A 108,233-nucleotide genomic window follows, 5' to 3' on the forward strand; every position below is an offset into this window, starting at 1 on the left:
AACGGCACGCTCCGTGGTGTGAGAGGGGCTACAAGTTAGCCCCTACTTGATAATTGGTTATTAAGTATTTTAGTTACTTGAAAGCAAATTAATTATTTTACTTCTGAATATTTCATAACTGTATATTTTAAAAACTCATTGAACTTATTATATTCTTCATCCAATAAATCTCTACCAAAACTCATAATTTTTAGACTATGTCCATCAAATCCTTTACGATAAGGAGGATGGATATGGTGGAATTGTTGAAGTTTAAAGCCTAAATTTGAATAGAATTTTAATCTTTTTATAGAAACCTCATCTACAGGTTCGTCTATTTCAAGAATAGTATTTGGGTTATCTTTACAGAATTCTGTAAGTATTTTAGAACCGTAATTTTTACCTCTCAATTCTGGAGATATCGCTAAATGTTCAATATACACAAATTCATCATCTTTAAAATCGTACTTCCAATAGAATAATAGTCCAACTAAAGTACCATCTTCGCATATTATATCTGCGTGGTAGTCCTTGCGTTCAAATACTTCATCTTGATCTTTTAAAACCCTCTGCTCGAAAATAGGAAAACTACATTCATATATTTTCATAGTTTCATCAAAGTACTTATCATTTTTTGATTCTAATCTTATAAACTTCATCAAATCACCTCTTAAATTATAGTATTTAATAAATTCTATAATATTACTTGATGAATTTTTTGTAAAGAGTGATTTCAATAATATTATTTAACAACTCTTTTGTAAAGTCTTATTGCAATAATTGCTGCCACAAATTCCGCTATTGGGAATGTAATCCAAACACCTGTAAGTCCGATTGATTTAACAAGTATTAAAGAAAGTGGAACTATTATAATAAGCTGTCTAAATATTGATATCAATAAAGAATAAAATCCCTTACCTAATGCTTCAAACACACCACTCATAGTAATTCCAACAAATGAGAATGCGAATCCAAGTGAAAGTATTTTAAGACCAGGTATACCAAATCCTAAAAGTTCGTCTGTTGCACTGAACATAACTAATAAATCTTTTGCAAATAAGTTAAAAGCTATAGTTCCTGAAATTAAAATAGTTGCAGAGAATATCATAGCGTATTTTATTGTTTTTAAAACTCTATCCTTAAGCTCTGCACCATGGTTGTAACTTACTATAGGTCTCATTCCCTGAATTATACCAGTTACAGGCATGTTCACGAATGTCTGTAGTTTGTAGTATATACCGAAGAATGCTATACCTGCCTGTGATACAGATGCTAGTATTCCGTTAAGTATTGATACTAATATTGAAGGTAAAGACATCATAACACCTGAAGGAAGTGCAACTTTATATAAATCTGATATAAGTTTAAAATTAACTTTTAAATGGTGTCTTTTTATTTTTACTGGAGATTGTTTTAAGAATAGGATAACTGCAAGTGTAGCAGCACAGAACTGTCCTATTATTGTAGCTACTGCAGCTCCTAAAACACCCATCTGTGGAGCACCAAACATACCAAATATTAAAATAGGGTCTAATATTATATTAACTATTGCTCCAAATCCTTGTAAAAACATTGGAACAACCATGTTTCCATTTGACTGGAATATTTTTTCAAATAATATATGGAATAATGATCCAAATGTAAGAGTTATAACAACTGAACCGTACTGTATTGCGTAGTTTATAACTTCTGGATCATTTGTAAACATTGAGAAGAATGGTCTAAGCCCAAATAAACCTATTAATACGAATAATAATGAATGAACTATTGTAAGAATTATTCCCTGTCCAGCATAGCAATCAGCTTTTTCCATATTTCCTGCACCCATATTTATCGCTATATTTGCATTTACTGCAACACCAAGGCCAACTCCAAAAGATAATGAAAGATTCTGAAGTGGGAATGCTAAACTTACTGCTGTAAGAGCATTCTGACTTATCTGTGCTACGAAAATACTATCTACTATATTGTAAAGTGACTGTATCAACATTGAAATCATCGGCGGAACTGCCATTGAAATCAATAGAGGAACAACACTTCTATCTGTCATCGGATTGTACGACGACGGTTTTGAATTACTTAATTTTTCTACGTTTTCCATTAAAAAACCTCCCCTTAAAAAAATAACTGCAATAAAAAAAGCTATAGACACACTAGTTTATTCTCAGAAACTAGGAAATCTATAGCCCAATTGGCAAAAATATATAATTTTAATTTATAACCATTAGTTATTTTATAATATAAAATCTCAATCGTCAATAAAAACTTCTACTACAAATGTTTTCCTATAAAAAATAAATTTAAACAATTATTATGCTTTAAAACTATTTACCAAAGATAAATCTCATCTAGGCAGTTTCAATATTATAAAACTGAAATGGTATATATGTGTCATAGCCAGCGACAATACAACTTGATTGTCTGGAGCGGCTATGACACATATATACCATTTTACGAGCAAATCTTACAAAAGTGTAAGATTAGATGTTGTATTTTGTAAGGTTAATCGATTTTTAGAAAATCAGAAAGAATATAAAATAAAATCATAAAGAAAAACATACGAGAGGAGGAAAATTTTATGAGGAATGTAATATTTATAATTTCAATGATACTATTATTTCTAACACTACTTGTTGGGCTAGAAAGTATATTCACAGGTGGGTTTCAAGGACTATTAAGAAAATCGAAACTTTTAATTCCTCTAATGTTAGGATATGTAATTTTATATTCAGTTTATATTTTTAACGTATAGTTTGAAGTGTATTTTTAGTAAATATATTGTATTATAAATTTAAGACGGAAGGTGATAAAAAATGATTAAAGCGGAAAAATTAAAAAAAGAATTTAGAGTGCATGGAAACGTGTTTAAGATACTAGAAGATATAGATATTGAGATAAACGATGGAGAATTTATTGCAATAATGGGGCCATCAGGTGCTGGAAAGTCTACTCTTCTAAACATTTTATCTACTATAGAAAGACCAACTTCTGGAAGTGTGAAATACGATGGCAAGGAAGTATTTAACATGAAAAACAAGGAGATTTCAAAGTTTAGAAAGGATAATATAGGTTTTATATTCCAAGATTATAACCTTATAGACTCGATGTCTATAGAAGATAATATAGCATTGCCGATGGTTATTTCTGGGGAAAATTATAAAAAAATAGAAAAAGAAGTAGAAAGGTATGCAGGATTTTTCAATTTAAATCCTCAATTAAAAAAATATCCGATAGAGTTATCAGGAGGACAAAAGCAGAAAGTTGCAGCTGCTAGGGCATTGATAAGTGATCCCAAAGTAATATTTGCTGATGAGCCAACAGGTGCTTTAGATAGTAAATCATCTGTAGAGCTTTTAAATTGCTTTAAGAAAATGAACGATGAACTAGGAAAGACAATAGTAATGGTAACTCACGATTCATTTGCAGCGAGTTATGCAAAAAAGGTTCTATTTATAAAAGATGGAAAGATAAACATGCAGTTAAATAGTAGCGGAAATAGAAAAGAATTTTTCGATAGCATAATGACAGTACTTTCTTCAACAGGGGGTGCAGTTAATGAGATTGTTTAAAATATCTTTGAAAAACATAAAATACAACATAAAAAACTATGGGATGTATATATTTTCAATGGTTTTCTGTATAGCTATATTTTACAATTTTATGTCTATAGGCAGCAGTGAACAGCTTGAAGCAATGAGAGATTTTAAAACTTTCAATGCACTTGTTGGTGTATGTACATTTGTTTTGGTTATATTTTTCATAGCATTTATCAGATATTCAACAGGATTCTTTGTTCAACAGAGGAAAAAAGAATTCGGAATATATACATTCATGGGAATTGAAAATAGGAAAATAGCTCTATTATTTGCTCAAGAAGGCTTATTGATAGGAGTATTGTCGCTTTTATTGGGAACTCTTTTGGGAATAATTACCAATAGGATGTTCATAATGGCAATAATGAAAATTTCTGAATCAAAAAATGCGATTAAGTTTGAAATTTCTAAACCTGCAATAATCTACACATTGCTGATTTTTGGTGTTATACTTCTATATTCATTCTTTAGAGAGTATAGAGCACTTGTAAAAACTGATATAGCAGAACTTGTAAAAGGTGCAAAAATTAAGCAAGATTATGTTGTAAAAAGCTCAGCTACTAGATTTTTATTAGGAGTAGTAGGAGTTGTGATTCTATTTGCAGGATATTATGTAGGCGTTTATTATGATAAGTTAAATATGATAATGATGTTTGCAGTAATAATAGCACCAATACTTGTAATAATTGGCTTAAAGCTAGTTTGCTCTGGGTTCTTGACTGAAATTTTTGCAAGAATAACAAAGCATAAAAAGATAAAATACAAGGGAACTAATATAGTAAGTTTGAATAGTATCGCATTTAGCATAGTTGAGAATAATAAAATAATGTCATTGACTTCTATATTAATAGTTTGTTGTATAACAGCTCTTTCAGCAGGACTCACTATGAATAATATATTTAAAAATATGAAAGAAACAGATTTTCCATACAGTATCTCTTGTATAGCTTATGATAATCAGGATGAGGAACTTTTCAAAAGAGCATTAGAAGAAGATAAATCAAATGTCAAAGAGCAGGTAAAGATTAGATATATGAGATCTTTGGCAGACGCATTTTCAACTTATCCAGGATACAACGATATAAGTGTTGTGAAATATTCTGATTATGAACGTGTGAAGGCATTGAAGGGAAAAGATATTCAGAAAAATATGGAGATAAAAGAGCCAAAATCTGGAGAAGCGGTATTTTTAAAAACACCTAGAAGTATGGGAATAGAATCAAGAGAAAAATTTAAAATTTTAGATATGGAATTTAAGAAAAAAGGTATGGTAATAAATCATATATTTGCCTCTCCTGATGAGGGATTTGGATATATAATTTCTGATGAGGACTATGAAAAACTATCTCATAAAAAATTGTCAGAAGACATGATAAAAGAAATATCTATAATAAAAAATGAAGAAAAATTCTTAAAAAGCTTAGATACAGCTAAAACACAAAAGGATTTAGAAGTAACATTTTTAGCTGCAAATACTAAGGAATTTACAGAAACACAGAAGATAAGTAGTTATATAAGGGACAACGGAAATTTAGAATTTGTGGCTGCAGAAGATTTTGATTACAAAAATTACACATTCTATAATTTAGTTGGATTTATTTCTCTATTTATGGCGATTGTGTTCATAATTTCAACAGGGGCGATTCTATACTTTAAGTATATGGTTGGAGCTGTTGAGGATAAGAAAAAATTCTCTATTCTTAGAAAGATTGGAGTAGGAGAGGATTTTGTTAAGAAATCTGTGATAAAGCAGACAGCTATATTCTTTATGATTCCGTATGTATTTGGTATTGGAAGTGGAATTGTTGCAGGGCAGTCGATTCAGAAAGTTTTTGCTTTGGAAAGTAGCTTGCCGATTTCAAATCCGCCTACATTGATTGCAATTGCGGTGTTTACGGTTGTGTATTTTGCTTATTATGTTTGTGCAGTTAGGAAGTATCTAGTAGAGATTAAGTAATATCTTTTTGTGGGGATTTTGATCGCAGTTATTTCCCTTCCAGGCTTCGGCGACTCGATATAAATTTTTTAAAAATATAAAATAAAGTATAATAAAAGTGACATGGATGGGAAAGTATATATATGAAGATTATAATAGTTTAATTGACACACGTGTTAATACGTATTATAATCTAATTAAGGTGAAAACCTTAATAGTTAGCTATGAAGGGTAGGTAAATATTATGCCTATGACACCTAGAGAGATGATTGCTCATCTCAAAAAATCGGGTTTTGTGGTCGTCAGTCAAAATGGATCTCATGTAAAATTGAGAAATTATAAAACTGGAAAACAGACTATAGTACCCTATCACTCTAAATCTTTGAAAAAAGGTTTAGAAACACAAATTTTAAAACAGGCAGGGCTTAAATAGCCCTGTCGAGTTTAAATGGAGGATTTGTCTATGAAAAAATTATATTATCCAGCAGTGTTTCATATAGCAGAAGAAGGTGGATTTTGGATAACTTTTCCAGATATTCCAGAGTGTATGAGTGAAGGAGACAATCTAGAAGAAGCCTATAAAATGGCAAGTGATGCATTGGGATTAGCAATTACATCACGTATGGAAGATAGAGAAGAAATACCTACACCTTCACAAATAACTAGTATAGATTTATCAGAAAATAAGGATGAGTTTGTAGCGATTATAGAATTTGATTTGGAAGAATATAGAAAAAAACATAGTTCTAGATCAGTAAAGAAAACTCTGACAATACCTGAATGGCTTAATAAAGAAGCTATTGATAGAGGATTAAATTTTTCTAAGATACTTCAGGAAGCTTTAATAAAAGAGATAAATGAAAGAGCATAGTTTTTAATTATGCTCTTTTAAAATTTTTTGTGATTGATATGAAATTAATGTAAATTAATTACAGATTTGTATCTTTTAATTATAATTTTATATTAGTTTTTTAGATATTATTACAAAAATTTAACTTGATAAAAATTTATAAAAGTTTTATAATGTAAATATATTCTTAAATAAATTCGAAAAAGTGTTTAAAATGTAAAGTTTTGGGAATATAATATAGTAACAAGAGATTTGGAAAGAGGGCGAGTAATAATGATGATATTACCAATAGCAATATTAGCAGTTGTAGCAGTTTATGGACTTTCAGTTGTATCATATATGGCAGATGAAAATAATTAATAATGAGAATATATAAAGAAACCTCCAGTAAAAAGCTGGAGGTTTTTTGCGTTAAAAAATAAAAAAGTTAAAAAATAAAGATATATCATATAATTGATAAAATACAAATACTATAGTAGTATACATATATAGAAACTAATATATTATTAAGTGAGGAGTTTATAAAATGGATAATAAGTTTTTAGATATATTATTAGAAACAAAGGAATTAAAAAATTCTCTGTATTCTATATTAAAACATAGCTTTTTGTATCACTCTAATAAAATAGAAGGAAGTACTTTTACAACGGAAGCGCTGGCTTTATTATTAGATAAAAATGTTGTAACAGGAAAGCATACATTAGATGATGTTCAAGAAACAGTTAATTCAAGCTATGTATTTGATACAATAGTTGAAACATTAGGCACAAAAATAAGTCATAGTTTTTTAAAAAACTTACATTCAAGCTTGATGTTTAACACAACTATTCATTCAAAAGGATATGCTGGAATATATAAAAAAATACCTAACATGATAATAGGTACAGATACAAAAGTAGCACAACCATTTGAAGTTGAGCCAAAACTAGAGGAACTATTTGAGTGGTACTATAATTTGAAAAATATTACATTAGATGATATAGCAGAGTTTCATTATAGATTTGAATTAATTCATCCTTTCCAAGATGGAAATGGCAGAATAGGTAGATTTTTAATGCTAAAACAGATGCTAGAAAACAATCTACCTATAAAAATAGTATCATGGGATACAGAAGATCTATATAGAAACTCATTGAAACTATCTTCTATTGAAAATTATAGCCCATTAAGCACATACCTAAAAACACTTCCAGATTTTAGAGAAGAGTATAAAGAGTTTTGGGAGAATGTTTAGATTAAATACAAAATAAATGATAATAAATATAAAAATTAAATAGAAATATTATAAAAAGAACTGCGTAGGGATATACTCCAACGTGGTTCTTTTTTTATTACTAAGTATTATTTACTCTATATAAATTATTGAAAATTATTACTTAATATTGATTGTAACAAAAATAATTATTGTTTATTATTATTTAATATTGTTTTTTATTGAAATTCATGACATAATAATAATTGAAAAGAGGTGATCAATTTGCTACAACAAGAAAGACATAATCAAATAATCGCAAAATTAAACTTAGACGGAAAAGTTAAAGTAAAAGAATTAAGCCAAGACTTCGGCGTGACAGAGGACTGCATAAGAAAAGATTTAACCATATTAGAAAAAGCAGGAAAGTTGAAGAGAATACATGGTGGAGCAACAACAGTTAGAACAAATCCTCATGTAATCAATGTCAGTGATCGTAAAGATGTTTATGCTAAAGAAAAAAGAGAAATCGCACTAAAAGCAGTTGAGATGATTAAACCAGGAACAACTATTTTTTTAGGTGTGTCTACAATCACTTTAGAGATTGCAAAATTAATATATCAGAAAGATTTAAACATAACAGTTGTTACAAATATGATAGATATAATGAACGTATTTACTCAGGAATGCAGCACAAAGCTGTTCTTTTTAGCTGGAGCATTGAATGAGGCAAAGGACGGATTTATAGGAACATTTACAATAGAGCAGATTAAAAAGTTTAAATTCGATTTAGCATTTATAGGTGTTGTAGGGATTGATTTGCACGAAGAAGAGGTGACTACATATTCTGTAGACGATGGTATAACTAAAAAAGAAGTGATAAATTCTAGTAGAAGATGCTATATTTTAGCAGAAACTGCAAAACTAAACCTTGAAGGGAATTATGTATTTGCGGATTTAGAAGATTTAACAGGATATATATTTGAAAAGAAATTGGATTTAGAAGATGAGAAAAAATTAGAAGAAAAAGGACTAGAAATTATTTAATTATATAGAGGTGGAAGATGAGCAATTTAGTTCAAGGAAAATTTGATAATTTAATTCAGACGAAGAGAATAGATATTTTAAAAGAGAAGATGTTAGATGCACCTAGATATGCATCTATTGAACAGGCAAGAATAATTACGAGAGTTTACAAGGAAAACGAAGAACTATCTATTTCAAAGAAAAGAGCTTTATCACTTAAATCAGCACTTGAAGAGTTAGAAATCGGTGTTGAAAAAGAGGAGCTAATCGTAGGGAATAGAACAAAGGGAGTTCGCTATGGGGTAGTATTCCCAGAAAGTGGTTGCTCTTGGGTTAATAAGGAGTTTGAAACACTTCCAACAAGACCACAGGATAAGTTTTTAGTGAATGAAGAAGACATTAAAGAGTTTAGAGAAAGCATATATCCTTATTGGAACGGAAAATCTATGGAGGATGTTATTAAACACAACTATGGTAAAGAGATAAATGCGATGGCAAAGGTTGTAAAAATAAACCAGAAAGACCACGCACAGGGACATATTTGCCCAGATTCTGAACTATGGCTAAAATTTGGACCACAGGGATTAATTGATAAGGCTAAAGAAAAAATGGCAAACTGTGAAGAAAATCAGAAAGAGTTCTATGAATGTACAATTCTTGTATTAGAAGGTGCTAAGAACTTTATGATGAGATACCACGATTATATTTTAGATATGATAAAGAATTGCGCAGATGATGAAATCGAGGATGAGTACAAAAAATCTTTAAAAAATGTTGCAGAAATATGTAAAAATCTCTCAGAAAGACCTCCTAAAACATTCCACGAAGCAGTGCAGTCATTATGGTTCTTGTTTACGATTTTACACATGGAATCAAATGCGTCTTCATTCTCTCCAGGAAGAATGGATCAGTATTTATACCCTTACTATAAAGAAGATATTGAAAAAGAGATTATATCTGAACAAGATGCACTAGAAATATTAGAGTGCTTATGGTTAAAATTCAACCAAATTGTTTATTTAAGAAATCAGCACAGTGCAAAATATTTTGCTGGATTCCCAATAGGATTCAACATAGCAATCGGTGGAGTTGATGAAAATGGAGATGACATTTACAATAATTTATCGTTATTAATATTAAGGGCTCAGTATCATTTAGGACTTCCTCAGCCTAATTTGTCAGTTAGACTTAATAAAAACACATCGCATGAATTAATGCAGGAATCTATAAAAGTTGTCGCTAAGGGAAGTGGGATGCCGCAGTTCTTCAATGATGAGTCTATAATAAAAGCTATGATAGATCTTGGAATAGAAGAAAAGGACGCTAGAAATTATGCAATAGTAGGTTGTGTTGAGCTTACTACACATGGAAACAACTTAGGTTGGTCTGATGCAGCAATGTTCAATTTAAACAAGGCATTAGAATTAACTTTAAACGAGGGTAAATGTTTATTAACTGGTGAACAGAGTGGACTGAATTTAGGTAAATTAGAGGATTATAAAACATTTGAAGATTTAGAGGAAGCTTTTAAAAAGCAGATAGATTATTTCATAGATGAGATGATGAAGGCAGAAGTTGTGGTAGAAAAGGCTCATCAGGATTGTCTACCTTCTGCATTTTTATCTACAGTTATAGATGATTGTTTAGAAAAAGGGTTAGATGTTACTAGAGGCGGTGCAAAATACAACCTTTCTGGAATACAGATGATTCAGGTTGCAAACCTTGCAGATTCACTAGCTGCAATTAAAGAATTAGTTTATGATGAAGAGATGATTTCAAAAGAAGAGCTACTTCAAGCTTTAAGAGATGATTTTAAAGGACACGAAATCACTCAGACAATGTTGTTAAACAAAGCACCTAAATACGGAAATGATATAAAATGGGTTGACGATTTAGGTACAAAATGGGCAGGATATTTTAGAGAAAGAATGAAAGATTACACAAATTATCGTGGTGGAGCATATCACACAGGAATGTATACAGTTTCTGCGCACGTTCCTATGGGAGAAAATGTTGGAGCATCTCCAGACGGAAGAAATGCACTTACTCCACTTGCAGATGGTGGTATGTCACCTGTGTATGGAAGAGATATTGCAGGGCCGACAGCAGTTTTAAAATCTGTATCGAGAATATCAAACGACTATACTACAAATGGTGGACTATTAAATATGAAATTCTTGCCAGAATTTTTCAAAACAGAAACAGGAATGATGAAGTTTGAAAACTTCTTGAGAGCTTTTGTAGATTTAGAAGTTCCTCATATTCAATTTAATGTTGTTAGAAGAGAGGATTTATTGGATGCGAAAGTTCACCCAGAAAGACATAAATCACTTACAATTCGTGTTGCAGGATATACAGCTTATTTTGTTGAATTAGCAGGAAAATTACAGGACGAGATAATTGAAAGGACAGCTTATGAAGATATCTAAAAAAGCATTAGTGTTTGATATTAAGAGGTTTGCAGTTCACGACGGTGCTGGACTTAGAACAACCGTGTTTTTTAAAGGATGCCCATTGAGATGTAAATGGTGCCAAAATCCTGAGGGACTATCTACAAAAAAAAGACCGATTTATTTTAAGAATAGCTGCATTCATTGTAGAATTTGCGAAAAAGTTTCTAAAGAAAATCAGATTGAATACAGAGATGATAGACCATATTTTAATTTAGATTATAAAGAAGGCTTTGAGAATTTAATAAAAGCGTGCCCATCTGGAGCTATTAGATATGATAGCAAAGAATACGTAGTTGAAGAATTACTAGAAAAGATAAAGGAAGATCAGGTATTCTTTAGAAATGATGGTGGGGTTACTTTTTCTGGTGGAGAGCCCTTGATGCAAGGAGAGTTTTTAGTTGATGTGTTAAAGCGTTGTAAGGAAGAGGGAATACATACAGCCATTGAAACTACTATGTATGCACCAGTTGAGATTATTGAAAAAGTACTTCCATATTTGGATTTGATATATATTGATTTAAAAGTATTTGACGAAAATAAACATAAAGAATTTACAGGAGTATCGTCAAAAGTTATAAAGGAACATATTAAATATGTGCTTGAGAGTGAGCATAGAGATAAAGTCATAATTAGAACTCCGCTAATACCAACTATGACAGCTACTGATGAAAATGTAAGAAGCATAGCAGAATTATTGGTTGGAGTTTATCCAGAGGTTAGATATGAGCTATTAAACTACAATCCACTTGCTCCGTCAAAATATGAACTTGTCAATTTGGAGTATGGATTAGATGAAAATCATAAAATGTTTAGCAAAGAGGAGATGCAACATTTTTATGAGATTGTTTATCAGACAGGGTTAAAAAATTTAATCATAGAATAAATTTATTTATATAAAAAGGAAATTGAAAAAATGGAATTTATAGTAGACACAGTTAATTTAGAAGAAATTAAAGAGGCAGTTGAGTACATGCCTATAGTTGGGGTTACAAGTAATCCTTCAATAGTAAAGGCTACAAGCCCAGAGAATTTCTTTGAACACATGAGAGAGATAAGAAATATAATAGGAAAAGAAAGAAGTTTACACATACAGGTCACTGCAAAAGATTGTGACGGAATGGTTAAAGAAGCACACAGAATTTTAGAAGAAATAGATAATCAGGTTTATATAAAAATACCTGTGTCTTATGAAGGTGTTAAAGCGATAAAAGTTTTAAAATCAGAAGGTGTAAAGGTTACAGCTACTGCAGTTTACGATTTAATGCAGGCATATATGGGATTAGCTGCTGGAGCAGATTATATAGCTCCTTATGTAAATAGAATAGGAAATTTAGGTGGAAATCCATTTGATTTAATAGCAGAGTTAGCTAATAGAATAGATATGGACGGATATGATTGTAAGATTGTTGCAGCTTCATTCAAAGGTGTTCAGCAGGTTAAAGATTCTTTCAACAATGGAGCACATGCGATAACAGCACCTGTAGCTGTATTAAAACAGATATTCAAAAACCCTAACATAGAAAAAGCAGTTGATGATTTCAACGCTGATTGGTATGCAATGTATGGAGAAAATGTAGGAATCTGTGAGTTATAAAATTTAATATATTATCATTAAGGGGCTTTTGATAAGCCTCTTTTTTTATTGTATAATTAAATTAAAGAATATTTTGAAAAAGAGGGATTTTTATGAGAGAAAAATTTTCTGGTTTAATAAATAGTTTTATAAAAGAATACAAATCTAAAAACAATCTTTTTGCTGAATGGGAAGATGTACTTGTAGGATTTTCTAAAGTAGATGATAAAAATATGAAATACCTAAGAGAAGCTGTTATAGAGGATCATCATCTTGCAACAGATTATTTAGATGATGCAAAGACCATGATTTCATACTTTGTACCATTTAAGGAAAGTATCGCAAATTCTAACAAAGAAGGCAATCTTCCTTCTGATATTTGGGTACATTCGTATCGGGAAACAAATGAGATGGCGGATAAGTTAAATGACTATCTTGTAGCTGAGATTGAAAAGATGGGGTATAAAGCAGCCAAGCCAGTAGATTGTGGTATAGTTGATGGAAAGGCTAAGAGCAGATGGTCTCAAAGACACATAGCGTATCTTTCTGGACTTGGAACTTTTGGACTAAACAACATGCTTATAACTGAGAAGGGTATAAATGGAAGATTTTTCTCAATAGTTACAAATATGGAGATAAAGTCAGATGAGCCATTGAAAGAAGAAAGATGCCTTTATAAATTGAATGGAAGTTGTGGAAAATGTGTTAAAAGATGTTTTTCTGGTGCGCTTACATACGACGGTTTTGATAGATTTAAGTGTCTTGAGATTTGTGTCGAAAATGAAAAGAATAATAAAATGGCAGATGTATGTGGAAAATGTACTATTGGACTTCCATGTACTTTTAAAAATCCATTGAAATAAATTTATTACAAACTTGTAATTTATAAAATTAAATAAAGTGTTTTAAATTTATCTATTAAAGAATATAATAAGATAAAAGTAATTATCAAAAGATAAATATATTTAAAATAAAATTAAAAAATACTTCAAAATGGAGGTACCAATTATGGGACTAATTAAAGCAATAACAGGTGCAGCAGGTGGAACACTTGCAGATCAGTGGAAAGAGTTTTTCTACTGCGATTCAATAGATGCTGAGACTTTGGTTGTAAAAGGAAGCAAGAGAATTTCTTCAAAAAGATCTTCAAATACTAAAGCTAGCGACAACATAATATCTGACGGTTCTGGAATAGCAGTTGCTGATGGGCAGTGTATGCTAATCGTTGAACAGGGAAAAATAGTGGAAGTTTGTGCTGAGCCAGGAGAGTATACTTTTGACAAATCCACAGAGCCGAGTATTTTTACAGGAAGCCTTTCTGATGGAATTAGAAAGACTTTTGAAACAATAGGCAAGAGATTTACTTATGGTGGAGATACTGGAAAGGATCAGAGAGTATATTATGTAAATACAAAAGAAATAATTGGAAATAAATTTGGAACAGCAATGCCTATTCCATTTAGAGTGGTTGATAGAAATATTGGACTTGATATAGATGTTTCAGTTAGATGCAACGGAATTTATTCTTATAAAATAACTGACCCAGTTCTATTCTACACAAATGTATGTGGAAATGTTGAAGGAAGTTATGAAAGAGAAGAAATTGACTCTCAGTTAAAGGCAGAATTTATAGGTGCGTTACAGCCGGCATTTGCAAAGATATCTGATTTAGAAATAAGACCAAATGCTCTTCCTGCTCATGTTGATGAACTTTCAAAGGCAATGAATGCAACACTTACAGAAAAATGGGCAGAACTTAGAGGTATTTCAGTTGTTTCAATAGGTTTGAATTCTGTGACACTTCCAGAAGAAGATGCAGATATGATAAAACAGGCTCAGAAAGCAGCTATTTTAAGAGATCCTTCAATGGCAGCCGCTACAATAGCTTCAGCTCAGGCAGATGCAATGAAAACTGCTGCAGGTAATGAAGGTGGTGCAATGACCGGATTTATGGGCATGGGAATGGCTACAAATGCAGGAGGAATGAATGTAAACGGCTTATTTGAAATGGCTAAAGAAAAGAAAAAACAGCAGATGGAAGAGATGAAAAAATTTGCTGAAAATAATAACTCAACTAGTGTTAATGAAGTTGCAGGTGAGTGGACTTGTAGCTGTGGAGCGAAAAATACAGGAAAATTCTGCTCTGAATGTGGAGCTAAAAAACCTGAAGATGGTTGGGTTTGCGAATGTGGAACAGTGAATAAAGGTAAGTTCTGTACAAATTGTGGAAAGAAAAAACCTGCAGGAATGCCTCTATATAGATGTGATAAATGTGGATGGGAACCAGAAGATCCACACAATCCGCCAAAATTCTGCCCAGAATGTGGAGATAGATTTGACGAAAATGATATAAAAAATGATTAGTAATAAAATAGTTCGAAAGATAAAGAGGTGGTTCTATGCCTAATGTTCAAGAGTTTAAATGCCCCAACTGTGGAGGGAGCATAGAGTTTGACAGTTCAAAGCAAAAGTTGAAATGTCCGTACTGTGATACAGTTTTTGATATAGACGATATAAAAGCCTATGTTGATATAAAAAAAGAAGATGTTGCAGATGATATGAGTTGGGAAACTCATGCAGGACAAGAGTGGAATGATGGTGAAAAAGCGACTATGAACGTATATACTTGTAATTCTTGTGGAGGAGAGCTGGTGACAGACGAAAACACAGCAGCTACTAGTTGTCCATTCTGTGGAAGTCCTGTAATTTTGACAGGGAGGCTTGCTGGAGATTTAAAGCCAGACCTTGTTATACCTTTTAAGTTAGATAAGAAATATGCAAAACAGAAACTAAAAGAGCACGTTAATAGTAAAAAGCTTGTGCCAGAACCTTTTAAGGAAGAGAATCATATTGATGAGATAAAGGGCATGTATGTTCCGTTTTGGATTTTTGATGCAGATGCTGAAGCTGATGCAAGATATAAGGCGACTAGGGTGCATTTTTGGTCTGACGGAGATTATGACTATACAGAAACGAGCCATTATTCTATAGTTAGAAGCGGTGATATGAAGTTTAGAAATGTTCCTGTAGATGGATCTTCAAAGATAGCAGATGAGCTTATGGAGTCTATAGAACCTTTTGATATTAGTGAGGCTGTTGATTTTGAAACTGCTTATCTTGCTGGTTATTTGGCCGATAGATACGATGTAACAGAGGATGATAGTGTTAGTAGGGCAAATGATAGGATAAAGAATTCTTCAGTAGATGCTCTTGCTTCAACAGTTGATGGATTTTATGCGACAGTTATCCCAGAGTATAATTCTGTAAGGCTTAAAAATGGTTCTGCAAAGTACGCACTTTATCCTGTTTGGATGCTTACAACTAGTTGGAACGATGAAAAATACACATTTGTTATGAATGCGCAGACAGGAAAATTTGTAGGTAATCTGCCTATGGACAGCAAGAAGTTTTTCAAATTCTTTGGAATATATGCAATTATAGCGACGTTGGTTGTTTATGCAGCTGCCTTTGCTATAAATATGCTTTAGGAGGTGGATTGTATGAATAGTTTAGGGAAAAATAATTTCAAAAAAGCTTCACTTTCTATATTTATAGCATTTAGTGTGATTTTCTGTTCTGTATTCTTTAATTTGAAAACTATTGAAAAATCTTTTGCAGATGGAGATATGGAGTATGCAGTTGACAGTGCTAAGGTATTGACCACAGAGGAATTAGAGAGTTTAAAATCTAAATTGGCACAAATAAGCGATGAAAATAATATAGACGTAGGTGTTGTAACAGTAGATTATCTGGATGGAAAAAGTGCACAAGAATTTGCAAATGATTTATTTGAGCAGAATAAATTTGGTAAAGGAGAAAACAGAGATGGAATACTTCTTTTAGTTGCTACTGAGGACAGAGAGTGGGCAATGAGTACTCATGGTTCTGCAAAGGAAGCATTTAACGAAGAAGGGCTTGATTACCTATCAGGCGAATTCCTTCCATACTTATCAGATGATGATTTTTACTCTGCATTTGAAAACTTTGCAGATAATGCACAAGAATTGGGTACAATGTATGTCGCAGGTGATCCTTATGGAGAAAACTACGATGATGAGGAAAATTATCCTATTGAAGGAGAGTCTACAGAAGAGGAAGGTATAAACAATAGCGTTTGGATACCTCTATCTATAGTAATAGGTTGTGCAATTTCATTGGTTATAATGATGATGTATAAATCTCAATTAAAATCTGTCAGAAGTGAAAGCAGAGCAGATGATTATCTAATGGATATGAAACTTGTAAAAAGCCAAGATATTTTCCTTTATAGAACAGTAACAAGAACTATGAGACCTAAAAACACTGACACAGGTGGATCTAGTAGCGGTGGTGGAAGTAGCTACGGTGGCTCAAGTGGAAGCTTCTAGAAAAAATTACTGTTGTTTTGATTTCTAGCATTGTGTTTAAACAACCAAGCACTATTATTTGCACTCCTGGCTTCAACGCCTCGCACGTTTATGTAACACATTTAAAAGATGCGAGGCGTTTGCAGATAGTAGTTGCAAATTAATATGTGCTTGTCTGCAAAACACAATTGCTGAAATCAAACATAACAGATAATAAAATACTATACGCTAGTTAAAAAGAATATGTAATTATATTTTTTACATAAAAATATCCCGGTAACAAGGAAGCATTGTTGTCGGGATATTTTCATAATATATGGATCATCGAATAATAAAACTGTCCTTACTATAAGTATAATACTTAAACATATAAAATAAAAATGAAAAAAATCGATAAAATAGATACAAAATTAACATAAATTATGTAAATACTTTATAAGAGATAAAATCAAAACATTTCATAATTAAACAAAATATATATTTATATAAATAATTAACTGATAATAGATTATAAATTGGTAGCTTCTTCGTCCTAACTTTTAAATATGAGATGTTAACAATATAGTTGTAATAAGCCTTATTTTATATCAATCTATTTTAAATTTACTAACTTGAAAAGAGTGGAGTAAATCAAAATTTATAGGAATAATAACGAACTTGGTAGATTGAAGGTCATAGGCAAAACGCACTCGACAATCTGCAGACGTGGGTTTTAATTACAACAAAATACTTTACCTACACGCACGTCGAAGCCTGGAGAGAAGTTTGTCTATGACTTCAATCTACGAGAGATATTAATTTATAAATTTTGATTTATCCCACTCCTAGTCAGAGGTAAATTTAAAACAGATTGATATAAAAATAGGCTGTTACAAATTATTGTAACAGCCTCATATTAATCTTTATTTATTTTTTGCAGCCTGTCTAGCTTTGTTGTACTGTAGTCTTTCGTGTTCGTTTAGGTATCTTTTTCTTAGTCTTATAGCGTCTGGAGTTATTTCAACTAATTCGTCCTCATCTATAAATTCAAGAGCTTCTTCAAGAGTGAATATTCTTGGAGGAGCAAGTTTGATAGCATCATCTGAACCAGAAGCACGAACATTTGACTGTTTCTTATTCTTACATGGGTTAACAGTCATATCGTCTTTTCTCGAGTTCATACCTATTATCATACCTTCATAAACTTCAACACCTGGGTCAACGAACATTGTAGCTCTTTCACTTAAAGCATTAAGTGCATAACCCATAGTTGTTCCAGGTCCCTGAGATATTAGAACACCATTACTTCTTCCAGGTATTTCACCTTTGTGTTCTTCAAATCTTTCAAATGATCTTACAAGAGTACCTTCACCTCTAGTAACGTTTATGAATTCACTTCTGTAACCAAGTAGACCTCTAGTAGGAGCTATAAATTCTATTTTTACATAATCTCCTTCCATTTCCATTGATTCCATCATACCTTTTCTCTGGTTTAATTCATTTATTATTGTACCAGAATAAACTTCTGGGCAGTTAACGATAACTCTTTCCATTGGTTCAAGAAGAGTACCATTTTCATCTCTATGCATTAAAACTTCTGGTTTAGATACCCCTAGTTCGTATCCTTCACGTCTCATGTTTTCTATTAATATAGAAAGATGAAGTTCTCCACGTCCAGAAACTTTGTATCCGTCAGTAGTATCAAGAGGTTCAACTTTTAACCCAACGTTTACTTCAAGTTCTTTTTCTAATCTATCTTTTAAATGTCTAGTTGTAACGAATTTACCACTCTTACCAGCAAATGGAGAATCATTTACTAAGAAGTTCATAGAAAGTGTTGGTTCTTCTATGCTTATCATTTCTATTGGCTGTGGGTTATCTGGGTAGCAGATAGTTTCCCCTATTGATATATCAGGTATACCAGATATAACAACTATTTCACCACTTCCAGCTTCTTCAGTTTCAACCTGTTTTAAACCTTCATATACAGTAAGTTTACCTATTCTACCTTTTCTTGGCTCTTCAGCTTCACCACATATGCATACATTCTGTCCAGGCTGTACTTTACCTTTATAAACTCTACCTATACCAAGTCTTCCTATATAGTCATCGTAAGCTAGAGAAGATATCTGAAGCTGTAATGGTTCATCATCGTAATCAGGATAAGCTTCAACGTGATCTATTATAGTTTTGAATAGAGGAGATAAGTCTTCACTTTCTTCTTCCATATCTAATTTAGCTATTCCCTGTTTAGCTATTCCGTATATTATAGGGAATTCACACTGTTCATCAGTTGCGTTAAGGTCAACGAATAAGTCAAATACCTCGTCAACAACTTCTTCAGCTCTTTGGTCTTTTTTGTCTATTTTGTTTATAAATAATATTGGTTTTAAACCACATTCAAGTGATTTCTGTAAAACGAATCTTGTCTGAGGCATTGGTCCTTCACTTGCATCTACAAGAAGTATAACTGTATCAACAGTTTTCATAACACGTTCAACTTCTGAAGAGAAGTCAGAGTGTCCTGGAGTATCTACTATGTTTATTTTGTAGTCTCCGTAGTTTATTGAACAGTTTTTAGAATATATTGTTATACCCCTTTCCTGTTCTAAGTCGTTACTATCCATTACACGCTCTCTTACTTCTTCATTTGCTCTAAATATTCCGCTCTGAGAAAGAAAAGCATCAACTAGAGTTGATTTACCAGCATCGACATGGGCGATAACGGCTATATTTATAATTTTATGCTTTGCCATAAGTTTAGCTCCCTTCTTTATATCATAACTTAACAAGTATATCACAATCATGAAAGTCACACAAGGAATTCAAATTGTATTTTTTTCTTGAAATCATTTTCAAAGAAAAAAATTTTTATTTCAATGTGTAATTTCATTCATCTCTTTAAATTATAGTACATTATAGCACAATTTTTGTAAAAACTAGTATAAAATATTTATGAAGAATGATTATAAAATATTATGAAAAGCGTGAGAATTTATTTACAAATTGATTGGAATATTATCTAATTAAATTAGATTTATTGTAAACATATTATTTTTGAGAAAAAAATATGTTTCATAATATACCCTAAGGGGGTATAATAAGATTGTAAATTAGTAAAGAAAGAGGAGGATAGTATGAGTATTAGAGAAATTACATTTAGAATAGATGGAATGCATTGTGCAGCGTGTGCAATGGGAGCTGAAAAAGCAATAAAAAAATTAGATGGAGTAGAAGAAGCTAGCGTAAATATAGCAACAGAGAAAGCATTTGTAAAATACGATACAGATAAAGTTGGGATTGAGGAGTTTGCAAATGCGGTGAAAGCAAAGGGATTTACTCCGATAATAGATAAAAAAGAATTAGAAAAGGTAGAAGAAGTTGGAGAAATTTCAAATTTAAAAGAGATTACGTTTAGAATAGATGGAATGCATTGTGCAGCGTGTGCAATGGGTTCTGAAAAAGCTCTGAAAAAATTAGAAGGAGTAGAGGAAGCTAATGTAAACATAGCTACAGAAAAAGCATTTGTAAAATATAATCCAGATTTGGTTGGAATAGAAGATTTCGCAAATGCAGTGAAATCAAAAGGATTTACTCCAATAATAGATAAATCAGAGATAGAAGAGGTTAAATCTTCAACTGACACAGAAACTGACACAGAGGAAGAAATAGAAGGCAGTGGATTTGTTGCTCAAACAGATGAGGAAAGAAGATTGAGTAAGGAAAAAGAAATTCACGATATGTTTGTAAAATTTGTGATTACAATGTGTCTAGCCATACCACTATTTTATGTTGCAATGGGGCCTATGATACTGTCACCACTTGGACCTTGGTCACTGCCAGATATAATAAGTCCTGATACTCATTTATTAAATTATGCATTAATCCAGATAGTTTTAGTTGTTCCAATAATGATAATAGGAAAGCACTTCTATATAAACGGAACTAAAGCAATACTTTCAGGATCACCTAATATGGATACACTTGTTGCACTTGGAACAGCAGCCTCATTTGTATATAGTTTATACACTACTTTCCAGATAGCAAATGGTACTGTAGATCATGCACATCACCATCAGCTATACTTTGAAAGTGCTGGTATAATAATCGCACTTGTATCTTTAGGAAAATACTTTGAAACAAAGTCAAAAGGAAAGACATCAGAAGCTATAAAAAAATTAATCGGACTTCAGCCAAATACTGCGATAATAGAAACAGAAGATGGAGAAAAAGAAGTTCATATAGATACTATTAAAAAAGGCGATATAGTAATTGTAAAACCTGGTGAAAAGATACCTTCAGATGGTACTGTAGTTTATGGAACAACTTATGTTGATGAGTCAATGATTACTGGGGAAAGTGTGCCAGTTGCAAAGAAAGAAGGAGATTATGTAACAGGAGCTTCTTTAAATAAAAACGGATTTGTTAAGATAAGAATCGAAAAAACTGGAGAAAATACAGTATTATCTCAGATAATTAGATTAGTTGAGGATGCACAGTCAAGAAAAGCTCCAATAGCTAAGTTAGCAGATACTGTGGCAGGGTATTTTGTACCTGCAGTTATGACGGTTGCAATAGTATCAGCTCTTTTATGGTACTTTGTTGGTGGAAAAGATTTAGTGTTCTGCTTGACAATATTTGTATCAGTTCTTGTTATAGCTTGTCCTTGTGCGTTAGGTCTTGCAACACCTACAGCGATAATGGCAGGTACAGGAAAAGGCGCTGAAAATGGAATACTTATAAAAGGTGGAGATTCTCTTGAATCAGCATATAAAATAGATACAGTTGTATTTGATAAGACAGGTACAATTACAGAAGGAAAACCTGAGGTTACAGATTTAATTCTTTTAGATGGATCTGATTTTGAAAAAGATGATGTTTTAGGATTTGCAGCATCTGCGGAAAAAGTTTCTGAACATCCTCTAGGAGAAGCAATTGTAAGACATGCAGAAGAAAAAGAATTAAAAATATTTGAAACTAAAGATTTTGAAAACATACCAGGAAAAGGTATAAAAGCTATGATAAATGGAAATAGCGTTGCAATAGGTAATAAGAAATTAATTGCAAGTGAAGGCTCAGAATTAAAAGACACTGAAGAAAAAGCAGCTACTTTATCAGCTCAGGGTAAAACACCTATGTATATAGCTATAAACGGTAAATTACAGGCGGTTATAGGTGTTGCAGACGTTGTTAAGGAAACTAGTAGAGAAGCTATAGAAAAACTTCACGAGATGAACATTAAAACTGTTATGTTAACTGGGGATAATGCAAAAACTGCAGAAGCTATAGCTAAAAATGTTGGAATAGATACAGTTGTTTCTGATGTTCTTCCTGAAGAGAAGGCTAAGGTTATAGAAAATCTTCAGAAAGAAGGAAAATTTGTCGCTATGGTTGGAGATGGTATAAATGATGCTCCAGCACTTGCAAAGGCTGATATAGGTATAGCGATAGGAAATGGTACTGATATAGCTATTGAGTCAGCAGATATTGTGCTTATGAGAAATAGTATTTTAGATGTTCCTAAGGCTATTAAGTTGAGTAGAGAAACTATAAAGAATATTAAGCAGAATTTATTCTGGGCGTTTGGATATAATACTGTTGGTATTCCAGTTGCAGCTGGGCTATTGTATATATTTGGTGGACCGCTACTAAACCCAATGATTGGGGCTGCGGCGATGAGTTTAAGCTCAGTATCAGTAGTGTCAAACGCACTAAGATTAAAAACTATAAAATTATAGAAAAAAATGTCTCAGATTTTCTGAGGCATTTTTTATTACTTTAGAGAAAAGAAGATTTTTTCTGATATAGAAAATAGGTATCTTAAATTTTTCTATAAATCTCTATTTTGAGCGAGAACTTAAAATAATAATAATTTTATTCTCCAGGCTTCGACACTTCACAATATTATAGTAATACATTTAAAAGTTGTGAAGCGTCTCCAGATTGTCGAATGAAAATTTATTATTATTTTTGCGTTCTAAAATAGATATTTATTTGAAAAATTTTACGATACCTTTATTTCTATCCAGAATAAAATCTTCTTTTTAAAGTAAGTAAAAATATATACACAGAAAATCCGAGACTTATTTTTATAATTTTGAATAGTTTTTAAAATCTTATAGCTTATTGTAAAAGTAAAGAATGAAAGTATACCTGAAATAAAGGCGATATTAAAAATTGATTAAAATGATTTGAATGAACGGTTAGTCTTTGAAGATTAGCCGTTTTTTGTTGTGATTTATAGAAAAAAGGTTAGATTGATAGTTTTTTAATATAGATTTAAATAATTTGTGGTAATTTAAAATAGAAATGAATAAAAGTTAATTTTTAAATAGTCAAAGTAAAGTATTTATTAATATTGAAAATTCTAAAATCAAATGTTATACTAAAATTGAAATCGAACTGACGGTGAGGGTGTTGTTCCCAAGTTGAAAGGCGATGTTTGCACATAAAAATATCCCCATATTATTTGGATTTTGTTCCAGACTATACAGGGATTTTTATATACGATTATTGAAAATAGACAGAATTTTGATTTAAATTTATATATTAAATATATTTTTGTTGATAGTCTATTTTTTAGAATACTGAACTTTTACATTCAGTCCTTTTATCATACCAAGCTTTCCAGATAGTGAGCTAATCACATCTGCAGGAGCATCAATGATTACACTAATGATACTTACTTCCTTTTTAGGATATGGTACACCCATTCTTCCAACGATATAGGGAGCAAAGTCGTGTAGTGTCTTATTTAGTGCATCAGACGCTTTTAAATCTTCAACAATTATCCCTATAAGTGCTATTCTTGTTTCCATAAAGGCACCTCCTCAGATTTCATTAATTAGATTTTATATTTTAAAAAGTTTATAGTCAATAGCGAAAGGAATTCAAATGAAAAACCTAATAGATAAACTAGAGAAGAATCAAATTCTTTCAAAAGAAGAGTTTGTAAGGCTTTTGGCAATTTCTGAAAAAGATGATATAGATTACCTTACAGAAAGGGCAAAGTGTATCAGAGATGATATTTACGGCAAGAGAGTTTTTATAAGAGGTCTGATAGAGATTTCAAATTATTGTAAAAACGACTGTTATTACTGTGGTATTAGAAGAAGTAATAAAAATGCCCAGAGATACAGACTTTCAAAAGAGCAGATTTTAAGTTGCTGCGAAAATGGATATGAACTAGGATTCAGAACATTTGTTATGCAAGGCGGAGAAGATGCATTTTTCAAAGACGAGGTTGTATGCGATATTGTTTCTAGTATAAAAGAAAGATATCCAGATTGTGCAGTTACTCTTTCATTGGGTGAAAGAAGTACAGAGAGCTATAGAAAAATGAAGGAAGCTGGAGCAGATAGGTATCTTTTAAGACATGAAACATTTGACAACACACATTACAACAAGTTGCATTCAGTTGAACTAGATCCTGAAAATAGAAAGAGATGTTTGAGAGATTTAAAAGCTCTTGGATATCAGACAGGAACAGGGATAATGGTTGGATCTCCATATCAGACGCTTGAAAATATAGCAGAGGATTTACTTTTTATCAAGGAATTAAATCCCGAAATGATTGGAATAGGGCCATTTATACCACATAAGGATACTCCATTTAAAAACTTTGAAAGTGGAACAATGGAGATGACTTTAAGACTGATTTCTATTTTAAGATTACTATGTCCAAAGGCTCTAATACCTGCAACGACTGCACTTGGGACAATAAGTCCACAGGGTAGAGAAAAGGGAATATTAGCAGGTGCAAATGTAATAATGCCTAACCTATCTCCAAAAGAAGATAGAAAAAAATACATGCTTTACAACGACAAGTTAAGTGATGGAGAAGAGGCAGCAGAAGGATTAAATAAGCTAAAGGAATCTATGAGAAAAATAGGCTACGAAATAGTAGAAGATAGAGGAGATTGCATAGCTTTAAAGGATAAAATTTAAGATTAAATAAGAAATTATAAACTATAATAAAATGATTATTAACTGAGGATAAGAATCTTTGGTTTAATATAATAAATAAAAAAATAGGAAATTAATTTTGCAATTAAATTACGAATGGGGGACTTTAAAATGTACAAATACGATCCAAAATCACTAAAAGCAGAAGAATTTATAAACCATGAAGAAATTCTTGCAAGTATAGAATATGCAAAGGCTAATAAAAGTAATAGAGAATTAATCGAATCTATAATAGAAAGAGCTAAAGACTGCAAAGGGTTAACTCATAGAGAAGCAGCACTTCTTTTAGAATGTGACCAGCAGGACTTAAATGAAAAAATGTTTAGCTTAGCAAAAGAAATAAAACAGAAAATATACGGAAACAGAATAGTAATGTTTGCTCCTTTATATTTATCTAACTATTGTGTAAATGGGTGTGTATACTGTCCATATCACCTAAAAAATAAACACATAGCTAGAAAAAAATTAACTCAGGAAGAAATTAAAAAAGAAGTTATAGCACTTCAGGATATGGGACACAAACGTTTAGCACTTGAAACAGGTGAAGATCCAGTAAACAACCCAATAGAATATGTATTAGAAAGTATAAAAACTATTTACGGAATAAAACATAAAAATGGAGATATAAGAAGAGTAAATGTAAATATAGCAGCTACAACTGTTGAAAACTACAGAAAATTAAAAGAAGCTGGTATAGGAACTTATATCTTATTCCAGGAAACTTACAATAAAGCAAACTACGAACTACTTCATCCAACTGGTCCAAAACACGACTACTGTTACCATACAGAAGCAATGGATAGAGCTATGGAAGGTGGAATAGATGATGTTGGTATAGGTGTACTATTTGGACTTGAAATGTACAGATATGACTTTGTAGGTCTTTTAATGCATGCAGAACATCTTGAAGCAGCTCAGGGAGTTGGACCACATACAATAAGTGTTCCAAGAATTTGTCCGGCAGATGATATAGACACTGATGATTTCTCAAATGCTATATCTGATGAAATATTCCACAAAATAGTTGCTGTAATAAGAATAGCTGTTCCTTACACAGGTATGATAATATCTACAAGAGAATCTCAGAAATCAAGAGAAAAAGTTCTTGAATTAGGTGTTTCTCAGATAAGTGGAGGATCTAAAACAAGTGTTGGTGGATATGCAGAGCCAGAACCAGAAGAAGATAACTCAGCTCAGTTTGATGTAAGCGATACTAGAACATTAGACCAGGTTGTTAATTGGTTATTAGATGGTGGATTTATACCAAGTTTCTGTACTGCTTGCTATAGAGAAGGAAGAACAGGGGATAGATTTATGTCACTTGCAAAAACTGGTCAGATAGCAAACTGCTGCCAGCCAAATGCACTTCTAACTCTTAACGAATACTTAGATGACTATGCTTCAGAAGATACTAGAAAGAAAGGTAAAGCCCTTATAGAAAGAGAATTAGAAAACATAACTAATCCAAAAGCTAAGGAAACTTGTATAAAATACTTAAATGCAATAGATGAAGGAAAGAGAGATTTTAGATTCTAATAAATTTTAATTATAAAAATATGGTGTGTCGGTATTTTTCTGACACACCATTAATCTATAAAAACATATAACAAGGAGAGAAATATGGCTGGACTTAATGAAACTCCAAGAGCAGAAAGACTACACATAGGAATATATGGAAGAAGAAACAACGGAAAATCTTCATTAATAAATGCTATAACTGGTCAAAATATATCATTGGTATCTGATTTTGCTGGAACTACTACAGATCCTGTCTACAAATCTATGGAACTTCATGGAATAGGACCTGTTGTGTTTATAGATACAGCAGGATTTGATGATGAGGGTGAATTAGGGCAGATGAGAGTAGAGAGAACTCTTGATGCCGTGAATAAGACAGATATAGCAATTGTAGTACTTTCTGATGAAAATATAATTGATGATAAAAATAATGATGTAAAACTAGATATTGAAATTGAAAAAGAATGGATATCTAAATTAAAAAAAACTAAAGTACCATATCTAGTTGTAGTAAATAAAGTAGATAAAATATCTGAAGAAAAACTAAAAGTTGCTACGGAAAAAATATCAGATGAATTAAAAATAAAACCTATATTAACTAGTGCAGTTGATAAAAAAGGAATAGAGTTTATAAGAGAAGAGTTAATAAGACTTTTACCAGAAGAATATTCTATGAGAAGTATAACAGGTAAAATTGTAAAAGATGGAGATACTGTACTGCTAGTAATGCCACAGGATATTCAAGCACCAAAAGGAAGATTAATACTTCCTCAGGTTCAGACAATAAGGGATTTACTAGATAACAAATGCCTAGTTCTTTGCTCTACTGCAGATAATATGGAAGCGATGATATCAAAACTTGTATCTCCTCCAGATTTAATCATTACAGATTCACAGATTTTTGGAGAAGTATACAATAAAAAGCCTAAAGAAAGTAAACTCACTTCATTCTCAGTACTATTTGCAGACTTTAAAGGCGATATAGAATATTATAGAGAAAGTGTTAAAGCTATAGAAAATTTAACAGAAAACTCTAGAGTATTAATAGCCGAGGCTTGTACTCATGCTCCACTTGAAGAAGACATAGGAAGAGTGAAAATTCCAAACAGACTTAGAAAAAAAATCGGCGAAGGACTTACTTTTGATATAGTTGCTGGTAGAGATTTCCCAAAGGACTTAAGTAAATACGATTTAATAATTCACTGTGGTGGCTGTATGTTTAACAGAAAGTATGTATTATCTAGAATTGAAGCTGCAAAAGAACAAAAAATACCTATGACTAACTACGGTGTTGTTATGGCATACTTGGCCGGTATAATAGATAAAATAGATTTTTAGTTAAAAAAAGAAAGAGATTAAAAAAATATTTAAAAAATAAATTTAATTATTAAATCTTAAAAGGAATATATTTTATTAAAATATATTGAAAATATTAGAGCTTTTGGTCTATAATCATAGACAAGAAGCTCTTTTTTTTATTTATAAATATTAAATTTTTCTCGAATTAAAAAATATAGGTTTAATTAAGCTTCGAAGAGTAAAATTTAGAAAATTACTCGAAATTATAATGAAGTTAAAAAGAGGAAAGTGTGATATAATATAATGGAGTATGAATTTATAAGGAGGGATAAAATGAATTCTTCTATATTAGTAATTGAAGACGATGCTAGCATACAGGATTTAATAACAGAATTCCTAAGCGCAGAGGGATATAATGTTGATGCAGCAAATGATGGAATAGAAGGTATACAGAAATTTAAGGAAAATAACTATGACCTTATAATCTTAGATATAATGATGCCTAACCTAGATGGATATGGGGTATGTAAGATGATCAGAAAGACATCTAGTGTACCTATAATATTCCTTACAGCTCTTAATCAGGAGAGCGACCAGTTAAAAGGATTTGAAATAGAGTGTGATGACTATATAACAAAACCATTCTCATTTAACTTACTTGTTAAAAGAGTAGAGGCTATACTGAGAAGAAGTAATAAAACAATAAGTGATAACTTTATAACTTTTGAAAAATTAAAATTAAACCTAGATACATATTCAGCAGAAATAGATGGAGATGTAATAGAGTTAACTCTTAAAGAGTTTAATATACTAAAAGAGCTTATAGAAAAATACCCACAGGTAATAACAAGAGAAAGCCTATTAGATAGCATATGGGGATACGACTACTACGGAGATACAAGAATAGTAGATGCACATATTAAAAATATAAGAAAGAAAATAACTCTTCCTTATATAAAAACTGTAAAAGGAATAGGATACACACTTGACAAGAATATATAAGCGTTGGCGGAATATGAACATCAAGTATAAGTTGTTTTCTATAACAACAGTATTACTTGTTGCTCTAGCGCTTTTGATTTACGGTATGTTGTATTTTCTATTGCCTAAGTATTATCACAGATATAAGATAGAAGCCCTTCAGGATTCTGTAAAGCAAGCTGTTGCAGCTGCTGAAAGTGAGGATATAAGCCGGTTTGAAGAGGATTTATACAGAATGTCTAAAGAGCAGAATTTAGCTATACTTCTAAGAGACCAAGACGGGAATATAATTTATGGGAAAAATGAAGTAGTCTTTCTAAAATACAGTAAATATTTAATGAATAGCCTAAACAGCGAGTATAGATTATCGACAGAGGTAAATATTAAAGAAATGGATGAAAGCTGTGTTCTGGACATAATTATGCCATTGCAGCCTATTAATGAGGCGAATAAGGTGCTTAGAAATTTAGTTCCGTTTACGATATTTGCTGCGATATTGATTGGTATTTTGGGTGCGTATATATACTCCAATACAATTACTAAGCCACTTATAGAGATAATTGAAAAAGAGAGACGAGAGGAAGAGAATAGGCGAGAATTTATAGCGACTATATCTCATGAGCTAAAGACTCCTATAACGATAATAAGTGGGCAACTTGAAGGTATGATATACAATATTGGTAAATATAAGGATAGAGATAAATATCTGAAGGAATCATATACATCTACTCAAGAGCTTAAAGATCTGGTAAATGAAATGATTGAAATTTCTAAGACAGATATAATGTCTGCATCCTTTAAACCAACAAGACTTAATGTTAAAGAACTTGTAGAGGTTATCCTAAAAAGACAGGAATTTCTTATAGACGAGAAAAATTTAAAGACTAGAGTTGCAATTAGTAGTGATGCAAAAATAAATGCTGATAAGGATAAATTCTCAAAGGCATTGTATAACATCATAAATAACGCTATAAAATATACTCCAGAAGGAGAGAATATAAATATTAGATTTATAGAAAGAGGATTTAGACCTTCTATATTAGAAGTTGAAAATACTGGAATAACAATTTCTGATGAATCTCTTAAAAATATATTTAATCCATTCTTTAGAGTTGAGAAATCTCGCTCTAGAAAAACTGGAGGAAGTGGACTAGGTCTTTATTTAACAAGTCAGATTCTTGCTAAGCATGGATTTGAGTACAAAATGACAAACAGAGGAAATGCGGTGTTATTCACTATAGAATTTACAAGTAGGGACTCTTAAAACGATAAAAAATAGGTTGTAGCTAAATGCTACGACCTTTTTTCATGCGCTAAAATTAATTACATAAAATATATTTTGTGAAATTGTATGCTTACAAAATTAATGTAATCATACAATTATAGAGAATAAAGAAATTTATACAAACATATTTCAAAATTGTATGATATAAGTTATTATATAAGCATAGAAGAAAACAGTTTATACTGTTTTAGGAATAATTGTTTTACCGAGGGGGATAAAAAAATGAGCAATGAAGAAACAAACAAAAAAACGAGATTAATTGTACTGGCAGCATTATTAGCAGCTTTAGTATTTTTAGCAACAGCCTACATCCTTCATATACCAGTTGGAGGAAATGGAGGATATGTACATGTAGGGGATGCGTTTATTTACTTAGCAGCAGTATTACTTCCAACACCATATGCAATGGCAGCAGCTGCAATAGGAGCAGGACTTGCTGATATAGCAACAGGAGCTGCTATATGGGCTATACCAACAATGATAATAAAACCAATATTAGTACTTTTCTTTACAAACAAAACAGAAAAGATAATAAATACGAGAAATATTGTAGCAACTTTAATAGCAGGAATAGTAGGAACTGTACTTTATATGCTTGCAGAAGGAATTATGATAGGTAGTATGCAGGCGGCATTTGTAATGAGTATTGTAGGATTTGTACAGCCTTTAGGAAGTGCAATAGTATTTATAGTAGTAGGACTTGCATTTGATAAGGCAAAAATAAAAACAAAATATCATTTATCAGCAGCATAAATGAAGAAATAAAAGATAGTGAATGATATTAAGATACATTAAATATTAATAGCTATTTGTTATATAGTTACTCCCCAAGAATAATGTAAAAGAAAACACCTGAAAAGGTGTTTTTCTTTTGCATAAAAAACCCTGAACAAAAGTTCAGGGTAATTTTATATACTAATTAATTTGTAATTCCATATTTTTTCTTACATACTTCTAATGCTTCAAATAAACCAGAAACGATTCTCTTTAACTGATCTTCATTGAAGTCTACATACTTAGCCATATCAAATCCTTCACTCATACCTCTGTATAGATAGTACATCTTATCAGCTGAGAATTCAGGATCTGCATAAACAGAAACGTCTAATTTTTCAGCAAGACCTTTTCTTATTTCTCTCATCTGCTGGAAATCAAAAGCAGTATTTGCAAGAAGTGTAACATCAGAACCTTCTTTTATAGCCTGTCTTATTTCATACATCTGATGCATGTTGAACTCTGGAGTAGCATAAGGTGTAACATCAAGGTTTATTCTAAGACCTTTTCTTATTTCACACATCTGTTCTGCATTGAAATCAGTAGTTGCATAAACAGAAACATCACAGTCTTCCATTAGACCATGTCTTATTTCGTACATCTGCTCTTTAGAGAATTTAGGTTTTGCAAATACATCTACATCAACGTGTTTTTCAAGACCTTTTACTATCTGTTCTAATCTATCTCTATCAAATTTGTAGTTTTCCCAAGCTGTAGTATCTAGTCCATCATTTTTGTAATGAGCTATTATATTAAGCTGCTGCTGAGTTACATTTTCTCCTGATGCAAGTGCATTTCCAACACATTCTCTAACTAATTTTACTCTGTCTTCAAACATATGCTCATTTGAAGGATCAGCATAAGAAGAAACATCTATACCAGCTCTAAGCCCAAGTATAACCTGCTGTAACTGATATTCTGATAAAGCATCTATATCAAATGGAGATAAATCAAGTCCTGATTTTAAAGCTCCAAATATTTCTGCCATTTTATATCCGTCGAATTTTTTATTTGCGTAAATAGAAACATCAAAACCTTCTTTTAAACCTTTTGATATCCAATAAAGTTCCTGAGAAGAAAATCCTTCTTCTAAATATTTAGATATATCGTTTCCGTTTTCTAACGCTTCTCTTATAGTCTGCATATCTTTGCTGTCAAAGCTAGGTTTTGCATAAATAGAAACGTCCAGATTAGCTTTTAATCCAAGTCTTATTTCTCTCATCTGTTCACTGTCAAAACATTCATCTCTGTAAACAGAAACATCAAGACCTGAACTAAGACCTTTATTTATTTCTCTAATCTGGTTTGCATTGAATTTGTTAAATTTCATTGTAATCAACTCCCAAAATTATTTTACTTATACATATTTTATAAATTGTTTAAAACTTATTATAATAATTATAATATAAAAAGTAAACGATTTCTATACATTTTGAAATTTGAAAAAATAAGAAAAAGAAAAGATATTTATTTTGTATGAGTACAATCTTAATAATGAGTGCAATATTGTACTATTATCTGAAACGTTTGAAGAAGTTATAGTATAATAGAATTATAAAAAATAATTGATAAAAATTAATTCTATAATTAATAATTTTAAGATAATGAAATAGGAGTGATAAATTATGATGACAATATTCTACCCAATAGGAGAAAGTCTTTATGTGAATCTTACAAATAAATGCCCATGTAGATGTGTTTTCTGTGTAAGAGATGAACATGAAACAGTAGGAAATAACAATAGTTTATGGTTAGATCACGATCCATCTATGGAAGAAATAAAAGAAGATTTAGAAAGATTTGATTTAAAAGATTACAAAGAAATAGTGTTCTGTGGATTTGGGGAGCCTATGATGAGAATGGACGACCTTATAGAAACAGCAAAATATATAAAATCTAAAGCTGATATAAAAACAAGAATAAATACAAATGGACTTGGAGATCTTATTCATGAAAAAAATACAGCTGAATGTATAAAAGATTGTATAGACTCTGTATCAATAAGTTTAAATGCTCCAGATAAGGAAAGTTATTGCAGAGTAACTAGACCTAAGTTTGGAGAACAGTCTTTTGAGGCTATGCTTAAATTTGCCGAAGAATGCAGAGATTGTGGAATAAATATAGCATTTTCTGTAGTTGATGAGATTACTCCAGAAGAAATAGAAAAATCTAGAGAATTGGCTGAATCTTTAGGAGTTAAGTTGAGAGTTAGACATAAACGGTAATACATAAATTGTATATAAAATGGTATAATATTATATAGGATATATTTTATAAAAATAATACATGATAATATCGTACATAATGCACTTCAATAATTAAGTGAAAAATTTTGCTTAAAAAGAAGTGTGTGGATGGAGGAAAAATGAAATTAAACAAAAAATTTTTAACAGTACTTTTATCTTCAATAATGGTATGTTCAGTTAGTTTACCGTATTTATCTGAAGCCACTCAAATAGAAACTATTAGAGGAAAAGATAGATACGATACAGCATTAAAAATATCTGAAAAGGTTGGTAGTTATAATACAGTAATACTTGTAAACTCTACCATTTCATTGGCAGATGGATTGTCAGCATCTGGATTATCTGGTGCAAAAAATGCTCCTATAATCCCTGTAAGAAAAGATGATATTCCAGAACAAAGTTTAAAGGCGATATCTTCAGCATCTAATGTATATATAATAGGTGGAGATGCAGCAATATCAAAAAAAGTAGAAGCTAGCTTGATAGCTAGTGGAAAGGTAGTAAATAGAATAGAGGGAAGTAATAGAATAGAAACATCGCAAAAGGTAGCTGATTTAATAGGAAATTATGACAAGGCATTTGTAGTGAATGGATTTAAAGGAGAAGCTGATGCAATGTCTATTTCTTCTGCTGCAGCACGAGAAGGAGCTCCAATAATACTTACAGACGGAAATAATCCTAGCATAGAAAAGAAAAATGGAGTAGAGTACTATGTAATAGGAGGAAGTACAGTTGCATCAAATAAATTACAGGCTGCATACTCAGCAAAAAGGTTAGCTGGCAACGACAGATATAAGACTAATAGAGCTATTCTAAATAAGTTTTATCCTAATTCTAAAAAGTTATATTGTGCTAATGGAACTGCACTTATAGATGCTCTTACTGTATCTTTACTTGCAAAAGATAACGGAATAGCATTTGTCGGAAATAATTCAGATAATAGTATATTAAAAGGGAAAGATATAGTAAATGTAGGTAAGGTAGAAACGGAAACAAATAAACCTAATAAACCTGTTACAGTTGAATATTTTAAGCCTTTAATTTTAGATCAGTCAACTAAAAATAAGATGAAGGGATTATCTATGCCAGATAACGCAATTGGGATTAAATATGATGATTTAAGAAGAGTAAATGTAAAATATTGGGGATTTGATAATAAAGCTCATACAGATGGTGTTTTAATAGTAAATAAATCAGTAGCCAATGATATTTGCAGTATTTTCAACGATTTATACAAGGCTAAGTATCCTATTGAAAAAATAAGAATGATTGATGAGTATAAGGCAGATGATGAATCATCTATGAAAGATAATAATACATCTTCTTTCTGCTACAGATTAATAGCTGGAACTAAGGTTCTTTCAAAACATGGTAAAGGTGTAGCTATTGATATAAATCCTCTATATAATCCTCAAGTAAAAAATGGTAAGGTATATCCAAGTATTAGCAAACCTTATGCAGATAGAAGTAAGAATGTAAAAGGAATGATTAAAAAAGGTGATGCTTGCTATAAAGCATTTACATCTAGAGGATGGAAATGGGGAGGTAATTGGAAGAATAGCAAAGATTACCAACATTTTGAAAAAATACAATAAGAAATATGAGTATATAGAAGGTTATATTCAATCTTTTTAGACTTTAATGGTAAAAAAGATTGGATAGGCCTTCTTTTTTTATGTTACAAAATTGTAAGGTTAGACATATAAACTGTAAGGTTAATCGATTTTTCTATAAATTATTAAATCATATAATTAAACTAAAGAAAATAATAAAAGAAAGGTCGATTTTTATGAAATACATAATAAAAACTAACAATCTAGATAAAAAATATAAAAACTTTTACAGTGTAAAGGGTGCAAATCTAAATATAAGAGAGAAGAGAATTTATGGACTTATTGGGCCAAATGGAGCTGGGAAAAGTACTACTATGAAGATGCTGTTAGGCCTTATCAAGCCTAGTGGAGGAAGTATAGAGATTATGGGAATGGAGATGAACGAAAAAAATAGAAGTAAAATTCTATCTAATGTAGGCTCTCTTATAGAAAATCCAGCATACTACGAACATCTTACAGGCATGGAAAATATGAAAATAATGCGGAATTTGATGAATGTATCAGATGAAAATATTCCAGATATTTTGAAGACAGTAAATATTTACGATAGCAGAAATAAAAAAGTAAAAGATTATTCTCTTGGAATGAAGCAGCGTCTAGGAATTGCAATGGCTCTAATCTCATATCCAAGTATATTGATACTAGATGAGCCTATAAATGGGCTAGATCCAGCTGGGATAATAGAAATAAGGAATTTAATAAAGACATTACCAGAAAAATACGGAATGACAGTAATAATTTCTAGTCATATACTATCTGAAATAGAGCATATATGCGATGATATTGCAGTGATAGAAGATGGAAAGATAATATTTGAAGATGAAATATCCGTATTAAAAGAAAAGGGAAGAGAGCAGATAGGAATAGATATTTCTGATTTAGCTTTGGCAAAGAAAATATTAAACGATAGAAAAATAGCTTCAAAAATAGAAAATAGTAGATTAATGTTAGAAAAATTAAGTGATGATAAAATTGCAGAGATAAATAGAATATTTGTAGAAAATGGATTAAAGGTTTATAGAATAGAGTTAATTAAAAAGAGCTTAGAAGAAATATTCCTTGATTTAACAGGTAAGAAGGTGAGGATATAATGAGAGTCAATATATTAAAAGGGACATATCTTGAATTTAAAAAGATGAAAAAGAAAAAGGTGCTTATCATAGCATTGTTGTTTACTTTGGTAACAGTAGTGTGGACTATGTCTGTATCAAATAACTTTTATTCTAGAGGGGAAACATCTCCTAGTGATATGTGGCTATATGGTTTGACTTCGATAGCACAGATAAACGCACTACTTTCACCAATTTTCTTATCTATAACAGCATCTAAAGTATCTGAAATAGAGCACAGAGGAGCAACCTTAAAGATTTTACTTACTAGACAGAGTAGAGCGAATTTATACTTATCAAAATTTGTGTACTGCGAAATAGTAGCTACTTTATGTACATTAGTACAGTTTTTAGGGTTTATTGCAGCTACATATTTCTCTGACTTCTTTGAAGCTGTACCAGTTTCACTAATGATACAATCTATACTTGCTGTAATAGTAGTAAATACAATGCTTATAGCGATATTTTTATTAGTTTGTATTTCTATAAAAAATCAGGTATATGGTGTTGGTTCTGGACTACTTTTAGGATTATTGGGAATAATATCTATGCTGTTTCCGAGAAATATAGCGATGTTTATTCCAAGCTATTATTATATGGATTTAATTCCTGCGAGAATGATTATGGGTACTAAAAGAATAACAGGATTTGAAGTATTACCATTTGATTTGGGTACAATAGGAATTGTTATGGTATTTAGCCTATTCTTGATAGTTGTCGGATTGATATTTTTCAATAGAAAAGAGGTGTAGAATATGCTTTTTAGATGTATAAAATCAGAAATTATAAAGTTAAAAAGAAGTGGTATAGTCCCTGTTTTGATAATAATTCCATTGATTGCTGTTTTCATGGGTACCGGAAATTATTATATGAATATAGGTGTACTTCAAAATAAATGGTACAGTCTTTGGACTCAGGTATCTTTGTTTTATAGTTACTTTTTCTTTCCGGCATCAATTGCATTAATTTGCTCTTATTTGTGTAAGTTAGAACATGAAAATTCAAATTGGAATAAAATTTTAGCAGCTCCAATAAAAAGAAGAAATATAATTATATCAAAACTTGTATCAGCGACAATTTTAATATGTTTTTCACAGATCATGGTTGCAATATTTTATATAATCGGTGGGAAAATAGTGGGATTGGATTCAAATATACCTAAAGAATTGATACAGTGGATTTCTCTTGGAGCCGTTGCTGGAATATCTGTAGCAGCGGTACAGTTATTTATCTCTATGAATGTAAAGAATTTTGCAGTACCTGTTGGAATTTCAGTATGTTTATCTATATTAGGACTTAGATTTGTTATGGCAGAAAAAGCATTTACCATTCCATATTCGTTAGTAATATATAGTATGAGTGCATTAAAGCCTGGTGGTTTTGGCGTAGATATAATTGCAAAAATATTAATAACCTCGTTTTTATTTACAGTGATATTTGCATCAATAGAAAATATTATTTTAAAAAGAAAAGATGTATAAAAAATAAAAAATCAATAAAAAATTTTTGAAGGAATTTAATATAATTTATAGAATATCTTAAATATAGATATTTTATAAAGGAACTTGATAGTTATGGAAAAGATAAAGGTATGGACAAAGCAAAATAAAGATGTTCTTAAACAGTTAGAAAAAGACGGAAGATATATAGCAAGAAAAGATTATATAATGAAAGATTTGCAAGAACATGCAGATTTAGTACTTGAAGTGTACGATTGGTTATCGAGAAGCGGTCCACTTTCAAAGGATAAGCCTAAAGATGTAAGTTATCCTATTTGGGTATCTTTCAAAAAAGATGCTACAATGATGAATGACGAAAATTCTGTGATACTAGAACTGGAGTTAGATCCGAGTACGATAACTCATGTAAATATAGAAAAATGGGGAATGATTTTAAACTATTCATATATTCCAGCAGATGAAGACGATGCTAAAAGACATAGACAGCTTTTAGCGGACTATGGTGTAAGTGATGCACAAGCGTATATGAGTAGATTTTACCCACAGATAAAAATGGAAATCATGAGTAGTTGGGCAAGATTATTTGACGAAAATGTAAAGGCAAATAGCAATGCTTGCTACGGAAATATTTGGGAGGCGAAGGAAGAATGGATTACTCAAATAATAAAATAACTTTGTATGCACTTCAGGCAGATCCTGTTATAGAAGCGATAAAAAAAGATGGAGTATGTTTTTCTAAGAAAAAATATGTTGAAAAGAAGTATGTAGAAAGTGCTGCTGTATTTACAACTGCGTATTCATGGTTTGTAAATGAGGCTGGTAGATTTGCTAAAAAACCAGAAGAAGCTGAGTATCCTTATTGGGCCTTTAAAGATCTATATAACGTAGACCAAGCAAATGGAGGAAATGTATTGAAATTAGAAGTTCCACTAGATGAAGTAGTTCTTTTCGATGTTAGAGATTGGAATAGGATTATGTGTCTGAAGTATTTAGGAAAAGACGAAAAAGAAGAAGCTGCTTTTAGGGAAAAAATTGCTCCTTATGGAGTGTTAGAAACTAAGATAATGTTGACTAACTTTTATCCTGATTTGAAAAGGGAAGTGATGGATAGTTGGCAAAATCTTTTTAGAAATGAAGATAAGTTAAAAAATGGCGAGGATGTCACTAAAAATGGCATACAAGCTGGACTTTGGCAGATAAAAAAAGAATGGATAGTAGAAGGATTATAAAAAGGATAAGATTATAACTGCTCTGTGCTCCAGTCCTCAGTGCCCCATCCTATTATTTAACACATTTATAGGATATGGGACGCTTGCGGAATTGTCGACATAGAGCAGTTATTTCTCTTGTCCAATTTAAATTACTGGTAACACGAGATGTATCAGAAAATTGTCTGGTACATCTTTTTTTATGCAAATTTTTATGAAAAATTATATATAAAAGTTTTTATAAAGAATTATGTAAAGTTCAAATCAACGCAAAATTATAGGTAAATAGATGATATACTTGCAAGAAATTGTGCTGAAAACGATTTTTAATGTGGCACTTTTGTGTTTTATTTGCCACAATGAAGGAAAAAGTTTATAATTGCGGCAAATTACTTCGATATTTATAATAAAGATATAATAATCCTAGGAGATGAAGTAAAGTGATCACATTAAACGAAAGACAAAATAGTATTTTAAAATACTTATATAATAAAAAAGATTATACAACGATAAATGAAATATCAAAAGAATTTAAAGTTAGTGTAAGAACAATTAGATACGATTTGGATAATATAGAATATACGCTGAAGGATAATGAGAAAATTTCCTTAGTTAGAACGCCAAGATACGGTATCAAGTTGGAATTTAAAGGAAAAAGAGATATATTGACGTTTTCATCAATTTTCGATTGTGTGGAAATCAATTCGCCAGAGGATAGGGTAATTTTCATAGCGATAAATCTTTTGATAGGAAATAGTAAAGTTGAGGAATTGGCAAATATGCTTTCAGTAAGTAAGAATACAGTTGTATCAGATTTAAAGAAAGCTAAAGAGATATTGAATAATCTAAGAATTAATGTAATTTCTAAAGCTTATGTTGGAACTTGTATAGAGGGAGATGAGGAGGATGTAAGATATGCCTTTATCAATCTATACTATAAGATTTCAAATGCAGACAATTACAAACTTCTAAAAATGATTATAGATGATTTTGATTCTGTAAAAAATGATATAGAAGAAAGAATACACAAGGTAGAAAATAAACTTTCTCTTGAGTACTCAGATACATCATTTAAAGAATTAATTATCATTATAATGTACTGCTTTATGAGAATGGGAGAGTATTCAAACTTTAATTATAGCGAAGAATACATACATGAAAAAGAGCAAGAAGAAGAATTCGAGGCTATACAAGATGCTTTTGACGATAAGACAAATGATAAAAAAGAGATTTGCTATCTGATGAAGTGGTTTAAAAGTGCAAAGGTCATGAGTTTTATAAATGATAAATCTGATGTAAAGATGGATAGTAATAAATATCTAGCAATGAGAATAATCGAGGACATGGAAAAATACACAGGAATAGATTATTCAAATGATTTTGATTTTGTAAACTCAGTTGTAATGCATTTCAGCGTGGCAATGTACAGAATGCAAAACAACTTTAAGATTGAAAACCCATTAAAAGAAGATATAAAAATGAGGTTGGGGATAATTTACCAAATAACAGAAGATGTTATGAAAAAATACGAAAGTGAAATCGGGGTAGAATTTCCTGACGACGAGGTTTCTTACATGGCTATGCACTTTGGAGCAGCCTTTGAAAGAAAAACTCAAGAAATATTTGATACAAAAGCTTTAATAGTTTGCAACAGTGGACTAGCTACAGCAGGACTTCTAAGTGCGAGAATGGAAGTTATGCTTCCTCAGATACAGGTTGAAGGTGTCTGCAGATTAAATAACTTAGAGGACGAGTTAAAAAATAAGGATGTTGATATTATAATTTCCACTGTTCCTATAAGAAATACAGATATTGAATATGTTGAAGTTAACCCTATGCTTAATATAGATGACGTTTTAAAGCTTAAAAAACTTGCATTTAATAACGTCTATGAAAAAAGTAGTGAATATCTTGTTTCTAAATATAAGGGAGATAAAGTATCATCAGTTGCTGAAATCATTAAAAAGAGCAATGCAGCCTTTTTATACGATGCAGATAACTGGAGAGATGCAATAGCAGAAGCATCAAAACCACTTATAAAATCTGGAGATATAAAAGAAGAATATGTAGACGATATGATAAAGGCTATAGAAGACCTTGGAACATATATGGTATTTATTCCAGAGATAGCATTTGTCCACGCTTCTAATAAGAATGTTGTAAATAATGCAGTATCAATGTTGACTTTAAAGAATGAAATTTATTTTGGTGATAACTCAGAGGTGAGAATTAAGTCCATAGTTGTTTTAGCGAACAAAGATGAAAATAAGAATCTAATTGAGTTAATCAATATACTAACTAAAAATAATAATGCAGAAAAATTTAAGAACGCAGAAAAATATTTTGATCTAAAAATAATGGTTTAAAAGTCAGGAGATAGAAAGATGATAGTAAAGGTAATAGATGAAGTTAAAAACTATGAAGAAGCTATAAAACTATCTTGTGATGAATTAGTTAAAAATGGCTCTATAGAAGATAGATACTACGATGCAATACTATCAAAAATAGAGGAGTTTGGGGCATATTTTTGCATAGCAGACCATATAGCAATGCCTCATGCAAGACCAGAAGATGGAGCATTAAAAACTGATTTATGTGTATTAAAGCTTAACAAAGAAGTAGATTTTTTAGGAAAACCTATAAAAATATTCTTCACAATAACAGCTGTAGATAGTTCTTCTCATATAGAAACAATAAAAAAATTAGCTGAAATATGTATGAACAAAGAAAAAGTAGAAAAAATATTAAATTCAAACAATGAAAAAGAAATTATGGAGGTAATGTAATATGAAAACAATAATGGCAGTATGTGGATCAGGATTAGGATCAAGTTTTATGGTGGAAATGAATATAACAGATATATTAAATGAATTAGGTGCTTCTTCAGAATATCAGGCATCTCACAACTCTTTAGCTGATGCTACAGCAGATCAGGCTGAAATATTCGTAACAGGAAAAGACTTAGAAGCAAGTGCTTCTCATCTTCCAAATCTTATAGTTTTAGATTCTCTTTTAGATAGAGATGAATTAAAAGCTAAAATAAAAGAAAAAATAGGATACTAAGAAAAATAAATAAAGGGATTGGTTGTTAAAAAGCAATAAGCTTTGATTAACAAAGGAGGAAAATATGAACGGAATATTAGGTGATATAGTCGATTTTATACAGGAGCCCTCAGTTCTAGTAGGGATTATAGTTTTAGTAGGACTTTTACTTCAGAAAAAAGCATTTGAAGATGTAGTAAAAGCTACTTTAAAAGCAATGGTTGGTTTCGTTGTAATATCTGCATCAGCAGACGTAATATCAGCATCATTAGCACCATTTGGTGAGATGTTCCAGTATGGATTCAATATAAATGGGGTAATACCAAACAATGAAGCAGTAGTTGCACTTGCAATTAAGGACTACGGTCAGGCAACAGCACTTATAATGGCATTTGGTATGCTTGCTAATATATTAATAGCTAGATTTACAAAATTCAAAAATATATTCTTAACAGGTCACGTTACATTATACATGGCTTGTATGGTAGCAGTTATACTTTCAGTATCAGGAATGACAGGTGTACAGTTAGTATTTACAGGAGCTTTAGCACTTGGAATAATAATGGTACTTTCACCAGCAATGTGTCAGCCTTTTATGAAAGATGTAACAAAAAATGATTCAGTTGCATTAGGTCATTTCTCATCAGTTGGTTACGCTTGTGCAGGATTAATAGGTAGAGCAGTTGGTAAAAACTCTAAATCAACAGAAGAAATGAACGTACCAAAATCTTTAAGCTTCCTTAGAGATTCAGTTGTTTCTATATCAATAACAATGTTAATACTTTACATAGTAGTTGCAATAGCAGCAGGTGCAGAGTATGTTGAAACAAACTTATCTGGTGGACAGAACTTTATAGTATTCTCAATGATGCAGGCATTAAAATTCGCAGCAGGATTCATACTAATCCAGAACGGTGTTAGACTTGTTCTTAACGAAATAGTTCCAGCATTCAGAGGAATAGCTACAAAACTTGTTCCAAATTCAAGACCAGCACTAGACTGTCCTATAGTTTTCCCTTATGCTCCAAATGCAGTACTTGTTGGATTCATAAGTTCATTTATAGGTGGTATAGTATCAATGTTCGCACTAGGTGCTATGGGACTTACAATAGTAATACCAGGTGTTGTTCCTCACTTCTTCTGTGGTGCAACAGCAGGGGTATTTGGTAACGCAACAGGTGGTAGAAGAGGTGCTATACTTGGAGCATTCTTCAACGGTATATTAATATCATTCCTACCAGTTGGATTATTACCAGTATTAGGTAACTTAGGTGTTGCAAACTCAACATTCTCAGATGCAGACTTCGCAGTAGTTGGTATAGTTCTTGGAAAACTACAGCAGTTCTTCGGAGGAAATGGAGTAACAATAGCTTTAGTAGGTATAGTTGCACTAATGGTTATATACTCAATGATATCAGGAAAGAAAAAAGCTGAAACAGCAGCAGAATAATATAAATTGGGGTGTCGCAGAATTCTGTGGCATCCCTTCTTTATTTTGCAGCAAGTTTAAAACTGAGAAAAAGAAAGTAAATTCGCTAATAGATATGTTTTGCTTTAAAAGTTAGTGATTTATATAATATAATAAGAATATAATATTATTTCGATGTAGGTGGTAATAAATGAATAAGCTATTAAATAGATTTAAAGGATGTATTTTAGGTGGAGCTGTAGGGGATGCACTAGGCTATCCAATTGAATTTATGTCTGAAGAGGAGATATTTTCTATTTATGGGAAAGGTGGTATAACAGTATACAATTTAAATAATGGAGTTGCAGAAATTTCTGATGATACACAAATGATACTTTTTACCATAGATGGGCTTATTTTATCTGATAATGATGATGAAGTAGAAAGTATAAGAAAATGCTATATAGATTGGGCTAATACTCAAATTGGCGATGCATATTTAGGTATAGATGGAATAAATAAAAAATTTTTAGATAAATTAGAGTTAGTGGATTTTATAGAAGATATTTCTGAGAAATTATATAATAAACAACAACTAACAAAATAAAAAATGGATGCGAGCAATCATTATGCAAGCAGTCTTTTCTTGTACCAGAATAACAAACTGGGGTAAGAGATATATCTGCTCAAAAGCGACAATACTGCAAGCGCCCCACAACTGCTAAATGTGTTACTCTAACAGTGTGGGGCGCTGAAGCCTGGAGCCAAGAGCAGATATACTCTTGTCTTTGTTATTTAGTTCCGAATAATCTATCTCCAGCATCTCCTAAACCTGGTAATATGTATCCATGTTCATTTAATCTTTCGTCAAGAGCTGCTACAAATATATCAACGTCTGGATGATATTTGTGAACTTCTGCTATTCCTTCTGGAGAAGCTACTAAGTTAACTAATTTAACACTTTTAGCTCCTTCTCTTTTAACAACGTCTATAGCTGCAACTGCAGAACCACCAGTAGCTAACATTGGGTCTACAACTATCATATCTCTTTCGTTTATATCCTTAGGGAATTTGCTGTAATATTCAACTGGTTTTAAAGTTTCTGGGTCTCTGTATAGACCAACATGACCAACTTTAGCAGCTGGAACTAATGAAAGTAATCCGTCTACCATTCCTAATCCCGCTCTTAATATTGGAACGATACCTAATTTTTTACCAGCTATTACTTTAGCTTTAGTCTTAACAAGTGGAGTTTCTATTTCAACTTCTTCTAGTGGAAGATCTCTTGTTATTTCGTATCCCATAAGCATAGTTATTTCTGTTAATAATTCTCTGAAATCTTTTGATCCAGTGTTTTTATCTCTCATTAAAGTTAATTTGTGCTGAACTAATGGATGATCCATTATTACTACTTTGTTCATATAGATAAGCCTCCTAAAATTTTAATATGTTAAACAATAAAAATTGTTTTATGCGTAATTGATTATTAATATACACACACTTTTTCATATTATACCAAAAATCTTAACATTTTTCATCTATTTTTTGTATTTTGCTTAAAAATAATAAAATTAATTCATTTTATTGTTAAAAATTCAAAATAAATTCATACAAAAACACGAAAATTATTTACTTATTTTGATTATATATTCGTGTTTTTATATCCTCTCTCTGCTGATTAACAGCTTTATTCAAAATATCGCCCTCTAAATATTCGACCATATCCAAATAATCTAGAGATTCATTAAAATATCCTATATTTGACGCTGCTGTAGACAGTGATAAATAATATGCATTTTTAGCGTCTTTAGTACGAGGATGATTTAAAATACTTTTTAAATCACAGTATAATTGGTAATCATCTTTTGACTCATTATACTTTTCAATAATTTTATTGTACTCCTCTGTAAATTTTTTATTCTTTCTTTTTTCACTAGAAGTTGCAAGTGCAGAAAACAATACGAAATGTATAATCCAAACAGCTACAACTATAACAGTGAAAAGCAAAGTACTTTTTATACGATTTATAAAACAGATTGGAATTAGTAGAGCCAATATTAAAGTAGAAACATAGGCAAACGACGACTTTCTATTTTCCCACTTTATTCCACTGTACTTCTTGCTACTCATATCATTTAAATTTTTGGCTGCAAGTACAGAAATAATATACCCTAGATTTTCTGTTTGATTTGGTAGATTATTGTTACTTTTCTTACTTACATATAATTGATATCTCGTTCCGCTCTTAAATTGGATAATTATCTTCATACCGAAAATACCATTTTTCAAAGCAATTCCCTGCATATCTTTAAATTTAAAGAAATGATAATCAGTTGCCTTATCGACCTTTAACTTACTCATAAATCCAAACAAAAGTCCTTCATTATTTATAGAAATTATACAATTTTGATTAAATGATACATTATTTATCTTTTGAATAACTGCTAGAATTAAATGATTAGGAATTGAATAAATCTCTTTAAACACATTTGGTAAAACTTGATCCGTCATAACTTTGTATAAAATCTCTTCATCGTACATAAGCTTCATAGGAAAAACTCCTTTCTATAAGGACTGAACCTCCCATGACTAAAGTCACGAGTGTTCTTGCTTAGTTTAATAAAATATTATCTATAACTATATTATAACTTATAATATAAAAAACCAAATGAAAAATCTGAGGAAAATAACACTAAAATAAAAAATCTCACGAATTACAATTTAATAAACTGTAATAAAAAGAAGCTATTTAATTATGGTAAACAAATTTACAATGCATTGCCGAAGAATAACATGCATCAAGGATTGCTGATTTAAAATATAAAAAAAGAAAAGTAACAAATTAATAGCAATTATTTTAAAATAAAAAATCTCACGAATTACAATTTAATAAACTGTAATAAAAAAGAAGCTATTTAAATCGCACTCGACAATGGAAGACGCTCATATTACTACATTTTCAAAAAATACTAAATGCGTCTGATCCTGGAGAGAAGATTAAATAGCTTCTTTTTTTATTTACAGTCTATTAAACGTAATGCGTGAGATTCGCATGCCTCTACACATGCAGGTAATAGTCCAGCTTTTACTCTGTCATTACATCCATCACATTTTACTATTTTTTCATTTGAAAACTTAGGTACATCAAATGGACATACAAAAGAACAAATCTGACATCCGATACAATTTTCATCATTTGTAAGGACAAAACCAGTTTCTGGATCCACAGAAAAAACATCGTGAGAACAGTTATTCATACAAGTAGGGTCCTCACAGTGTCTACAAGACTCTGTAATCAATCTAAAAGAATTGGTAACAGGATTTTCAACTCTCTTCATTTTTCTGCAACTAAGTCCTTCTTTATCCGAATGAACCTTTGCACAAGCTGCATGACATTTAAAACAAGCATTACAAAGATCCATATTATAAACTATCTTTTTCAAAACAAAACCTCCCTCAAAAATATCTATCACGTAAAAAATAAAACACCATTTAATTTTACACGAAAGAAAGAATGTTTTCAATTACATTTGAAGGATAGAGTTATACTGCGTAACTTTAAAAAAATATGGTATAATAAAACAATGAGACAAAATTTTAGTCAAATGAACGATGAAAAAATATTTGATAAAAGAAAAATACAAAGTAGTTGATTTAATAATAATTTGAAATGGAGGAATAAGATGGAAGTAGATAGAAAAAAACTTACGCCCATGATGAAACAGTATATGGAAACAAAAGATAGATACAAAGACTGTATACTATTCTATAGATTGGGCGATTTTTATGAAATGTTCTTTGATGATGCGATAATAGCTTCAAAAACTCTTGAAATAGCACTTACTGGAAAAGCATGTGGCTTAGAAGAAAGAGCTCCAATGTGTGGAGTACCTTTCCATTCTGCCAATTCATATATATCAAAATTAGTAGAAAACGGGTACAAAGTTGCAATAGGTGAGCAGCTAGAGGATCCAGCTAAGGCAAAAGGAATAGTAAAAAGGGATGTTATAAGAGTTATAACACCGGGTACTGTACTTGATGGCTCACTTTTAGAAAACAAGAAAAACAACTACCTAATGTCTATATACAGAAATAAAAATATGATCGGGTTATCATATGTAGACATAAGTACGGGAGAATTAAATGCGACTTATTTAAACGAGGATAAAATAGTTGAAGAAATAGCAAAGGTAAACCCTTCAGAGATAATATTAAATGACCTTTCATTTATTGATAAGATAAGAGATATTGCAACGGTTGGAAATATATACATAAATGAAAGCTTTGATGATGGTATGGAAGAAGAGTCGATAATATTTGACTACTTCCCAAGTGAATACATAGAAACACTGGATTTAGATAACGACGGACTTATAAAGAAAAGTATAGCTATAATTTTAAATTATATATATTCTACTCAGAAGCAGATAACGTCTAATATGAGCTCTATAAACGTGTACAACTCATCAGAATATATGGTACTTGATATGTTCACAAGAACAAATCTTGAGCTTACACAGACTATAAGAGGTGGAAAGAAAAAAGGATCACTTCTTCATGTATTAGACAGAACATCTACTGCAATGGGTGGTAGACTTCTTAGAAAATACGTAGAACAGCCACTTATAAACAAAGAAAAAATAGAATATAGATTAAACATAATAGAAGAAATAAACGACGACTATATATTAAAAGAAGACTTAATTGAAATATTAAAGAAAATTTACGATATAGAAAGAATTTGTGGGAAAATAGCTTTTGAAAAAGTAACTCCTAAAGAATTAATAAACTTAAAACATTCTATAGAAAAATTACCTCTATTAAAAGAAACAGTTGAAAACTCAAACTGTGTAATTTTAAAAGAATACATAAATAGTATGGATACTTTAGAGGATATTTATCAGTTAATAGAGGATTCGATAAAGGAAGATCCTGCTATTACAATAAAAGACGGAAATATAATAAAATCTGGTTACAATAATGAACTTGACGAACTTAGAGATATTTCTAAAAACGGAGCGAATATAATAAAAGATATAGAAGCTAAGGAAAAAGAAAGAACTGGGGTTAAATCATTAAAAATAGGATTTAATAAAGTTTTTGGATATTACATAGAAATAACTAAGGCTAACTTAGCTCAGGCTATAATAGACGAGAGCTATATAAGAAAGCAAACACTTAGCAATGCGGAGAGATTTATCACTCCAGAACTAAAAGAAATAGAAGAAAAAATTCTAAATGCTGAGGAAAAAATAAAAGCTATAGAATATGAAATCTTTACAGAAATTAGAAGTGCTGTTTATAAAAATATAAACAGAATACAGGAGGTTGCACATATTGTAGCAAATGTAGACGTATATGCTGCACTTGCTGAAACAGCTTCACAAAATGGATACGTTAAACCAAATATAAACAACGAAAATAGACTTGAAATAAAAAATGGTAGACATCCAGTTGTTGAAAATATCGTAGGAATAGAAAACTTTGTTCCAAACGATACATATTTAAAAACTGGAGAAAATACTATAAACATAATCACAGGACCAAATATGTCAGGTAAATCTACATATATGCGACAAACTGCGATAATTGCACTTATGGCTCACATAGGCTCATTTGTTCCTGCAGAGTATGCTGATATTCCGATAATGGATAGAATATTTACAAGAGTTGGAGCAAGTGACGACTTATCTCAGGGACAGTCTACATTTATGGTTGAGATGAATGAAGTATCAATGATTCTTAAAAATGCTACAGATAAGAGTTTAGTTATACTTGATGAAATAGGTCGTGGAACTAGTACTTACGACGGAATAAGTTTAGCTTGGTCTATAGTCGAGTACATACAGAAAAATATAAAATGTAAGACATTATTTGCAACTCATTACCACGAATTAACTGATTTAGAAGACGAGTTTGACGAGGTTAAAAACTACTCTATAGGGGTTAAAGAAGATGGAAATGATGTAATATTCCTTAGAAAGATAATTCCTCAAGCAGCTGATAAGAGTTATGGTATATATGTTGCTAAGCTGGCAAAACTGCCAGATGAGGTTATAAACAGATCAGCTGAGATACTATCTGATTTAGAAAATAACCATGTAAGCAATATGAGTGTATTAAATGCATTGTCTTCTGATAATGGAAATAGTGGATTTGCACAAAATATAGCAAATATAGAAGATAGAGTTGCTGAAAAAGCATCTTATGAAGATAAGAGCTTTGAAGAATGTAAGGAACTAAAAATAGAATTAGACAATTTAAAAACAGAAAATAATAGTCTAAAAAATATAAACGATAACTTAAACGATAAAAATAAAAAACTTGAAGAAAAGATAGACTCGCTTTCTAAACAATTAAAAGAAAAACAGTCTAAAAAGAGCAAAAAAGTGGAATACAGTACTTCTGGGGTGCAGATTTCATTTGGAAGTATGGAAAAAAGCAAGCTAGAGGAAGAGATACTATCTCTAAATCTTATGAATATGACTCCACTTGATGCGATGAATAAAATATTCGAGCTTCAGAAAATAGCTCAGGAAGAAAGCTTAAAATAAATTGTTAGGAGGATTATTATGAAAAATAGAATAAACCTGCTAGACGAAATAACTATAAACAAAATTGCAGCTGGAGAGGTTGTTGAAAGACCATCATCTATTGTAAAAGAACTCGTTGAAAACTCAATAGATGCTGGTGCTGATAGAATAATAATCGAGGTTGAAAACGGAGGAAAGTCGCTTATCAAGATAACTGATAATGGATGTGGAATTCCTTCAAGTGAGGTTAAAAAGTGCTTTTTAAGACATGCAACTAGTAAAATAGACAAAATAGATGACTTATTTAATCTATTTACGCTTGGATTTAGAGGAGAGGCACTTGCTTCTATATGTGCAGTTTCAAAACTTGAAATGACTACAAAATTCGAGGATGAAGCTGTTGGAACAAAAATCACTCTAGTTGGCGGAAACATAGAAGCAAAAGAAGCCGTTGGTGCAAATACTGGAACATCTATCGTGATTAAAGACCTATTCTTTAATACTCCAGCGAGAAAAAAATTCCTAAAAACAGACCATGCTGAGCTTATGAATATCACAGATATTGTGAACAAGCTTGCTATAGGATATCCAAATGTAAAATTTAGATACCTTAATGCAGGAAAGCTAATGGTCAATACTCCAGGAGATGGAAAACTAGTAAGTGCTGTTAGGAGCATATACAGCAGAGAAGTTTCTGAAAACTTGATTGAAATTAACTATGATTGCAGCCTTTTCAAAATAGATGGATACATAGGAAATAACAATATATACCGCTCAAACAGAAACCTGCAGCACGTATATATAAATGGAAGATTTGTAAAAAGCAAGATAATTTACGATGCGATTGCAAATGCATATAAATCTATAATTCCTATAAACAAGCATGCAGTTTGTTTCATAAACTTGCACCTTGATCCACAAAAGGTAGATGTAAACATACACCCAGGTAAGATTGAGGTTAAGTTTGAAAAAGAAAATGAGATAAAATTAGAAATAATGGAATATATTAGGGCAAAACTGCTTAAACAAAGCCTTATTGGTAAGTTTGAAACATTTGACAGAGTTCCTAAAGATAGGGCAGTGAAACAAGACTTTAGCGGCAATGCATTTAAAAATCAGGATTTTGGAAATACTACGACTAATTTTAGTGAAACAAGTACAAAATTTGGCGATAAAAATATTAAACCGATAGACTTATCTGATGAGGTAGATGTAAATTCATTTATTAAGTTAGATGATTTTGAGGAGAAAAAGAAAAAAGAAGTAAAAAATAAATCTAATGCAACAAAGAATACTTCATTAAAAAACTATGATAATAAAACAAATAAAAGAGAAAGCTATTCTAGTGGGTTTAGTAGTTATAACAGCGATGTGGATAACTATAAAAATAGCTACAGTAGTGCTGTAAAAATAGAGGATAATGATAAAATATCTGAAACAGAATCTCAGATGGTATTCACTACAGAAGGTGAAATACTTGATTCAGAGAAAAAAGACGAGATTGAGAAAAAAGAAGCTGGATTTTCTCTTAAATATTATAAAGTTGTTGGAGTAGTATTTGATACATATATAGTACTTCAAAAGGGAGAATCTATGTATCTAATGGACCAGCACGCAGCACATGAGAGAGTTCTGTTTGAAAGATATATGAACGCATTCCACAAAAGAGAAGTACACATGCAGATGTTATTAGATCCAATTGTATTAGAGCTATCAAGCGTGGATATGCTACAAGTTGAAAAAAACTTAGATATATTTAGAAACTTTGGATTTGAAGTAGAAATATTTGGGATGAATAATATCCTGATAAGAGGTGTACCTAACCTATTTGGAACTCCACAATCGGAAAAATTCATCTTAGAATTGATAGACAACATAGATAAAATATCAAATAACTATGATTTAAAAGATGATAGATTTGCGATAATGGCTTGTAAATCGGCGATTAAAGCAAATGATAGAATTCAAAATATAGAAATAGAATCTCTATTTAAACAGCTTGAAAAATGTGAAAATCCATACACTTGCCCACATGGTAGACCTACAATGGTTGAGATTTCTAAAGTTGAAATAGAGAAGATGTTCAAGAGAATAATGTAGAAAAATAAGAAGGGATGGGTATTATGACAACACCACTAATAATCCTTACTGGACCTACTGCAGTTGGAAAGACAGATCTTTCAATACAGCTTGCAAAGGCAGTTGATGCAGAGATAGTATCTGCAGACTCAATGCAGATATACAAATATATGGACATAGGTAGTGCAAAAGTAACTGAAGAAGAAATGCAGGGAGTGAAGCATTATCTAGTAGATGAAATAGAGCCAGATATGCCTTTTTCTGTATCTGAATACAAAAGAATGGCAGAAGAATACATAGACGAAATTTCTAGCAGAGGAAAAAATGTAATAGTCACTGGAGGAACAGGACTTTACCTAAACTCTCTAATATACGATATGGACTTTGGAAAATCTGATGCAAATCAGGAACTAAGAGAAGAATTAAACAAAGAACTTGAAGAAAATGGACCTGCGTATATGTACGAAAAACTAGTTTCATTAGATAAAGAAACTGCTGAAAGGATTCATCCAAACAACACAAAAAGAGTCATAAGAGCAATAGAAGTTGCTATGAGTGGAGAAAAGATGAATGACTTCTCAAAAGATTTAAGATACAATAAAAAGTATAGACCAATTATAATAGTTTTAAATAGAGATAGACAGGCATTATATGATAGAATAAATCTAAGAGTAGATATAATGCTAAAAAATGGTTTAATTGAAGAAGTTAAAGGACTTCTTGAAAAAGGATACACAAAAGATATGATTTCTATGCAGGGAATCGGATACAAAGAAATTATAAAATACTTCGATGGAGAGTATACTCTTGACGAAGCTATAGAAATAATTAAAAGAGATTCTAGACGTTATGCAAAAAGACAGCTAACTTGGTTTAGAAGATACGAAGATGCAAAATGGTTTGAAATTGATAAATTTAATTCAGCTGAAGAATTAAAAGATGCAGTTGTTTCTTATGTCAAAAAAATGCTTTAGTAAGAAAAAGTTTTGATTTTAAATAAATTGTTTTAGGGGGATTAAAAAATGAAAAATACAGTATTAAACTTACAGGATTTATTCTTAAATCAGGCGAGAAAAGAGAAAAAAGCTGTTTTCATATATCTTGTTAATGGTGTAAAGGTTAAAGGAACTGTAAAAGGATTTGATAGCTATGTTATTCTACTAGAGGGAGAAGATAAAAAACAGAGCTTAATATACAAACACGCTGTATCTACTGTTCAGCCAGTAGATAATATAAGCATAATATACTAAGATACAAAGAAAAAGGAGCAAGAAATGTTAGATATTACAAGAGATTTTTTAAAAGAACACTACAACATAGACGATGAAATGATGAAATTCTCAGAAGAGGTTATGGAAGACATCAAATTTAAATTTGATGAGATCAAAGAAATAAGAGAATACAATCAGTACAAAGTATTAAGAGCTATGCAGGAAGCCAATTTAAGTGACAACCACTTCAACTGGACTACTGGATACGGATACAATGACCTAGGTAGAGAAAAAATAGAAGAAATATACGCAAAAGTATTCCACACAGAAGATGCACTTGTTAGACCTATAATAGTTAACGGTACTCATGCACTATCATTAACTGTTCAGGGATTAGTAAGACCAGGAGATGAAATACTTTCTATAACATCAGCACCATATGACACTCTTCAGGGGGTTATAGGTATAAGAGAAGAAAAAGGATGCCTAAAAGAATACGGTGTTACATATAGTCAGTTAGATTTTAGAGAAGATGGAAATATAGATATAGATGGTATAGAAGCTAAAATAAACGACAGAACTAAATTAGTTATGATACAGAGATCTAAAGGATATGAATGGAGAAAATCTTTATCAATAGAAGATATAGAAGAAGCTGTTAAAGAAGTTAGAAGAGTTAAACCAGAAGTTATAATAATGGTTGATAACTGCTACGGTGAATTCTTAGATACTAAAGAACCAACAGATGTTGGTGTAGATATAATGGCTGGATCATTAATCAAAAACCCGGGTGGAGGACTTGCTTTAACTGGTGGATATATAGTTGGTAGACATGATTTAGTTGAACAGATATCATATAGATTAACTTGTCCTGGTATAGGTAAAGAATGTGGTCTTACATTCGGAACTACAAGAAGCGTACTTCAGGGATTCTTCATGGCTCCATATGTTGTATCTCAGGCTGTAATGGGGGCCATTTATTGTGCTAGAGCTTTTGAGAAACTAGGATATAAAGTACTTCCAGCTTATGACGATTTAAGAAGTGATATAATCCAGTGTGTTCAGCTTGGAAGTCCAGAAGAAGTTGTTAGATTCTGTGAAGGTGTTCAGTATGCAGCTCCAGTTGATTCATTTGTTACACCAGTTCCATGGGCGATGCCAGGGTACGAAGACGAGGTTATAATGGCTGCAGGAGCTTTTGTTCAGGGTTCTTCAATAGAATTAAGTGCTGATGCGCCAATAAGACCACCATACAATGTTTACTTCCAGGGTGGACTTACATTTGACCATTCTAAGATGGGTACATTAAAGGCAATAGAAAGAATAAAAGATTTACATAGAGAACAGGGAAAATAAGATTTTTCTGATACATAAAAAGGGTGTCTTAAATTTTTCTATAAATATCTATTTTTAGCAAGAACTTAAAATAGATATTTATTCTAAAAATTTTAAGATACCCTTTTTTATATTCAGAATAAAATCTTATTTATTGAATATTGAATGTGCTTTCAGATTATAGAGATTTTAATTAAAAATTATTTATTAAATGTAGAAAATGTTATAATAAATATATTATGATGATTAAATAATTATGGAGAGTAAAGATGAGAGATGTTAATAGGTTAAAAAAGCTTCCTCTTTGGAATCTGTTGAGTGATGAGGAAAAGATTTTAGTTGAGAGTAATTTATATAATGTGAGTTTTAAAAAAGGAGAGTTGATTCTTAAAAAATCCGAGAGTTGTTTTGGAATTATTTTTGTGAAGAAGGGATCTCTTAGAGTACACATTATTTCAGAAGATGGTAGGGATGTTACTCTTTATAGGATAAGAGAAGGAGAAATGTGTACTTTATCTTCTTCTTGTGTGTTAGATGCGATAACTTTTGAGGTGCATATTGAAGCAGAGGAAAATACTGAGATAATTAATGTGCCTTCTAATATATTTAAAAAAATTATGGAAGATAATATTTATGTAAAGGCATTTATGTATGAAGGAATTGCGGCGAGATTTTCCGATGTTATGTGGATTATGCAACAGATTTTATTTATGGGGATAGATAAAAGAATAGCGATATTTTTAATTGAAGAAAGCGAATCTACAGGAAAAGAGAAGATTAAGATAACTCACGAGCAACTTGCAAAGTATATTGGAAGTGCAAGAGAAGTTGTTAGTAGGATGCTAAAGTATTTTGAGCAGGAGGAAATAGTTTCTCTTGGAAGAGGTAGTGTTGAAATTTTAGATAAAGATGAGCTTATAAAAATAGCTAAATAAAATTTAACAAAATAAAACTCAAAAATTAATAAAAATATAATAAAAACGTATAAAATAAATGTAATAAATTATAAAAAGTTGCTTTTTATGTGATTGTGTCACAGAAGAGGCAGCTTTTTTTATTGTAGAATATCATCATGACATTGATATAATAAATAAATTTGTGGTGAAAGGGAATAATAGTATGAATAAGAAAATGAAAAGATTTGCATCTGTAGATCAGTCGCTATGTGTTGGATGTGGATGCTGTATAAAAGTATGTCCTAAAGGTGCAATATCTATACCAAAAGGTATATATGCGGTGGTGGATATGGAAAAATGTATAGGATGTGGACTTTGTGCTAAGGAATGTCCAGCATCTGTAATAGAAATCAAAAAAGAAGAAATTGTGATAAATAATGATGAAGTAGGGGGTGCTATATAATGAAAAAACAGAAAAAATGGTACGATTATTTATGGATAGTGTCTCTACTTTATCTGGTTTTAGGATTTTTTAATATAATGTTTGCTTGGCTTGGGTTAATCTGTTTCTTTGTTCCGCTGATAATTTCTATAGTAAGTGGAAATAAAGCATATTGTAATAGATACTGCGGAAGAGGTCAGTTATTTGGAATACTTGGTGGAAAGTTATGTCTTTCAAGAAAAAAGATATACCAAAATTCTTAAAGAGCAAATGGTTTAGATCTGGATTTTTAGCCTTCTTTATGTTTATGTTTGGAAATATGCTGTTTTCTACATATCTTGTATTTAAGGGAGCAAATAGTATGAAGGAGGTAGTTACAATACTTTGGACGTTTAAAGTGCCTTGGAGCTTTGCATTTAATGGGGCAAATGTTCCAGCTTGGATGGTACAGTTTGCATTTGGATTCTATAGTGTGATGCTTACATCTACAATACTTGGTGTAATTACGATGCTTCTATATAAACCGAGATCTTGGTGCGTATACTGTCCAATGGGAACAATGACACAGGGAATTTGTCGGATAAAGAATAAATCAAAATTTAATGCTTTTAAATAATTTACAAGATTAACTATATTTGCTATAATTTGAATATAAATATAATTTTGTAAGAGAGGGTTGACGTAGCTATGTTATTATCTGAAAATGTACATACATACATACATACATACATACATAGCATAACTATGCCTTTAGAAGAAAAATTTAATAATGTTAAACTAGCACAGGGTAATTATATAAAGTAATACTTTATATATATTTTTCTGTGCTTTTTTATATGCTTCATTTGTTGACTTATATGAAAATCTTAGGTGATATTATTAATTTTTAAGTTTTGAATAGATATAAGTCGATAAAATAATTTATTAAAAGGAGAGAGATTGTTATGAAAAAGCAAAAATTAGTAGCAGCTTTGATGTCGATTGCATTGGGAACTTCGACAGTTTTTTCGACAGTAGCTTTTGCTGAAGGAACTATTTTGCCAAATAGTGGGGTAGAAATTGGAACTGCAGAAAGTAGTAATGTAGTATTGCCAAGTGGCGTAGAACTTAATTGGGGAGATAATACAGTATATTATAATGGTGGATATTATAAAACACTTGTTGATGCTTTAACAGCTGTTTATAAGGATAAAACACCTACTACAAAAGAAAAGCCTAAAGAAATCTACTGTAATCCAGGGAAAGATGTAGGTGCAATGACACATGGTCATATAGCTGATGATTTGATTATTTATGGAAATGGTGCAAATGTTACAGGCGGAGAGCATGATTTAGAAATTGATACATATAAATATAGTCGTGATACAGGATTACAAAATGAAGCTGGTGAATTTTTAGCTAAAGATATTACTGTTACAGTAAAAAACTTGAATGGAATAGCATCATGGGGACAAAGAAATACTAATCATAAAATTACTTTAAACTTTGAAAATTGTAAGAACATGAATCGTATTTATTTCTCTGGAACAGCAGGAGATATAGATATTAATGTTAATGGATGTAGCTTTGATTCTGCTAAATGGGGGCATAAAGATACATCTATTTATAGTAATGCGAATGGTTCAATCAATGTGAGTAATACAACATTTAAAAATATTGATGTTGGGCTAAACTTAAATCATAAAATGAAGGGAATACAGACAATTTCTGTTGAAAACTGTGAATTTATTGATTGTGGATTAGGATCAGATAGTAGTAAAACTTATGCAGCTCCTATACGTATAGTTGCTCAAAGTAATGCGGAGTCAAACTTAATTGTAAATAATACAAAGTTTACTTATAGTGGTTCAACAACTAATTTTGAGGGAATAGATAATGGGGATATATTATTAGGTGATGGTCGTCATGATGCAGCAGAAACTCAGGGTACAACAATATTAGAAATAAAAGATACAAATGCAAAAGTTATGACACAACAAAAAGGACACTATGATGCAAATGGAGATGTCACTAATCCAGAAAAAAAACCAATTGAAGTAAATGAATCAGAAAATATTAAAATAGATGGAAATGGCGATATTACAAATAATAATCCACCAATATACATACCACCTACTCCATCAGAACCTACAAAAACAGAAATAATAGGTTCTGACAGATACGAAACAGCTGCAAAAATAGCTGACAAAATGGGATACTATGACACAGCAATACTAGTAAATGGGGACAAATCTCTATCAGATGGTCTATCAGCATCATCTCTAGCAGGTAAAGAAAAAGCTCCAATACTATTAGTAAAACAAAATATAATACCTAAAGAAACTTTAACTAGAGCTTTAAAAGCTAAAAAAATATACATAATAGGTGGTACAGCAGCTATAAGTAAAGACGTAGAAAAACAATTAGCTGGAAAAGAAATAGTAAGAGTAGACGGTAAAAATAGAGTTGAAACTTCTGAAAAAGTTGCAAAATTAGTTGGTAATTATGATGAAGCTTTCATAGTAAATGGAAATACTGGTGAAGCCGATGCTATATCAGTTTCTTCTGTAGCAGCAAAAAATCAGGCTCCAATATTATTAACTAACGGAAAAACATCAACACATAGTAAAAAAACAGGCGTTGAATACTATGTTGTAGGTGGAGATGCTGTTGTTTCAGATTCTATAGTATCTGAATTTGACGCTGAAAGAATCCCTGGATCTAATAGATACGAAACTAATAGAGCTGTTATTAAAGAATTCTATCCTAATAAAAATAAATATTACTATACTAAAGGTGATTTATTAGTTGATGCTTTAGCAGTATCTCCATTATCTAAAGATAATGGTGTAGTTTTAGTATCACCTAAATCAGACAATAGTATATTAAAAGATAAAGATTTAGTTCAAGTTGGAGGAATGGACTTTGAAATAAATCTAAAATAGATTAAAATTACTTTAATCGGAAAAGTTTAACTATAAAAAATTTAAAATTTGAATTTGGGACTGTTACATATCTTGTAGCAGTCCTTTTTATTTACTTTTTTATAAATTTACTAACTTAAAAGATTATTATAAATTTTGATTTAACATCTTTTGCAAAGATAGTAATTTTATATAATATTATTTGTGAAAGAACTTTACATAAAACCAAAATTATGAGATACTCTAATCAAAGAATAATTTGTATGAAAATTACAAAAATATAAAATGTGAGGAGAGATTACTATGAAATTTGCAAAGAAATTAAGTGCTCTTACTTTAAGTGCAGTATTGTTTGGTTCGTCACTGGTACCAGTATCTGCTAGCAAGATATCAGAAATATCTGGTCTTAATAGATACGAAACAGCTGCAAAAATAGCAGATAATATAGGTAATTATAATACTGCTATCCTTGTAAACTCAGATAAAAGCTTGGCAGATGGTCTATCTGCATCTAGTTTAGCTGGTAAAGAAAACGCACCTATACTATTGGTAAAAAAGGACTCTATACCTAATGAAACTATGACTAGACTACAAAATGTAGACAAAGTATATATAATTGGTGGAAATGCAGCTATAAGTAAAAATGTTGAAAATCAATTATCAGATAAGGAAATTATAAGAATAGAGGGTAAAAACAGAATAGAAACTTCTGAAAAAGTTGCTGCCCTTTTAGGAGGATACAATGAAGCATTTATTGTAAATGGAAATAAAGGAGAGGCAGATGCTATGTCTGTAGCTTCAGTTGCAGCTAGAGATAAGGCTCCTATAATATTAACTAATGGAAATGCATCTTCTCAGGATAAAAAATCTGGAGTAAAATACTTTGCAATAGGTGGAGGTGCAGTTGTATCAAATAATTTAGTATCAAAATTTGATGCAAAAAGAATATCTGGAAATAACAGATATGAAACAAATAGAGCAGTAATCAATAATTTCTATGCAAATTCTGATACACTATACTGTGCTAAGGGATATCCTCTTGTTGATGCACTTACTTCATCTTTATTAGCTAAAGACAATGGTGTGGTACTTGTATCTTCAAATTCTGATAATAGCATATTAAAAGGAAAGAATGCTATTCAGATAGGTGGAATGAAAGACATAGATTTATCTGGAAACTCAAAACCTGTTATAACAGCTAAAAAAGATACTGTGACACTAGAATTTTTAGAACAGTTAGATATAAATGAGTTTGGCGTTACTGCATATGATAAAGAAGATGGTGATTTAACAAATGAAATACTACTTCTAGATCCTCCTGATGCTATATATCCAGGAACATATGAATTAAAATTGTATGTAAAAGATTCAGATGGAGCAGAAGCGTATAAAACATTAAAACTTATAATAGTTGAATCTGTTGATAGTGGAAATACAAATGTAAATAGTAAAGAATTCCAAGAAGAATACAGAAAAGAATTCTATAAATTGATAAATACATATAGAACTATAATTGGAATTCATGAATTGAAGACTGATTCAGGGTTAGAAAATTGGGCATATTTAAAATCTAAACATATGTCTGATTTAGACTACTTTGACCATGAATACGAAGGCAAAATGATTGATGAGATTTATCCTGATGCAGGAGGAAATGTTCCTCTAGCTGGAGAAAATATATACTGGGTATCTGGAGGAACTTATACAGCTAAAGAGTTAGCTAAAAATTCATTTGAAGCATGGAGAAATTCTCCAGGACATAATATGAATATGCTAAATGAAAGCTATGACTATGTTGCAGTAGCTGCATATAAAGGCAAAAATGGTATATTTATGACAACTGATTTTGGTTGGGATTAAGAAATTAATATAAATAAAATTGAGGGCTTCGGCTCTCTTTTTTTATTTAAAGTAAAATCAAAGTTGATATAAAATTCCTAAAAGAAGTTATCCGTGATATAATAAAAACTGTAAAAATAAACTAAGGGAGAAATTAAAAATGGAAGCTAAGATAAAAAATATAGTTAATGAAAATAGCAGAGAAATGGTTGAATCAATCAAAGCTGCTGTAAGAATAAATAGTGTAATGGATGAGGATACAGCAACAGAAACAATGCCATTTGGTAAGGGAGTGGATGAAGCTCTTAGAAAAACTCTAGAAATAGCAGAATCTCTAGGGTTTAAGACTGTATACAAAGATGGATACTACGGATATGCAGAAGTTGGAGAAGGAGAAGAACTTATAGGAATATTAGGGCATATAGATGTTGTTCCTGTAGGAGATGAATCTAAGTGGAAATTTCCACCATTTTCAGCTACTGAAGAAGACGGGTATATATACGGAAGAGGAACTCAGGATGACAAAGGTCCTACAATAGCTGCAATGTATGCTGTTAAGGCTCTTTTAGATGCTGGTGTGAAGTTTAAAAAGAGAGTTAGATTTATAATCGGTGGTGATGAAGAAAATTTATGGAGATGTATTGCAAAATACACTGAAAATGGTGAAGAAATACCATCTATGGGATTTACACCAGATTCTTCATTCCCAGTAACAAACGCAGAAAAATCTCTAGTGCAGTTCTATTTAAGAGGAAAAGGATCTAAAGAATTAAGTTTAAATATTTCAGGTGCATTAAATGCTGTTCCTGGAGTAGCTAACTACACAGGAGAACTTTCAGATAAATTATCAGAAAAACTTGATGAATTAAAATTTGACTACGAAAAAGATGGGGAAAGTGTAACTGTTATTGGAAAAAGAGTTCACTCTGCATCGGCTGACAAAGGAGTAAATGCAATAGAAAGACTTTGCAAGGCTCTTTATGAAATAGGCGTAGGAGAAGATGTAGTGAGATTTGTTGCTGGATTATCTGACTCAGTTGGAAGTAAGATACTACCTAATTGTATTGATGATGTATCTGGAACACTTACTCTGAACTTAGGAGAGCTTATAATAAACGAAAATGAATCTGTACTTGGATACGACTCAAGAATTCCAGTGAAATATACTATAGAAGACTTAGAAAATGCAGTAAAAGAAAAAGCTGCTAACTATGGACTTGAATTTGAAGAATTTGATAGACTAAAATCTCTTTATGTTACAGCAGATTCTGAACTTATAAAAACACTTGTTTCTGTGTACGAACAGGAAACAGGACTTGAGGGAACTCCTATGTCATCAGGTGGTGCAACTTACGCAAAAGCACTTGATAACTGTGTAGCATTTGGAGCAATGTTCCCATTTGATGAAAAAACTGAGCACCAGGAAAATGAAAGAGTAGATATAAAAAATATGATAAAAGCCACTGAGATATATGCTTTATCTGTATATAGACTATTAGAGTTATAAATTTTTTATTAATATTTTAGTAGGCTATATAGAAAACTTTAAAAAACTTCATCTTAAAAACATTTTAATGGGTCTTTGAATAAATTCAAAAAATATTTTTTTATTATAAAAAAAGTTGAAATTTATTCATTTAATAAAGAAAAGATAGAAACAACTTTAATACAACAATAAAGTTTTTAGTTAGAGATGTTCACAATTTTTAAAAAATATCAAAAAAATTAAGCTTAAAATTATAAAAAATTTTATTAATATAAAAATAAATAGTATAATATCATAAATATATTGAATTTTAAAATGCAGGCAAAGTAAAAAATGCTTGCATTTTTTTATTTTTGAACGAAAATGAATATAATGTAAAATAATAGTGAATATAAATAGAGCTAATAAGAATTTATTATGATTATTCCAAGCTTTAAAAATAAATGTTATTTACAATGATTGAAATTTCAACAAATATACTATAGTAATGATGAAATATGGAAGTTTTTTCATGTATAAATATTTATTGTCTAAAAAATGAAAGATTACTTTATAAAGAAGTTACAATTTGTAATTATTTGATTAATTTTCTGAAAAATGATAAAGTGTATAACAATAAGTAATAGATAATATAAGAAAAAGTAAAGAAAAGGAAGTGTTCAGTTATGATTGAATTTAAAGATGTATCAAAATCATTTAAAGACAAAAAAGTACTGGATAATGTATCTTTCAATATTGAAGAAGGGGAATTTGTTTGTATAATCGGAGGAAGTGGGTGCGGTAAAACAACTGCCTTAAAGATGATTAACAAATTAATACTCCCAACAGACGGAACTATATACGTTGATGGAAAGGATATAAGTAAGGAAAACGAAATAGAGCTTAGAAGAAATATAGGATATGTAATCCAGCAGACAGGGCTTTTCCCTCATATGACAGTTAGGGAAAATATCGAATTAATACCAAAAATAAAGAATAAAAGAAACAAGGAAAAAGAAGGAAAAAAAGAAGAAGCTGAAAAACTTCTAGAAAATGTAAGAAATGTGCTTACAATGGTTGGACTTGATCCAGATGAATATATGGATAAATATCCGGTTCAGATGAGTGGTGGTCAGCAGCAGAGAGTTGGAGTTGCAAGAGCATTTGCAAGTAATCCGGACATAATATTAATGGATGAACCATTTAGTGCACTGGATCCAATAACAAGAAACCAGTTACAAGATGAGCTTGTAGCATTGCAGGACAAATTAAGAAAAACAATAGTCTTTGTAACTCATGACATGGGTGAAGCTATAAAACTAGCTGATAGAATTTGTATATTAAACGAAGGAAAAATTCAGCAGTTTGATACTCCTGAAAAGATTTTAAAGAGTCCAGCAAACGACTTTGTTTTAAACTTTGTTGGAAAGAAACGTATCTGGGATTCTCCAGAGCTTATAAAAGCAGAAGATATAATGATAGAAAATCCTATAGTTTGTATATCAAGACTAAAAGCTATCAAAGCTCAGAATATAATGAGAGAGCACAGAGTCGATAGTTTAATGGTAATAGACGAAAATAGAAAATTCTTAGGTAAAGTATATGCATCTGATGCATCATTAGAAGTCAATAGAACAAAAAGAGTATTAGATATAATGGATACAAATTGCGTATCTGTATCACCTAGAGATTCTATAGTAGGTGTGTTAAATAAAGCAAAGGAATTTAATATGTATACAATTCCGGTTGTAGATAATGAAAAACTAGTAGGGCTTATAACAAAGAGTACACTTGTTACAGCACTTTCTAAGAAATACGATGAAAGTGAGGTTGAATAAAAATGAGTGGTTTTATAGAATATATGCAACAAAATTCAGGAACAGTTTTAAACTTGTGTATTGAACATATACAGTTGACTGTAATAGCAATAGCTATAGCAATACTTATAGGTGTTCCTCTTGGGATACTTATAACATACTTCAAACCAGCTAAGAAACCTATAATGGGTATGACTAATATCATACAGGCAATACCTTCAATGGCTCTTTTAGGGTTTATGATTCCTCTATTTGGGATAGGTACAAAGCCTGCAATAGTAATGGTTACTCTATACTCATTACTACCAATTATAAAAAATACAGTTGCAGGACTTAACAACATAAACCCAGATACAATTGAGGCTGCAAGAGGTATAGGTCTTGATAGAGTTCAAATTCTATATAAGGTGCAGATACCACTAGCTGCTCCAGTTATAATGGCAGGGGTTAGAATAAGTGCCGTTGGTGCAGTTGGTCTTATGACACTTGCAGCATTCATAGGTGCTGGAGGACTTGGATACTTAGTATATGCAGGTATTCGTACAGTAAACAATGCACAGATATTAGCAGGTGCGGTTCCAGCTTGTATACTTGCATTATTAATAGACTACATATTCTCAGTACTTGAAAGAGTTGTTACTCCTAAAAACTTACAGCTTTCTGTAAATAGAAGTAAATTCGCAAAAGTTATGGATAAAGTTGTAGTTGCAGTGCTTTGTGTGGCACTTATTGGAAGTTTTGCATTTAGTGCATTGACAAAGGTAACATCAGACAGAGAAATTACAATAGGTAGTATGGACTTTACAGAGCAGGAAATTCTAAACTATATATTAAAATATTATATAGAAGATAATAGTGATATTAAGGTAAATCAGTCGCTTTCACTTGGAGCATCTTCAATAGTGCTAGATGCTATTAAAGGTGGAGATGTCGATTTATATGTAGACTACACAGGAACAATATACGGAAGTGTTCTTGGAAAAGAGCCTAATAGCGATGTTGAAGAAGTTTATAATACAGTAAAAGATGAAATGAAATCGCAGTACAACTTAAATGTATTAAAATCATTAGGCTTTAATAATACATATACATTAGCTGTTAAGAAAGAAACTGCAGAAAAATACAACCTAGAAACAATTAGTGATTTAGCTAGAGTTTCTAATAAGTTAGTATTTTCTCCAACATTGACATTTGTTGAAAGAAAGGACTGCTTAGTAGGTCTTCAGGAAACTTATCCAGTAAACTTCAAGGATATAGTTCCAATAGATGGATCTCCAAGATATACAGCTTTAATGAGTGGCGAATGTGATGTTATAGACGCATACTCTACTGACGGACTTCTTAAGAAATTCGATTTAAAGGTACTAAAGGACGATAAACAGTTCTTCCTACCTTATAATGCGATACCAGTTACAAATGATAGGGTAAAAGAAGATTTTCCAGAAGTTGAAAAACTTTTAAATGAGTTAGGTCAGTATTTGAATGAAGAGACAATGGTAGACTTAAACTACAGAGTTGATGAATTGAAACAGAAACCATCAGACGTGGCTAAGGACTTCCTACAGGAAAAAGGATTAATTAAATAAGAGATATAAGACTGTTGCAAATTTTGCAGCAGTCTTTTTTTAGTGTGACAGTCTTGTTATTAATATTGCATAATAAAAGGACTAGAAAATCTCTAGTCCTAACTTTGATTAATAAGATTAGTGATCTGCACCATCGGGGATATGTTTAATCTTTTCGTCGTAAATCTTCTTAAAGAAGAATAAACATAGTATAAGTGAAACAACCTCTGCTATTGGATAAGATAACCAAACAAGATTTATATTACCTGTTCTAGACATAAAGTATGCTACTGGTAACAGTACAAACAACTGTCTAGCAATTGATATAATAAGCGAGAACGAACTCTGGTTTAATGCTTGGAATGTTGTACTAAGCACTATACTTATTGCAGCTATTATAAAATGAGTAGCTATAATTCTAAGACCAGGCACACCTATTCTAAGCATTTCTTGAGATGGATTGAATATTCCAAGAAGTACCTGTGGAATAGATTCAAATAGAATAAGTCCAACTGTCATTATAACAAGCGCATAACATGTAGCTAATTGGACTGACTTTAATATACGCTTTCTATTCTGAGCACCGTAATTGTACGAAACTATTGGAACTAAGCCATTGTTTAGACCAAATATAGGCATAAACACAAAGCTCTGTAGCTTGATATACACTCCAAAGAATGCTGCTGAAGTCTTTGTAAATGTAAGTAAAATCTGGTTCATACCAAATGTCATAACTGACGAAATACTTGCCATTATTATACTTGGAATACCTACTCTATATATTTTTCCGATAATTTTTAAAGAAGGTCTAAAACTTCTGAAGTGAAGATCTATATCATGGTTTATTCTGTGATTGAAGTATACTGCAAGTGACATCGCAACAACCTGACCAAAAACAGTCGCTATGGCTGCACCTGCGACACCTAGTTTTGGAGCACCAAATAATCCAAAGATTAAAATTGGGTCCATTATGATATTAATAATAGCACCTGTTCCCTGTGTGATCATTGTATACACAGTTCTTCCTGTAGCTTGAAGAATTCTTTCAAATGTTATCTGAAGGAAAACTCCTATAGATAATGAACAACAAATAGTCATATATGTTATTCCATACTCTGTTATTCTTCCACCTGCATTTTGCATTTCAAAGAATGGACGGCTAAATAATATCCCTATAATTAAAAATGCGATTCCACTTAATATCGCTAGAAAAATACCATTGTTTGCCGCAGCACTAGCTTGCTCTCTATTCTTTTCCCCTAAACTTCTTGAAAGAAGTGCATTTATACCGACACCTGTACCTGTCGCAACTGCTATCATAAGATTCTGTATTGGGAATGCTAAAGATACCGCAGTAAGAGCATCTTCATTTATCTGCGCAACAAACATACTGTCTACTATATTATATAGTGCCTGAATAAGCATCGAAATCATAATCGGCAACGACATAGTAATAAGCAGCTTGCTAATCGGCATAACTCCCATTTTATTTTCTTCTGCCATTTTTCTTACCCCCTTGAACTTATAATAAAAAATCATATTAAATATAATTACTTTTAAAATTATTTTTACTACCTTAATATTATAATCAATATAAAAAATATCTACAAGCGTTGAATTCACCATAATTCAAAAAAACGTTCTCAAATTTTATTTTTTATGTAGTCTTCTTTTGTTATAATCTGATATAGTAATTACAGTTTATTTATAATATGTATTTAGTGAAGATTTTTTAAAGAAGTTTTTTATGTTATCGTGATAAAATTTTGTGTGAAAAGATAAACTCTGAAAAAATATTTATTATATTCGCACAATTCTCTTTTAAATTTTTCATATAATGTGGTAAAATTTAGTTAAAGCTAAAACAATATCTATAATATAATAGAAAAAATTGGAGGTATTTATTATGGAAAAAATATATACAACTGAACCTACTGAAATAGAACAGAAGGTATACGATATATTAGACGAGCTTGGTGTAGATTATGGTGTAGTAGAACATGAGCCACTATACACAGCAGAAGATCTTAACAAGATAAAAGAACAGGCTCCAGGTCTTCATGCTAAGAATCTATTCCTTAGAAATGCAAAAGGAAACAAATATTATCTTATAGTTGCAGAAGACGCAAAACCAGTCAATCTTAAAGAAGTTAAAAAACTTATAGGCAGCACAAATCTTTCTTTCGCATCAGAAGATAGATTAATGAAAGTATTAAAATTAGTTCCAGGAAGTGTAAATCCATTCTCTTTAGTTAATGATGAAGAAAAAGTTGTTGAACTTTATATAGAAAAAGAACTTTTAACAGGGGAGCTTTTAAACTTCCATCCAAATGTAAACTACAAAACAGTAACTATATCTTTAGAAGGTCTTAAAAAATACCTTGATCATATAGGTGTTACTTTAAACGAAATAGAATTATAGGATTTTGGAGTTAAAGGAATTAAATGATAGCAACATTTGTAAACTGTGGTGTTATAATAGTTGGGTGTATAATAGGTCTTTTTATTAAAGGCGGTATACCAGAGAGATTTAACAAGATTATAATGAACGGATTGGCACTTTGTGCGATGTTTATAGGTTTTTCAGGAGCATTAGAAGGTAATAATACGATAATCACTATAGTTTCTATGGCTGTTGGTGCGTTAATCGGTGAGCTTATAAATATCGATAAATGGCTAAATAAACTTGGAGAAACAATACAGAAAAAACTTGATAAAGGTAATGGAAAAGAAAGTAGAATTGCAGAAGGTTTTGTAAATGCTAGTTTATTATTCTGTGTAGGTGCGATGTCTATAGTTGGAGCGCTTCAGGCAGGACTTGCTGGCAATTACGATACTATTTATGCAAAGACTGTACTAGATGGAGTTAGTTCTATAATATTCTCTGCTTCTATGGGGATAGGGGTTATATTCTCATCTGTGACAGTTCTTTTATATCAGGGTGGTATTACGCTATGTGCGTCGTTCTTATCTGGAATTTTAAGTCAGGCTGTTATCGCGGAGATGACTGCTGTTGGAAGTTTGATGATTGTTGGACTTGGACTTAATCTTTTAGAGGTTACTGATATAAAAATAGCGAATCTATTGCCGGGGATATTGGTGCCGGTAGTATTGGGACTAATAGGACTAGTGTAAAAATTTAATACGAAATATATAAAAGTGTGAGCGAAATTTTGAAAACAATTTTGTCGAATAATATCAATTCTCCTCTCCAGGCAATCAAGTTGCATTGTCGAGTTCGAATTGATATTATAACCTCCAAAATTGCAGTTTTCAAAATTTCGCATCACGCTTTTTTATTTCCATTATTAAATTTTGCTTGTCGGTGCGAGCTACTTATGTTTAAGTTTTTAAAGGCTGCTTACAAAATAATCGTTAACAGCTATTTTTATATCTTCTGTATTAAATTTTTATCTTAGTTTTTTCTTATAATTATGTAAATATTTTACTTATATCCATTCAAATTTTTGTACGATATAGAAAAATTGAAATTTCAATGCTTCCAATTTTAAGAAAATTTTTTAGAAAAAAGTTAAAAAAATTTTTTTATCTGGATATGTTGGAAATAGATAATCTCAGAATGAAATAGTAAATATAGAAGTTTATACTTGTTTTTATTTGTTTTTAGTGGGTATTTAATATATAGATTATCGACAATGTGATTTTGAGATTAAAAAATAAAAAACAAAAATTTTTTGTGGGTAATTTCTGTTATAATATATTATTGTGTGAAAGAACGAAAGAAAAAACTTAAAAAGGGAGGATATTTTGGATGAAGGTTATAAAGAGAGATGGTAGTACGGTTCCTTTTGATAGAACTAAGATAGAAGTAGCGATTTTAAAAGCTATGAAAAACGGAAGTGGTATATATATTCCGGAGATAGCTTCAAATATATCAATAGATGCTGAAAAACATTTTGAAAACTTCAAGCCTACACCTACTATACATCAGATAGAGGTGTATGTTTACGAAAGATTAATTCACTATGGTCAGAAGGAAACTGCAAGAGCTTATGAAGGATATAGAGCTGTTCAGTCTTTCAAAAGACATGTAAATACTACTGATGAGAATATACTTGGATTAATAGCAAAAACAAATGAAGATATTTTAAAGGAGAATTCTAACAAGAACTCTATAATAGCTTCTACTCAGAGAGATCTTATCGCTGGAGAAGTTTCTAGAGATATAGCTAGAAGAAAGTTAATTCCTCCTCATATAGTACAGGCTCACGATGATGGAGCTATACATTGGCATGATATGGACTACACTTTACAGTCTATATTCAACTGCTGCTTAATAAATATACAGGATATGCTTGATAACGGAACTGTTATAAATGAAAAGATGGTTGAGTCACCAAAATCATTCTCAACTGCTTGTACAGTTACAACTCAGATAATGGCTCAGGTTGCAAGTAATCAGTATGGTGGACAGAGTATAACAATAAAACACTTAGCACCATATTTAAGAAGAACTTACGATAAATTCTTCAAAATGTATATGGAAAAATATAATAACGAAGAGTTAGCAAAAGATATAGCTCACGATATGATGATGAAGGATTTAAAAGACGGTGTCCAGACGATAAGATACCAGTTATCTACACTAATGACAACTAATGGTCAGGCCCCATTCGCTACAATATATCTTGAAATAGAAGAAGGAAGCGAATACGAAGAAGAAATGGCTCTTATCTGTGAAGAAATGATAAGACAGAGATTAGAAGGTATGAAAAACTATAAAGGACAGCAGATTGGTGAAGCTTTCCCTAAATTAGTTTACCTATTAGATGAACACAACTGCCTAGAAGGTGGAAAATACGATTATATAACTAAACTTGCGGCAGAATGTACTGCTAAGAGATTAGTTCCTGATTATCAGAGTGCTAAGATAATGAGAAGCAACTATGAAGGAAATACATTCCCTCCAATGGGTTGTAGAAGCCATTTAAGTCCATATAAAGATGAAAATGGAAACTACAAATGGTATGGAAGATTTAACCAGGGTGTTGTTTCATTAAACTTACCACAGATAGCTATAATGGCTGATAAAAATATGGATATGTTCTGGAATATACTAGATCAGAGATTAGAGTTATGTAAAGAAGCTCTTTTAGTTAGACATAATATGTTAAAAGGAACTTTATCAGATGTTTCTCCAATTCACTGGCAGCATGGTGCAATAGCTAGATTAGATAAAGGAGAAAAAATAGATAAACTTCTTGAAAATGGATATTCAACATTAAGCTTAGGATATGTTGGTATACATGAAATGGTTCAGTCTATGTTAGGTGTTAGTCACACTACTGAAAAAGGTGAAAAATTTGCACTAAAAGTTATGAATCATTTAAGAAAGAAATGTGATGAATGGAAAGCTGAAACAGGACTTGGATTTGGACTTTACGGTACTCCAGCAGAAAATCTTGTTTACAGATTCTGTAGAATAGATAAACAGAAATTCGGTGAAATACCAAACGTTACTGATAAACTATACTACACTAACAGTTACCATGTAAATGTATGTGAAGAAATAGATGCATTTAGTAAGTTAAAATTTGAAGCTCAGTTCCACGCAATAAGCTCAGGTGGATGTATTTCGTACATCGAGGTTCCAGATATGAGTAGAAACTTAGAAGCTGTTGAACAGGTTATAAACTATATATACCACAATATTCAGTACGCTGAAATAAACACAAAACCAGATGTTTGCTACAAATGTGGATATACTGGAGAAATAAAATTAGATGAAAATCTAGAATGGTATTGTCCTTCTTGTGGAAATAGAGATGAAGCAGATATGCAGGTTATGAGAAGAACTTGTGGATATATAGGAACTAATTTCTGGAATAAAGGTCGTACTCAGGAAATTGGGGATAGAGTACTTCATTTATAGGAGATGATTTTTAGAGAATGAGATATGAAAAAATAAGAAAATTTGATGTGTCTAATGCACCAGGTGTTAGATCGACATTATTCGTGACAGGATGTACTCACGATTGTAAAGGCTGCTTTAACAAGGAACTGCAGGACTTTGGAGCTGGAGAGGTTTGGACTCAAGAAGACGAGGACAATTTTGTTTCTTATGTAAAGAATGACAATGTTGTCGGAGTTAATATTTTAGGTGGAGAACCAATGCAGCAGGTTATGGATGACTGCCTTCCAAATCTGTTAAAGAGAGTTAAAGAAGAAACTGGTAAAAGCATCTGGCTTTGGTCTGGATATTTACTTGAACAGATTCTTGAAGATGAGAAAAGAAGAAAAATTTTAGAATATGTAGATGTGCTAGTGGATGGAAGATTTGAGATTGATAAGAGAAATATAAATCTTAAATATAGAGGATCTGAGAATCAGAGAGTGATTGATGTCAAAAAGACATTGATGAGTGATTCTGTAGTGCTTTACGATTTTGAAGAAATTTTGTAAAATTATTTTAGAATTATAAAAAATAAATAAATATATTAAAAATAGTAAAGTGTACAGCTTTTTAAAATAAGGTTGTACACTTTTTTTATTTATTTTTTTAGGATATGATTTTTTGATTTTTTAAAAATATAGTTTTTCTTTTTTAAATATTTCAAAATAATTTAAGTGTGAAGTTAAAAATATTAAGAAGTTATGAAACTTTTGAATGCATAGTGAATTTTTTGTGGCTTTTCTATAGATTTTTTTGATTGAATACTTTAAAATAGGGTAGATATTTAATTGTGTAAAATAAAAAATAAATTGTGTAGAAATTAATAGAAAGATTCGAATGTTTTAGGGGAATTCGAGTTGGTATGTTAATAAAAATTTTTTGAGGTTTAGGAGGTATTTAATGAAGAAAGTAATTTCAGGAGCATTGGCAGCAGCAATTATAACGAGCAATCTGCCGCTACGGGTTTTAGCAGAGGAGGTAAATACTCCAAATGATGGTTCAACAGATTCTAATCATCAGAATGTTGTTGAGCGAAAAGGCTATATTGAGGTGGATATAAACTTAGATATGCCTATAAAAAATAGTAGAGAAGGAATATTTATATCGTTAAAAGTTGACAACAATGAAGTTGTAAAAGTAAATGGAAGTAGTAATAGTGGAAACTTTGAATTTAAATCTAATCAGTGTTCTTATACAGTAGAACCACTTGGATTAGGAAGAAATACTTCTGTTGGAAATGATGGAAAAGTATATGCTTATAGAGTTACATTTAAAGATCTTCCAGCAGGCACAGAGAATAAATATAAAGTAGCCTTACTTGGTAAAGGATTTAGTTCTATAGAATCAAAAGACATAGAAATAAATAATTACTCTAAGAGAATAGTTGTTAATAATGCGGGTAAAACTAGAGATAAATCAAATGAAGATTTAATGCCTATTGGTGATTTAAATAAAAACGGAGAAGTAAATGATAGTGATTACGATGCAATGTTTGATGCAGTTTCAAAAGGAACAAATGATGTAGCTTACGATATAAATGAAGACGGAAAAGTTAACATAGCTGACTTGCAGTATGTTCATAATAATATGGGGAGACATGCTAGTGATAATCTAACAGTAAAAAATGCAGAATGGATTCCAAATATTGAAAAAGTTTCAGCAACTAATGCAAATGGTGATGTTGTGGAACAGAAAGAAATAGAAAAAATATTTGATGGTAATTCAGATTCTTCATTATCAATAAAACCTGCTTCTGGCGAAATAAATGAAGATAATGCTGCTCAGGTAAGTTTAGATTTAAGTGGAAAATCAGAGGAGTCATCTGAAAATAATACTGTAAAAATGCAGTATCTTTCAATATTAGGTACACTTAAAAATGGTAGCATAATTGTAAATGGAGATACAGCAAACCCTATTTTCTTTGATGAAAATGGTAATATAAAAAATAATTCAAATACTAGAAAATCTAACAAAAATCAGATTGATGCTATTTCAACTAGAGAGTCTGAAAAAACAAATAATGAAATTGTTGTAGACCTTGGTAAGCAGATAGCTGTATCACAAATAACAATAAATGTAACAGATGTTACTGGTAATGATAGAAGTCTTGCTGAAATAGCAAAAGTTGAATTCTTAAATAATGTATATAAAGAAATTCCAAAGCCAGAAATAAGTATACCATCAATAACAAGTGTTGCTACGTCTACATCAACTGGAAGTGAATATGTACATGTAAAATGGACAAGTAAAGATCAAAACTTAACAGGATATGAGTTAAAAGTAGAAGAAATAAACGAAAAGGGTTCTACTATAGGTACTGCTAAAAAATTCAGAGTATCTGAGGATGAATTTAAAGTAAGTAATGTAAAACCTTATTCAAGATATAGATTAAGTGTTCAGGGTCTAAATGGAGCTTGGGAAGGTGGCTACAAAGAAGCAAGTGAAAACGAGAAAAATGGTGTCATAGATAATGTAAAAGCAGATACTATAGAAAATGGAAAATATGAAATAGAAAAAGACTTTGAAAAAGATGGAATCGTCAATATAATGGTAATTCCAAATGAAATACCAAAATATCCAGAAGGAATATCTGCTGAAGGTGGTTATCAGTCAATAATCTTAACTTGGAAAAAACACAACTCTGCACAGAGCTTTGATGTTTACTATAGAGAAAAAGGTTCTAAAGAAGAGTTTAAAAAAGCAAATGATAAACGGATAGTAGGTACAAGTTATAACATTATTGGATTAAAAGATAAAACAACTTACGAAATACAGATGACAGCAACAAATCATCTTGGTACTGGAGCTAGATCTGAAAGTGTTACTGCAAAAACTATAGATATGAGTGTTCCTCAAACGCCAAACTACAATTTTATAAATACTGTTTCTGAAAATAGTAATGGAAAAACAGATAATATAAAAGATGCAAGATATCCGAATATAACTATACCCGCTGGAAAAGAAAATGAAAAAATAGAAGTAGGAACAGGTAAAGGACATATAGTTATAAGTAATAAATATGCTGTTGTAGATAATAACTATGATACTTATTGGTCTGTAGATGACTGGGATGCAGGAGCTTCTACTGGTGCGCGGAATAGAGGGCCTATAGTAGAGTTTGATTTTTCAAATAAAGATAAGAAAGAATATAGAATAAATAAAATAGCTGTGGTGAGTAAGTTAGATGGTACAGGAATGGTTCCAAATAATGCAGAAATAACTATTTTTGAAAATGGAACATCTAATAATGGAAAAGATTATAAAGCTAGAGTGTTTAACTATGATAAGAGCGGAAGATATTCTATTCTTAAACTAGATAAACCAATAACTGTTAAAGAAGGAAATCAAATACAGGTAAACTTATCTACTACAGGTAATAACTTAAGTATATCAGAGATAAAATTCTATGAATATGATGAGGTAGAAGGAGAAATAGAAGCATTATTTACAGATGATTTACACTTAGTTCTTGCAAATGATGTAACAGAAGCAAAAATTTCTCTATTAAAAACAAAACTAAATAGAAAAAATAATGGAGAATTCAATCCAGATAAAGAAGATCTCGATAAAAAACTTGATATTGCTCTTAAATTATTAAGAGAAGGTAGCTCTTTGGATAAAGATGTAACAACTATGGATATATCAATAAACGGTGGAGGAACTAATACAGGGTATGGAAATGATTGGCAGGCGTTAGGTCTTGCTGCAAAAGCTGGTGATACTATAAAAGTTTATGTATCTAAGACTATAGCAGATGGTACTAATAATAGAGATATATACTTAGGATATGAACAAAATTATGCAGAATCTGGTTCATTTATAGTAAAAAATCCTATAAAATTAAAATCTGGAGAAAATGTTATACAGATAGATAAACTTATTTCTACAGACGTTGAAAAGGGTGGAAACTTATATGTAAGAATGGCTGGAGAGCCTGAATCAAATAGTGAAACTGTAAAAATAAGAGTTAGTGGTGCTGAAAGAATACCACATCTTAATTTAAATAATCATTTAAATGATATAGACTATCTTATAGCTAATAAAGATAATAATGATGATCCAAAAGTAAAAGTTATTAAAGAAAAACTAAAAGCTTATATATTAGAACTTAAAGAACATGTTAACTCTCTTCCAGCTAAACATGCAGAAAGCAATAAAAAACATGAGGAAGAAGGAAAAACTGAAAATATATATGATTATAATGAAAGAACATCTATACTTAACTCAACTAATATAGAAGGGGATAGATTTACACTTACAATACCAGCTTCTCAGGCATATAAAGGATTAGGTCTATCATCTACTACTGAAAGTAATATAGATGAAAAGGTAGATAAATTATATGATAATATGCTTGCTTGGGAGCAGTTAATACAGATAACAAATGCGAAAAAAGGTGTATTTGAAAATAATAAAAATAATGTAAGTATATATGCAAATAATAAAGCATCTAGACAGAGAGTTAATGTAAAATATCAGAGAATGTTTGGTGGAGCATTTATGTATGCTAGTTCACACCATGTAGGAGTAGAATTTGATAGTACAGATGACTTAATGTCAGGAGTTCCATATAAACTTGATGAAGATGGAAAAGTTATAAATAAAGGTCAGGGTAACCTATTTGGATGGGGAATAAGTCATGAAGTAGGACACAAAGCTGATATAGGCAAGAGAATTTACGGTGAAACAAGTAATAATATACTAGCTCTTATAACTCAGACATTTGATGGAGAAAGCAAATCAAGATTAGAGTTAAATGGCATATATCCAAAAATATACAAAAAAGTAACTAGTAATAGTGTTGGTGTTTCTCAGGATGTTGCAACATTACTTGGTATGTTCTGGCAGCTACATCTTGCATATGAACCAGGATATACTTCACAGATGTTAAAAAATAATACTGATGCTAATTTAGATAATGATTCATATTATGCAAAAATGAATAGATTATATAGAAATCTTTCAGATGAAGAAAAAAATATGGATAGAGATCAGTTATTAATAAGAAAAGCTTCAGAAGCAGCAGGAAAAGATTTAAGAGGATTTTTTGCAAGTTGGGGACTAATTGCTGATGAGAGTACTTCTATATATCTTCAGGAAAAAATAAAGACAAAAGAAGAAAGAAAAATACAGTATCTAAATGATGAAGCATATAGAAAAAGACTTCAGAACGTTGAAAGTATGGCAGATGACACAACCGTAGTTGCTTCATTTGAAAATGGTGTAAAAAATAATACTGTTGTAAATAAAAATTCTATAACTTTAAACCTTAATGTAAACAAAGATAACGATAAAATACTTGGATACGAAATAATAAGAAACGATGGAAATATAAAAGGTGGAAAAGATGAAGGAACTAAGGTAAATTATCGTCCTGTTGGATTTGTAAATGCTAATTCTGATGGAACAGCAACATTTACTGATAATATATCTCCAATAAATAACAGAGCACTTACTTATAAAGTTGTAGCTTACGATTATAACCTAAAGGCAACAAAAGAGTATACTGTAGGAAGTGTAAAATTAAGCCATGATGGAACTATAAATAGTGCAGATTTTGTACTAAAATCAAACTTAATAGCTACAGAAAAATCTAATCCAGAGACTACAGTAAATGAAAATACAACAGAATCTCATGAAATAGATAATATAAAAGATGGAAAAGCATCTACATCATTTAAAGGAAGAAGAATGAATTCTAGTGAATATACTGATAACCCTCATAAAGAGGAAAATATAGATATAAATGCAGATCCATATGTAATAATGGATTTACAGGGAAGAAAAAGTGTTTGTGGTCTAAAATACACTAAATCATCTGATGCAGTTTCTTCTAGATTATCATTAAAGAGATTAGTAAATGCTGTAAAAGGAAACACAACATATAATGCTATATCAAAATATAAAATATATATAAGTGATGATGCAAAATCTTGGACAGAAGTAAGCAGTGGAAACTTTAAATTTGGAAATGATTCTGTGTTAGGTGGAGAAACAGATGCAAATACAGCTAAGGTAATATTCAGTAAAGCAGATTCTACAGGAAAAACAAACTTACAGACATATGATGCAAGATATGTAAAAGTTGTTGCGGATGGAATGAAAGACTCTAGCATAGATATAGCAGAAATTTCTTTAATAGGATCTACTGGAGACAATATAGAAATAGGTGCGGTAGATAAAAATACTAATAATAGAACAAATGGTATTGGTAAGCTAGAGGCTGATTATGTATATGATAAAGCAGCTCATGATAAAAATAATGCAGAAGGAGTAATACCAAAAGATTCTATAGTTATAACTGGGGAATATAAAGGTAATCCAGCATTTAATATACCACTATTAATAGATAAAAATAATGCTACTATAAATGGTAAGGTTATATTAATGGCAGATGTTCCTGAAGATGGTAAACTTGGAGAAGTATACGGTGGAAAATGGATATACTGGATAAGTAAAGAAGACTTCAATAGAATATCAAATGGCGTTAAAGCAGAACTTTATAGATATAATGAGCTTGGAGGAACTGATGGAAAAACTCCACAGGGACAGAGATTGGTAAGTGATACTTTATATGTAGATGTAACTGCTGAAAATTACGAAAACTTACCTATAATAAAACTTGAATCTAATAACGGAAAAAATAGAAAAAAATCAAATAAACAGACAGTCGTTTGTATAAATACAAATGATTATGAACGTAAAGAAAACTAATTATTACTAAAGGAGGTATTATGAGAAATTCTAATAAATTAATAGGTGCAGTAGTTCTTTCTACGGCCCTTGTATCTAGTGGAGTAGCTGTTATGGCTAATAATGGTGCTCAGTCAGATAATACATCTGATTTAATGAGTGTCTTAATAGAACCAAAAGAAGATGGGACTTCTTTTAACCTAAAAGTAAAGAATCCAAGTGATATGACAGGATATTTCTTAACTTTAAAAATATACGGACCTGTAACTTTAAATAATAATTGTTTTGAAATAGGTGATAATAATAGTTCTTATACTCTTATAAAGACAGATGTAGACTCTAATTCAAAATCAATTGAAGGGGGTAAAACAACAACTGTGAAAATAGCTGTTACTTCAGATGAAAGCTTATTAAAGAAGTCAACTGCTAGATCAGAAAATAAAGATTCAGCTACTATATTAAATATAGGAACAATAAATATAGCTCATGCAGAAAAGGGAGCTGAGTATATTATAGATGAGTTAAAATTCGAATCAGTATCATCTAATGATAATAATGTATTTAGTACAAATACTATTGACGAAAGTAGCCCATCAACAATAGTATTAGGCTCTGTTGCAAATAATGAAGGAAGTAATATAGAAAATCCAAAACCACCAAAAGATGATAATGAAGGTACTGGTGGAGGTAGTGATACAGATGAAGGTGGCTCAGGTACTGATAAACCAAATCCAGACCCAGAGGAAAAACCTAATCCGCCAACAAAACCTGAAGAGCCAGAAAAACCAGGAGATAATGACAACACTGGAGGATCTATAGGTGGAGGAACTTCAAAACCTGAAAAACCAGAAGAAGAAAAACCTGAGGACTACAACGTGCAGCTATTCAGCATGGAAGGAAAAGACAGATACGAAACATCAACAAAAATAAGTAAAACAGGATGGACATCTGGAGCAAAAAACGTAGTAATTGTAAACGGAAACGAAAAAAACATGGTCGATGGACTATCAGCTACACCTTTCGCAACAATAAAAGACGCACCAGTCCTACTATCAAATGGAAAAACACTTCCTGCTAGCACAATAAGCGAATTAAAACGTCTAAACCCAACAAACGTATACGTAATCGGTGGAACAGCATCTATGCCAGAAAGCGTAGTATCTAGCATAAAGAGCAATACAAAAGCCACAGTTACTCGTATAGGTGGAAGTACAAGATATGAAACATCTCTTGCAATAGCTAAACAGATAGACAAAATAGTGGATGTAAGCAAAGTATACATAAGTAGTGGAACTGGGGAAGTAGATGCACTATCAATAGCTTCAGTTGCAGGTAGAGAAAAAGCTCCTATACTACTTACAAACGTAAATTCTATAGACAACAAAAATTATGACTTCATAAGATCAGAAAGCATAAAAGACGCTTACTTCATAGGAGGGGACAAGAAAATATCTAACTCTGTAATAAATCAGGTAGATAAAGTAGTTTCTGCAGATGTAAGCAAAAATAGAGTTGCTGGACGGAATAGAAAAGACACTAATGCAGCGATAATCAAGAAATTCTACACAGGAAGCAAGTTAGACGGTGTAGTTGTTTCTAAAGATGACGTGATAATAGACGCTCTTACTGTAGGAAGTTTTGCAGCTAAAAATGATATGCCTGTTGTAATAGGTAGAGAGTCATTAAGTACAGCTCAGAAAAACGTACTATCTAGCAAAAACACAGAAAAAGTTTATCAGGCTGGTGGAGGAGTTAAGACATCAGTAATAAATAACCTAAAAGAGCTATTAGGCACTAAAAAATAATAAACTAAAAACATATATAAAGCTATATAAAATATTAAAAATGTATAATATACGAGATTAAAACATATTAGGAGCTGTTACAAAATATTTACTTTTGTAGCAGCTCCTTTTAATTTGTAGACTCTGCAGACACACTAAAATATCAGAGAAATATTTGTGTGATTTAGGAATAAAATCTATAAACAAAATTTATATTTTATTTAATTATCAATTAATTATTATAAAATTTCACAAAAAGGTAATTTATTGGTATAATATAAAGAGTATCTGTCAATAATATAAAGTTAATTGGATAATTGATTTTTTGGTAGCTTAATTAAATTATCCAAGCATCTAAGAAAAACACAGAAAAAACAAAAGTACATAAGGAGGGCAATATGAATTTGAGATCTAAATTTATCGGTATTATACTTGCTGGGATATTATCGATTTCAATGACATTCACTGGATGTTCATCGAATACAACAGATGAAAATTCATCTAATAATTCGAGTACATCAACAAGTATTTCGTCTTCAGATAGTGATGCATCAAATTCGGCATCTGATACGACAGAAGATCAGAGCGATAAGTCTCGGTCGAATAACGACACATTGTCTGATGGTGATGTACAAATTCACTTTATCGATACAGGAAATAGCGATGCAATTCTAATAGATGATGGTGGAGTTGCGATGCTTATCGATGCAGGGGACAACGATGACGAAAGAGCGGTAGTAAATTATTTAAATGGACGGGGAGTAAAGGATATTAAATATCTTGTTTCTACTCATGCACATGCAGACCATGCTGGAGGACTAGATGAGGTAGTTAAGAAATGCAAGGTAGAGAATGCATTTGTTTCTAATGGTGATGCAGATACTCGTACATATAGAGATTTTATCATGGCGCTTTCAGATAAAGGGCTAAACCCTACAGTACCTCTTGAAGGGAAGAAATTTAAGCTAAAAAATTCTTATTTTGAAGTTTTCAACACTAATGGAGGTAGCACTACAAATAATGAATCTCTTGTAATTCTACTAACTCATGGAAAAGACAAGATGCTATTTACGGGTGATGCTGAGGAAGAAGTTGAATATGAGATTTTAAACAAGATGCCAGATGTAGACTTATTAAAAGTTGGACATCATGGTTCACATAGTAGTACGACAGATGCATTTTTAGATAAGACAAAACCAGAGTATGCAGTTATTTTATGTGGAAGAAATAACAAGTATGGACATCCTCATAGAGAAACTATGCGGAAATTAAAAGATAGAGGAATAGATGTTTATAGAACTGATGAGAGTGGAGATCTACTATTTACATCTAGCGGAAATGGTATAAAAACAAATTCTAAAAAGGGCGATTACAATTCTGGTAGCAATTCTACAGATGAATATTCATCAGATCCTTCATATGAGTCTGGATATTCAGAATCTAATTCATCTGATGGCTCTGACAATTTGAAAACTGTGTATTGGACTAAGAATGGTAAAGTCTACCACAAGTACAGAGATTGCTCAGGACTTAGAAAAAGCAAAAGTGTCTTATCAGGAACTATCTCAGATAGTGGAAAGCCAAGACTTTGCAAAATATGCGAAGGAAGATAGTCTAAAAAGACTAAATTTTAATGAATTAAAAAGAAAAACGATAAACTCAAAAAGGAAAAATTTTATTATAGAGAATGTTTAAACATAAAAAAGTACTCCAAAATCAATCGGAGTACTTTTTTTATTTGCGTTTTAAAATTGTAATCTTTGAAATTTATTTTAAGACTCTGAATACGCCAGTCACGATACCTATTATCTGAACCTGAGAATCTTCAAATATAAACGGTTCCATAAATTCATTTTCTGGCTGTAATCTAATCTTGCCATCTTCTCTGTAGAATGTTTTAACTGTAGCTTTTTCATTTTCTACTAATGCAGCTACCATTGTACCATTTGCAGCTGTGTTTTTCTTATCAACAACTACATAGTCGCCGTCTAATATACCGGCATTTATCATGCTCTCGCCCTTTACTCTAAGAACAAAGTTATCCTTTCCGCTGACAAGAGATGCTGGTAGAGGTATATATTCCTCTATATTCTGTTCAGCAAATATAGGCTCACCAGCAGTTATCTGACCTATAAGAGGTAAGTTTATCATTTCCTGGTGTAATCCCATAATATCGTCTTCATCTCTAGCTTTATCTAAAACCTCGATAGCTCTTGGCTTAGTAGGGTCTTTTCTTATATAACCTAATTTTTCTAATTTATTTAGATGAGAGTGAACAGTTGATGTAGATCTTAAACTTACTGCATCACAAATCTCTCTAACAGCAGGTGGATAACCTTTCTTAGAAATTTCGGATTTTATGAACTCTAGTATTGCTATTTGTTTGTCTGTTAAATTTGAATACATATTAATTCCTCATTTCTTTATCTAATTGCTTTATTTAACTCAATATCTTAACTTATTTTTATTGAATGGAACATAGCTAATTATTTGCCTTAATAAAGTCAAAATTTTTATTATTTATAATTATATAATATCATATTTAACGGTAGGATACAAACATTTATTCGTCGAGCAAGTGTTCGTTTTTTATTTTTCAGTGTCATCATCTATTTCATTTTCTTCATCGATTAAGCTTTCAAAATCTTCATCTATTATGTTGTCATTTTTATCGCCTTCTAGCCATTCAAAGTTCTTTACTATATCTCGTTTGACGTGTTTTTTGTGAGCTGCATAAAGCTGCGTTGTAGTTACATTGTCGTGATCAAGTAAGTTTTGAACATCGTATATTGTAAATCCGTTTTGGATTAGAGAAGTCGCTGCAGTTGCTCTTAGTTTATGCGGGCTGTATCCTTTATCTCTAGTCGTGCACATAGAGATTGAAGTGTACTTCTTAACCAGAGAAGTGATAGCTCTTTCTGTCATCCTTTTTTTCTGTAGAGATAAGAACAATGCATCTCTGTGTTCTTCAGGAATGTCCTCGCTATGAGGTCTTTCGTGATTGATGTAATCTAATACAACGTGCTCACAAGTTTTGTTTATAGGCATTAAAACTTCCTTGCCCCTTTTTCTAAAAATAGTGAACTCACCACGAGAGAAGTTAAATGAAGAAATATTAAGCTCTCTAAGCTCATTTAATCTAAGTCCATATGTAACAAATAGTGCCAAAATTGCCTTGTCCCTAAGTTTAGTCTTTTTCCAATAGACTTTTTCCTTTTCTGTAAGTCCTTCACCAGTTTCTACAGCATCTAGCATAACTGCGACTTCATCAATCTCAAGCCTTTTTATAGCGTCTGGCTGCGGTTTAGGGAGCTTTATTGGGTTGAAACCATCAGTTATATTCTCTTTAAGTTGCTCGTTTCTATAAAGGAATTTAAACAGAGTAGAGAGAGATGATTTTTTTCTGGCAAGCGCACGATTATTATTCTCAAATACCATAGTCGTATTGCCAATTTCTTTATAATATCTACTACAATATTCACCTAAGAATAGGTTGATATCTCTGGCTTTAAGCTCAGAAAATTCTTTTAATGTGATATCGTGAGTAATTTTTGCAGATGTATGTTCAGCCGTTTCAACAAGGTAGTGGCAGAAAAATAGGATATCCTCAAGATACGCAAGCCTGCTTGATACAGAAACAGATCCTTTTAGGTATATGAAGTAATCCTTCATGAAGTCTGGGAGCTGTGACTGTATTTCGAGGCATTTTTCTACTTTTTTGTTGTCCCTGATTACTATGTTGTCAGGACGGCTTGATTTGTTGTGTATTTTCATAAGTAAAACCTCCTATGGTTATAATTATATAGAAAATGAAAGTATTAAGAAAGAAAAATTTAACATTTAAAATTTAATACTAAGTTATTTTATGTTATAATTTAACTTTAAATAATAATTAATTTTTAAACAATTACAATAAGGAGGAATTTATGGGATTTACTGAAGATATGATTTGCAAAGACTGTGGAAAGACTTTTTCATGTTTTTTCGGAACTAATACTAATAAAGAAAGTTTTAGCGACTTTGACAATATTTTTAAAAATGAGTACGGAGAAAAAGCTCACGAGCAGCTTAAATCACTTTTGAATGATATAGAAACTAATTCAGAGATAAATATCGACAATTACAACTGTTTCCTAGAAACAAAATACGACTTAGCATTTAAGACTAAGTACTTAAATAAGAAATTAGATGATTTGGCGGAACAGATAGAAATACAGGATAAAGAAAGAACAAATAAGAATTCGAAGTTTAAATTTGTAGCAGAAACTTTCTACTGGAAATATGTTGAAGGATTTAATGACTTAAAGAATATAATAGAATCTGGAGATGCTGAGCTAATTGAGCAGGCCTTTAATGAAAAATGGGTTCTTTTTGAAGGGAAAAGATTTGGACATACATTATTTAAATGTCCAAGCTGCAATAGATATGAGCCAGGATTCTACACACATGTTGAAACAGCTGATGGTAAATATGAATGTAAATTTATTTGTCCAAAATGTAATACGCCTATGTATGTGTATAAGGGATGTATTTCTGATGCTGTTGAAAAAAATGAACTTTCTTGTCAGCATTGTGGATCTAATAATGTAATTGTAAAAGAAGGATTAGAATAAGGCCTTGAGAGAGGTCTTATTTTCTTTCTTGTTCAACTATTCCGAAAATATACATTTAATGAATAGTTAGATATAACAGAAAAAGCACTCTTTTCAGGTCGTATTTCTATATATTATCTTAATATGTTATCTTGATATTCTTATTGAGATTTAAACATTTCAATGTTATAATGAAGTTAGATAAAAGCCAAGTTTTTTCATTTTGCTTGCTTTTTTCTTTTTAATTTTTGTGTTTTGATGATCAAGGTCCTAATTAAGGGCCTTGATTTATTTTTTGTGTAATTTAAAAGAGCTATCAATAAGACAGCTCCTTTTTATATTATGAATATATTTTAGTTTATTTCCATCAGAAAATGCATTTCCAACTTTTTCGCCAACTACATGATATCCATGTCCTACAGGATCAAATGTAATCGGTCTGAATTTAGCTAAATCAACCTTACCATTTTCATCTATGATTTTTTCATCAGCAGATACATTGACTATTTCGCCAAATAAAAGCTTAGAATCGTCGTCATAGCTTATAAGCTTACACTCTAAAGTAAATGGGAACTCTTCTATTATAGGTGCATCTACAAGCTCGCTCTTATAAGTATGAAGTCCTGCTTTATCAAGTTTGTTGTCTACATTATTTCCAGAAACAACACCTACAAAATCAGCTTCAACAACATGATCTGCATCTGCCATACTAACTGTAAATGCCTTCTTAGCCTTTATATTCTCCATTGTCTTATGACCAGGACTAACACATATAGTTATCTTATTCTGAGCTGAAATACCGCCCCAAGCAGCATTCATTGCGTTTGCTGTACCATCTTCATTATAACTTCCTATTATAAGTACTGGCATTGGATACATAAAAGGATTAGAACCAAAATTTTTTCTCATATAAAACTCCCCCTTGTTATAAATTTATTACTATATTTCTATTTCTATAAAAATAAACGAACTCCTTTTTATTATTTTGAAATTTTTAATTATATTTAATGTACTTATAACATATATAAAAACAATTATAAAGTTTACCATAATTCTATCTGAAAATTAATTTCTTAATTGTTTGAAAGTTATAAAATTATGGGATATTTTGCAAAGCACTTTCAAAAATTGACAAGAAATGAATCCTCTCTTTCACTAAATAAATTATTTTGAAATGATTATTCAAAAAACTGATATATTCTGACAAATGACATAAAAGATTTCAAAAGAGATTTTTTAGAATATATTTATGAAATTATGATGAATTATATTTTTTGTTAAATCTATATAAAGCTTTAAATTTAAACATTTATAAAGAATATTTTAACTTCAAATGGTAAACAACTTGTATACAGTATCTAAACAATTTGCTCTTTTTATTAAATATTCAAAAAATGAAATTTACAAAAAACAATCTTGCGTTTTTTGAAAGTACTTGTTATAATATATATGTAAGATGAAATAAGAAATTAGATTTAATTCATAAGGAGGTACCAAAATGTTAGCATTATCAGCAAAAGTTATATGTTCAGCTCTTATAATATTCCCAGCAATGTATTTAATGGCTAAAGCTGTTTAATTTGTTTTTTTAGATATTATAGTTGTTATATTTTTATTAAAAAATCGGTTTAATCCGAGAAATGAAGAGGAAAAATAAATGTATACGGAAAATTGTAATCGAAAATAGCCTGGATCTTTACAGATTGATGAGTAAAGACCAGGCATTTTTTATGTGGATTTATAGTGTTTTGTTATGGTAAGCTGCATAAAAAGAGAGCAACCTTGTTATTGGCTGCTCTACTCTTTTAAAATGTTCATTTTTATAAGTATAACTTTTTATATACTTTTATTATAATCTGCAATAACTTGCATTATGTCCTTTGAGCATCATTTTCCTTTTGGATTTAACTCTTTACACATTCCTTTTGTACATGCTCCAGTGGAAATTTGTATGTCTTTAAGAGTTTTTGCTCCATTATCTAAAGCTTGTATGATGTCCGCTTTTGTCACATTAGAACAATAGCAAATGATTTCGTTATCCATAGTAACCTCCATACTGTATTTATATGATTATTATAACATATAGTCAACAGCTGCCAAAAGGGTTATTAGAATCTAATTTTATCCTTAATATCGGGGTATTTCATTCTAAGATATTCTAGGATATGCTTGAATGGATAAGGTCTAACACTTTCAGCGTTATTACTTCTCACATGACAATTATCCAACATATCAATTATTTCAAGAATATATCTTGAATCCGTATCCAATGTACCATTTAAAGAAATGATTCTATAAACTCTGTTTAATTTATCTAAATCAAACCGTAGTGAAGACTCAGGTTTTCCAACAGAATAATGTATATCATCGTTTATCATAAAGACTAACTTGTCTTGATAAGGGTAGGCTTCTTTATCATTTAAAAACTTTCTATCTTTACTTCTAAGAGAATTTTTTTTATCAAGTGCATAATGGATTGCTTTTTCCATAGCTACCCTTTGAGGCATAAGAATGTAGTCCATTTCCTCTATTTCATTTAATTTATCGTCTTTTTTCACAATGCAAATATTACCTGTTTTCTTAAATTTTCCAAGAGAAAGAGTGTATATTTTGTCAATTTTGGATTCATCATCTATAATTTCAAAATGGCCAGCTGCATCAATTTTCATAAGAGCATGTATACTTTTATACTCTTCTTTCCCTACTTTGACCTTAATACCTAGATAAAACTCACATTCTCCAAAATTCCATTTAAAAATCTTATGATTAAAAAGTTCCTTTTTTATGTAGAGCTCACTCAATAATTTCCTAGTAATAGAATCCCCTGATTTTCCTATATTTTTAACAGTTACACATTGATGAAGAACTCCATCTGGGATATCTAGCTTTATATCCTTTTTCTTATTATCAGTATAATACTGTGCATCATTTATAATTACTATATTGGGATTATCAAAACTAAAATCTCTAGAAATATCAGAAACATCTAAATTAAAATCTGGATTTCTTAGATTTTCTAGAAAAACTTCAACATCCTTTTCTTCAAGAATTACGTCATCCAAAGCAACAATATTTATAGATTTTAAAGTCTGGTAGTCTAAAGAAGCATCTTTTTTAGAATCAGTATTTTTTGTGATTTTTTTAAATTTTGATTTTCTTTTTACAAATCCAAGTTTTGCAATTCCATCATATTCGTAATTAAAATCTTCTATCAAATTATGTATAATCTCTATCTTATTAGCCTTCTTTTGTTTAAAGCTAAGATTATCAAAATAAACAACATGTCTGCTATTTGGCTTAGATTTCTGAATAAATATCTTATCAGATTTATCAAAAGGCTCAAAGCAACGTTCTAATTTTACTGAATCATTTGTCCCCAATATAAGTTTATACTTATCTAAAGGTTTCTTTGATTTATCTGAATTTTCCTTATCAGTATTTTCATCTGTGTTATCATCTTCTTCATTTACATTATCCTTTTTAGGCTCATACTTTTTAAAAGTAACAACCTTAAAATCTAATAATCCATCTTTAGCGGTTACATTAAGAGTTCTTATATATGTATGATCTCTATCAACATATAAATAAAGCTGCCCATCGACATTAGACACACCATCATCAAACTCAGATCCCTTCTTTCTTGCAAGAGCATTAAGTAACAACCTATAAACAGTGTCCATCAACCTTCTATTCTCTATATCATCATAACAACAAAAAGCTTTCTTATTAGCAGCTACCCTTCTCTCATTTAAAAGTTGCATCTTATGATACACATCCATAGGCTTAACCTCTACAAACTCATAAGAATAATACTCTCTTTCAAAATTAGAATCTCTTTCTTCCAAGTAATCAGCTAAATCATACCAGTCAAACTCAGACTTTCTATTTAACAAAATAAAAACAGAACATCCTCCAACATAACTAACTGAAAGAATCTTCTCCTTATCAAGAAGATCTGCAAATAACCTAGACTTAAAAGAAAGATACTTAGGATTACCTTTATCATCTAACTTATTATAAGTTATTTTGACTATCTTAAACCTTTCATTAAACTTATCTGCATCAAAAAGATTATAATCTATCTCATTTAAATAAAAATCAGACTCTGCATAGTCTTTAAAATACTTATCTAAAAAACTATCTTTCTTCTTCATCAAAACAAACCTCCTGCTTAACATCATCTGTAACTAATTTATTAATTATTTCCTTAATCTTGTAGAAAACAGTCTTCCCTTCTCTATCTAAACTTAAATCTAAATGATTTGAAATATTCATATAGAATATACCCGGGAAAGAGATAAATTTAATTGGCTTACTTAAATCTTCATCATCAGCGCTATTTTTATCTACTGAAAACTCAACAGGATTTCTTTTTCCGTATTCATCAATCAAGTTAACCAAAATAACTGCATCAGCATCCAACATACGAGCTTTTTCTTTAGTTTTTTTCAGTAAATCTTTATTAGCAAAGTCCATAATCATACTGTAATCGCTGAAGTTCTTAGCATCAACGTAAATCTTTTTATAGTCTTTTTTAATTAAGAAGTCAAACTTTTCATATGATTTTGGCTCAGTTATAAGTTCTACATCTATACCATTAGCTACAAATAGTGCTTTTGCAATTTCTTCTCCAATCGCACCTTTATAGATATTGTTATATACAATAGGGGAAATCACGCCGTAGAATCGATCGCCTTTTTTAAGTTTCCAATTAGAATTAAAATTATTTTTAGTCCAATGTTCTTTGACTATTTCATTTTTAAGTAGCTTAGAAAGTCTACAATCTTCTAAAGAAACCTCAAACTTTAAAAGTCTATTTGGTCTATTATTAGATAACTTTGAGTGAATTATAACGTCTTCAAAATCATTAAAATATTTATTAGTTTTTGAACCAAAAGGATCGCTTGAATATGGTGCATAGAAGTACTTAACATCATCCTTTGACGTTTTCTTAAAGTCTAAGTATAAATCTTCAATGTTTAATTTCAGTTGAGAGACAAATTTTAAAGAGTTATATTCTTCCTGCACTTTTTTCAATTCCTTTTTAGAAATTACAGGATATTTTAAAACAGTTTCTCTTAAGAATTCCCAAAGCTGCTGTAAGTCCTTATTCCATCCAAAGTCTCCATTTCCAGCAGTTAAAATATCATTAATTGCTAGATAAACATCTCTATTCTTTCTTCTAAACTCTAAATTGCTATTTTCAAGAGAGCTTTTAAAAATATTCGATACTTCTTGTTTTACATGAGATAAAAATCTATCAAATTCATTTGTGATAATAGGAAGCTTTAATTTATCTGTGTCTGTAATGATGTGTTCTAACATATCAACGTCATAGAAAATAGCGTTACAAGGCTTTTTAACACTTGTTCTAACTATTCTACCCATAGTCTGATAAACTATTGTTGTATAATCGGTCTTTACACTAAATAGACGATAAATATCATTATAATCTTTTAAACGTGCATTTAACTTTTCAGCATATCCACTTTCAAGATAATCGAATACCTCTTTTAAAATAGCATTTTTCTTCTGTTTATTTATATCACCTCTGGCAAATAGTTCTTCAACTGTAAGGAAAAGTCTTAACCTACTAGTTATAATATCGTTATTTTCATCAAATAATGATAACTCATTCTTTAAATCAGGTACGACATGAGATGGCTTTTCCATATATATGCTATCCCAATCAACATGTCCGCTTATAGGCCAATTATTTACAGGAAGAAGTTCTCCGGAATCTAATCTGTTTTGTACCTCGTCCTTACCTATATTAATCTGAAGGTTATTTCCCCTACTTACACTTAGATAACTAGTCAGCATAAATATTGGCTTATTATCTAAAATTCTATCTCTTACAAAATCGAATTTTTCCTCAGCTTTACCAGAGTTTAAATCATCAGCTTTTATTATGATAAACATTGAATTTGCCATTTTCTTTGCTTCCTTTGTACTGACATTAAATACATTTGAACAAATACAAGCTGTAGCTAGCTTTAGATTTTTAAGAGAAAAAATCTCATTGCTATCTGTAGAAATATCAATTAACTTGTTAGTCATAATAATTCCATTAGAAATGGCTGCTTTTGAAAAATTCTTATCTTTAAATTTAAGTAGTATAGACTGTATATAAAAACATACCTTCATGAGCCTAGAATAATTATAGAGCTTGCTACCAATCTTATCATCTGAAAGATAACCCTCTTTTAAAGATTTCATAGTCTTTATAAATTCGTCTATATCGCTAAGTTCTGGGTCATTAGTTAAAGCTCTAATATCAGACCTAGTAATATCACTTTTACCAGTTAGCAGCATGGCAAAGTTCTTTTCTGGATCAAAGTTATCCTTACCAAAATCTATTCCTTTAATAAAAGTATCTATCTTGATATTTCCTTTTTTATCAAAATATCCAGAAGTCTTTTCCGAATAGTCTTCTTTAAGAAGATTTAAGAAATCATTTTGTAATTTATGAATAGCAGGTCTTTCATCATAGACTTCAGTATCTTTTATATGAAGGTTATTTAGTTTTTTCTTTATAAAACTCCAGAAAAAGTTTTGTATACCAGGGTTTTCTGGTGTTGCGGAGATACCTATTACATGAGCTCTCGATGCTACATAAGCCAAAATAAGCTCTGGAGTGTACATTATTTCGTAATTATCCAAAGTATATGAATGTCTAGAGTTATAATTTTGAGTAATACTTGTGTAACAAAGTCCTCTATCATAAACATCACTACCAATAGGTGTGTCAGGATTGTTTGGTTTAAGAGCTTCTTTAAAGTTCTTGAAATCTGTAGCACTTACAATCTTTCCAACTAAATAATTTACATTTTTTTCACTGAAACTAAGCTGTGTTAAAAGAGTTGAAATTGCTCTTGTTTCGTCTATCCAAAGAGTTTCTTTATCTAGATTTAATTCATTTCTTTTGTTTTCATTTTCCATATATCTATTAGAGATAGTACGTAAATCAAAGAATGTTCTGTTAATAAACTGGTTAACTTCCTTTATAAAATCCGCGATATTATACATAGTTATTTTGGATTTTGTATCCTCGTCTAAGTAATTTTCAGATATTATGATATTGCACTGTGTAATGTTATCCGGATCATTTCTATCATCAGTGAAAGGAATGTACACGTATTTTCTAGTTGTATCAAAGTAATTATCCACACTATAGAAATTCATCAGCTTATCAATAACATTAGCTTCCTGAAATTCACCATTATCATCCTTTTCAAAGAGTCTGACTACCCATTTGCTAGGGAAGTATTTTTCCTTTATTTCTTTGCTTCTATTTGAAATAGCCTTTATCTTGCCTATAGACTTAGAAACCTCTATGGTATCTGGGTCCATTTCGTCAATATTTTCAAAAGTTCTATAAATTACTTTAAATATGTCTACAATATTCTTTTTTAGGTCATTTGATAGAATTTTCCTAAGAAAATCATTCTTAACAGCGTCAACCTCATCTATTATGACTATTGCGTCTTTTAAGTGTTCTCCCTTTATAAAATCATATCTTTTTGAGATTATAGGATCGTCTTTTTCTAAAAACTTAGCACTAGTCATTATAAATACCTGTTTTTGAGAATGCTGCGAAGATGGGTATAATTCTGCTATGAATTTCCATTCTTCGCTATTCATCATATAATCATAGCTGGTTATACAATTTCCTTTTTGGTCTAAATTGTTATGATTGTAGCTTTTAGCAAATTCCTCTGACAATAAGTTTCTAAACTTAGGCTCTAAGTTAGATATATGCTCATTTATACTTTTGATGACAGCCTTGTTTGAATCCTGATTATTTTTAGAGTTTTTTGTTTCAACTTCTAATCTAATAAGCTCACTTCTTAAAACAGTAAATACTTCTTTTAAATCTTTATTTCTATTCGCTATCCTTTCTATATCATCTGATAATCTTAGAAAACTTTGTTTGATACAGTTAACAAATGACTTTATTTGTACTACTTTATCAATCTTATCTTGTTCTCCCATTTCTTTTAGGTGATAAGCTATGTCGCTTTCTACGAGATTTAGATGAGCAATTCTTGTAGTGACGAAGATTATTTTTCGTCCGCTATTTATCAGCATCCACGCTATAAATATAGCTGTTTCGTAAGATTTTCCACTTCCTGTGGGATTTGGAATAATTGTTATTCCGTTTTTTGGCTCTGAGATAATTCTCAAAGTATTAGCTATTTTGTATTTAGCTAACATGTTGCACCTCCATTATAAAATTTTGTAATTAAAAGTGTTTTTTATATTACAGCCCAAATTATACAGACGGAATTTTTAAAAATCAATGGCTATTTTTTTACTATTTTGAAAATACGAAATTTTTAGGTGGAATTTATACAAGTTTGATATAGATTTTATTGTGAAATAAAAAAAATTGTGGATAAGTGTTGGTAAGAGGAGGGTTGTGTTTTTAAGGGGGGTAGGAGAATTTAGTTTAATGGTTAAAGTATTTAGGTAAAGTATAAAGATATGAAAAGTAGGATATATTGACTATTATAGAATATTATGGTATTCTAATTATAGAAATAATAGTAGGTTTGCAGATCCAATCAAAACTGCATTAATAGTAGGTTTGTGAATCCAATCAAAATCACATTAATAGTAGGTTTGCAGATCCAACCAAAACTGTATTAATAGTAAAACGAATCCCTTGTCTGTATACTTGATAAGGGATTTTTTGTGTAATTATATTATGTGAGGAGAATTAAAATGAAATGGTATATTCCAGACGATGAATTTTTAAATTATTTAAGAAACAAAGAATCTAGGGTTCCAAGAACAGATTATGGAAAAGAAAAATATAAACCTTTTTTTGGAGCATTATTTGAAGTTGGAGAATTGGTGTATATAACACAGGTTTCTCATCCAAAAGAAAGACACTATAAAATGAAAAGCTCAAAAGATTTTTTAAAAGTATTTGACGAAAAAAGACTTCTTGCTGTGATAAATCTAAATTATATGTTTCCTATTCCAAAAAAACTATTAAAAGAACTTAACTATAAAGAGCTAGATATAGAAAATGAAATTAAAAAAAATAATTATATATCGTTATTAAAGAAAGAACTAAAAGCTATAAATAAAATGGATATTGAGTCAAAAGCTAAGTATATATACGAATTAAAATATAATTATCCAGATAATATGATTTCTAAAAGGTGTTTTGATTTTAAATTATTGGAAGTGTATGCTAAAAATTATAATAAAGATTAATATATTATGGGCTGTTGTATTAACTGAAGTTAATTTACAGCCCATTTGCATTTGATATAAAAGTATTACTTCTAAAACTTTAGTCTTCCATGTTAAATGCATTTAATATTTCATTTATTGATTCATACGACTTTGCTTCTATTTCTCCGTTTATTATTTTCCTTGCTTCCTCCATAGCAAGCTCTGTTGTAATGTTGTACTTAGCTTGTTCTTTATTCTCATCTTTAGACACTCAAATCACCTCTATTATTAAAAAACTCCTCTATTATCCCGTTCAGCTGCCTTCTAATCACTTCAAAATCACAATCAAGGTTCAAAGTTCTCACATCTATCCTATTCCCAATCATAACATAGCTGCTCTCAGGCTGAATCAACTCATCAGTCCTAGCATACAAAAGCATACCAGACACATTCTTTCCGCTACAAGCCTTGTTCTTCACATAAGTAAAAATCTGGTACAAATTATTAGAATGAATAGTATTCTTATCAAACCTTACTTGTGTTGTATGACTATAATACTTAGCATCTATAATCAAAACCTTGTTACCATAAGTTAAAGTTATATCTGTTTTCATAATAGGAAGCAAGTTATCCATCCCCTCATCTAAAGCCCAATTTACATAAGATGCAGCAGGTTTTAGCTCGGGATAATGCTTTTTATAATATTCAAGAATAAACTTTTCATAAAGCCTACTCATACTCTGCTCATCAAGGAAGTTTAAAAGCTTTGTAGAGCCTTCTGTAGTCGTTTGAATAAGTCCATTGAGAACTAGATAGCATATAGAAATAAGCATTTGATAGCTTTGATTATTCTTGTTAAATCTCATATTCCAGTTTATTCTTTTAATGATCTTAATATCTAAACTTTGAACATCCTTAAAATACAATAAAAGATTTTTCAAAGACTTTTTTCTATGTGACTTAATATCTGATTTAATAAGTAATTGTATAGTTGTTTTTAAAATCCTATTTGCATAGCAATCCATTGAAAAATTATCGAAATTACAAATTAATTGGCGATTTATGATTGTTTGATTCTTAATAGACTCCGACACATCAATCTTTCCTTTTATATAATTAGAAACTTCTGTGGATTCTATATAATCTCTTTTTAATCCTCGCTTCTTTATCTGAATAGAAACTCCCTTTTCTAAAATAGCTGCTAATAAATCTGCTGCATTTTCAAATTCTTCAGTTTCACAAAATGAGTAGGCATCACTTTTTAGAATTTGAAATGCATAGGCTAACATGTAATATATATTTTGTATTTTTATCATTTTATTTCACCAGTAATTATATTATTTTATCGCTTCATGAAGTAAATAGCTCCACTCTTCAACCTTATCAATTTCATCATACCAATATTCATTTAATAGAGGAATTATCTCATAATCTACTACAGATTTTAATAAGTAATCGTCAATATCATCATCAAAGCAGAAGAAACTATGTCCTATACAGAAATCCTTTCCAAGAGATTCATCATTTCTTATATCATTATTAAGTTTTTTAATCATTTCTATAACTTTGCATAGCTTATCATTATTCTTTTCTTCAAGATACTTCTTAAATCCATCAGAGTCAAAAGCAGGCTCAAATTCAAAGAAAGCAAACCTTCTTCTCAGAGCGTAGTCTATAATAGCAAGACTTCTATCTGCAGTATTCATCATTCCAATAATGTATAGATTTTTAGGAATTGAAAACATCTCATCAGAATAAAGTAGCTTTATCTCAGTTCCTCTTTTATCATTTTCCATAAGCATAAACAACTCACCAAATATTTTGCTCAGATTTCCTCTGTTAATTTCATCAATTATAAAGAAATAGTTGTTATTAGGATCTTGTTCTGCTTTTTTACATAAGTTGTAGAAAGGTCCTTTTTTAAGCTCAAATCCACATTCATTAGGTCTAAATCCCATCATAAAGTCTTCGTAGCTGTAGTTTTGGTGGAATTGGATAGTCATTACTCTATCTTTATTCTTTTCTCCAATTATTGAGTATGCAAGTTTTTTAGCTGCAAAGGTCTTTCCCACTCCTGGAGGTCCTTGAAGAATGATATTTTTCTTGTATAGAAGAAGATTTTTTAGAATGTAGTATTTTTCTTCGTCTAAATAGACTTCATCAAGAAAATCTGATTCAGTATATATATTTTTAGCTGTAGAATTGCTTTCTAAGTTTTCTGAAACAGTATATTGATTATTATATTCTTGACTATCATCATTTAATGGATGTTTATGTTCTTCTCTATCCTCATCTTCTAATCTTTTCTTTTCTGCATTTATCTCTTCAGCCAGTGCAAATGCAACCCTTGATAGTTCAGGAAAATTATTATAGCTATAATCTCCATTTTCCAAAATTTTCCTGCAATCGCTGCATAAACTTAAATAGTCTTCTCCAGAGAATACGAATTTAAAATTATTTGCTTTATTTATAAATTCTTCTGGTATGTTATTCGGATTTGATAAATACCAACGATTTATAGAGTCTAAATTTATATATTCAAAAGGTCTAATCCAGAATAACCCCATAGTCAAATTCCATTTAATTCCCTTTTGTGTTAATGCAATATTGTAATAATTTATAAACTCTTCTCTGCTCTTTTCTGAATGAGTATCTGCATATTCAAGAGCTGCTTCAAACACATTCCAAAGATTCTGGATGTCCGACTTCCCTCTCTCACCTATAAATCTGTAAAATACTGCGCTAAGATTGTTTAAGAAAGGAATTCCTCCAAACGAGTCTGGAGTTTTTACAGATATTGAGAATTCTTTTGCTAAGCCTTCAATTATACGGATTCTGTTCCGTAAGCTGATTTGTTTGTTAAATAGTCCAAATACTGTGAATGGATCTATGTCTATTATGTTTCTGTCTTTTTCTAGTGTTGGAAGAGAGATGTTGTTTGTATAGTATACTCGTTTGATTTTTTCTATGAGTTCTTTTCGGTTATTTTTATATTTTAGTAGTGTGTTGGCAAATTCCATGTAGAAGTTAGGCCAAGTTGGATATGTTTTCATGATGACCTCCTAAAGTTTGTTATATTTTTATGTTACTATTTTGATGAATGATAAGCAATAAAAAAAGAGACCTTTTAAAAGTCTCTTTTTATCAAAACACATTTATAGTTCTATTATCCATAAAGTTTAAGCTTCCATTATATTGTCAGCCCAAAGTTCACATTGCTGTATAACTATCTGTGTAGCATCGTCCCAACCTTCTGGAGGATAATCATATTTTTTTAATAATCTTTTAATAGATCTTTTCATGCTTGATCTAGCAGATTCTCTTTTTTGCCAGTCGATAGTCTTATTTTTCTTTAAAGTTTCTGTAAGTTCTTTAGTAAGTTCTATTAACTCTTTATGCTCTTTTAAGTCTTTTTTTACTCTAGGTTTTGTTAAAGCATCATAGAAGGCTAATTCTTCATCAGTTAAACCAAGTTCATTTCCTTCATTATGAGCTTCAACAATCTGTTTTGCTAGGTTTAGCATTTCCTCTATAACCTGCTCATTTGTAAGCATTCCATTTAGATATGAATTTAATGAACGTTGAAGTATATCACTGAATTTTTCAGACTTAACAATATTAGTTCTTCTATATACAGAAACCTGTTCTGCGATTAATTTTTTCAATAATTCCACAGCTAAATTCTTTTCCTTCATTTTAGAAACTTCTTCTAAAAAGTTTGAATCGAATATAGAAAATTCTTCTTTGATATCTGAGAAAAGATTGATTACTCCTTCACTCTTTATGCTATGTTTTAATAATTCGTTAATACGAGCATTCATATCTGATAAAGGAATTTTTTTACCGGCTCCCGTATCAGTTAATCTATTTATTAAAACTCTCACAGATTCAAAGAAAGCTGCTTCCATTCTCGATTTTTCTTCAACTATTGATGAACAAAGAGATAGAGCTTGACGAAGCATTAAAGCTTCTTTTAAAAATGCATTTTTTTCTTCTTGTTTTTCTACATCAAAGATAAAGTTTACAGCACCGCTTATAGTTTTAGCTCTTTCAAGGTCAGAGCCATCCATAAACTTAGAATAGTCATATCCATAGAATATATCCTTACAAATAGATAGTTTTTCTAAGAACTTAGGATATGCAACTTTAGATACATCAGTATCTCCATAATTTTTCTTATCTCTAGTCGTGTAGTCATTCATAGCCTGCTTCAGTGCAGTTGCAATTCCTACATAATCTACTATCAATCCACCTTCTTTATCTCTAAACACTCTATTTACACGTGCTATTGCCTGCATTAGGTTATGACCAGACATAGGCTTATACACGTACATCGTTGCAAGAGATGGGACATCAAATCCTGTAAGCCACATATCTACAACTATAGCTATTTTTAGTGGACTGTTATTGTCTTTAAATTTATTAGCTAACTCATTTTTATACCGTTTATTACCTATAATATCTCTCCAATCTTCTGGATCATTATTGCCAGAAGTCATTACAACAGCAACTTTTTCACTCCAACCTGGACGTAGCTGCAGTATTTTTTCATATATTTTCATAGCTATAGGTCTTGAGTATGCAACAATCATTGCCTTTCCTGTTAATAGATTTTCTCTGTTGTTTTCGTAATGGTCTAAAATATCAGATACCAAAGAATCTATTGTTTTTTCATTTCCTAATATAGCTTCCATTTTTCCAAGGTCTTTTTTACTTTTATCTATAACTTCTTCATCAGCATTTTGAGCCATTAAATCGTACTCAGCATCTATTAATTCTAAAACTTCTTTATCAAGGTTTAATTTTAAAACCCTACTTTCATAATAAACTGGACGAGTAGCACCATCCTCAACAGCCTGTGTCATATCATAAATATCTATATAATCACCGAATACTTCTCTTGTACTTCTATCTTTTGAAGATATTGGTGTTCCTGTAAATCCGATATATGTGGCATTAGGCAAGCTATTTCTTATAATACGAGCTGTACCTACAACTTTCTTCGCTACTTCTTCTCCATCTTCATTTTTAGTCATTTTTATTTTTTCAGCAAGACCATACTGACCTCTATGAGCTTCATCTGCCATAACAATTATATTTCTTCTATCAGATAAACATTCAAATGATTCTTCAAATTTTTGCATAGTAGTAAATATAATTCCGTTTGCTTTACGACCATCAAGCCAATTCTTTAAATGCTCTCTGTTTTTTGCATGAATAGGCTCTTGTCTTAAAAACTCTTTACATTTCATAAATTGGCTATATAACTGATCATCTAAATCATTTCTATCTGTAAGAACAACTATTGTAGGGCTTTCAAGTGCTTTCTGCAGTAAATGAGCATAAAATACCATAGACAATGACTTTCCACTACCTTGTGTATGCCAGAAAACTCCACCTTTACCATCAGTGCAAACAGCTTTTTTAGTCGATTCAATAGCTTTATTTACAGCAAAATACTGATGATATCCAGCTAAAATTTTGAATGAGTTTAATCCTTCTTTTGAAAAGCATACAAAGTTCTTTATAATATCTAGGAATCTTTCTTTTTCAAAAATACCCTCAAAAAATGTATCAAACTGAGCATATTGAGTATTTTCATAGTTTCCATCTTTTGTTTTCCATTCCATAAAACGGTCTTCTCCAGATGTTATTGTACCTGCTCTGCTTGTAAGCTGATCACTTATCACACAAAGGGTATTGTATATAAATATTGAAGGAATTTCCTTTTTGTAGTTCTGTAATTGTCTATATGCATCAGAAAAATCTGTTTCTTCACGAGAAGGAGATTTTAGTTCCATTATTACAACAGGAAGACCATTTAAGAATATGATTATATCTGGTCTTTTGTTGCTATTTTCAATAAAAGTCCACTGATTAGCAATTATAAATGAGTTGTTGTGTATTTTTTCATAGTCTACAATATATACTATTTCAGATTTTTCTTCACCTTTTTCAAAATACCTTACTTCTATTCCGTTCTGTAGGTAATTCATAAAGGTTTCGTTTTTTTGTATTAGTTCTGCATTTTCGAAGTTTCTTAGTTTGTCTAAGGCATCTTCAATGGCTGCAGATGGCAGATCTTTGTTTATTCTGTATATGGCATTTTCTAGTTCTTCTTCGTATAGAGGACTTTTGTAGTCCCTGTCATCTATTTCTGGTCCATATACGTATTCGTACTCTAATTCGTTTTGGAAAAGTTCGATTATAGAGTTTTCGTAGTTTGCTTCTGAGTATGTAGTTGACATAATTATTCCTCCTTTCTTTTTTGTTATACTCTAAACAATAATTTAGAAAATCAAGCTGTTTCAATTTATAACAAACTATGTATTGATAACAATTCACTAAAATACAAAAGAGGTATTTTAAGTGATATTGCTGATATAACAATGGGGCAATCTCCAAAAGGTAGTAGTTATAATGAAAATGGTATTGGTACAATTTTCTTTCAAGGTAAAGCAGAGTTTGGAGATAGATTCCCACAAGTGAGACTTTATACAACAGAACCCAAAAAAATTGCTTGCATAAATGATACTCTAATAAGTGTACGTGCTCCAGTTGGAGAACTTAATATAGCACACACAGATTGTTGCATAGGTCGTGGACTTGCAGCAATTCGTTCAAAATCAAAACAACAATCATTTATACATTACACAATGTGCCATTTAAAAAAAGAACTAGATATTTTTAATGCTAATGGTACTGTTTTTGGTTCTATTAATAAAATTTCTTTAAATAATATGCCAATCATCATTCCACCAGATGAAATTATAGAACAATTTGAAAAAATAATATCTCCTATAGATTCTATAATTCGTAATAATTATAACGAAAATTGTATTTTAAAGTATATTAAAGAATTTTTATTGTCAAAATTAATATCGGGAGAGCTTGACATATCTAATATAAATATTTAATTTATCAAACATACATTTAAATTCTGTAAATTATTGTTTATTTTATTATTATTTTCTATTTTAGAATCTATAGTTTTTAAAATAGTTGCAATTTTATTTTGAGTTTCTATATCAGGTAGTAAAAAAGAATAATTTCTCATTTGCTTTAAGGAGAAATTCTTTATAGTTGTTCCAGTTGCATGTATTTCCATATATCTTTTAAATTTATTTGAAGACACGACATAAAAAATAAAGTCTTTATTAATCTGATTTTTTACATTAAAGTAACAAGCACTTTTACCTAAAACTATTTTTTCATTATTATATGTAGCTACTCTACCTAAAGTTCCATTTATTGAAACAAATATAGTTCTATCATTTAATGATTTTTTATATTTCTCAAATTCTAAAAAATCAACTTTTTTTGTATCAGGTTTAATGAATATTTTTCCATCAACAAAATTATTTCCGTTAATAAAAGCATATTCACCATCTTTAGTATATTTGGGTGTACCATGTAATCCATCACCTAAAATATCTACGCACTCTTCTATTGTAACTTTTTTCCAAGATTTCATTTTATGCCTCCTATCCTATATATTTTCTATGAGCAATTTTTACATTGCTTTGTTTAACCATTGCATATTGCAATGTTGTATCTATTCTTTTATGCCCAAGTAGCTGTTGTAACTGCTCAATAGGCATTCCTTTATCTATAGCCATTGTTGCTAAAGTACGTCTAAATTTATGTGGATGTACCTTCTTTAGCCCTAATTTTTTACCAAAATTACGTAATCTAACCTCTATTCCACCAATGCTCATTCTTCTATTTGGTGATTTTAAAGATACAAATAAAGCTGGATTGTCATCCTCTCTACTTTCCAAATAATTTAATAAATGTATTTTTGTTCTAGCATCAAAGTAGACAATCCTTTCTTTATCCCCTTTACCAAATACGACGCACTCTCTTTCATTAAAATTAATATCTTGTCTATTTAATAAAACCATCTCGCCAATACGCATCCCTGTAGATGCAAGCATATCAATAATTGCCAAGTCCCTTATTTCTGTACAATTATCCCTCATTATCTCAAGATCTTCATCAGAATAGGTTTCTTTTATATTGGTAGCTGTTTTTATTTTATGAATCCTTCTAACTGGACTTTTTAATATATAGTCCTCATCTTCAAGCCAAGAAAAGAAGCTAGACAAAATTCTTCTTATATTATCAATAGTTACTCGGCTCGTATTTTTTGTTTCTTGATATTTAGTTAAATAAGTTCTAATATCTTCTGTTTTTATATGTTTTATATCTTTTCCTATACTTTCTGCCATAGCTTCTATAGTAGATTTATAGTATTTTAGCGACTTATCAGAACAGCCCTCTATCTTTTTAGCTGCTAAAAACAACTCTATATAGTTCTGTTCTGATTTGTCATCATTTTTTAAACTTGTTACTTCATAATTAAACATTGTAAATTGCAGCACTTCTTGTAGTTTTTCTATCTGTGCATTATTAAGAAATGCTAACATTTCCTGTATTATATCTTTTATTAAGTTCTCTTTCATTGTCAATTCTCCTTTTTTAGAGAACGACAAGCAACGGCTGTTCTTTTATTTTTATATCTCCGCCGTTGTTGGAGGTTTATTCAAGTCAAACAATAATTTAGCGGCTTAAAGTTCGATGTCAGAGATGTCAAACTCGCCAGATATAAGTTTAGGTAAAAGCGTATCTCGTGTAACTATTAAAGCTTGATTTTCTTCATTATTTTTCTCTATTAGTTCAAATATAGGCTTAACCATCTGTTGAAATTGTTCCAACAAATCGTCAGTAGGCAAAAAAATCGGTAGGTTCTTAAAGTCAGTCTTATTAAACTTAGGTTGAGCAGAGCCACCCTTAATACCTTGAATTAGCGATTGACCGTACAGCCATTTGAACCAAACATAGAGATAGTATTTCAAATTATCTTGTTCAGGACGAAGCATAATTACATTGTTACCAAGTGTCATTGGTTTATTTAGTTTTGGACACAAGAATACGCTTCCCACATCGCCAACATTTGAAATAATTATTTCTCCTCCGTAAAGTGTTGACTTTGAAAGAAATCTATAAGAATTTTCATCTACAAATACTTTAAATGAACCAGATTTTAAATCTGTATTGCGTATAAAGTAAGCGTAGTTAGGTTCTTGATATAAAGTCACATTAGCCTTTAGCGATGCAAAACTACCGTTTGCAACATAGTCAGTTACAACTATTGGCAACTCACCGTTTTTAAGTAATCTGAATGTATCAGGTATTAACCCAAACTGCGTTTCAATCAGATTACTTGAAGTATTAACAAAGTCCGTGAACCACTCTTTGAACAAAAGAACTGCTTGCTGCTCTAAATTATTGTTTATCTTGTTATTAATTTTTATTTTATCATCAATAGATTTTAATATAGATGCTATTTTTAATTGTTTCCCCATATCAAAGTCTGGAACTTCAAACGACATTATAGATGACTTATCACCTCTTGGCATTTTTGTACCTTTAGCTGTTACTGTTGCATACTCAAAGAAAGCATCATCAGATATAAGGTAGTATAAAAAATAATTATTAATACCTTTATTAGCTTTAAATACCAAAATATCATTTGAACAACCACCATCATATTCTGCTATCCAAATTTTCTTAAAATATGGTCTTATGTTGGAAACAAGTACATCACCCTTTTTAAATTCATTTACAGTTCTAACTTTTGGTAAGGATGAAGCATTTGTTATACCTTGTTTATTAGGAATCATATTTTCAGTAGATATATAATTTTTTTCATTTAATTCTTTGGTTTCTATTTTTCCTTTTCTAAACGAGCAAATATCACTTAACTTACACTTCATAACCAATCGCCCCCAGATTTTTACGAATTTCCTCCTCAAGCTTATGAGATTCAGCAAACAAATCAGAAAGCTCTGATGTCAATCTTGCCATCTTCTCTTCAAAAGGCTCTCCATCATCTTCTTGTTCTTCTATACCTACATATCTACCTGGAGTTAGAATAAAGTCCTGTTTTTCTATCTCATCTAAATCAGCTATAGCGCAGAATCCCTTTACTTCTTCTAACTCTCCATTCTGGAATGCTTCAAAAGTATCTGTCAATTTCTGAATATCTTCCTGTGAAAAATCTCTATGCTTACGATCCACCATATGCCCTAAATTACGAGCATCTATAAATAGCGTTTTTCCTTTCTGTTTCTTATTCTTTGTTATAAACCAAAGAGTTGCTGGTATTGTAACGCTATAGAACAGCTGCGGTGGTAGTGCTATTATACCTTCAACTAAATCATCCTGAATTATTTTCTTACGTATTTCTCCTTCACCTGATGTCTGAGAAGAAAGTGCACCATTTGCTAAAACTAGACCTATTTTCCCATTTGGTGCTAGATGATGAATCATATGCTGTATCCATGCAAAGTTGGCATTTCCAGCAGGAGGAAGTCCATATTTCCAACGTTTATCATCCTGTAATTTACCCTGTCCCCATGGGCTATAGTTAAATGGAGGATTTGCCATGATAAAGTCTGCTTTTAATCTTGGATGTAAGTCATTTGTAAATGTATCTGCATGATGAGGTCCAAGGTCAGCATCTATTCCTCTTATTGTAAGATTCATTATTGCCATTTTCCAAGTATCTGAGTTTGCTTCCTGTCCGTATATAGACATATGGCTACGATTACCTGAATGTGCTTCTATAAAGTCCGCACTCTGTACAAACATTCCACCAGAACCACAAGCTGGGTCATAAACACGACAATTATCAAAAGGTTTTAATATAGAAACTATTGTATTAACTATACTTGATGGAGTATAGAATTCTCCTCCACCTTTACCTTCTTTTTCTGCAAACTGAGCTAAACAATACTCATAAGTTCTCCCTAGTATATCTTTATTATGTTCTGTTTCATCCATATCTAAGTTAGTAAATAAATCAACTACTTCTCCTAAAACTGTTTTGTCTAAGTCTGGTGTACCAAAGTTTTTAGGTAGTACATTTTTTAATCTTTTATTATCTGCTTCTATAGCACGCATTGCATTGTCTATTACTTTTCCTATTTCTGGAGTATGTGCAGCAGCTGCTATTTTGCTCCAACGTGCTTCTTCTGGCACGAAAAAGATATTTTCTGCTAAATATTCGTCTGGATCATCTTCAAATCCTAGACCTTCTTCAACTAATTCATTATATTTTTTTTCGAAAGCATTAGATATATATCTTAAAAAGATTAATCCTATTATGACATTTCTATATTCTGCAGCAGGAATGTGTCCCCAAAGTATACAAGCTGCATCCCAAATTTGTTTTTCAAAACCTATATTAGCATTATTAGCTTTTGCCATTTGTGATATCTCCTTTACAAAATTTTTTTATTTTATCAATTAAATTTTTAATTTATTAATCTAAATAATAGATTTAATTCCATTATAATATATATAAATTCATAATAAAATACATTATATACAAATAGAAATAATAATATACAAAATATTGATATAATTTGTAACAAAAAAGCACCTTAATCTATTTCTTAAGATTAAAGTGCTCTTTATCAGCGATATCTAACTTTTACTCTTTATACATCTCATCCTCTAAAATCTGAAATGGTCTAGCTAACTCAGCATAAACTTCCTCAATATTATCAGTAACATCATAAACATTACCATCTACCTTTGCTAAATAATACTTAGGCTCAACAATATTATACTTGCTAGCATAAACCTCAATAGCATTTAAAAAATATGGACTATGAGTATTTATCAAAAAATGAGTATTCAAATACTTATTTACAAGAACTATTAACTCGGCAAACAATAGCTGCCACTCTGGATGAAGATATATATCTGGTTCATCTAATATCAATACACTATATTTCAGTCAAATCATTTAATTTATTGCTTAGATGACCTTTATGATATAAGTAAGCATTATTTTCAAATATAATATTTTTTAAAAATTTCATCTGTTCACGACCAGGAGCGTCATAATTAAAGCAACCGTTTTTTATGCGTTCTATACATTTAAAATCATCAACATATTTATATCATAAATAAAATTTCTAATAATCATTGCTATTTTCCTACAAAAAACGTATCATAAAAGTATATTAATTCGTAAAATACGAAATAATATACATAAAAGGAGGTGCAGCCATGATAGTAATGGATTTAAAAATAGATAACTTTTTTGCATTTAATAACTTTCACATCAACATGTCTTACCCTAAAAAAATAGTAGACTCTCTGATTAACCCAGAGCATCTACAGGATAGACCAAACTTTAGATACAAAAAAGTAAATATAATTTTAGGAGCAAATGCAACAGGAAAAACTTCTCTTGGAAGAATTCTAATGTCTTCATTTAACTTTATATCTCGCAAAGAAATTGTAGCTCTTACTGATTGTATAAACGACAACTCAAAAGAAGCTAGTATTTCTCTAGATTTTATAATTAATGAGAATAAATTATATAGACTTTTGGCAAGAATATTACCTGAGAGGGATAATCTATATACTGAAGATAACGTAAAGATAAAAGTTGCATCGGTTAATATAAATAAAAGGGATAATTATGAAATATGCTCCAAAAAGCTAGATAAATTAATTGAATCAGCAGATTATGGATATCTTGAAGAACTTGATAAAGTCAGCTTCTTTGGTTGGTTCTTTATATATGCCAATGACGAAAAATTTCATCAAGCTCCTTTAAGTGAAGAATACTTTAAAATTTTAGAAACAGTATTAAAAGCTCTAGATCCTTCAATAAAAGGAATAGAAAAAATTGAAGATGTTGAAAACTCGTATATAATTTCTCTAGGAAACAAGAAAATTTTGGTACAAGATGGTGAAATAGTTAAGAAAAACATAATTTCAAGTGGTACTGCTTCAGGAATTGCAATCGCTAATTTTTTAGCTGAAATAATTGAGGGAAAATGTGGATTTTATTATTGTGATGAGAAGTTTTCGTTCGTACATAGTGAAGTTGAAAAAGCTATTCTCAATATAATGATATCTAGACTTCCTCAGAATCAACAGTTATTTTTCACAACACACAACACAGATATATTGGATATGAATCTTCCAAAACATTCATTTACTTTCTTGAAGAAGTATAAAGTCGACGATGATTATGTGATAGAATGTGTTTATCCATCAGATTACCTAAAAAGAAACACTGATTCACTAAAATTAGCAGCTGAAAATGATTTATTTTTATCTTCTCCAGACCTAGATAACCTCTACACTTTATTAGACTAGGGAGGTAATATTAATGACAAAAGAGAGATTTATATATTTTGTAGAAGGAGAAACCGAAAAACTTTTGGTAAATACATTGAAATCAGAAATGAAATTAATAGAATCAGGCAGTGTCAAAAAATTTAATGTAATTCAAGATTTAATAAAAAATAGCAATCTTATTGATATTAAGCCAGGTTCTATAGTAATTTTAATATTTGACACAGATGTACAAAAGACGGATATTCTACTAAAAAATATAAATATACTCAATAAGTCTTCTATAATAAAAGATGTAATATGTATTCCGCAAGTATTAAATTTTGAAGATGAGTTAATTAGATCATGTAATATTAAAAAGATAATTGAGTTAACAAGCTCAAAATCAGCAAAAGATTTTAAAAGAGATTTTTGTAAATTTACTCCAATAAGATTAAAATCTACTTTAGAAAAAAGAAAATTTGATATAGATTTACTATGGAATCAGAATCCAAAAGGAGATTTTAAAACTATAGAAAATAAATCTAAAAAAATCAAAAAATAAATAAGGAAGAAGTGATGTAGACATTTACAACACTTCTTCCCTTCTTTTATCCTCTTAATCCTCTCGCCTGTCTATCCATATCCTCGACAACAATATCATAAATCTCACCAAGTGTCGAACAATACTCAAGCACCTTCCATGGCTCATTAGTATGGAAATGAATCTTAATCATATCCTCATTCCCAACTGCTAACAAACAATCACCATCAAAATTACTCTCAAAATACTCATTTATCGCATCCTCATCAAGACCTTCACCATCAATCAAAAGCTGCGTATCATATCTATACTCTAACATCTCTATTCTCCTACCTTTCAAAATATTGATACTAAAATAATACCCAGATTTAAAGAATTAAACCTAAAAAATATAAAACATCAATTGTAGGTTAATTATGCGTAAATAAAACTTTATAAATTATATAATTCATTATATGATATATTTAATAAGAAAATAAAAAATAAAACGACTAAAATAAAAACGAGGTATTAAAATATGGAAAAAACAATATTATTCGACCTAGATGGTACACTAACAGCATCTGGAATAGGAATTACAAAATGCGTACAACACGCACTTGAAAAAATGGGACACCCAGAAAACGATCTAAAAAAACTAGAAATCTTCATAGGACCACCACTGATAACTCAGTTCATGGAGTACCTAAACATTTCAAAAGAAGAAGCAGAACAGGCAGTTGCATACTACAGAGAAAGATACACAACAGTTGGAATATTTGAAAACGAGCTATATCCAAACGTAGAAAAAATGCTAAAAACTCTAAAAGATAACAACTACACACTTGCAGTATCATCATCAAAACCAGAAAAATTTGTAAAACAAATACTAGAACATTTCGAAATTGAACAGTATTTTGATGAAGTTGTCGGAGCAACAATGAGCGAAAAAAGAACTGACAAAGCTGAAGTAATTGAAGAAACACTAAAAAGACTTGGAAGAATAAATTGCTCAAATAACGATGCAAATAATATCGCAACAGAAAAAACTATAAACACAGAAAACATAATAATGGTAGGCGACAAAAAACACGACATCCTAGGAGCCAGACAATTTGGAATACCTTGTGTAGCAGTATCTTATGGATACGGAACAATAGAAGAACTAACAAACGAAAACCCACACAAAATAGTCAACACAGTAGATGAGCTACTAGACTACTTACTAAACAACTAATAGTATAAGTATAATGAGATAATAATTATTGTTAACATAATAAAAAACAAGTAACTAATTTACTTACTTGTTTCATTTTAGCAAATATAAAAATGGGAGTGGCGTAAATTATTTTTCTACAGGCATCCCTTTTGAATAGATTTTTTGTAAGTATATAATTAAATCTCAACAATCTGCAGAACTTGATGGGGTCCCAATTTGTTGAACTTTGTGAGATAGTAAAAAAACTATCTCA

At 30.7% G+C, this 108,233-nt stretch carries 83 protein-coding genes and 2 pseudogenes; 60 read left to right on the forward strand and 25 right to left on the reverse strand.

Annotation, left to right across the window (positions count from 1 at the left end; translation table 11 throughout):
- Positions 1 to 92 precede the first annotated feature (92 nt).
- Together DWX74_RS04315 and DWX74_RS04320 are read right to left on the reverse strand one after the other, a co-directional pair.
- Positions 93 to 638: a GNAT family N-acetyltransferase gene (locus DWX74_RS04315; RefSeq protein WP_118548873.1), complete on the reverse strand. Its 546-nt coding sequence runs from the start codon at positions 636 to 638 to the stop codon at positions 93 to 95.
- An 83-nt stretch (positions 639 to 721) separates the two neighbouring features.
- Positions 722 to 2,080 (reverse strand): MATE family efflux transporter, encoded by a 1,359-nt coding sequence (locus DWX74_RS04320; protein ID WP_286164193.1) that lies wholly within the window; start codon positions 2,078 to 2,080, stop codon positions 722 to 724.
- Between the two features lie 477 nt (positions 2,081 to 2,557).
- Between DWX74_RS04320 and DWX74_RS11075 the strand changes: the two genes are divergently transcribed.
- From DWX74_RS11075 to DWX74_RS04385, 14 genes are all read left to right on the forward strand, one after another.
- On the forward strand, positions 2,558 to 2,731 hold the full coding sequence (locus DWX74_RS11075; RefSeq protein WP_158573236.1) for a hypothetical protein: 174 nt from the start codon (positions 2,558 to 2,560) through the stop codon (positions 2,729 to 2,731).
- Between the two features lie 61 nt (positions 2,732 to 2,792).
- Positions 2,793 to 3,548, forward strand: a complete 756-nt coding sequence (locus DWX74_RS04325; RefSeq protein WP_118548874.1) for an ABC transporter ATP-binding protein — start codon at positions 2,793 to 2,795, stop codon at positions 3,546 to 3,548.
- The gene (locus tag DWX74_RS04330) at positions 3,535 to 5,529 is read left to right on the forward strand and encodes an FtsX-like permease family protein (protein WP_118548875.1); all 1,995 of its coding nucleotides are present in this window, start codon (positions 3,535 to 3,537) and stop codon (positions 5,527 to 5,529) included. The genes DWX74_RS04325 and DWX74_RS04330 overlap by 14 nt, the downstream gene beginning before the upstream one ends.
- Positions 5,530 to 5,773: 244 nt before the next feature.
- On the forward strand, positions 5,774 to 5,941 hold the full coding sequence (locus tag DWX74_RS04335) for a type II toxin-antitoxin system HicA family toxin (RefSeq protein ID WP_330360542.1): 168 nt from the start codon (positions 5,774 to 5,776) through the stop codon (positions 5,939 to 5,941).
- A gap of 30 nt (positions 5,942 to 5,971) precedes the next feature.
- Positions 5,972 to 6,379: a type II toxin-antitoxin system HicB family antitoxin gene (locus DWX74_RS04340; protein ID WP_118548876.1), complete on the forward strand. Its 408-nt coding sequence runs from the start codon at positions 5,972 to 5,974 to the stop codon at positions 6,377 to 6,379.
- Between the two features lie 505 nt (positions 6,380 to 6,884).
- Positions 6,885 to 7,592, forward strand: coding sequence for a Fic family protein (locus DWX74_RS04345; RefSeq protein ID WP_118548877.1), 708 nt, complete (start codon positions 6,885 to 6,887; stop codon positions 7,590 to 7,592).
- A 234-nt stretch (positions 7,593 to 7,826) separates the two neighbouring features.
- Positions 7,827 to 8,597 carry a DeoR/GlpR family DNA-binding transcription regulator gene (locus DWX74_RS04350; protein WP_286164196.1) on the forward strand — a complete coding sequence of 257 codons (771 nt, stop codon included), beginning with the start codon at positions 7,827 to 7,829 and terminating at the stop codon, positions 8,595 to 8,597.
- A 17-nt stretch (positions 8,598 to 8,614) separates the two neighbouring features.
- On the forward strand, positions 8,615 to 11,005 hold the full coding sequence (locus DWX74_RS04355) for a glycyl radical protein (RefSeq protein WP_118548879.1): 2,391 nt from the start codon (positions 8,615 to 8,617) through the stop codon (positions 11,003 to 11,005).
- The gene (locus DWX74_RS04360; RefSeq protein ID WP_330415622.1) at positions 10,977 to 11,912 is read left to right on the forward strand and encodes a glycyl-radical enzyme activating protein; all 936 of its coding nucleotides are present in this window, start codon (positions 10,977 to 10,979) and stop codon (positions 11,910 to 11,912) included. The genes DWX74_RS04355 and DWX74_RS04360 overlap by 29 nt, the downstream gene beginning before the upstream one ends.
- 30 nt (positions 11,913 to 11,942) lie before the next feature.
- Complete coding sequence (locus DWX74_RS04365; protein ID WP_118548880.1) at positions 11,943 to 12,623, forward strand: fructose-6-phosphate aldolase; 681 nt, start codon at positions 11,943 to 11,945, stop codon at positions 12,621 to 12,623.
- Positions 12,624 to 12,715: 92 nt separating this feature from the next.
- Entirely contained in the window at positions 12,716 to 13,465 is a 750-nt protein-coding gene (locus DWX74_RS04370; RefSeq protein ID WP_118548881.1) for an epoxyqueuosine reductase, read from the forward strand.
- A 145-nt stretch (positions 13,466 to 13,610) separates the two neighbouring features.
- A complete protein-coding gene (locus DWX74_RS04375; protein ID WP_118548882.1) occupies positions 13,611 to 14,966 on the forward strand; it encodes an SPFH domain-containing protein in 1,356 nt (451 codons plus the stop codon).
- A gap of 35 nt (positions 14,967 to 15,001) precedes the next feature.
- Positions 15,002 to 16,090 (forward strand): hypothetical protein, encoded by a 1,089-nt coding sequence (locus DWX74_RS04380; protein WP_118548883.1) that lies wholly within the window; start codon positions 15,002 to 15,004, stop codon positions 16,088 to 16,090.
- 12 nt (positions 16,091 to 16,102) lie between these two features.
- A complete protein-coding gene (locus tag DWX74_RS04385; RefSeq protein ID WP_118548884.1) occupies positions 16,103 to 16,969 on the forward strand; it encodes a TPM domain-containing protein in 867 nt (288 codons plus the stop codon).
- 881 nt (positions 16,970 to 17,850) lie between these two features.
- On the opposite strand, the gene typA is transcribed toward DWX74_RS04385, so the two are convergent.
- On the reverse strand, positions 17,851 to 19,683 hold the full coding sequence (gene typA, locus DWX74_RS04390) for a translational GTPase TypA (protein ID WP_040410249.1): 1,833 nt from the start codon (positions 19,681 to 19,683) through the stop codon (positions 17,851 to 17,853).
- Positions 19,684 to 20,064: 381 nt separating this feature from the next.
- Between typA and DWX74_RS04395 the strand changes: the two genes are divergently transcribed.
- Positions 20,065 to 22,665, forward strand: coding sequence for a heavy metal translocating P-type ATPase (locus DWX74_RS04395; RefSeq protein WP_118548885.1), 2,601 nt, complete (start codon positions 20,065 to 20,067; stop codon positions 22,663 to 22,665).
- 834 nt (positions 22,666 to 23,499) lie between these two features.
- Here DWX74_RS04395 and DWX74_RS04400 read toward each other — a convergent pair.
- Positions 23,500 to 23,745, reverse strand: a complete 246-nt coding sequence (locus DWX74_RS04400) for a TM1266 family iron-only hydrogenase system putative regulator (RefSeq protein ID WP_118548886.1) — start codon at positions 23,743 to 23,745, stop codon at positions 23,500 to 23,502.
- A gap of 76 nt (positions 23,746 to 23,821) precedes the next feature.
- Here DWX74_RS04400 and hydE point away from each other — a divergent pair, with 76 nt between their 5' ends.
- The 6 genes from hydE to DWX74_RS04430 all read left to right on the forward strand — a co-directional run bounded on the left by hydE (position 23,822) and on the right by DWX74_RS04430 (position 30,728).
- Positions 23,822 to 24,874: a [FeFe] hydrogenase H-cluster radical SAM maturase HydE gene (gene hydE / locus DWX74_RS04405; RefSeq protein ID WP_118548887.1), complete on the forward strand. Its 1,053-nt coding sequence runs from the start codon at positions 23,822 to 23,824 to the stop codon at positions 24,872 to 24,874.
- 129 nt (positions 24,875 to 25,003) lie between these two features.
- Positions 25,004 to 26,428, forward strand: coding sequence for a [FeFe] hydrogenase H-cluster radical SAM maturase HydG (gene hydG, locus DWX74_RS04410; protein WP_118548888.1), 1,425 nt, complete (start codon positions 25,004 to 25,006; stop codon positions 26,426 to 26,428).
- Positions 26,429 to 26,512: 84 nt separating this feature from the next.
- Entirely contained in the window at positions 26,513 to 27,748 is a 1,236-nt protein-coding gene (gene hydF / locus DWX74_RS04415) for a [FeFe] hydrogenase H-cluster maturation GTPase HydF (RefSeq protein WP_118548889.1), read from the forward strand.
- Between the two features lie 294 nt (positions 27,749 to 28,042).
- Complete coding sequence (locus tag DWX74_RS04420) at positions 28,043 to 28,711, forward strand: response regulator transcription factor (protein WP_006439439.1); 669 nt, start codon at positions 28,043 to 28,045, stop codon at positions 28,709 to 28,711.
- Between the two features lie 13 nt (positions 28,712 to 28,724).
- Positions 28,725 to 29,954 (forward strand): sensor histidine kinase, encoded by a 1,230-nt coding sequence (locus DWX74_RS04425; protein ID WP_286164200.1) that lies wholly within the window; start codon positions 28,725 to 28,727, stop codon positions 29,952 to 29,954.
- Positions 29,955 to 30,197: 243 nt separating this feature from the next.
- Positions 30,198 to 30,728 carry a TIGR04002 family protein gene (locus DWX74_RS04430; protein ID WP_118548891.1) on the forward strand — a complete coding sequence of 177 codons (531 nt, stop codon included), beginning with the start codon at positions 30,198 to 30,200 and terminating at the stop codon, positions 30,726 to 30,728.
- 166 nt (positions 30,729 to 30,894) lie between these two features.
- On the opposite strand, the gene DWX74_RS04435 is transcribed toward DWX74_RS04430, so the two are convergent.
- Positions 30,895 to 32,079 carry a hypothetical protein gene (locus DWX74_RS04435; RefSeq protein ID WP_118548892.1) on the reverse strand — a complete coding sequence of 395 codons (1,185 nt, stop codon included), beginning with the start codon at positions 32,077 to 32,079 and terminating at the stop codon, positions 30,895 to 30,897.
- A 295-nt stretch (positions 32,080 to 32,374) separates the two neighbouring features.
- On the opposite strand from DWX74_RS04435, the gene DWX74_RS04440 reads away from it, so the two are divergent.
- From DWX74_RS04440 to DWX74_RS04500, 12 genes are all read left to right on the forward strand, one after another.
- Positions 32,375 to 32,974: a TIGR04100 family radical SAM protein gene (locus tag DWX74_RS04440; protein ID WP_118548893.1), complete on the forward strand. Its 600-nt coding sequence runs from the start codon at positions 32,375 to 32,377 to the stop codon at positions 32,972 to 32,974.
- 140 nt (positions 32,975 to 33,114) lie between these two features.
- On the forward strand, positions 33,115 to 34,590 hold the full coding sequence (locus DWX74_RS04445; protein WP_118548894.1) for a cell wall-binding repeat-containing protein: 1,476 nt from the start codon (positions 33,115 to 33,117) through the stop codon (positions 34,588 to 34,590).
- 194 nt (positions 34,591 to 34,784) lie between these two features.
- Positions 34,785 to 35,699, forward strand: a complete 915-nt coding sequence (locus DWX74_RS04450) for an ABC transporter ATP-binding protein (protein ID WP_199647563.1) — start codon at positions 34,785 to 34,787, stop codon at positions 35,697 to 35,699.
- Complete coding sequence (locus DWX74_RS04455; protein ID WP_118548896.1) at positions 35,699 to 36,469, forward strand: ABC transporter permease; 771 nt, start codon at positions 35,699 to 35,701, stop codon at positions 36,467 to 36,469. The genes DWX74_RS04450 and DWX74_RS04455 overlap by 1 nt, the downstream gene beginning before the upstream one ends.
- Positions 36,470 to 36,472: 3 nt before the next feature.
- On the forward strand, positions 36,473 to 37,198 hold the full coding sequence (locus tag DWX74_RS04460; protein ID WP_118548897.1) for an ABC transporter permease: 726 nt from the start codon (positions 36,473 to 36,475) through the stop codon (positions 37,196 to 37,198).
- Between the two features lie 93 nt (positions 37,199 to 37,291).
- Positions 37,292 to 37,849 carry a DUF3841 domain-containing protein gene (locus tag DWX74_RS04465; protein WP_118548898.1) on the forward strand — a complete coding sequence of 186 codons (558 nt, stop codon included), beginning with the start codon at positions 37,292 to 37,294 and terminating at the stop codon, positions 37,847 to 37,849.
- Complete coding sequence (locus DWX74_RS04470) at positions 37,825 to 38,406, forward strand: DUF3841 domain-containing protein (protein WP_118548899.1); 582 nt, start codon at positions 37,825 to 37,827, stop codon at positions 38,404 to 38,406. Before DWX74_RS04465 ends, DWX74_RS04470 begins: the two co-directional genes overlap by 25 nt.
- A 419-nt stretch (positions 38,407 to 38,825) precedes the next feature.
- Positions 38,826 to 40,751 (forward strand): BglG family transcription antiterminator, encoded by a 1,926-nt coding sequence (locus DWX74_RS04480; RefSeq protein WP_118548900.1) that lies wholly within the window; start codon positions 38,826 to 38,828, stop codon positions 40,749 to 40,751.
- A gap of 18 nt (positions 40,752 to 40,769) precedes the next feature.
- Complete coding sequence (locus DWX74_RS04485; RefSeq protein WP_006439488.1) at positions 40,770 to 41,171, forward strand: PTS sugar transporter subunit IIA; 402 nt, start codon at positions 40,770 to 40,772, stop codon at positions 41,169 to 41,171.
- Between the two features lies 1 nt (position 41,172).
- Complete coding sequence (locus tag DWX74_RS04490) at positions 41,173 to 41,448, forward strand: PTS sugar transporter subunit IIB (RefSeq protein WP_006439487.1); 276 nt, start codon at positions 41,173 to 41,175, stop codon at positions 41,446 to 41,448.
- Between the two features lie 64 nt (positions 41,449 to 41,512).
- On the forward strand, positions 41,513 to 42,877 hold the full coding sequence (locus DWX74_RS04495; RefSeq protein ID WP_118548901.1) for a PTS ascorbate transporter subunit IIC: 1,365 nt from the start codon (positions 41,513 to 41,515) through the stop codon (positions 42,875 to 42,877).
- Positions 42,878 to 43,046: 169 nt separating this feature from the next.
- Positions 43,047 to 43,442 carry an ADP-ribosylglycohydrolase family protein gene (locus DWX74_RS04500; RefSeq protein ID WP_118548902.1) on the forward strand — a complete coding sequence of 132 codons (396 nt, stop codon included), beginning with the start codon at positions 43,047 to 43,049 and terminating at the stop codon, positions 43,440 to 43,442.
- Positions 43,443 to 43,626: 184 nt separating this feature from the next.
- Here DWX74_RS04500 and upp read toward each other — a convergent pair whose 3' ends face one another.
- The 3 genes from upp to DWX74_RS04515 all read right to left on the reverse strand — a co-directional run bounded on the left by upp (position 43,627) and on the right by DWX74_RS04515 (position 46,278).
- Entirely contained in the window at positions 43,627 to 44,256 is a 630-nt protein-coding gene (gene upp, locus DWX74_RS04505) for a uracil phosphoribosyltransferase (protein WP_006439484.1), read from the reverse strand.
- A gap of 208 nt (positions 44,257 to 44,464) precedes the next feature.
- Positions 44,465 to 45,385, reverse strand: a complete 921-nt coding sequence (locus tag DWX74_RS04510; RefSeq protein WP_118548903.1) for a hypothetical protein — start codon at positions 45,383 to 45,385, stop codon at positions 44,465 to 44,467.
- A gap of 464 nt (positions 45,386 to 45,849) precedes the next feature.
- On the reverse strand, positions 45,850 to 46,278 hold the full coding sequence (locus tag DWX74_RS04515; protein ID WP_118548904.1) for a 4Fe-4S dicluster domain-containing protein: 429 nt from the start codon (positions 46,276 to 46,278) through the stop codon (positions 45,850 to 45,852).
- 240 nt (positions 46,279 to 46,518) lie between these two features.
- Here DWX74_RS04515 and mutS point away from each other — a divergent pair, with 240 nt between their 5' ends.
- The 14 genes from mutS (at position 46,519) to DWX74_RS04580 (ending at position 64,941) form a co-directional block, all read left to right on the forward strand.
- Positions 46,519 to 49,389 (forward strand): DNA mismatch repair protein MutS, encoded by a 2,871-nt coding sequence (gene mutS / locus DWX74_RS04520; RefSeq protein ID WP_118548905.1) that lies wholly within the window; start codon positions 46,519 to 46,521, stop codon positions 49,387 to 49,389.
- An 18-nt stretch (positions 49,390 to 49,407) separates the two neighbouring features.
- Entirely contained in the window at positions 49,408 to 51,468 is a 2,061-nt protein-coding gene (gene mutL, locus DWX74_RS04525) for a DNA mismatch repair endonuclease MutL (RefSeq protein WP_118548906.1), read from the forward strand.
- Between the two features lie 23 nt (positions 51,469 to 51,491).
- Positions 51,492 to 52,421: a tRNA (adenosine(37)-N6)-dimethylallyltransferase MiaA gene (gene miaA, locus DWX74_RS04530; protein WP_118548907.1), complete on the forward strand. Its 930-nt coding sequence runs from the start codon at positions 51,492 to 51,494 to the stop codon at positions 52,419 to 52,421.
- Between the two features lie 48 nt (positions 52,422 to 52,469).
- Positions 52,470 to 52,697 (forward strand): RNA chaperone Hfq, encoded by a 228-nt coding sequence (gene hfq / locus DWX74_RS04535; RefSeq protein WP_118548908.1) that lies wholly within the window; start codon positions 52,470 to 52,472, stop codon positions 52,695 to 52,697.
- 24 nt (positions 52,698 to 52,721) lie between these two features.
- Positions 52,722 to 54,014, forward strand: a complete 1,293-nt coding sequence (locus tag DWX74_RS04540; protein ID WP_118548909.1) for a methionine gamma-lyase family protein — start codon at positions 52,722 to 52,724, stop codon at positions 54,012 to 54,014.
- Positions 54,015 to 54,262: 248 nt separating this feature from the next.
- A complete protein-coding gene (locus tag DWX74_RS04545; RefSeq protein WP_118548910.1) occupies positions 54,263 to 54,928 on the forward strand; it encodes a Crp/Fnr family transcriptional regulator in 666 nt (221 codons plus the stop codon).
- A 184-nt stretch (positions 54,929 to 55,112) separates the two neighbouring features.
- Positions 55,113 to 55,352: a 4Fe-4S dicluster-binding protein gene (locus DWX74_RS04550; protein ID WP_286164203.1), complete on the forward strand. Its 240-nt coding sequence runs from the start codon at positions 55,113 to 55,115 to the stop codon at positions 55,350 to 55,352.
- The gene (locus tag DWX74_RS11365; RefSeq protein ID WP_330415624.1) at positions 55,352 to 55,594 is read left to right on the forward strand and encodes a hypothetical protein; all 243 of its coding nucleotides are present in this window, start codon (positions 55,352 to 55,354) and stop codon (positions 55,592 to 55,594) included. Before DWX74_RS04550 ends, DWX74_RS11365 begins: the two co-directional genes overlap by 1 nt.
- Positions 55,558 to 55,947 (forward strand): hypothetical protein, encoded by a 390-nt coding sequence (locus DWX74_RS04555; protein WP_330415625.1) that lies wholly within the window; start codon positions 55,558 to 55,560, stop codon positions 55,945 to 55,947. The genes DWX74_RS11365 and DWX74_RS04555 overlap by 37 nt, the downstream gene beginning before the upstream one ends.
- A gap of 328 nt (positions 55,948 to 56,275) precedes the next feature.
- Positions 56,276 to 58,255, forward strand: coding sequence for a cell wall-binding repeat-containing protein (locus tag DWX74_RS04560; RefSeq protein WP_118548911.1), 1,980 nt, complete (start codon positions 56,276 to 56,278; stop codon positions 58,253 to 58,255).
- 282 nt (positions 58,256 to 58,537) lie between these two features.
- Entirely contained in the window at positions 58,538 to 60,094 is a 1,557-nt protein-coding gene (locus tag DWX74_RS04565; protein ID WP_158573237.1) for a cell wall-binding repeat-containing protein, read from the forward strand.
- 139 nt (positions 60,095 to 60,233) lie between these two features.
- Positions 60,234 to 61,580 (forward strand): Sapep family Mn(2+)-dependent dipeptidase, encoded by a 1,347-nt coding sequence (locus tag DWX74_RS04570; RefSeq protein ID WP_118548912.1) that lies wholly within the window; start codon positions 60,234 to 60,236, stop codon positions 61,578 to 61,580.
- A gap of 644 nt (positions 61,581 to 62,224) precedes the next feature.
- Complete coding sequence (locus DWX74_RS04575) at positions 62,225 to 63,376, forward strand: ABC transporter ATP-binding protein (protein WP_118548913.1); 1,152 nt, start codon at positions 62,225 to 62,227, stop codon at positions 63,374 to 63,376.
- A gap of 2 nt (positions 63,377 to 63,378) precedes the next feature.
- Entirely contained in the window at positions 63,379 to 64,941 is a 1,563-nt protein-coding gene (locus DWX74_RS04580; protein WP_118548914.1) for an ABC transporter permease/substrate-binding protein, read from the forward strand.
- 117 nt (positions 64,942 to 65,058) lie between these two features.
- Here DWX74_RS04580 and DWX74_RS04585 read toward each other — a convergent pair whose 3' ends face one another.
- Complete coding sequence (locus tag DWX74_RS04585; protein ID WP_118548915.1) at positions 65,059 to 66,423, reverse strand: MATE family efflux transporter; 1,365 nt, start codon at positions 66,421 to 66,423, stop codon at positions 65,059 to 65,061.
- Between the two features lie 403 nt (positions 66,424 to 66,826).
- On the opposite strand from DWX74_RS04585, the gene DWX74_RS04590 reads away from it, so the two are divergent.
- The 7 genes from DWX74_RS04590 (at position 66,827) to DWX74_RS04620 (ending at position 80,924) form a co-directional block, all read left to right on the forward strand.
- Positions 66,827 to 67,342, forward strand: a complete 516-nt coding sequence (locus tag DWX74_RS04590; protein ID WP_118548916.1) for a prolyl-tRNA synthetase associated domain-containing protein — start codon at positions 66,827 to 66,829, stop codon at positions 67,340 to 67,342.
- Positions 67,343 to 67,365: 23 nt separating this feature from the next.
- A complete protein-coding gene (locus tag DWX74_RS04595) occupies positions 67,366 to 68,055 on the forward strand; it encodes a DUF554 domain-containing protein (RefSeq protein WP_118548917.1) in 690 nt (229 codons plus the stop codon).
- 637 nt (positions 68,056 to 68,692) lie between these two features.
- Positions 68,693 to 70,813, forward strand: a complete 2,121-nt coding sequence (gene nrdD, locus DWX74_RS04600; protein ID WP_118548918.1) for an anaerobic ribonucleoside-triphosphate reductase — start codon at positions 68,693 to 68,695, stop codon at positions 70,811 to 70,813.
- A 17-nt stretch (positions 70,814 to 70,830) separates the two neighbouring features.
- Complete coding sequence (gene nrdG, locus DWX74_RS04605) at positions 70,831 to 71,343, forward strand: anaerobic ribonucleoside-triphosphate reductase activating protein (protein ID WP_118548919.1); 513 nt, start codon at positions 70,831 to 70,833, stop codon at positions 71,341 to 71,343.
- 391 nt (positions 71,344 to 71,734) lie between these two features.
- Positions 71,735 to 77,548, forward strand: coding sequence for a fibronectin type III domain-containing protein (locus DWX74_RS04610; protein ID WP_118548920.1), 5,814 nt, complete (start codon positions 71,735 to 71,737; stop codon positions 77,546 to 77,548).
- Between the two features lie 20 nt (positions 77,549 to 77,568).
- Entirely contained in the window at positions 77,569 to 79,332 is a 1,764-nt protein-coding gene (locus DWX74_RS04615) for a cell wall-binding repeat-containing protein (RefSeq protein WP_118548921.1), read from the forward strand.
- Positions 79,333 to 79,709: 377 nt separating this feature from the next.
- Positions 79,710 to 80,924 carry a ComEC/Rec2 family competence protein gene (locus DWX74_RS04620; RefSeq protein ID WP_118548922.1) on the forward strand — a complete coding sequence of 405 codons (1,215 nt, stop codon included), beginning with the start codon at positions 79,710 to 79,712 and terminating at the stop codon, positions 80,922 to 80,924.
- Between the two features lie 154 nt (positions 80,925 to 81,078).
- On the opposite strand, the gene lexA is transcribed toward DWX74_RS04620, so the two are convergent.
- Both lexA and DWX74_RS04630 read right to left on the reverse strand, forming a co-directional pair.
- Entirely contained in the window at positions 81,079 to 81,717 is a 639-nt protein-coding gene (gene lexA, locus DWX74_RS04625) for a transcriptional repressor LexA (RefSeq protein WP_118548923.1), read from the reverse strand.
- Between the two features lie 183 nt (positions 81,718 to 81,900).
- Positions 81,901 to 83,085 (reverse strand): tyrosine-type recombinase/integrase, encoded by a 1,185-nt coding sequence (locus DWX74_RS04630; protein ID WP_118548924.1) that lies wholly within the window; start codon positions 83,083 to 83,085, stop codon positions 81,901 to 81,903.
- Between the two features lie 152 nt (positions 83,086 to 83,237).
- Between DWX74_RS04630 and DWX74_RS04635 the strand changes: the two genes are divergently transcribed.
- On the forward strand, positions 83,238 to 83,924 hold the full coding sequence (locus tag DWX74_RS04635; RefSeq protein WP_118548925.1) for a hypothetical protein: 687 nt from the start codon (positions 83,238 to 83,240) through the stop codon (positions 83,922 to 83,924).
- Positions 83,925 to 84,191: 267 nt separating this feature from the next.
- Here the strand turns inward: DWX74_RS04635 and DWX74_RS04640 are convergent, their stop codons facing one another.
- The 4 genes and pseudogenes from DWX74_RS04640 to DWX74_RS04655 form a co-directional block, all read right to left on the reverse strand.
- Entirely contained in the window at positions 84,192 to 84,812 is a 621-nt protein-coding gene (locus DWX74_RS04640) for a flavin reductase family protein (RefSeq protein ID WP_286164205.1), read from the reverse strand.
- A gap of 981 nt (positions 84,813 to 85,793) precedes the next feature.
- Positions 85,794 to 85,958: pseudogene (locus DWX74_RS04645) on the reverse strand ((2Fe-2S)-binding protein); the annotation flags it as partial.
- A 53-nt stretch (positions 85,959 to 86,011) separates the two neighbouring features.
- Complete coding sequence (locus DWX74_RS04650) at positions 86,012 to 88,057, reverse strand: hypothetical protein (RefSeq protein WP_118548927.1); 2,046 nt, start codon at positions 88,055 to 88,057, stop codon at positions 86,012 to 86,014.
- Positions 88,041 to 92,120 (reverse strand): hypothetical protein, encoded by a 4,080-nt coding sequence (locus DWX74_RS04655; protein WP_118548928.1) that lies wholly within the window; start codon positions 92,118 to 92,120, stop codon positions 88,041 to 88,043. The genes DWX74_RS04650 and DWX74_RS04655 overlap by 17 nt, the downstream gene beginning before the upstream one ends.
- Positions 92,121 to 92,630: 510 nt before the next feature.
- Between DWX74_RS04655 and DWX74_RS04660 the strand changes: the two genes are divergently transcribed.
- Positions 92,631 to 93,131, forward strand: coding sequence for a type III toxin-antitoxin system ToxN/AbiQ family toxin (locus DWX74_RS04660; protein ID WP_118548929.1), 501 nt, complete (start codon positions 92,631 to 92,633; stop codon positions 93,129 to 93,131).
- 79 nt (positions 93,132 to 93,210) lie between these two features.
- On the opposite strand, the gene DWX74_RS04665 is transcribed toward DWX74_RS04660, so the two are convergent.
- The 4 genes and pseudogenes from DWX74_RS04665 to DWX74_RS04680 form a co-directional block, all read right to left on the reverse strand.
- Complete coding sequence (locus DWX74_RS04665; protein WP_118548930.1) at positions 93,211 to 93,363, reverse strand: toxin-antitoxin system antitoxin subunit; 153 nt, start codon at positions 93,361 to 93,363, stop codon at positions 93,211 to 93,213.
- On the reverse strand, positions 93,356 to 94,408 hold the full coding sequence (mcrC, locus tag DWX74_RS04670; protein WP_118548931.1) for a 5-methylcytosine-specific restriction endonuclease system specificity protein McrC: 1,053 nt from the start codon (positions 94,406 to 94,408) through the stop codon (positions 93,356 to 93,358). Before mcrC ends, DWX74_RS04665 begins: the two co-directional genes overlap by 8 nt.
- 21 nt (positions 94,409 to 94,429) lie before the next feature.
- Positions 94,430 to 96,145 (reverse strand): AAA family ATPase, encoded by a 1,716-nt coding sequence (locus tag DWX74_RS04675; protein WP_118548932.1) that lies wholly within the window; start codon positions 96,143 to 96,145, stop codon positions 94,430 to 94,432.
- 141 nt (positions 96,146 to 96,286) lie between these two features.
- Positions 96,287 to 99,340, reverse strand: a pseudogene (locus DWX74_RS04680) (type I restriction endonuclease subunit R); the annotation flags it as partial.
- A gap of 126 nt (positions 99,341 to 99,466) precedes the next feature.
- Between DWX74_RS04680 and DWX74_RS04685 the strand changes: the two are divergent.
- The gene (locus DWX74_RS04685; protein WP_286164206.1) at positions 99,467 to 100,009 is read left to right on the forward strand and encodes a restriction endonuclease subunit S; all 543 of its coding nucleotides are present in this window, start codon (positions 99,467 to 99,469) and stop codon (positions 100,007 to 100,009) included.
- Here the strand turns inward: DWX74_RS04685 and DWX74_RS04690 are convergent.
- The 5 genes from DWX74_RS04690 to DWX74_RS04710 all read right to left on the reverse strand — a co-directional run bounded on the left by DWX74_RS04690 (position 100,006) and on the right by DWX74_RS04710 (position 104,886).
- Entirely contained in the window at positions 100,006 to 100,566 is a 561-nt protein-coding gene (locus tag DWX74_RS04690; protein WP_118548935.1) for a restriction endonuclease subunit S, read from the reverse strand. The two genes, DWX74_RS04685 and DWX74_RS04690, sit on opposite strands and share 4 nt — an antisense overlap.
- 10 nt (positions 100,567 to 100,576) lie before the next feature.
- Positions 100,577 to 101,557, reverse strand: coding sequence for a site-specific tyrosine recombinase/integron integrase (gene xerA / locus DWX74_RS04695; protein WP_118548936.1), 981 nt, complete (start codon positions 101,555 to 101,557; stop codon positions 100,577 to 100,579).
- 105 nt (positions 101,558 to 101,662) lie between these two features.
- Positions 101,663 to 102,871 (reverse strand): restriction endonuclease subunit S, encoded by a 1,209-nt coding sequence (locus tag DWX74_RS04700; RefSeq protein ID WP_118548937.1) that lies wholly within the window; start codon positions 102,869 to 102,871, stop codon positions 101,663 to 101,665.
- On the reverse strand, positions 102,861 to 104,366 hold the full coding sequence (locus DWX74_RS04705; protein ID WP_118548938.1) for a type I restriction-modification system subunit M: 1,506 nt from the start codon (positions 104,364 to 104,366) through the stop codon (positions 102,861 to 102,863). Before DWX74_RS04705 ends, DWX74_RS04700 begins: the two co-directional genes overlap by 11 nt.
- A 226-nt stretch (positions 104,367 to 104,592) precedes the next feature.
- Positions 104,593 to 104,886 carry an AAA family ATPase gene (locus DWX74_RS04710; protein WP_158573238.1) on the reverse strand — a complete coding sequence of 98 codons (294 nt, stop codon included), beginning with the start codon at positions 104,884 to 104,886 and terminating at the stop codon, positions 104,593 to 104,595.
- A 290-nt stretch (positions 104,887 to 105,176) separates the two neighbouring features.
- On the opposite strand from DWX74_RS04710, the gene DWX74_RS04715 reads away from it, so the two are divergent.
- Both DWX74_RS04715 and DWX74_RS04720 read left to right on the forward strand, forming a co-directional pair.
- Entirely contained in the window at positions 105,177 to 106,280 is a 1,104-nt protein-coding gene (locus DWX74_RS04715) for an AAA family ATPase (RefSeq protein ID WP_118548940.1), read from the forward strand.
- A 13-nt stretch (positions 106,281 to 106,293) separates the two neighbouring features.
- Positions 106,294 to 106,803: a hypothetical protein gene (locus DWX74_RS04720; protein WP_118548941.1), complete on the forward strand. Its 510-nt coding sequence runs from the start codon at positions 106,294 to 106,296 to the stop codon at positions 106,801 to 106,803.
- 46 nt (positions 106,804 to 106,849) lie between these two features.
- On the opposite strand, the gene DWX74_RS04725 is transcribed toward DWX74_RS04720, so the two are convergent.
- Complete coding sequence (locus tag DWX74_RS04725) at positions 106,850 to 107,101, reverse strand: kinase to dihydroxyacetone kinase (protein WP_118548942.1); 252 nt, start codon at positions 107,099 to 107,101, stop codon at positions 106,850 to 106,852.
- A gap of 198 nt (positions 107,102 to 107,299) precedes the next feature.
- Here DWX74_RS04725 and DWX74_RS04730 point away from each other — a divergent pair, with 198 nt between their 5' ends.
- The gene (locus DWX74_RS04730) at positions 107,300 to 107,998 is read left to right on the forward strand and encodes an HAD hydrolase-like protein (protein ID WP_118548943.1); all 699 of its coding nucleotides are present in this window, start codon (positions 107,300 to 107,302) and stop codon (positions 107,996 to 107,998) included.
- Positions 107,999 to 108,233 lie beyond the last annotated feature (235 nt).

It is taken from the genome of Peptoclostridium sp. AF21-18 (genome assembly GCF_003478825.1).
Classification (GTDB): Bacteria; Bacillota; Clostridia; order Peptostreptococcales; family Peptostreptococcaceae; genus Peptacetobacter.

What these genes read in the sequence shown, in the direction of transcription:
- DWX74_RS04650 (WP_118548927.1), bottom strand. Translation starts at nt 88,057, where the DNA reads ATGAAGAAGAAAGATAGTTTTTTAGATAAGTATTTTAAAGACTATGCA.
- DWX74_RS04545 (WP_118548910.1), top strand. Translation starts at nt 54,263, where the DNA reads ATGAGAGATGTTAATAGGTTAAAAAAGCTTCCTCTTTGGAATCTGTTG.
- DWX74_RS04550 (WP_286164203.1), top strand. Translation starts at nt 55,113, where the DNA reads ATGAATAAGAAAATGAAAAGATTTGCATCTGTAGATCAGTCGCTATGT.
- DWX74_RS04440 (WP_118548893.1), top strand. Translation starts at nt 32,375, where the DNA reads ATGATGACAATATTCTACCCAATAGGAGAAAGTCTTTATGTGAATCTT.
- DWX74_RS04655 (WP_118548928.1), bottom strand. Translation starts at nt 92,120, where the DNA reads ATGTTAGCTAAATACAAAATAGCTAATACTTTGAGAATTATCTCAGAG.
- DWX74_RS04455 (WP_118548896.1), top strand. Translation starts at nt 35,699, where the DNA reads ATGAGAGTCAATATATTAAAAGGGACATATCTTGAATTTAAAAAGATG.
- DWX74_RS04590 (WP_118548916.1), top strand. Translation starts at nt 66,827, where the DNA reads ATGGAAAAAATATATACAACTGAACCTACTGAAATAGAACAGAAGGTA.
- DWX74_RS04585 (WP_118548915.1), bottom strand. Translation starts at nt 66,423, where the DNA reads ATGGCAGAAGAAAATAAAATGGGAGTTATGCCGATTAGCAAGCTGCTT.
- DWX74_RS04380 (WP_118548883.1), top strand. Translation starts at nt 15,002, where the DNA reads ATGCCTAATGTTCAAGAGTTTAAATGCCCCAACTGTGGAGGGAGCATA.
- DWX74_RS04720 (WP_118548941.1), top strand. Translation starts at nt 106,294, where the DNA reads ATGACAAAAGAGAGATTTATATATTTTGTAGAAGGAGAAACCGAAAAA.
- DWX74_RS04495 (WP_118548901.1), top strand. Translation starts at nt 41,513, where the DNA reads ATGAACGGAATATTAGGTGATATAGTCGATTTTATACAGGAGCCCTCA.
- DWX74_RS04490 (WP_006439487.1), top strand. Translation starts at nt 41,173, where the DNA reads ATGAAAACAATAATGGCAGTATGTGGATCAGGATTAGGATCAAGTTTT.
- lexA (WP_118548923.1), bottom strand. Translation starts at nt 81,717, where the DNA reads ATGTATTCAAATTTAACAGACAAACAAATAGCAATACTAGAGTTCATA.
- DWX74_RS04465 (WP_118548898.1), top strand. Translation starts at nt 37,292, where the DNA reads ATGGAAAAGATAAAGGTATGGACAAAGCAAAATAAAGATGTTCTTAAA.
- DWX74_RS11075 (WP_158573236.1), top strand. Translation starts at nt 2,558, where the DNA reads ATGAGGAATGTAATATTTATAATTTCAATGATACTATTATTTCTAACA.
- DWX74_RS04330 (WP_118548875.1), top strand. Translation starts at nt 3,535, where the DNA reads ATGAGATTGTTTAAAATATCTTTGAAAAACATAAAATACAACATAAAA.
- DWX74_RS04675 (WP_118548932.1), bottom strand. Translation starts at nt 96,145, where the DNA reads ATGAAAACATATCCAACTTGGCCTAACTTCTACATGGAATTTGCCAAC.
- DWX74_RS04445 (WP_118548894.1), top strand. Translation starts at nt 33,115, where the DNA reads ATGAAATTAAACAAAAAATTTTTAACAGTACTTTTATCTTCAATAATG.
- hydE (WP_118548887.1), top strand. Translation starts at nt 23,822, where the DNA reads ATGAAAAACCTAATAGATAAACTAGAGAAGAATCAAATTCTTTCAAAA.
- DWX74_RS04345 (WP_118548877.1), top strand. Translation starts at nt 6,885, where the DNA reads ATGGATAATAAGTTTTTAGATATATTATTAGAAACAAAGGAATTAAAA.
- DWX74_RS04510 (WP_118548903.1), bottom strand. Translation starts at nt 45,385, where the DNA reads ATGAAGCTTATGTACGATGAAGAGATTTTATACAAAGTTATGACGGAT.
- DWX74_RS04355 (WP_118548879.1), top strand. Translation starts at nt 8,615, where the DNA reads ATGAGCAATTTAGTTCAAGGAAAATTTGATAATTTAATTCAGACGAAG.
- DWX74_RS04615 (WP_118548921.1), top strand. Translation starts at nt 77,569, where the DNA reads ATGAGAAATTCTAATAAATTAATAGGTGCAGTAGTTCTTTCTACGGCC.
- DWX74_RS04375 (WP_118548882.1), top strand. Translation starts at nt 13,611, where the DNA reads ATGGGACTAATTAAAGCAATAACAGGTGCAGCAGGTGGAACACTTGCA.
- DWX74_RS04700 (WP_118548937.1), bottom strand. Translation starts at nt 102,871, where the DNA reads ATGAAGTGTAAGTTAAGTGATATTTGCTCGTTTAGAAAAGGAAAAATA.
- mutS (WP_118548905.1), top strand. Translation starts at nt 46,519, where the DNA reads ATGGAAGTAGATAGAAAAAAACTTACGCCCATGATGAAACAGTATATG.
- miaA (WP_118548907.1), top strand. Translation starts at nt 51,492, where the DNA reads ATGACAACACCACTAATAATCCTTACTGGACCTACTGCAGTTGGAAAG.
- upp (WP_006439484.1), bottom strand. Translation starts at nt 44,256, where the DNA reads ATGAACAAAGTAGTAATAATGGATCATCCATTAGTTCAGCACAAATTA.
- DWX74_RS04570 (WP_118548912.1), top strand. Translation starts at nt 60,234, where the DNA reads ATGGAAGCTAAGATAAAAAATATAGTTAATGAAAATAGCAGAGAAATG.
- nrdD (WP_118548918.1), top strand. Translation starts at nt 68,693, where the DNA reads ATGAAGGTTATAAAGAGAGATGGTAGTACGGTTCCTTTTGATAGAACT.
- mcrC (WP_118548931.1), bottom strand. Translation starts at nt 94,408, where the DNA reads ATGATAAAAATACAAAATATATATTACATGTTAGCCTATGCATTTCAA.
- DWX74_RS04500 (WP_118548902.1), top strand. Translation starts at nt 43,047, where the DNA reads ATGAATAAGCTATTAAATAGATTTAAAGGATGTATTTTAGGTGGAGCT.
- DWX74_RS04420 (WP_006439439.1), top strand. Translation starts at nt 28,043, where the DNA reads ATGAATTCTTCTATATTAGTAATTGAAGACGATGCTAGCATACAGGAT.
- DWX74_RS04460 (WP_118548897.1), top strand. Translation starts at nt 36,473, where the DNA reads ATGCTTTTTAGATGTATAAAATCAGAAATTATAAAGTTAAAAAGAAGT.
- mutL (WP_118548906.1), top strand. Translation starts at nt 49,408, where the DNA reads ATGAAAAATAGAATAAACCTGCTAGACGAAATAACTATAAACAAAATT.
- DWX74_RS04450 (WP_199647563.1), top strand. Translation starts at nt 34,785, where the DNA reads ATGAAATACATAATAAAAACTAACAATCTAGATAAAAAATATAAAAAC.
- DWX74_RS04470 (WP_118548899.1), top strand. Translation starts at nt 37,825, where the DNA reads ATGGATTACTCAAATAATAAAATAACTTTGTATGCACTTCAGGCAGAT.
- DWX74_RS11365 (WP_330415624.1), top strand. Translation starts at nt 55,352, where the DNA reads ATGAAAAAACAGAAAAAATGGTACGATTATTTATGGATAGTGTCTCTA.
- DWX74_RS04560 (WP_118548911.1), top strand. Translation starts at nt 56,276, where the DNA reads ATGAAAAAGCAAAAATTAGTAGCAGCTTTGATGTCGATTGCATTGGGA.
- DWX74_RS04635 (WP_118548925.1), top strand. Translation starts at nt 83,238, where the DNA reads ATGGGATTTACTGAAGATATGATTTGCAAAGACTGTGGAAAGACTTTT.
- DWX74_RS04400 (WP_118548886.1), bottom strand. Translation starts at nt 23,745, where the DNA reads ATGGAAACAAGAATAGCACTTATAGGGATAATTGTTGAAGATTTAAAA.
- DWX74_RS04335 (WP_330360542.1), top strand. Translation starts at nt 5,774, where the DNA reads ATGATTGCTCATCTCAAAAAATCGGGTTTTGTGGTCGTCAGTCAAAAT.
- DWX74_RS04690 (WP_118548935.1), bottom strand. Translation starts at nt 100,566, where the DNA reads ATGAAATCTTGGAAAAAAGTTACAATAGAAGAGTGCGTAGATATTTTA.
- DWX74_RS04580 (WP_118548914.1), top strand. Translation starts at nt 63,379, where the DNA reads ATGAGTGGTTTTATAGAATATATGCAACAAAATTCAGGAACAGTTTTA.
- DWX74_RS04315 (WP_118548873.1), bottom strand. Translation starts at nt 638, where the DNA reads ATGAAGTTTATAAGATTAGAATCAAAAAATGATAAGTACTTTGATGAA.
- DWX74_RS04435 (WP_118548892.1), bottom strand. Translation starts at nt 32,079, where the DNA reads ATGAAATTTAACAAATTCAATGCAAACCAGATTAGAGAAATAAATAAA.
- DWX74_RS04640 (WP_286164205.1), bottom strand. Translation starts at nt 84,812, where the DNA reads ATGAGAAAAAATTTTGGTTCTAATCCTTTTATGTATCCAATGCCAGTA.
- DWX74_RS04320 (WP_286164193.1), bottom strand. Translation starts at nt 2,080, where the DNA reads ATGGAAAACGTAGAAAAATTAAGTAATTCAAAACCGTCGTCGTACAAT.
- DWX74_RS04365 (WP_118548880.1), top strand. Translation starts at nt 11,943, where the DNA reads ATGGAATTTATAGTAGACACAGTTAATTTAGAAGAAATTAAAGAGGCA.
- xerA (WP_118548936.1), bottom strand. Translation starts at nt 101,557, where the DNA reads ATGAAAGAGAACTTAATAAAAGATATAATACAGGAAATGTTAGCATTT.
- DWX74_RS04395 (WP_118548885.1), top strand. Translation starts at nt 20,065, where the DNA reads ATGAGTATTAGAGAAATTACATTTAGAATAGATGGAATGCATTGTGCA.
- DWX74_RS04385 (WP_118548884.1), top strand. Translation starts at nt 16,103, where the DNA reads ATGAATAGTTTAGGGAAAAATAATTTCAAAAAAGCTTCACTTTCTATA.
- DWX74_RS04540 (WP_118548909.1), top strand. Translation starts at nt 52,722, where the DNA reads ATGTTAGATATTACAAGAGATTTTTTAAAAGAACACTACAACATAGAC.
- DWX74_RS04430 (WP_118548891.1), top strand. Translation starts at nt 30,198, where the DNA reads ATGAGCAATGAAGAAACAAACAAAAAAACGAGATTAATTGTACTGGCA.
- DWX74_RS04660 (WP_118548929.1), top strand. Translation starts at nt 92,631, where the DNA reads ATGAAATGGTATATTCCAGACGATGAATTTTTAAATTATTTAAGAAAC.
- nrdG (WP_118548919.1), top strand. Translation starts at nt 70,831, where the DNA reads ATGAGATATGAAAAAATAAGAAAATTTGATGTGTCTAATGCACCAGGT.
- DWX74_RS04325 (WP_118548874.1), top strand. Translation starts at nt 2,793, where the DNA reads ATGATTAAAGCGGAAAAATTAAAAAAAGAATTTAGAGTGCATGGAAAC.
- hydF (WP_118548889.1), top strand. Translation starts at nt 26,513, where the DNA reads ATGGCTGGACTTAATGAAACTCCAAGAGCAGAAAGACTACACATAGGA.
- DWX74_RS04730 (WP_118548943.1), top strand. Translation starts at nt 107,300, where the DNA reads ATGGAAAAAACAATATTATTCGACCTAGATGGTACACTAACAGCATCT.
- DWX74_RS04610 (WP_118548920.1), top strand. Translation starts at nt 71,735, where the DNA reads ATGAAGAAAGTAATTTCAGGAGCATTGGCAGCAGCAATTATAACGAGC.
- DWX74_RS04705 (WP_118548938.1), bottom strand. Translation starts at nt 104,366, where the DNA reads ATGGCAAAAGCTAATAATGCTAATATAGGTTTTGAAAAACAAATTTGG.
- DWX74_RS04725 (WP_118548942.1), bottom strand. Translation starts at nt 107,101, where the DNA reads ATGTTAGAGTATAGATATGATACGCAGCTTTTGATTGATGGTGAAGGT.
- hydG (WP_118548888.1), top strand. Translation starts at nt 25,004, where the DNA reads ATGTACAAATACGATCCAAAATCACTAAAAGCAGAAGAATTTATAAAC.
- DWX74_RS04370 (WP_118548881.1), top strand. Translation starts at nt 12,716, where the DNA reads ATGAGAGAAAAATTTTCTGGTTTAATAAATAGTTTTATAAAAGAATAC.
- DWX74_RS04620 (WP_118548922.1), top strand. Translation starts at nt 79,710, where the DNA reads ATGAATTTGAGATCTAAATTTATCGGTATTATACTTGCTGGGATATTA.
- DWX74_RS04630 (WP_118548924.1), bottom strand. Translation starts at nt 83,085, where the DNA reads ATGAAAATACACAACAAATCAAGCCGTCCTGACAACATAGTAATCAGG.
- DWX74_RS04575 (WP_118548913.1), top strand. Translation starts at nt 62,225, where the DNA reads ATGATTGAATTTAAAGATGTATCAAAATCATTTAAAGACAAAAAAGTA.
- typA (WP_040410249.1), bottom strand. Translation starts at nt 19,683, where the DNA reads ATGGCAAAGCATAAAATTATAAATATAGCCGTTATCGCCCATGTCGAT.
- DWX74_RS04565 (WP_158573237.1), top strand. Translation starts at nt 58,538, where the DNA reads ATGAAATTTGCAAAGAAATTAAGTGCTCTTACTTTAAGTGCAGTATTG.
- DWX74_RS04485 (WP_006439488.1), top strand. Translation starts at nt 40,770, where the DNA reads ATGATAGTAAAGGTAATAGATGAAGTTAAAAACTATGAAGAAGCTATA.
- DWX74_RS04555 (WP_330415625.1), top strand. Translation starts at nt 55,558, where the DNA reads ATGTCTTTCAAGAAAAAAGATATACCAAAATTCTTAAAGAGCAAATGG.
- hfq (WP_118548908.1), top strand. Translation starts at nt 52,470, where the DNA reads ATGAAAAATACAGTATTAAACTTACAGGATTTATTCTTAAATCAGGCG.
- DWX74_RS04595 (WP_118548917.1), top strand. Translation starts at nt 67,366, where the DNA reads ATGATAGCAACATTTGTAAACTGTGGTGTTATAATAGTTGGGTGTATA.
- DWX74_RS04715 (WP_118548940.1), top strand. Translation starts at nt 105,177, where the DNA reads ATGATAGTAATGGATTTAAAAATAGATAACTTTTTTGCATTTAATAAC.
- DWX74_RS04425 (WP_286164200.1), top strand. Translation starts at nt 28,725, where the DNA reads ATGAACATCAAGTATAAGTTGTTTTCTATAACAACAGTATTACTTGTT.
- DWX74_RS04340 (WP_118548876.1), top strand. Translation starts at nt 5,972, where the DNA reads ATGAAAAAATTATATTATCCAGCAGTGTTTCATATAGCAGAAGAAGGT.